Origin of the sequence: Bartonella sp. DB5-6, assembly GCF_000278115.1 — a bacterium.
Taxonomy (GTDB): Bacteria; Pseudomonadota; Alphaproteobacteria; order Rhizobiales; family Rhizobiaceae; genus Bartonella; species Bartonella refiksaydamii.
Genome location: NZ_JH725114.1, coordinates 14598 through 118532 on the forward strand (window position 1 = coordinate 14598; position 103935 = coordinate 118532).

The following is a 103935-nucleotide window of genomic DNA, read 5'->3' on the forward strand; positions in this document are numbered from 1 at the left end:
CGCTGGCGCCTCTGATCTCGCTGGAGATGTTTGCAATGCCCTTGATGACGATGCTCGTACTGGTGCTACTGGCTGCGCTGCTGCTGTCTGCACTGGCGCTTCTGATCTCGCTGAAGATATTTGCGCTGAACTTACTCCTTGTGCAGGTCTTCCCGATGAAGTGATTCTTCTTGTCTCGGATGACGATGCTGCTGCTGGCTTCGTTGCTGTTGCAGGTGCTGTTGGTGTTGTTGATGAGCCTCCTGATGGCGCTGATGGTGTTTCTACAGTTGAAGTCGTTGATGTTTGTGTACTTTTTGCTGCTGGAGTTGAATTCGTTGATACTGTTGTTGTTGGTGGTGTTGGTGTTGTTGGTGAAGCTGATCTGCGAGATCTTGCTATTAAATTGTCTACTGCCGCATTACCAGAGGCGCCGATAGTGATGGTCTTTGTCTGCTTTTGCCTAGACCAAATTAAATCCGTATCGATACCAAAAACAAAGCTATCACCAAGATCAATATTAGAACCTGCGTAAAAACCCCCTTCAAAACCTGAAAGCTTAAACGATAAATCTTTATGTAGCGGTATAATTTTATCCTTATCAATACCACTCATATCAGGTTTACTTAAAAAACCACCAACTTGTCCACCCAAGTAAAAACCTGACCATGTAAAAGTAGGGGCTACAAAAGCTGTTGAGGTAGCTGTTGTAGGTTGATGAGGAACAATTACATCAGCTGCCTTCGTTGCAGAAGCTGAAATCAAAGCAAAAATAGATGCCGTTATTAAACATTTCGTATTCATAAAATATCTCCAAATATCCAAAACGGGTTATATGTAGTGCATCTCTTTCAAAATATCTGTAGCAAAAATGATACATTCACAAAAAAAATAGAGGCCTCGCCAAAAACGAAGCCTCTTAGAAATTTAATTTTGTATTAACAATTTCGTTTTTACAAAATTAGAATTTGTAAGCTACACCAACACGGAAATCATTAGTCTTATAGTTGAATTCAGCGTCATCCTTTTCGAATTTCTTTTTACCATAATCGGAGTAACGATATTCTGCACGCAATAAAACATTATCAGTCATTGCAAAATCAACACCACCACCAATGGTGAAACCAACCATTGTCATGGTTTTATCAGATTCTTTATTAGAAACTTTTTTACCGGATGCATCTGTTCCTGAAACTGTAGCAATACCTTGCATCTGTGCATAAGCAACACCACCAGCAATATAAGGCATAATGCGGTCAGCAGCAGCAAAACCAATACGTACCCGCGTAGCACCGGACCATTTTTCTTTAAATGTAAAACTTTCCTTGGTTGTAGCACCTGCTAAAACTGCTGCATCGCGAATTCTGAGAGCCTTCTCAACTCCATTACCTTCTAAGTTATGTTCCTTATCTTTATCACCACCTCCGTTATGTTCCTCATCTTTATCACCACCTCCGTTAGGCTTTTCAACTTCATGATTGTGAAGAACAGAGATCGTTTTTGTTTCTCCTCGGTCAGCCCAAACTGCATCGGTTTCAAGACCTAGAATGAGACCACTTCCAAGGTCTATATTAGAACCTGCATAAATACCACCTATGAAACCGGAAGGCTTAGGTGTATCATCTTTGCTGAAAAGTTTATTTTTTGTAGCCGGATCAGTTATCTCAACCTTACTCGAAAAACCACCGATCTGCGCACCAAGATAAAAACCTGTCCAAGAAAAAGCAGGTGCTGTAATAACTGGTGCACTTTCACGAGGAATGATAACATCAGCAGCCTGTACCGCAGAAGCTGAAATCAAAGCGATAACAGAAGTTGTCATTAAAGATTTTATATTCATAATATTTTGCTCCTAAATTTATTTATGACGCAATGCTATACGACTGTTCAAAGAAAATCTGTAGTAAAAATGACACAATGATAAAAATAGAGGCTCCTTCAAAGATGGAGCCTCTGAGTAATTTCGTTATATATGAAATCTTGCAAATTATATATATAAATAAACCATTGATATTACAGTTAAATTACTGCTTTTTGTTTACACATTTCTTTTTACCAAAATCAATGCATAGCAACATTCCACATATGTAACAATCTGTATTGTGTAACAATATAGTCACAGAAAATACCAAAAATGTCGCTAGAAACACACTTTTTAGTAATTTAGCTTACCATACGTTAAAATTTGTAAGCTACACCAACGCGAAAATCATTGGTTTTGTAAGAAGTTTCATATTTATCGTTTGAATATTTCTTTTTACCAAAATCGGAGTAACGATATTCTGCACGGATAATAACATTATTGCTCATTGCTAAATCAACACCAGCACCAAGAGTGTAACCAACAAACGTCTTTGTTTCATCAGACAGATTACCAGAAGCTATTACTTTACCTGTATCTTTTCCTGTTATTGATACCGACGCGATATCTTGAAGTTGTGTATAGGCAATACCACCAGCAACATAGGGCATAATACGTTCAGCAGCAAAACCAATCCGTACTCGCGTAGCACCAGCCCACTTTTCTTTAAAAGTAAAACTGTGAGTTCGTTTATCACCAGCTTGGAGTACATTGTCACCAATCTTAATTCCAGCATCTTTCAGGATCTTATTAACATATGGCACATGATTTTGAGCAATCAAATATACTTTCCCCGTTTTTGTGTCATCTTTATCAGACCACATGATATCTGTATCAACACCTAAAATAAGTCCATTCCCCAGATCAATATTGGAACCAGCATAAAGCCCCCCCATAAAACCTGATAATTTAGGTAAAAGGTTATTATTCATCGGAATGGTTTTTCCATTACTGAGAATATCCATCTTTGTTTTACTTGAAAAACCACCAATCTGGCCACCAACATAAAAACCTGTCCAAGAAAAAGTAGGAGCAACAATAACCGGTGAAACTGGTGTAGGCTGCGGGGGAACAATAACATCTGCTGCCTGCGCTGCTGAAGCTGAAACAAACGCAAAAGCAGAGACTGTTATTAACCATTTCATATTCATAATTTTTCTCCATAGCTGATATTTAAACACATGATTTCATATAGAGCCCCCCTTACAGATATCTGTAGTAAAAATGATACACTTATAAAAAAACAAAAAGCCTACACCCTCCTTAGCCATTTGATTTGTAATAAATGGAGTTTGTAATATACCAACGTAGAAATTATGCTCTTATCAAACGAGATACTGTTCTCTATGAGTTTTTTACAAAATTTGAAAACAGTACTTTCTATCTAAAGCATGCACTGTAGGTCATTGCAAATGCAACACCACTGCTAAAATGCACATAAACACTCTCTTCAGCTTTTTGCCCATAGCGTTACGTGCAACGATTTATTAAATTTTACTCTCATACTGGAAAAAAATCTGCATCTGCAAACGCCTCTATACAACGATCTGTAAACTATCTCTTTTGTAGATTTTATTGGACAAACCGTATCACCACCTTCACCCCACTACTGAGATAAATACCGAAAGATTACTCTCCGAAAATCTTAAAACTTAATCTTGCTCAAAAAGCTATAAATCTATCTGAAAATAATAACTAATACCTGCTCTTAGAAAAACAGGAGCTACTCTTAAACTTCTAGAGCAAAATCTTCCGTGTTACACTCCTGCATATCTACAGATTTTGCAATTGCCCATTGCTCTTATATACTAACCCTTTATACTCCTCTCCCTCAATCAATACAAAACTTAGCCCCATAACTAAAAGCACACAAAAACCTTCTCCAAACTCAAATTCAAGCTAAAAAATGCACGCCTCTTCTGCGTACTCCACTACTTCCAAAAAGTGAAATATATCTCTTGATGTTGCTTCTTCGCTTACTAAAAACTCATTGGTCCTCGGAAAAATAGATTTGGCCGGCTCGGTCTATTCAGAAATCTTGGACCTCTTTTTTTAGGTGTCCATGACACAGCAGCGAACTCAGCAACCTCTTTCCTGTTGTTATCAACAATACCCAATTTTTTTTTACTAGAAGCTTTATCTGAAAAATTGCTAACTTGTTTATTCATAAAATCTCTAGAAGAAGCAGGCACACGATTAGCTCCTTGTGCCACAGAAACTGAAGAAAAGGCACATACTGAAGCAAAGGCAATAGAAGTAACAATAAAATATCTCATATTTATAGAATTTATCTCCATGGTAATATTCATAATGGATTTTATGTAGAGCCCCCGTTTCCAATTTCAAAAAAAATAATACGCCTATAGATAATAAAGTGAGAACTCCCAAAAAACGAAGTCTTGTAGCACTGTGATTTTAAAATAAATGGAAATTTTTAAACTATATCAATATAGAAATCGCCGGTTTTAAATTATAAAACATAATTCAGCCATCAGATGTGAAACAAACTGAACGAGTGTTAATGCATTTCTCCAGCAAAGATATTTTACCCTGTATTTCCCAATGCACTTTCTGCGCTAAGAATTATGTTATAATCACACTATCATCAAAATAGACAAGAAAAAACACTGCCTGTAATATACAGGCAGTGTTTTCTAGTTACATCAATATTACTGCAATATTAAAAGCAAACTTTTAAACTCAGTTATGCGCAAAAATATCAACCTCCGACCATCCTAAAAGATCGAGTCTTGCCCTCATAGGTAAAAATTGAAAACATGCCTTTGCAACATTTTCTCGCTCTTCACGTCTTAAGCGTTCTTCAAATATATCTTTTAAACGATGCAAATATAAAACATCTGATGCGGCATATTCAATTTGCGCACGTGATAAAGTTTCTGCGGCCCAATCTGAAGATTGCTGCTGTTTAGAAATATTTACATTTAGCAATTCACCACAAATTTCCTTTAATCCATGACGATCCGTGTAGGTACGCGTGAGTTTTGAAGCAATTTTTGTACAAAAAACTACATCTGGCATAACGCCAAATGTATGCGCTAAAATAGAAAGGTCAAAACGTCCAAAATGGAATATCTTAGTGATTGCCTTATCTTCAAGCAACTTGACTAAATTGGGAGCATTTTTTTGCCCTTTAGCAATCTGTATAATGTCAGCAGTACCATCTCCAGAAGAAAGCTGAACAACACATAAACGATCACGGTGTGGTTGTAATCCCAAAGTTTCTGTATCAATTGCAACAGCATTAACTTGATAATTATCCAAATTTGGTAAATCGCCTTGATAAACGCGGATTTCAGTCATTTATCCCTCTTATTTGCTAAAGCTGCAAGAATTCGTGCCCAAGACCGCTGCCCTTTATGAAACGATTTTAAATTATACTTTTCATTAGGTGAATGAATACGGTCATCAGCTAGTGCAAAACCAACCAAAACAGTTTCCATATCAAGAATTGACTGAAAATCTCCAACTATGGGAATCGAACCACCCATAACTGTTAATAAAGCTGGATTACTCCACTCTTGCGATAAAGCATCCTTCGCTGCCTCAATAAAAGGAGAATCATAGGGAAGCTGAATTGCTGGAGAAGCACCATGCCCCTTAAACGCAACCGTACAGTCAGCAGGAATAAGGCTACGCACATAATCACGAAAGGCCTGACGTATTTTTTCTGGATCTTGCTTATGTACTAAACGGAAAGATACTTTTGCACTCGCTTGAGAAGCAATAACTGTTTTAATCCCTTCTCCCTCATAGCCACCACTAATACCATTAATTTCTGCTGTAGGACGCGCCCATACGAGCTCTAAAACGCTTCGTCCTTTTTCACCAGCAGGGATGGAAAGCCCAATAGGACCAAGAAAATTTTCAGCAGTACAATTAAGTTCGTTCCATGATTGCAAAATATGTGGAGGTGTTTCTTCTACTCCATCATAAAAACCAGAAAGTGTTACCCTATTATTTTCGTCATGCATTCCTGCCAAAACTTTAGCTAAAATACGAATGGGATTGGCTGCAGCGCCTCCAAAATAACCAGAATGTAAATCACGATTAGCCGCTGTGATAATAATCTCTTCTGCCATGATACCCCGAAGAGCAACTGAAACAGATGGTGTATCTGCATCCCACATCGACGTATCACAAACCAATGCGCAATCAGCCCTAAGCTCATCCTTATTTGCTTTCAAAAAAGGAATAAGTGAAGGAGAAGCACATTCTTCTTCACCTTCACATAAAACAGTAACCTTAACAGGAAGCTGCCCTGTTTCTTTCTTAAATGCACGACACGCTTCAATAAAAGTCATGAGCTGACCTTTGTCATCTGAAGCTCCACGAGCACAAATAACTTTCTCTCCATCTCTCTCTTTTAAAGAAGGTGTAAACGGATCATCTTCCCATAAACTCAGCGGATCAACAGGTTGAACATCATAATGTCCATAAAACAACACATGTAGACAATCATCTGAAGGTCCCGGATGATGCCCGACAACCATCGGGTGACCAGGTGTATCGCGCCGTGAAGCTTCAAAGCCTATGCTTTTTAAATCCTCTACTAACCAATCAGCTGCTTTACGACATGCATCCTTATAAGCGGGGTCTGTAGAAATCGATTGGAAACGTAAAAGGGAAAAAAGGCGTTCAAGGCTCTTTTCTATATTCTCATCAAGATGTGTTAGTATTTTATTCAGCATAAAAAAAGACCTCCAAAGCCTTATGTAATTGTGGATACGACTTTAAGCCTCCTGTAGAATTTTGCAAGAGACCTTATTCATTTTTGACATTGTGGACAGTAAAAACTTGAACGCCCTGACTGTAGAATACGAACAATAGGCGTTCCACATTGCAAACATTCCTTGCCTTCTCGTCCATAAACTGAAAAAGCATGTTGAAAATAACCGAGAGAACCGTCTACATGCATATAATCACGTAAAGAAGATCCACCAGATAAAATTGCTTCAGCAATCACATTGCGTATATTCTGTGCTAAGGAATGAGCAAATTCACGTGAACGTAGAGTTTTCAATGCCAATGTAAATGCTCTGCGCTGTGGAGACAAACGACTACGCCAAAGCGCTTCGCAAACATAAATATTTCCGAGCCCCGCAACGATAGACTGATCAAGCAAAACTCCCTTAAGAGATATTTTTTTATTAACAAAAACCTCTTGTAAATAACTACCAGAAAACGCATTACCTATAGGCTCGAGCCCTAGATTCTTTAAAAGTGGATGTTCATAAAGCCTACGTGTATCTACTAAAAGCATAAACCCAAAACGACGAACATCATTATAAGTAAGATGATAAACTTTGCCATCCTGCACCTGAATATCCATGACAAAATGATCATGCCTCACAAACTTCTCGCTAGTAAGAGAGTTTTTTTTAAAAAAATCATCCTCTACGCGCCATGATCCTGTCATTCCTAAATGACTCAAAATCGTTTCATTCTGTGAAAGATGAAACAACAAATATTTCGCTCGCCGACCAATTTCTATAATCTTCCTGCCTACAAGCCTCTCAGAAAACGCCTCAGGGAAAGGAAATCGCAAATCCCTGCGATTAAGTGTGACAGAAATAACCTTTGCACCAGTTACAACAGACTCTAGTCCACGACGAACTGTTTCTACTTCAGGAAGTTCAGGCATCTACTATCTTCAATAATTATGAGCATTCCAACAACACCACTAAAAAAATAATAATATTAAGCCCACTCACCCTTACGAAACACAGGAACTCTCATACCATTTTGCGTAATGCCATCTATATCAATTTCACCTGAGCCAATCATCCAGTCAATATGAATCACACTTTTATTACCACCACGCGCTTCAATTTCTTCTACTGTCAACGATTCTCCATCTAAAAAGCATTTGGAATAACACTGCCCTAAAGCAATATGACATGCAGCATTTTCATCAAATAATGTGTTATAAAAAAGAAGACCACTCTTAGAAATCGGTGAAGAATGTGGAACAAGAGCAACTTCACCCAATCGACTTGCCCCCTCATCACTTTGCAAAACTCGTTGCAAAACTTCCTGCCCTGTTGATGCACGTGCATCAACAATACGCCCCGCTTCAAACCGCATTTCAATATTATCAATAAGTGCTCCTTGATAAGAAAGAGGCTTCGTCGAACGTACAAAACCCTCCACCTTATATGCATGAGGCGTAGTGAATACTTCTTCTGTTGGAATATTAGGATTGCATACCACACCGTTTTGAGCCGCTGATGCACCACCATGCCATTCATGATCATCTGCCAAACCAACTGTTAAATCAGTCCCTGTCCCTGTAAAGTGCAAAGCAGAAAAACGCTGCTCATTAAGCCAAGATGACCGTTGCTTCAAACTTGCATTATGGACAGCCCATGCGCGCACTGGGTCCTCATCTGTAACACGTGAAGCAGAAAAAATTGCAGTAGCTAACTTCTTAATCGCTTCATTAAGCGGTAAAGAAGGGAACATTGTCTCAGCCCACCCTGCTGTCGGATAAGCAACTATCGACCAATTCATGGCAAAATTTGATATTTTTTTGAGAGCTGGCTGGTAAGCAATTGAAGTAGCTTTATTTAAACGTGAAACCTTATCAAAATCTTGATTGGAAAGTAGCAAAGGATTATCACCAACAATAGCTAAACGCGCAGCCCCATTTTCAAAAGCCTTCGCCATTCCCTCATATAACCAAGAAGGTGCACAATCAAAACTAGCAGTATGTGCGTTTTCAAAACGTGTAAGTGATAACATATCATCACTAAAAAGTGGAGTAACCACACCAGCCCCAACCTTATAGGCGTGATATGCAATACGCCTAACAAAAGGTAATGCCGAAACTGGAGCCGTCAAAATAAGATCCTGCCCCTCTTGTAAATTCAGTCCGACTTTTACCGTAATTTCTGCAAGACGATTAAGCATTTCGGGTGAAACGGTTTCATGAGTATCAAAGTGCATTACCAATATCCCTCTTTTGTTATGAAAAAGTTACCGGCTTCTGTACCGTTTTTCTAATACTGCAACAATTGCATTTAACTGATCTGGTGAAGGCATAACATAGGCAGCCACAATTGATTTGCTTTCCCCTTCCTTATCTATACGATGAGGTGCAAATGTAGGAATGGGAACTTTATCAAGTTGTACTGCAACAAAAGACATGGCATGCACCTTATTCGCCTGCGTTATTTCTACCAGAAGAGGGGCGTTTTTCTTTTCCTCTGCTTTTATCTCTTTACTTGCTACGCTTGTGTCCATGAAACTCGGTGTATTGCCAGAACGTTCTTGGGCAAAAGCATAAGCAACATCATAAGGACGATCATTAGTAGGAACTTGAAGCGATCCATCACGTGAACGCTTTTCATAAAAGGCATTTCCCCCTGCAACACGAACATAATGCATGTTTTTATAAGGAAAAGATAAACCTGCGGTATGAAAAAACTTAGCATTTTTAAGTTTCTGATCCCGTTCGCCGCGCAAAACAGCATCAGCTGCCTCTCTAACACGAGCAACAGATGCAGGCTCCGTCATAGGACGCGTTAAAACGCCGGGAGCAAACTGTTTGTACTGACCGACAACACTACAAATTGTTTTTGGATAGGCGGTTGAATTAACACGATTCATAACAACGGTTCCAACAGCTATCATTCCTTCACGACTTGTACGATTTGACTCAAAATACATTGCACGCATAAGGCATTGGCGCTCAGTCAATGGATACATCACTGTTTTTGCCTTCTTATTATCATTTACTTTTCCAACACCAAAATGATCTGAAGCACATCCCACAATAACTAACGGCGCTAAAAAACAAGTAACAAAAACAGTCCAATAATTTTTTTTCATCTTTACAACACATTCTCACATCTTTGAAGTATTCAAAATTCGAATGAGTTTTAAATGTATCTTCAAAGAAAGTACACGATTAATTGTTACCGCTTAGTAAAATTTTAATACAAGTAGTAATTAAAAGGCATTTATGCGAAATAAAAAATAAAAAATTCTTAATTTACAGATCAATATTGTTATCCTTAATAGAAAAATGTAGCCACACAACATCAACCTCTAACCAACCCTTATGCTTCAGTCGCCCAAAAAATAATATGCCTACGACAACTCTCCAACCACCCTATATACAAATAAAGATTGGAGCACTAAAACTGTTTCCATCAATATTGAGGAAACTAACACGAATACCCTTCGACACAAATTTGAAAAAAATAAGGAGGGGGAAGCTTATCTCTCCGGATAAAGTGTACGCGATCGTATCATCTTATATCCAAATGTGTCAAATTGAGAAATAAAAATCTGCAATATTACTTTGAAAAGCCCCTTCATCACTTTTTTGACACTTGCTTGTAATACATTTATGATATTCTTCCTAAAACCATACCACAAGAAAATGCTCAATGATTTTTATCTTTAAAAACAAGCTCATTTTATACATCTGAGAAAAAATTAATCTGTTTTTTTCTCACCTACCCCAACTTTGTAGGTAAGATCATCGCGAGGACGGTCAGAAGACATATGATGGCCTGTTATGATATAATGCAGCATTTCCGCAATATTGGTGACATGATCACCAATTCGTTCAATATTTTTTAAACAAAACAGTAAGTGCGTACAAACCGTAATATTACGCATATCCTCCATCATGTACGTCAAAAGCTCACGAAAAAGAGAAGTATATAGAGCATCAATTTTACCATCGCGGTCACGTACTGCATCAACACGCTCCAATAAACGGCTCGTGTAAGCACCCAATACTTCCTTTAATTGACTGAGTGCTAAAGCTGTCATCGTTTCAAGCCCATGGTAAAAAGCAGTGGGTTGACGTGTTTCTGAAAGTGCTACCGTCCGCTTTGCAATGTTTTTAGCCATATCTCCAATCCGCTCAAGATCAGAAGAGATACGAATAGCACCAATAATTTCACGCAGATCAACAGCCATCGGTTGGCGCTTGCAAATAACGGTAATCGCTTTTTCATCAATGTCACGTTCTGCTTTATCTAAAAACAAATCATCAGCAATAACTGTCGTCGCAAGTTGAAGATCATTACATACAATCGATGCAACAGAACGTTCAATCATCCTTTCTGCATGACTCCCCATTTCTGTAATCCTTGCTTGCAAATATTTTAGTTCTACATCATAAGAACGGACAGTATGGTTCATAGACATAGCTTATACTCCTTAATTCACCTATCCAAAACGCCCTGTAATATAATCTTGTGTGCGTTGTTCTTTTGGTGAGGTGAAAATCGTTTCAGTCGCACCAACTTCTACTAAATGCCCCAAATGAAACATAGCCGTATATTGAGAAACACGTGCCGCCTGTTGCATGGAGTGTGTCACAATAACAATTGTATAATTTTGTCGTAATGCATCGATAAGCTCTTCAATACGTGCTGTCGCAATTGGATCAAGAGCCGAACAGGGTTCATCCATCAAAATAACTTCAGGACTAACTGCAATGGCACGCGCAATACACAAGCGCTGTTGCTGTCCTCCTGACAAACTTGTTCCTGCTTCATGAAGACGATCTTTCACTTCTTCAAATAAACCTGCCTGCCTCAAACTCTTTTCAACCACATTATGCAATTCGGCACGCGATTTGACTAAACCGTGAATGCGTGGTCCATAAGCAACATTCTCAAAAATAGATTTTGGAAAAGGACTTGGCTTTTGAAAAACCATCCCTACACGAGCGCGTAATTCTACAACATCAATCCTCTGGTCATAAATATTCTCCCCATCTAAGGTAATAAGACCCGTTATTTTAGCACCTTCAATCGTATCATTCATACGATTGAAACAACGCAAAAAAGTCGATTTCCCACAACCGGAAGGACCTATCAAAGCCGTAACCTGATGTTCAGGAATATCAAGCGTAATACCGTGCAACGCTTCTTTACTTCCATAAGAAACCTTTACATCTTGACCACGCATTTTAATTTTCATTACAAAAACTCACCTTATTTGAAAACACAAACCTTATCAAAATTACTGCTTTATCGAAATTATTGACGCCGCTCAAATCGACGACGTAAAAAAACCGCAGAAATATTCATGATTGCAAGAAAAATCATTAATACGATAATAGCACCTGACGTCTTTTCAACAAAAGCGCGCTCTGCCTCACCTGCCCACATGAAAATTTGAACAGGCAAAGCTGTTGCTGGATCCATCGGTGTAGCAGGAATATTCACAACAAAAGCAACCATACCAATCAAAAGCAAAGGCGCAGTTTCACCCAGAGCTTGAGCCACTCCAATAATCGTGCCTGTCAAAATACCAGGTGCTGCTAAAGGAACAACATGATGAAAAACCATTTGTGTTTTCGATGCTCCCAGTCCTAAAGCTGCTGCGCGAATAGAAAGAGGAACTGCACGCAAAGCAGAACGTGTTGCAATAATGATTGTAGGAAGCGTCATAAGAGCCAAGACAAACCCACCAACGAAAGAGGCAGAACGTGGTAACCCAAAAAAATTAACAAAAACAGAAAGTCCTAAAAGACCAAAAACAATCGAAGGTACAGCTGCAAGATTATTGATATTAACCTCAATAAAATCTGTAAATTTATTTTTGCGTGCATATTCTTCCAAATAAAGAGCCGTTGCTATCCCTATAGGGAGAGAAATCACTAGAACTATGACTATCATGTAAAGAGAACCGATTATCGCAACACCTAGCCCCGCAGTCTCAGCACGACTTGAAGCACCAAATGTAAAAAAACCAAAATTAAATGTTTTATAAAGTGTACCATCGTGCACCAAGCGTCTTATCCATTCCACTTGGCGATTGGAGACTTTGCGGTTTTTTTCTGCTACGTGCAAATTAATCTGCCCTTTATAAGCAGAGTCAATATCTGCCGCTGCCAAAACTTTGATTTTTTGCGTTGTTCCAATCAGCTTTTGATCTTTCGTGATCATTTCACGTAGTTGAACACGTACACTATTTGAAAACATACGATTAACATCCCGCAGAGATGCCTTATCATTTTGATCTACATCAAGCTTTTTCGCCAAAGCATTCCGTACAAGAAGCGGATAATTGGCAGTTATGAGTATTTGTGGATTTATTTCACGCTGCCCACTTGGATCAATGACCTTCTCATCTAAATAAATCGGTAACATCATTTCACTTTGAAAAAAAGCTGTATAACCTTGGCTAATGACGGTCCATAAAAGTGCACATAAAAAAAATAAACCAATAAAAATGGCAGTTAAACCATACGCACGGAAACGACGCTCAGCCCAATATCGGCGTTTGAGAACAATGTTGCGACGAGGAAAAAGAAAATCTTCATTCATTCATATTGTTCCCGATATTTACGCACGATGTAAAGAGCAAGAACATTCATCAAAAGAGTCATAATAAAGAGTGTCATCCCTAAAGCAAACGCAACAAGAGTTTGTGGAGAATTAAACTCAAAATCACCTGTCAATTGATTAACAATCTTAACCGTCATCGTAGTCATTGCTTCGAATGGATTAAGCGTTAAGTTCGCTGCAACACCTGCTGCCAAAACCACAATCATCGTCTCTCCAATTGCACGCGATGCTGTCAATAAAATGGCTCCCATAATTCCTGGAAGTGCTGCTGGTAGAACAACTTTTTTAATCGTTTCAGATTGCGTTGCTCCTAAACCATAAGAGCCTTCGCGTAAAAAACGCGGAACAGCCGTAATAACATCATCGGACAAAGAAGAAACAAAAGGAATCAACATAATTCCCATCACAACTCCAGCAGTCAAAACACTTTGAGCCATAATAAAACCAACACCGCCCGAGAGAGAAACAGAGAGATCACGTAAAAATGGTCCTACAACCTTCAAAGCAAAAAAACCATAAACAATAGTTGGAATACCAGCAAGTACTTCTAACAATGGTTTCACAATTGATCGCAATCGAGTAGAAGCATATTCGGCCATATAAAGAGCTGAAAATAATCCTATAGGAACAGCAAAAAGCATTGCTACAAATGCAATATAAAGTGTACCGGCAAGAAGTGGTAGGAGACCAAATTGTCCCACTCCATTGCCCGAACCGCTAGCTGAAAAACGTGGATCCCAAACCGTTCCAAAAAAGAAATTTGAAAAGGGCACAGATTGAAAAAAACTCATCGTTTGAAAAAACATTGAGAGTGCAATGGCTACTGTCGTCAAAACAGCGACTATAGATGCACAAATCAACCCAATAATAATCAAACACTCAACCTTATTGCGTGCACGCTGACGCGGAGCAATTTGCATAATTCCACAGATAAAACCTAAGAATGCAATGATAAAAATGATACCACGTCCAATAAATTGCAACTTTTCAGAAGAATTAACCCATGACTGTGCTAGTCTTAATATATCATCTGATGTATCATGGGGCAAAACAAAGCCTTTGGTGAATAGTTGTGCCCGCATTTCTTCATACGAAGCGGTAGCAAAATCCCCCTCAAAGTGATGAGCCATTTTTACCAAACTGCGGATAATCCCCAAAATAAGGTCATGATCCACACGCTCTGTCACATGCGCGCTATATGCCCAGACCTCTCGAGATGCGCTATATTCTAAATAAACGGCACTCCCACCATCCCAAAGAATTAAAAAAATGAGAGCTGGAATAACAGTCATCGAAAATGTCCACCAGCCATGATAAGAGGCACGAGAGTGCATTTTGTATTGTGCATATTCAAAATAGCGAGCACGCATATAAGAAACACAAAAGCCAATAAAACCAAGAAGCAATAACAGAAAAATAATGAAAGAAATGCGCATATTGTCTTTACAATTTTTATAAAAAAGCAGTATAGAAAATCCCCACAGTGCAAATCTAGAAAATTATTTCAAAGTCATCACTCTACCAGCAGAAAAAGCAGAACGCTGCGCTTGGCGCTCTTTTTCGGAAGCAACAATCAAACCATATTCAGCCAATGGGCCATCTGGACCAATCATTTGGTCAGAAAGAAAAAAGTCGACATATTCCTGCAAACTGGGAACGATACCTAAATGAGCTTTCTTAACATAGAAAAAAAGTGGACGAGAAACAGGATATTTACCATGAGAGATTGTTTCAACAGTTGGCGCAAAACCGTTAATATCTGCGACCTTCAACCTATCAGCATTATTTTGATAAAAAGACAAACCAAAAATACCAATCCCTGTTTTATTAGAAGTCAGACGCGCAAATGTTTCAGAATAATCTCCATCAATATCAATAACCTTCCCATCCCTACGCACTGCAACACAAGCAGCGTGTATCGCCTTATCATTCATTCCCAAAGCTTTCATCGTCTCCACTGCTCCACTGGATTTACACCCCGCAGCTAGTAATTTTTCTTCAAAAACTTCACGCGTTCCATGCTTTTCTCCAGGAATATAAGCTGCTATTGTCCAATCAGGAAGAGCACTATTGACTGCATTCCATTTTGAAATATTATTGGGTTGTAATTTCCCATCTACAATAATTTGAGCAGCAAGCGCCCTATAAACATCTACTGGCTGCAATTTCCAATCAGGACCATTTATATCTGTTGCAAAAACAATGCCATCATACCCGATGCGTATTTCCTCAACATCTTTCACACCAGCATCAAAACAAGACTGCAATTCACTTGGCTTCATCGCTCGTGAAGCATTAACGATATCAATTGTATTTTCTCCAACACCACGACAAAATTCCTTAATACCAACTCCTGTTCCTCCCGATTCAATAACTGGAACCTTAAAGTGAGGGTAAGTTTCTCCGAATATCTCAGCAACGATTTTTTGATAAGGTAAAACTGTAGATGAACCAGTAATCTGAATTTGATCACGCGCTTTTCCCATACTTGTCAACACAAGTGCAAAAAATAGTCCTACTCCGACTGATAACACTGTCTTCATCCCTGCGCTCCTTAAAATGTGAATCAAAGCCTCTTGCTTGCATTAATGATTTAAATGTAATTCACATTTGCAACATAACAAATATAAAAAAAGCAACATTTATAATTTTTCTGACAAAACCATATTATTTCCTTCTAAAACAAATTTAATTGGAACGTTTGAATTCAATAACATCCCAGAACAGATGAGCAATATCCGTACCTGAAAAATGTTTAATTTCACGAATCCCAGTAGGAGACGTAACATTAATTTCTGTTATATAATCTCCGATCACATCAATGCCTACAAGAAGAAGACCACGTTCCCGCAAAATTGAACCAATGCGTTTACAAATCTCATAATCACGTTTTGTTAAATCAATATTTTCCGCGCGACCTCCAACATGCATATTAGAGCGAACATCTGTTTCCGCAGCAATCCGATTAATCGCTCCAACAGGCATGCCATCAAGCAAAATAATCCGTTTATCCCCTTTTCGTACTGCACCTAAATAACGTTGAACAATAAAAGGTTCGCGGTAACTTTGGGCAAACATTTCTAACAACGATGCCAAATTGCGATCATCCTGCTTCAAATGAAAAACACCTGCCCCCCCGTTGCCATAGAGTGGCTTCACAATAATGTCTCCAAATGTAGCTCTAAAGGCTGTTATTTCTTCAATATCCTTCGTAATTAATGTTTCTGGCATCAAATCAGCAAATTCAGTAACAAAAATCTTTTCTGGACTATTGCGCACCCATGCTGGATCATTCACAACAAGCGTCTTGGGATGAATACGCTCTAATAAATGAGTCGTAGTGATATAATTGAGATCAAAGGGGGGATCTTGGCGTAAAAGAACCACATCCATATCCATTAATTTGGTGCGAACAGGACTCCCCAATTGGTAATAGTGTTCAGTATCATCATACACCGTCAATGCCTCTAATCGTGCAATCACACAACCATCACGCATAGATAAACGATCTGGTGTATAATGAAAAAGAGTGTGTCCGCGTTCTTGCGCTGCTAAAGCAAGAGCAAATGTTGTATCTCCTTGAATCCGGAGTGTTGAAATATGATCCATCTGAATGGCAATTTTCATGAATAAAACCTCCTTATAACTGAAAGCGGACTAGCCTATGTGCCATAAACTTTGTAAACAATAAAGGAACTATGACAAGAGGAAGCCTATGACACAAGAAGCTGATACAAAATTAAGTAATGAAGAAATCGAACGCTATGCACGCCACATCATTTTGCCTGAAATTGGTGGCGCGGGACAACAAAAATTGAAAGCTGCACGTGTTCTTGTTGTTGGCGCAGGTGGTCTTGGTGCTCCTGTCCTCACCTATTTGGCTGCCGCAGGCGTTGGTACCCTCGGAATTGTTGATGATGATATTGTTTCGCTTTCCAATTTACAACGTCAAGTTATTCACAAAACAACTGCGGTCAATCAAAAAAAAACCGACAGCGCCAAAACTACTATAGAAGCAATTAACCCCCATGTTACCGTTGAAAAACACAATTTACGCTTAAAAGAAAGTAATGTGGATGCACTTCTCAACGATTACCACATCATTGTTGATGGCAGTGACAATTTTGCCACGCGCTATCTACTTGCTGATCACGCAGCCCTCTGTACAAAACCTTTAATAAGCGGCGCTGTAAGACGTTTTGATGGCTCCCTAACAGTGCTCATGCCTTATAAAGACAACAATCCTCACTATCGCGATTTATTCCCCAAACCACCAGCTCTTGGAGCTACTTCGTCATGTGCTGAAACTGGAATCATCGGTGCTTTACCTGGAGTCATCGGCACACTACAAGCAATGGAAGTCATTAAACTTATCACAAACATTGGTGAACCTTTAGTGGGGAAAATCCTTCTTTATGATGGATTATCTGCGCAATTTAATATAGTTACTTATAAACGATCAGATTCCAGTGCTAATACAGCAACCATTAAGACTTGCATATAAGAATTTTGGGAATGAGAAAAATACAATCGGCAGAACCATGCTTAACTATTTCTCTTTGCGTATGATAATTACTTCACGTGCAAGTACTTTAACGACCTTCAAATTATGACTCATAAACACCCCTCCCCAAATGATATTTTTGTTGTAAATGACGTAAAAGAGCAATAATCTACGCTTGCGTACTTACATCAAGCACCGTTGTTGGCTCATAAGCATAAATTGGATGATGATAAACGTTACTGTTCAGATACCAAATAGTGTCGGTACGATTAGTAAAAAATGTCGAGGAGAAAAGTTACTATTTTTTATTTTATCTTCCAATACAATTTTATTGGGTCAATTTTAGATGATACGTCAATAACAATTCCCTTTGTCAATCTTTGAAACCAAAACTACAAACAAAAACCAACCGCACTCCTTCTCCAGTGAACCCTTTTGGCATAATTTAGTTCGGTTCGTCGTCTTTATTTTTATGATCATTATTCGTTAAAGAAACAGGATTATCGGATAGACTGCGTAAATAAAGCAAAAGATCAGCACGGTCTTGATCATTTTTGATTCCACGAAAAGACATAATTGTTCCTGGAAACGCTTTACGTGGTGATTGCAGATAACGATCCAAAGTTATAAAATCCCATTTTTGATCAGAATTCGTGCGTAAAGCCCGTGAGTAAGAAAAATTTGGTGCTGCCGCTAAAGGACGGTTCACTATGTCCCAAAGCTCCGGACCAACGCGCCCTGATTCATTACGACCAGAGGTATGGCATATAGCACATTGGCGAAAAACTTTACGCCCATTTTCAAGATTGCCTCGGTGAAGGCGGTCATTCAGTGACAAAACACTGTCAGACGCCTGTTGTTTCTCCTTAACCACATCGTGCTTTTTAACTGTATGAAACTGTTGAACTAACGTAGAATAATCATAAATTGTATTGTTGAATATGGAAATGCCCATCAAAACAATCAGCACAAATAGACAAGCAAAAATAAAATAGGCAATTGTCGAGCGATTCATAAAAACTCAAATGTTTATATTTTGATTACTATTTTTAGTTTAAGCTTTTTCCTTGTAATAGACAACGTTATAAACGCATTACACACGGAATTTTGGAATTTTGCAAATGACTCTTGAACCAATTATTCTTATTCCCGCTCGTATGGACTCAACGCGTCTCCCCCAAAAAGCTCTCGCTGAGATCGTTGGTAAGCCGATGATTGTTCACGTTGCTGAACAAGCAAAAAAAGCTGCACTTGGACGTACTATCGTTGCAACAGATCATAACGATATCGCTAAAGCGGTTACGGCTTACGGGTATGAATGTATCATGACATGTAGCCATCATAAATCTGGATCTGATCGCATTTATGAAGCTTTAACCCATATTGATCCTGAACGACGCTACAATGCTATTTTGAATGTCCAAGGTGACCTGCCAACAATAACCCCTAGTGAAATCATCAGTGCTTTACAACCTTTAGAAAATAGCTCCACTGATATTGCAACTTTAGGCGCTAAAATCGTCGAGGAAAATGAAAAAACAGATCCCAATGTTGTCAAAATTGTTGGTACACCATTTTCTCAAAATCGCCTTCGTGCTCTTTATTTTACCCGCGCAACAGCCCCTTATGGAGATGGTCCTCTTTACCATCATATTGGGATATATGCCTATCGACGTGAAGCGCTTGAACGATTTGTAACGTTCAAACCCTCTGCGCTCGAACAACGCGAAAAACTTGAACAATTACGTGCTTTAGAGCATAATATGTGTATCGATGTAGAAATAATCAACTCTATTCCTTTAAGCGTTGATACACAACGTGATCTTGAGAGAGTACGCGAAATTTTAGCATGAAAACATTTAAAAAAACCAATAAAATCTCTTTCCAAGGAGAATATGGAGCCAATTCTCATACAGCATGCATCAATATGTTTCCCAATATGGATGCTGTACCCTCTGCTACTTTTGAAGACGCACTCAACCTTGTGGAAAGCGGAGAGGCTGATCTTGCTATGATTCCTATTGAAAATACTCTTGCTGGCCGCGTTGCGGATATTCATCACCTTTTACCACAATCATCTCTTTATATCATTGGTGAATATTTTTTGCCTATCCATTTTCAACTAATGGTTTTACCCGGTGTCACGCATGACGAAATTAAAACCGTCCACAGCCATGCACATGCCCTTGCACAATGCCGTAAAATCATACGTAACAATGGCTGGATACCTGTTACTTCTGCTGATACAGCTGGAGCCGCAAAATTTATTAAAAAAAATGCAAAGCGTTCACAAGCGGCTTTAGCTCCTTTGATTGCAGCAGATCTCTATGATCTTGATATTCTTGAAAAAAACGTTGAAGATAGCCCTCATAATATTACCCGTTTTGTTATCCTTTCACCTTCTCAACAATATGTGCCTAAACCCCAAAATGGTGAAAAGATCATCACGAGCATTCTCTTTAGAGTCCGCAATGTCCCAGCTGCCCTTTATAAAACTATGGGAGGATTTGCCACAAATGGTATCAATATGACAAAATTAGAAAGCTACCAAATTGGCGGAAACTTTAATGCAACACAGTTTTTCGTTGATATTGAGGGACATCCTGAAGATCCCATGATGCAACTCGCCTTAGAAGAGCTAGCTTTTTTTTCTGCTGAATTCCGCATTATAGGTATTTATCCAGCTAAAAACGACCGAACACTAGACGTGTGATGAACAATAAATCGCAAGGGAGTTGCACATAATGAGTATTGAAAAAGCAAAGGAGCCCCAAGCAACACGATGAAATAACGCAAACACAAACAACACAAATTGTTTCTGGGTACTATAAGAGAAATTATCATTGATAATATGAATAATTCTTTATGGTAATTTATCTTAAAAGGATAACTGTAAATCTTCGCAATAAAGTCAGAGGATAACTTGAATTATCAATAGAGCACCTAAAACTGTGCATTCAGGAATTCAGGCTTTGAGTAATTCTGCAAATAGCTTTTATAAAGATAAAATAACAGCCTAGCCCTGCATTTCTAAATTAAATTTAATCTTTTATATTTATGAAAATTGTTTTACGATTAATCGTATCCTAGAATAAAACGGTATGATAAAATGGGAAAATTTTTTACTCGGATATTATTAGCTGCGAATATCCTTGCTTGCTGCAGCAATGCATTTGCTGGATTTGGTGAAAGAAAATGGGATTTTGCACCAAATGAAAGTGTTACCATTGGTTCATCTGATATAGTACATCAAGGTGTTGAGTACAGTTGTAATGAATTTATCCCCCAAAAAACATCTTTTACTTTGTCGTACTCTTCCCTTTCTGACTTAAACAAATTAAGAATTGTTGCTGACGATGAGGGTAAGATAATACACGATAAAGAAAATAAAGTATTTACACTTAAAGGTATGAAATCTCTTGCTGTCAGTTTTCCTTCGGAAGGAATCTATATTTTTAAAAACATTATTGAAAAAAGAATTATTGGGATAGATTGCGATACAGGGGATTATTAGTAACAATTCTAATTTCACTTCTATTTTCATAGCCCTGCCCAATCACTTAGGAAATTTTTTTCAAAATCAAAGCTGGATTTTACGTGAGTTTTTTCTCTATACGTAGTGGCAATATCATATGGCAAAATTAGATATTAGGGGACTGATATTGCGTGTTTTTTTTGCAGTAAACTCAATTATCCTGTGTTTGGTAATTAGAGCTAATTTTCTAAACAAAGATAGATTTTTTCCTTCGTAGCTAGATCATCTAAAAATTACGATTTGCTCTAAACTGTACCATATATAAACTATGCTCACAGAAGAAAAATAATGCGCAAGTTCCATCTAGTCCTGCAAGCAGATTCTATATTCTGCTAAGTACAGCAAAAATATAAAACCGGTGGAGGTATTACAGCGTATTAACAGTAAGATTGCTGCTACAGTGCTCACTGACAATCTTATACTCAATTTTATTCTAGCCGTGCTAGAGCTAGAAACTGGACTGTTTTTTAGGCTAGATTCATTCGGCCTTACTCAAAAAGAGATTAAACTCATCTTTTCTTTAATTATTAAAAGATTAATCAACCATTTAAAGCGATATAATACGGATTACGTTATACTATTTGGCAACAATATTTCCCCTAATTTTCCAATTTCAGCTTATTAAATTAACACGCATGCTTTATCTCCTCCTTTTTTGTTGCAAACTTCCTATAATTCGTTGAACCACTTCAGAAAAATAAGCATTTTGTTCATAGCAAATAAATATGGTAAGCCACTCTAAAAAAATTGATGAATTCCCGTCTTATTTGTCACCTGTAGTACAAGACGTTAAGTTTAAAGGAAAAATTCTTTATTGTTCTTGTCATATTTTTTGTTTCTTAGCTTGATTTTTCATTTTAAATCGACAATATGGGCTTGGGAGGTTGGTGGTGGACGAACTGCTCGCCAACCGGGTCAGGTCTGGAAAGAAGCAGCCCTAACGAGTTCTAGTACGGGTCATCGTACCAACCTCCTTTCTTGTTGAATAAATCGTATTTTGTTGTTTTTCAGTGGAATATCTTTAATTTTCAGAGCAGTATTGTGCATGTAGAAAATAAAGAGGTTGGACTGTCTTTAAGCAAATTGGCCAGTTCTTAAAAAAATAAGTTGATTGAAAAAAAATCCTTTTATATTAGAGTACAGTGTTAATCTGTGCTTTCGTGTTATTGAAATGTACGTATAAAGAGCTTCAAAGTTGGAATCGTTGATGGAAAATATGCCGGTAGAAACGACCTATCGTGTTCTTGCTCGCAAATATCGACCTCAAAATTTCTCTGACCTCATTGGTCAAGAAGCTATGGTGCGTACTCTTACGAATGCTTTTGAAACAGGTCGCATTGCACAAGCATGGATGTTAACAGGAATTCGCGGAGTAGGTAAAACCACAACAGCGCGTATTTTGGCACGTGCACTCAACTACAAAACAAAAGATATTGATCAACCAACAACCGTATTGAATACACTTGGTGAACATTGTACACAAATCATTGAAGGACGTCATATCGATGTTATAGAAATGGATGCGGCTTCGCATACCGGTATTGATGATATTCGTGAAATTATTGAACAAATACGTTACCGTCCTGTTTCTGCACGCTATAAAGTTTATATTATTGATGAAGTGCATATGCTTTCAACACAAGCATTTAATGGCTTATTGAAAACACTTGAAGAACCACCAGCGCATGTAAAATTTATTTTTGCAACGACAGAAATCCGCAAAGTTCCTATTACGATTCTTTCGCGTTGCCAGCGTTTTGACCTACGGCGTATTGAATCGACAGTTCTGAGTGCGCATTTGCGCCAAATTGCAAAACGTGAAAACGTAGAAGTGGAAGAGCAGGCACTCTCCATGATTGTCCGCGCTGCAGAAGGCTCTGTACGTGATGCACTATCTATTTTTGATCAGGCAATTGCGCATAGCTATGGCAACATCAGTGCTGTTGCAGTGCGTGCGATGTTAGGCTTAGCTGACCAAGCGCGTATTATTGATCTTTTTGAGTTTATCATGAAGGGTAATGTTGTAAATGCATTATATGAATTACGCAGCCAATATGATGCAGGCGCTGATCCTCTCACTATATTGACAGAATTGGCTGATTTCAATCATCTGGTTACACGTTTACGTTTTACTCCAGAGATAGCTGAAGATCTCTCACTCACTGAAGATGAACGTTTAAGAAGCTTAGATTTTTCACAAAAACTTTCCATCCCTGTTTTATCCCGAAATTGGCAAATGTTACTCAAAGGTTTACAGGAAGTTAGCCAAACTGCACGTCCGCTTCAAGCAGCAGAAATGTTACTTATTCGTCTTGCCCACACTGCTGATTTACCAACTCTTGATGAAGCTTTAAAAAAGCTTAGTCAAGAAAAAATACCACTCACAACCGTTCAAAATTCTTCTCCTCAAGAGTCTACAAATGCTAACAATGCGGCAAGAGTAACAGCTGTATATGCCCATTCTTCCCCGAATGTTTCAAATACGTCACCAAATCAATCAAATTTAAAAGCATTCTTGGAAAACCAAGTAGACCGTTCCTTACAATCAAAAGATTCAGTCAAAATTCAAACTCTGGAAAGCACTAAAACCTCTAAAATAACAGAAACTCTTGAAACTTCTCAATCTGTTGATCTTTCTGAAAATATTGCAAATTTACCGCATCCCCCCACGCAAACAGTAAAAAAAATTATTGAACCTCAAACCGTGGTTATTAATTCTTTGCGTGATATTGTTGAATTAGCTGAAAAATATAATGATATTCCTTTCAAGCTTCTTATTAAAGAATTTGTTCATCCTGTTTCTTTTGAACCGGGACATATTACTTTGAGACTTGCTGAAGGTGCTCCACTTTTATTTGCGCGCGATATAGAAAAAATGCTTTCCCAATGGACTGGGCAACGTTGGACTATAACTCTCGTCAATGAAGGAGGAGGGCCAACTTTACAAGAAGAAAATGTAGCTATCCAAAAGAAGCTTTTTTCCAATGCAGAGGCAGATCCTGATATCGCAAAAATCCTCAATCATTTTCCAGAAGCAAAAATTGTCGATATCCGCCTAAATAAACAAGAAACAGATCTTGATTTATCTCCTGATACTTTTAAAAATATCGAGATTTTTGAAAATGAAAATAATATCAACGATGAATAAGGATACTCCTTTCTATGCGTGACATGATGAGCATGATGAAAAAAGCCAAAGAAATGCAAGAGAAAATGCAGAAAATTCAAGAAGAAGTAGCAAATCTACAAGTGACGGGTACTTCTGGTGGTGGTCTGGTCAACATCACCTTAAACGGCAAAAATATCATAACAGAAATTAAAATTGATTCTTCATTACTCAGTCCTGAGGAAGTTGAAATTCTTGAAGATCTGATTATGGCAGCCTACAATGAAGCTAAAACAAAAATTGAAATAGCTATAGAAGAAAAAACTAAAAACATAACAGCAGGGTTACCACTGCCATCAGGTTTCAAACTCCCGTTTTAATGAACCGGATTTTATTTAATCCCTTGGAACAATAATATGTCTAAACACATTGCAGGACCTGAAATTGAGCGTCTTATTCAGCTTTTAGCGCGGATACCAGGTCTTGGACCGCGTTCGGCACGCCGTGCTGCTCTTCACCTTATCAAAAAAAAAGAAACATTGTTGGAACCTTTAGGGGCAGCAATACAAACAGCAGTAGACAAAGTCTGCATCTGTTCTGTTTGCGGAAATGTAGATACAATTGACCCTTGTTCAATTTGTACAGATCCACGCCGCGATGATACAACAATTATTGTTGTTGAAGATATTGCTGATTTGTGGGCTCTTGAACGCGCAAAAATTTTAGCAGCACGTTATCATGTATTGGGTGGACGTCTCTCTCCCTTAGATGGAATAGGTCCTGACGAACTCAAAATCGCTCCCTTAATCCAGCGCGTTGTAGAAAACTCGATTACGGAGATTATTTTAGCGGTTAATGCTACTGTTGAAGGACAAACAACTGCTCACTACATCACTGACCAGCTCTCTAACTTCTCCGTTAAAATTACTCGGCTTGCCCATGGGGTGCCAGTGGGAGGCGAACTCGATTATCTTGATGATGGAACTTTAGCAGCAGCTTTACAAGCGAGAACAAATCTCTAAAACTTTTTTTACCTGTTCTCTCTCTTTATTTACTATCATTTTTTAGGGGGCAATATTAAAATGATACAGAGAAATCTCTCACTTTTAAATAACTTTGGTCCTGGTATTCTAGTATGTTTACTCATATCAGCCTTAGCATATGGCTTAGAAGTTATAGAAAAACAGCTTTTCGCAGAAGCGTGGTTTGAAAGCCTTGTTTTGGCAATTCTCTTAGGATCTATTGCCCGTAGTTGTTTTACTTTGCCAATATATTTTCAAAAAGGCATCACCTTTTGTGCAAAAACACTTCTCGAAATTGCTATTGTTCTTTTAGGAGCAAGCATTAGCATTAACGCAGTTCTTTCCACTGGTTGGAATTTGCTTGCTAGCATCATATTCGTTATATCTGTAACAATTATCATCAGTTTCACCATTGGCCGACTTTTTGGGCTTTCTACACATTTAGCAATGCTGGTTGCTTGTGGAAATGCTATTTGTGGCAATTCAGCCATTGTCGCCGTTGCACCTGTCATTAAAGCAAAACATGACGACGTAGCTGCATCAATTGCTTTCACTGCTCTTTTAGGAATTCTAATTATTCTATTTCTACCCTTTTTACATCCACTTCTGAATTTGTCCTTTAGCCAATACGGTGTACTTGCCGGCATGGTTGTTTATGCTGTACCACAAGTTTTGGCAGCAACAGCATCTATCTCTTTTGTAAGTGTACAAATTGCAACCGTTGTTAAACTAGTGCGAGTTTTAATGTTAGGTCCTCTTATTTTTACTCTGTCAATCATCTATAATCGATCAGCACAAACACGCTTACGTCTACACACCCTCGTCCCATGGTTTATTATTGGTTTTATTATCATGATGCTTATTCGCTCAAGTGGTCTTATCCCTGAAAAAGCTATCAATCCCATCAAACTGATTGCTCAGTTGTTGACTGTCATTTCAATGGCTGCATTAGGATTAGGTGTTGATATCCTCTCATTAAAAAAAGCAGGATGGCGTGTCATTTTGTCTTCGACTTGTTCCCTACTTATCCTCGGCGCTTGCAGCCTTATCATGATACAATTAAGTGGTATGAATCACATAAGTTTTTGAAATAGAACTTTAAAATACTTTTTCTTTTTTAACAGAGCTTGCAAACACCTCTAAAAGTGTTTATGGACACTGAAGCAATCTTTTTATAAAATTAGGTTAAGATTGCAAAAGGATTCCTTTGTCATTTTATATAAAAGAACGAATGCGCTTTGATATTAATAGTAATAGCAACCGTTCAATTTCTTATTCAACGAGCTTTTCAGCGTGCAATTGCTTGCAAGCAAGCAGTGTGATATAAAAATGCTGGTTTTTTTATTTTCTTCTGCTTTCACAAAAATTAAACTTTTACAAAAGGTTTATGAATATGCTCTTATTGAGAAAAACAAATGCGGTTTTATAATCTTTTCCTTTGAAATTGTTTTTGTTTACTATGTGTTGTAACAGGATACAATAAGGATTAGATCAACACCCATTGTATCCAATAAAAAAGACTAGAAAACACAGCAGACCTTTTGCTTATCATATTATTCGACTAAAATATTATGCTTATACTTGCCATAGATACTGCTTCAATTTATTGTGCTGTTGCACTCATTCGTCATAAATTTGTCATTGCGCAGATCAGCGAACGCATGAATAAAGGGCATGCCGAAAAACTCATTGGACACATTGCACAAATAACTGACCAAGCTAATATTACTCTTGATCAAGTTGATCGTATTGCTGTTAATATTGGACCTGGATCGTTTACTGGTGTGCGTGTCGGTGTTTCAACAGCGAGAGCTTTGGCTTTAGCACTAGAAATACCAGCTGTTGGAGTAAGCGCACTTGAAGCATTGGCAGCACAGACAATAACCAATAAAAATACTATATCAGCAATAGCAATCACTGTTGTTATTGAAGCCGGAAGAGACATGTTCTACCATCAAAACTTCAATGAAGATCTCACACCTTTAGGGCTACCTGGATTAAAAACAATTGAAAATATTATCGAAGATTTACCCCAACCAACGAGATTAACTGGTCCAGCAGCTGATATTATTGAACTGTACATTAAAAACAATAAGGTAAATAGAAAAATCGTGCGAGGCTCAATTCTCTGCAAGGCAGCTGATATTGTAAGCTATGCTTATCTTGCTGCAAACAAACAGCCACAAAATCCGCCCTGCCCACTCTATTTACGCAATGCTGATGTAAAACAACAAACCGGTTTTGCTTTACCACGAAAAAAATAATGTCCGAATTTTCATTGACAAAAAAACATTTTTGGATTGCTCCGCTACAAGCGAATGATAGTGCTTCCTTTCATAAAATTCACCAGTCCTGTTTTTTCCCTTCTTGGGAAAAACAAGCCTTTGATAATTTCTTAACAGATCACTCTATCTTTGGATACAAAGCCTCCCTTATTGGTCAACCAGATCAAATCGTAGGATTTTGCCTCTGCCGCCTCATTCTTGATGAAGCAGAAATCATCACAATTGCTGTTCACCCTCATTTTCGTCGACAAGGAATTGGCACTTTGCTTATAGACAGCACATTACGCTATCTTCACCATGAATGTGCTATAAAACTTTTCTTAGAAGTAGAAGAGACGAATCTTTCTGCCTTGAATCTTTATCAGCGTTTCCAATTTCAAAAAATTGCTAAACGCCCTGCCTACTACCCATCAAAAAACAGTCGCACAAATGCAATCGTTATGCAAAAAACTTTTAAGCAAACAACAGATTGAGATTTGCGTAAAAAACATTTAGACATGCGTTATGAATAAAGTAAATTCTAAAGATAAGCTCCCTGTTGCTCCTAAAAAGGTTTTTATCAAAACCTATGGGTGTCAAATGAATGTTTATGACAGCCAACGAATGACTGATAGTCTCAGTTCACAGGGCTATATTACGACACAAACACCTGATGACGCTGACCTTATTCTTGTTAATACCTGTCATATTCGTGAAAAAGCAGCAGAAAAACTCTATTCTGATCTTGGTCGTTTGCGCGTGATACGTCAAGAACGAGCACCTGATAAGCCCCTAATGGTCGGTGTAACTGGTTGTGTTGCACAAGCTGAGGGAAGCGAAATTTTGCGTCGTGCTCCAACCGTGGATCTCATCATTGGTCCGCAAATGTATCACCGCTTACCAGACTTGTTAGAAAAAGCCAAACAAGGCAAAAAAGTTATCGAAACAGACTATGCTGTAGAAGATAAATTTGCTCATTTACCACCTCACAATAAACGTGCTGTAAGAAAACGGGGTGTTAGTGCATTTTTAACAGTGCAGGAAGGCTGTGACAAATTTTGCACTTTTTGTGTTGTTCCCTACACACGTGGTGCCGAAATATCACGACCTGTTGAGCAAATTACTGAGGAAGCACGCCAACTCATTGAAGCTGGTGTCAAAGAGATTACACTTTTAGGACAAAATGTAAACGGTTGGCATGGACAAAGTGCTCATGGAAAAACTTGGCGTCTTGGTGATCTTCTCTATCATCTTGCCAAACTGGATGGTTTAAAGCGCCTACGTTATACAACCAGCCACCCACGAGATATGGATGAGAGCCTTATTGCGGCACATCGAGATCTTGACATATTAATGCCTTACCTGCATCTTCCTGTCCAGTCAGGTTCAGATCGCATCTTAAAAGCAATGAACCGTCAACATAAAAGTATTCATTATCTTCAGCTTATCGAGAAAATTCGAACTGCACGACCTGATATTGCTTTTTCAGGCGATTTTATTGTAGGATTTCCAGGGGAAACAGATGAAGACTTTGAAGAAACCATTAAACTTATTAAACAAGTGCAATACAGTTCAGCCTATTCTTTCAAGTATTCACCTCGTCCTGGAACAGTTGGAGCAACAATGAAAAATCATGTTGATGAAACTGTAAAGGATGCTCGTCTTCAACACTTACAAGTTCTTCTTCTTGAGCAGCAAAACGCATTTTTGCGTTCTAAAGTTGGTGAAGTAACTGATGTTCTCATTGAAAAAGCTGGGCGTTACTCGGGGCAAATGGTAGGTCGTTCACCTTGGCTTTTACCTGTTGTCGTAGATACACAAGCTTCTATGGGCACCATCATGACAATTCACATTAAAAATGTGAGTTCAAACAGTTTTGTTGGTGAAATGGCAAATATATAAACATATCTTTCATGCGTCGTTCAAGACATTAAATTTTAAGTAGCTCTTTTATTTTTGAAGAAAATGATTACATCTAAAGCTTGCGCTCTACAAAAGATATATTATCTTTTGTAAAGTTTACTTAAGAAGTGTGCGACACTTATATGAATATGGGAGAATAGGTTGAAAGCTTCAACCGAAAGAGTAAAACATATTAAAGAAAAGGCAAATGTTTACCCTGAAAATACTGGTGTCTTGGAAAAAACAAGCGCATCAGACGTTAGTCATGTTGTTTTGATTTTTGAAAATAATCAATATGTAAAAACAGTTTTTGGTAAACTCGACGAAAATCTTGCTTATATCGAACAAAAACTTGAACTTAGCATTCATCCACGTGGTAATGAAGTTTTAATTTGTGGAAATTTTGCTGCTATAAAACGCGCACAATACGTGTTACAGCAGCTTTATGAACGCGCCAAAACACATCAAGAGCTCACTTTATCAGATACACAAGGAGCTATTGCCATGGCAGATTTTCTACAGGAACAGCAAGGAGCCCCAACAATAACTAAACCTGCAAAAAAACGTATTCTCGCGCAATTAAGTACCCATAAAAAAACAATCCATGCCCGAACCCCAACACAAGATGCCTATATGTGTGCGATGGAGCGCAATGAACTTGTTTTTGGTGTAGGGCCAGCAGGAACGGGCAAAACATATCTTGCTGTTGCACATGCTGCAATGCTTTTAGAGCGTGGTATCATTGAACGAATTGTTCTGTCACGTCCCGCCGTTGAAGCTGGAGAGCATCTTGGCTTTCTTCCCGGTGATCTCAAAGAAAAAGTCGATCCGTATTTACGTCCACTTTATGACGCCCTTTACGACATGATCCCCGTTGAAAAAGTCGAGCGCATTTTAGCTTCTGGCGTTATAGAAATTGCCCCTCTTGCTTTCATGCGTGGGCGAACACTTGCCCATGCAGCTGTCATTCTTGATGAGGCACAAAATACTACACCCATGCAAATGAAAATGTTCCTCACACGACTTGGGGAAGGAACACGTATGATCGTAACCGGTGACGTAAGTCAAATTGATTTGCCTACAGGACAAAAATCAGGTTTAATCGAAGCGATACGTATTCTTTCCCATGTAGAAAATATTGCAATCATTCGTTTTGATGAAAAAGATGTTGTGCGCCATCCCCTTGTTGCCGCTATCGTCCGTGCTTATGATCATGATTCTGCTCTACAAATGAAAAAAATGCCATCCTCCAATCTTTCATCAAAAAAATAAATTCTATTTGTCATGATTACCATTGATATAACTATTGAAAACTCTGGGTGGTATGATGAGAAAGTACTTTATGATATCACCGAAAAAGCACTCACAACGACGATGCATCACGTTTCATTAGAAAATGTTGTAAGCGAAGTCAGTCTGCTTTTTACGGATGATAAACATATGGCGCAGATCAATGCGCAATGGCGCAATAAAAACGAACCCACCAATGTATTATCCTTTCCTGCTTTTCCACTTAAAGTTGGACAAACTCCCAGAGTTATGCTCGGTGATATCATTATTGCGCGAGAAACTGTTGCACTTGAAGCATCGGCAGAAGGAAAATTATTTCAGGATCATTTGACGCATATGATTGTTCATGGCGTCCTTCATCTTCTTGGCTATAATCATGAAACAGACGAGGAAGCTTATCAAATGGAAAAGCTTGAAAGGGAAATTCTTCAAAAGCTTTTCATAAAAGATCCCTATACTGAATTGGCTTAAAATGATAAAAATTAAATTTTTAAATCAATATCACTATTATAAAAAATTATAGCCTCTTATGCCTCTATTATATAAAGTAAAGTTTAGAAGATTTTAAAATCATGGCAAACAAAATAAATGCACAAAATAACGGTCAAGCATCTTCTAATATTGAAGAAAACCCTTCTCGGCAGGCGAATCATACGGAAAAATACTCCCTGATAAATCATTTGTTTTCGTTTTTACGTGGACGCAATTATACGTCGTTGCGTGATGACCTTACCGTTGCACTCACCGCTAACAATGAAAAAGACACAACCCTCTTCTCCCCTGAAGAACGTACTATGCTACATAATATCTTACGTCTGCGTGAAGCACGGGTTGATGATGTTATGATTCCACGCTCTGAAATAGAAGCATTGGAAATAAACACCCCTCTTGGGGAAGCACTGAAATGTTTTGCAAAAATTGGTCATTCTCGCGTACCTGTTTATGCTGAAACTTTAGATGATCCGCGAGGAATGATCCATATTCGCGATATCCTTAATTATATAACTCGTTTTATTATCAACTCACCCCACACAGAGCAAAAATCCTATTCACCCCAGTTAAACCATATGGATTTGCGTACCCCAATCGGTGAATTGGACCTGATTCGAACAGTTCTTTTTGTCCCTAGTTCCATGCTAGCAAGCAAATTACTTACACGTATGCAAACAACACGAACCCAGATGGCTTTGGTTATTGATGAACATGGTGGCACAGACGGTTTAGTTTCTATGGAAGATATCGTCGAATTAGTTGTTGGCGATATCGAAGATGAACATGATAATGTTGACAATGCTATTGTGCGCGAACCCAATAATAAATGGCTTGTTGACGCAAAAACTGAACTAGAAGATGTGGAAAAAGCTCTTGGTCCTGATTTTTCCGTAGGCGAATATGGTGATGAAGTCGATACCATTGGTGGTTTGATTGTCTCCATACTTGATCGTATTCCTGCAAAAGGTGAAATCGTTGAAGCAGTGCCTGGTTATCGATTTCGTATTTTAGAAGCAGATAAACGTCGAATTAAGCGGTTGCGCATTTTTCGCATTCCAGAAAATGAGAAGTTTGAGAACAATGCCATCCCTAAAGAATAGTCAAACATTTTTAAGCAATTTTACACTTTTTTTGTTTTCTATTACCGGCTGGAAGCGACAAATATGGATGTTTCTTTGTGGTTCTTTTACTTCTTTTGCACTTCCACCCTTTTATTTAACACCTCTCTGCTTTTTGACTTTCCCCATCTTTATTATTTTACTTGACTCAATATGTGCCATCCAAAACAATAAAAAGCGCTTTCTGACCTATGCTCTCAGTTGTGGAACCTTTGGCTTCGGTTATTTTATTTGCAGCCTTTGGTGGTTGTGCAATGCTTTGTTGACAGATCCAGCTACTTTTGGCTGGGCAGTGCCATTTGCCATTTTGGGTCCTCCTCTCTATCTTTCCCTTTATTGGTTTTTTGCTGGTTTTATTGTCGGTTTGTTATGGACAAAAGGAATAGCACGTTTTTTTGTTTTGGCTTTTGCGCTAGGACTGGCAGAATGGTTGCGCGCTATCCTATTCACAGGATTTCCATGGAATGCCCTTGGTTATACAGCTATGCCAACCCCTATGCTCATGCAATTAGATGCAATTGTAGGGCTTTACGGAATGAATATTCTTGCTGTTTTAGTCTATAGTTTACCCACTGTTTTATTAACGAACGAAAAAAAGAAAAACGCGCTTTTTCTTTGCCTATCACTTATAGTAATTCACAGTGGTTTTGGATTTTATCGCCTCAATACCGCACCTAACACCACTGATTACCAGAAAAGTAATCATTGGGTACGCATTGTTCAACCTTCTATTAAGCAAGACGTCAAATTGAACGATACGATACCGGAAACTATCTTAGCAGCTCATATGAATCTTAGTACAACACCAACTGCTGATCAAAATCCAGAACCTGACTTTATCGTATGGCCTGAAGCATCAATTCCCTATATTCTCAATGATTCACCTGCTATCGCAATGCGCATTGCCTCTCTTCTTAAACCCAAACAGTGGGCTATTATTGGTGCTATACGTGTCAATTACGATTTTCTCAATGCGAAAACACAATATTTTAATACAATTGCAGTCATTAACAATAAAGGTGATATTTTAAGCGCTTCAGATAAACTTCACCTAGTTCCTTTTGGCGAATATCTTCCCTATAAAAATTTATTGGAAAAAATTGGATTGCGTGCCCTTGCTGATACTATTGGTGGATATAGTGCTGCAGATGTACGCAAAACTGTCATGATGCCAAATGGGTTTTCTTATCTTCCATTAATTTGTTATGAAGTAATATTTCCCAATGAAATGACTTTTAAAGGCTCCCAGCCTCAAGCAATTATTAATGTTACAAATGATGCGTGGTTTGGTGTAACACCCGGCCCACATCAACATCTTCAGCAAGCACAGCTTCGTGCCGTTGAATTAGGAATCCCTCTCATACGGGCAGCTAATAATGGAATATCGGCTGTTATTGATTCTTATGGACGAATCGTTGTAGCTCTCCAGCAAAATGCTGTTGGCGTTATTGATTCACCAATCCCATCACCGATTACACCCATAGGAAGCAATGAATACAGAATATTCTCTACTTTCATCTTATTCATTATTATGCTATTGCGCGGCATTGGTTTTGGTTTTACAAAACAGCTTAAATGATCAGATACCCATATACGGTATTACATTGCGTGTACCAGTAATATTGGGAAAAAGTGTTACATATTATTTTAATTATATGATAAACCAACCTCGAATAAATCTGATGTTGGTTTAGAAGCAGAGTGCTGGAAATTAAAGAGTTGCATTATGACCGAGACTAGAAAAAAACCTGATCCTATAGATATCTATGTTGGAACCCGTATTCGTTTACGTCGTAACATTTTAGGGATGACCCAAGAAAAACTAGGTGAAAAACTAGGCGTAACTTTTCAGCAAATCCAAAAATATGAAAAAGGTACAAACCGTATTGGTGCAAGTCGTCTTCAAGCAATTGCAGAAATTATGGATGTTCCTGTTTCTTATTTTTTTGATAAAGGCATTAATACGCAACCTTTAGAAGGTTTTGCTGAAAGCGATAATGATTTTATGGACTTTTGCTCCAGCAATGAAGGAATCCAGCTTATGCGTGCTTTTACTAACATATCCGATGCTAAGGTGCGTCGAAAAATCATTGACTTGGCAAAAGCACTTTCTGAAGAAGATATGACAAATAAACTATAAAATAAATTACATCTTTCTCTCAATCATCTCATAAATCAGCATTGACGATTTGCCATGGGATTGGCAAATAGAAGCAATTTTAATAGACAATTAATATAATCAACTGTTGGTTTTCTTTTTTGAAGGGGTTCCTATGCCGCATCAAGATTATCTTTTTACAAGTGAATCGGTATCGGAAGGACATCCTGATAAAATTTGCGATCGTATTTCCGATGAAATCGTTGATATGATTTATAAAGAAGCTCAAAAAACCGGTACTGATCCATGGTTAGTACGAGTCGCTTGTGAAACACTCGTCAGTGTAAACCGTGTCGTTATCGCTGGTGAAGTGCGTGTTCCCGACACACTCTTAAAAAGAAATAAAAATAGAGAATTTATTTACGATGAAACTGGCTTTCCGCGCATTAATCCTACTCGTTTTCGCGCAGTAGCGCGTCGTGCTATTCGTGCAATTGGTTATGAACAAGTAGGTTTTCATTGGAAAACTGTTAAAATTGATGTCCTTTTACGCCCTCAATCAACTGACATTGCACGCGGAGTTGATAACGCTACGGATCGCAATGGCGAAGAAGGCGCAGGTGATCAGGGCATCATGTTCGGATATGCTTGCCGTGAAACACCTGATCTCATGCCTGCACCGATTTATTATGCCCATAAGATTTTAAAACTTCTCGCCGCAGCCCGCCATAAAAAAGAAGGGGAAATTGCTAAATTAGGGCCAGATGCCAAAAGCCAAATAACAATACGGTATAAAAATGGAAAGCCTATAGAAGTAACGTCCATTGTTCTTTCAACACAACATTTAGATGAAAGTTGGGATTCTCATAAAGTCCGTACAGTGGTTGAGCCTTATATTCGTCAAGCTTTACATGATATTACTATTTCTGATCAATGCCGTTGGTACATAAACCCAACTGGAAAATTTGTTATTGGTGGTCCTCAAAGTGATGCAGGACTAACAGGACGTAAAATTATCGTTGACACTTATGGAGGTGCAGCCCCCCATGGTGGTGGCGCTTTTTCAGGCAAAGATACGACAAAAGTTGATCGTTCCGCAGCTTATGCCGCACGCTATTTAGCTAAAAATATTGTTGCCGCTGGTTTAGCAGAAAGGTGCACCATTCAACTCTCTTATGCAATTGGCATTGCGCAACCCTTATCTATTTATCTTAACCTCCATGGAACAGGAAAAGTCGATGAAAAAATTCTTGAAGCAGCCATTCGCAAAATAATGGACCTTTCACCAACTGGCATTCGCAAACATCTTGACCTCAATAAACCGATTTATACGAAAACAGCTGCCTATGGTCATTTTGGACGCAAACCAAAATGTGATGGTTCGTTTTCATGGGAAAAAACTGATCTGATTAAAACACTTCAAACATTGATAAAACCATGATGAACCACAATACACGTACGTGTGAAGCCTTTTTTGGTCGTCGACAAGGAAAACGGCTACGAAACAATCAACTTGCGCGTATAAAAATGCTTCTCCCAACTCTTAACATTGATTTAAATACCCTACCACCCTTAGACTTAACATGCTTATTTCCCAATAAAGTAAGAGAAGTTCGGCTTGAAATTGGTTTTGGTGGAGGTGAACATTTGCTCCATGAAATGGAATATTTTCCACAAACTGGTTTTATTGGCATCGAGCCCTTTATTAATGGCATGGCAAAAATGTTAATGTCTCTTGAACAGCACAAAAAATATCAAAGCCATATTCGGCTTTATGATAATGACGCCTCTCAACTCCTTGATTGGCTTCCAGATGCATCACTTGACGGAATAGATATCTTTTATCCTGATCCGTGGCCTAAAAAGAAACATTGGAAACGACGTTTTATCAACATAAAAAATCTTAACCGTTTTGCTCGCGTTCTTAAAGCCGGTAAAAAATTCCGCTTTGCTAGCGATATAGAGAGTTATGTAAACTGGACCCTCTACTATTGTGCACTGCATAGCAGCTTTGAGTGGGAAGCAGAAAACCCTAAGGACTGGAAAACCCCTTATCCGCTATGGATAAGTACACGTTATGAAGCAAAAGCTCTACGTGAAGGACGGACACCAGCATATCTTACTTTTATCAAGAAATAGTCGATAAAATGCTTTTCTTTAAAATAACTTGAAAAATTTTGAATTTAAGAGTATCAGTAACTAAATTCTTGGTCTTATGATGAAGAGTGGGTCTTTAGCCCGCTCTTTTTTAATATCATAAAATTGATGAAAATGACTTGGATAAAACATATGAACGAAGCTGAAAAAATAAGCAATCTTGACGAACCACGCCTATTTGAAGAAGATGGCATCGAAGCGCGCGTTGCCGTTCTTATCATACCATTGCTTAAGCCTTTGGGTTTTCGTTTAGTTCGCATAAAGCTTCTTGGTTTAAATGGTTTAACACTTCAGATTATGGTTGAACGTGCTGATGGCTCTATGACTGTAGAAGATTGTGAAACTGTTAGTCGAACTGTTTCGCCCCTTCTTGATGTACAAAATGTTATTGAACGCAAATATCATTTAGAAATTTCATCTCCTGGCATTGATCGCCCATTGGTAAGAAAGTCTGACTTTTTTCAGTGGCAAGGGCATATTGCAAAAATTGAAACCAAAATAACAATTGATGGGCGCCAAAAATTTCGGGGAACGCTTACAAATATCACGCAAGATGGATTTACTTTAAACACCGATAAAGCCGCTTATGGAGAAACTATGTACACCTTTATTCCCTTTTGTGATATCACAAATGCGCATTTGGTGCTTACTGATGAACTTATTCGCGACGCGTTGAAAAAAAATAAAGATTTAAATAAACAACTCATTCCCGAAGATAATCTTAACATCTCAAAACAAACGTCAAATTATAAGAATTGATATCACTGGGAGATGCCCGTAATGTGGCACAAAGAAGGAGAAAATTGATGGCTACAAGCGCTAACAGGCTTGAAATTCTGCAAATTGCAGACGCTGTTGCACGTGAAAAATCAATTGATCGTGACATTGTCATTTCTGCAATGGCCGATGCTATTCAGAAAGCAGCACGTTCTCGGTATGGTCAAGAAACTAATATTCGCGCCGAAATCAATTCCAAAACAGGTGAAATTAAATTACAACGCCTGCTTAAAATTGTTGATGTCGTTGAAGATTATACAACTGAAATTACTCTATCGGATGCCCTTAAACGCCAAGCAGACGCAAAAATTGGTGATTTTTTTGCTGATCTTTTACCTCCTATGGACTTTGGACGTATCGCAGCGCAATCTGCTAAACAGGTTATTGTACAAAGAGTACGCGATGCAGAACGTGACCAACAATACGAAGAATTTAAAAATAAAATTGGTGAGATTATTTCTGGTGCAGTAAAACGTGTGGAATATGGCAATGTTATCGTTGATCTAGGACGTGGTGAAGCTATCGTACGCCGTGATGAATTAATTCCACGTGAATCCTTTCGCTATGGCGACCGTATTCGTGCCTATGTCAGTGACGTGCACCGTGAATCACGTGGTCCGCAAATTTTCCTTTCACGCACACATCCTCAATTTATGGTAAAACTTTTTACCATGGAAGTACCAGAAATCTACGATGGTATTATAGAAATTAAATCCGTTGCACGTGATCCTGGTTCACGTGCTAAAATTGCTGTTGTTTCGCGCGATGGTTCCATTGATCCTGTTGGTGCATGTGTTGGAATGCGAGGAAGTCGCGTACAGGCTGTTGTTGCAGAATTACAGGGGGAAAAAATTGATATTATTCCTTGGTCTCCTGATGCCGCAACATTTATCGTCAATGCGTTACAACCCGCTGAAGTTTCTAAAGTTGTTCTCGATGAAGATGCAGAACGTATCGAAGTCATTGTCCCTGATGACCAACTCAGCCTTGCTATTGGACGGCGTGGACAAAATGTTCGTTTAGCTTCACAATTAACAGGATGGAATATTGATATTTTAACGGAACAGGAAGAATCTGAAAATCGTCAAAAAGAATTTATCGAACGCAGCAAACTATTTATGGAATCTTTAGATGTTGACGAAATGATAGGCCAAGTTATGGCATCAGAAGGTTTTTCTTCCATTGAGGAAATTGCCTATATCGATCTCGAAGAAATTGCTTCCATTGATGGTTTTGATCATGAAACTGCTGCTGAAATCCAAAACCGCGCGCGTGAATATCTCGAACATAAAGAAAAAGAGCTTGATGAAAAGCGCAAAAAACTCGGTGTTTCTGATGAATTACGAGCATTGCCTGGAATAACAAGTGCTATGTTAGTTGCTGTTGGTGAAGATGGTGTAAAAACAATAGAAGACTTTGCTGGCTATGCAGTTGATGATTTGGCGGGCTGGAAAGAACGTAAGGAAGGTCAAACACAAAATTTTTCTGGTATACTGACCCCATTTGATATTACACGTGCTGATGCAGAAGCCATGGTTTTAGCTGCACGTGTACAAGCAGGTTGGATAGACAAAATCGATCTTGTTACAGAGACTCCCGCAGAAAATGAAGACTCTGCAAAAAATGAAAAAATAGATAATTTGAATGTGGATACACTTTAAATGAATAAACGGACCTGCATTGTGACAAGAAAAAATGCTTCAGCAGAAACGCTGATCCGTTTTGTTATCGGTCCCAATAATCAAATTGTTCCTGATCTTAAAGCCACATTGCCTGGGCGTGGTGTTTGGGTCTCTGCTCACCATTCTGTCATTGAAGCAGCGATCAAACAAAAAGCTTTTAACAAAAGTTTTAAAACCGATGTTGAGGTTGTGCCAGATCTTGCACATCTTGTTGATACACTTTTGTTAAAATCTGCCCTTTCAAGCCTTTCCATGGCGAGAAAAGCAGGTGCCATTGTTATGGGAGCAACAAAAGTTGATGCAGCTATCCGCTCTGGTCAAGCTATTCTCGTACTTCATGCTAAGGAAACTACAGAAGAGGGAAAACGGAAAATTGCACAAGCCATCTATACAATGCAACAACACACAAATCGGAATATAAAAATCATATCTTTATTTACAAGTGATGAAATGCGGGTGGCTTTTGGCGCTAATCCTGTCATGCATGCGGCTTTATTAGATACAAAAGCTGCCGAAGGATTTCTCAAAACGATACACAAACTGCTCGCCTATCGTGATGGCAAGCACATCAAGCTTGGTGAGATGACGGTACAAGCCGTGAAGGAAGTACAATGAGTGAAAATAATAATGACAAAACAACAGTCAAGAGGACACTAACCCTAAAGCGGACGGTCCTAGAGACGAGCACGGTCAAACAAAATTTTAGCCATGGCCGTACAAAGGCTGTGGTTGTCGAGACCAAACGGCGCAAAATTACGCGACCTGATGAAAAGGCTGAAATACAACAACCAATTACGAAGCCGCATGTAGCTCCTCAACGCTCTAAACCACGATTCGAAGAAGTAATTCCTCATGAAACCGTTGCTAAAAGTAATCTTTCATCTGCTGAAATGGAAGCAAGACTTCGCGCGTTAGAAGAAGCACATATTCAAGAAAAAATAATGCGTGAACAAGCTGAAAAAGAAGCAAAACGTGCAAAAGAACATGAAGAAAGTTTGAGACAATCAATTCAAGAAACCGAAATACATCAAGAAAAAGAAAGCTCACCAGTACAGACTCCATCTCTTACCTCGGCTCACTCTCTTAGCGAATCGATAAATATCCCTATCACGCCTAAAAATACAACTGTGATTGAAAAACGTAGAGCAGATGACAATAAAGAAGACGAGCGCCATAACCGACGCGCCAACCCTGTTAAATCAGAAGTGCGTGCACCAAAAGTTGTAAAAGGTGCTGATGAACGACGCCGTGGAAAATTAACCCTCAATAGCGCTTTAGACGAAGACGGTAGTGCACGTGGACGTTCAATGGCTGCAATGCGTCGTAGGCAAGAGAAATTTAAACGTGCACAAAACCAAGAGCCAAGGGAAAAAATTTCTCGCGAAGTTGTTCTTCCTGAAACCATTACTATTCAAGAGCTTGCGCAGCGTATGACTGAGCGCTCCGTGGATGTGATTAAATTTCTGATGAAACAAGGACAAATGATGAAACCTGGCGATGTTATTGATGCAGATGTTGCTGAACTCATTGCCGTTGAATTCGGTCATACTGTTAAACGTGTTTTGGAATCTGACGTAGAAGAAGGCATTTTTAATATAGCTGATAATCCTCAAAAAGTGCGGCAACGCCCACCGGTCGTAACAATTATGGGCCATGTCGACCACGGAAAAACTTCTCTGCTTGATGCTATTCGAAAAGCAAATGTTGTTTCTGGTGAAGCAGGTGGTATTACACAGCATATTGGCGCTTATCAAGTGGAGCAAAATGGTCAAAAGATTACCTTTATTGATACACCTGGACATGCTGCTTTCACGGCTATGCGCGCTCGTGGAGCTCGTGTTACGGATATTGCCGTTCTGGTTGTAGCTGCTGATGATAGTGTCATGCCACAAACAATTGAATCAATTAATCATGCCAAAGCAGCTGGTGTACCGATTATTGTTGCTATCAACAAAATTGATAAACCAGCTGCTGACGCGCAAAAAGTGCGTACAGAACTTCTGCAACACGAAGTGTTTGTTGAAACCATGGGTGGGGAAACTTTAGAAGTCGAAGTTTCTGCTAAAACTGGTCAAAATCTTGATAAACTTCTCGAAGCTATTCTCCTCCAAGCTGAAATTCTTGATCTGAAAGCCGATCCTCAACGAACCGCAGAGGGCGTTGTGATTGAAGCAAAACTGGATAGAGGACGTGGATCTGTTGCAACAGTTCTTGTTCAAAAAGGAACATTGCATCCTTCTGATATTATTGTCGCCGGCAATGAATGGGGTCGTGTGCGTGCTTTGATCGACGACCATGGTCGTCACGTGAAAGAAGCAATTCCTTCTACGCCTATTGAAATTTTAGGTATGCAAGGAACACCGCAAGCTGGAGACCGTTTTGCCGTTGTCACTCATGAAGCAAAAGCACGCGAAATTGCTGAATACCGTCAGCGATTAGCACGTGATAAAGCTGTAGCACGACAAACGAGTTCTCGCGGTTCTCTTGAACAGATGATGACCAAATTACAAACCACAGGCATTAAAGAATTTCCCCTTATTATTAAAGGAGATGTGCAGGGATCAATTGAAGCAATCGCTTCAGCATTAGAAAAGCTAGGAAATGAAGAAGTACGTGCACGTATTGTACATTCTGGTGCTGGGGGTATCACTGAAAGTGATATTTCTCTCGCTGAAGCTTCTAACTCTGCTGTGATTGGCTTTAATGTTCGAGCCAATAAACAAGCGCGTGATTGTGCTAAAACACAAGGAATTGAAATTCGCTATTATAACATCATCTACGATCTTGTTGACGATATAAAAGCTGCCATGTCAGGATTACTCTCACCAGAACAGCGTGAGACTTTCCTTGGAAATGCTGAAATTCTGGAAGTCTTTAACATCACAAAAATTGGAAAAGTTGCTGGTTGTCGCGTTACAGACGGTAAAATAGAACGGGGAGCTGGTGTTCGCCTTATCCGCGATAATATTGTCATTCATGAGGGAAAACTTAAAACACTCAAACGCTTCAAGGATGAAGTCAATGAAGTACAAAGTGGTCAAGAATGTGGAATAGCATTCGAAAACTATGACGACATACGTACAGGAGATACTATTGAAACTTTCCGCATCGAACATATTAATCGCACATTGTAAAATAATCCAGCGACTTTACTCCCTGTAAAATGAGAAAAGTTATTGAATTTTATGCACAATGCCTCCGTTCTTTATTATCCTTTAAGGCAATCAAAGAAAGAGGGATTGTAACAAAGGTAAGACTTCGATGAAAAATGCAGGACCATCACAACGGCAGCTAAGAGTAGGAGAACAAGTGCGCCATGCAGTATCTCATATACTACAGCGTGGTATTTTACTCGATGATGTCTTAAAAGATATGGTAATTTCTGTCTCTGAGGTGCGCATGTCACCAGATTTAAAAATTGCCGTTTGCTTTGTTTCTCCTCTCAGCATTCTTAAAAACACATCTCATGTTGATGTCGTTGATATCCTCAATAAACACAGCCGTTTTATCCGTGGAGAAATTAGCCACGCATTGAGACAGATGAAATATATGCCTGAGCTGCGTTTTCGGCTTGATAGTAGTTTCGATAATTTTTCAAAAATTGATGCTTTGCTTCGCTCACCTGAGGTGGCACGCGATCTTCACCATAGCGATAAACTTGAGGATTAGAAATATGGCACGGCAACGCAAAAAAAAAGGCCGTTCCGTTTCTGGCTGGATCATATTTGATAAACCAAAAGGAATGAGATCAACAGAAGCCGTCTCACAAATCAAATGGCTTTTTCATGCGCAAAAAGCAGGACATGCAGGTACGCTTGATCCTCTTGCTTCTGGTCTCCTACCAATTGCATTAGGTGAAGCAACAAAAACCGTTCCCTACGTTATGCAAGGTACAAAAACCTACCGTTTTCATATTGTTTGGGGAGAAGAGCGTTCAACAGACGATCTAGAAGGTGAAGTAACGAAGACATCTCTCAAACGTCCAACACGCGAAGAAATACTCGCCCTTCTTCCTCAATATACAGGTGTTATTTTGCAAACACCTCCACAATTTTCGGCAATTAAAATTGCCGGTAACCGTGCCTATGATTTAGCACGTGATGGTGAAGTTGTTGAAATTCCACCACGCCAAGTAGAAATAAAAACTTTTAAACTAATAGAAACTTCTACCAATGAGCGTTCTATCTTTGAAATAACCTGCGGAAAAGGAACCTATGTGCGCTCCTTAGCACGCGATATGGGACGTGATCTCGGTTGTTATGGATATATTGCCGATTTAAGACGCATCGCAGTAGCACCTTTTTGTGAAAATGATCTCATCACATGGGACGAACTAAAAGCAGCAACACTGGATAAAAATGTAACAAATGGACATGGTGCTCATCCCAAAAGAGATTTTTCAACACTTGATACACTTTTAATTAAAACAGGTGCTGCGCTGGATTGTCTTTCCCATTGTATACTTAATGAAATCCAAGCACAACGAGTTATGATGGGCAATCCTGTTTCCCTCTGTGATAACAATGCATCTATTAATGAAGAAGAGATTTGCGTTATCTACAAAGGCCAACTTCTTGCTATAGGCACTCTTGATAAAAGCTTATTCAAGCCAAAGCGGATTTTCACAATTTAATCCGTTCTTTCTCATAATCATCTCTCTGAAAAAATACTTTCTCATATTAATAAGGAGAAGGAGGCTTTTTTCATTACTTTAAACTCACCCTTTTACAATAATTCAGATAAGGGTCTAAGGCAGTGGTGTGTCCGTAAAACTAACCTTCACTCGCACAATAAAGCACAAGAATGTGTCTTTATCATTTAAATCGTTTCTTTAATCATTGCTAGATACACGTGCATATATTGTAGTGTCAAGAGGATTTGGTAGGATAGAAAACTTAAACTTTAGTTGAAACAAATTGCAATACTAATAATCTTAGGCTGTTCATTCAGTAAAAATCTGCCCTTAATTTACTAACTGCATAAAGCGCGCATTGAACATCTTAAAATTTCTGCTGTTTCGTTCATCCTAACAAATTTATCCATAAAATAGTATTGCACATATTTAATAGTTGATAAGAAAACTGTTTTAGCCCTCTTCCCATCAAGGCAATTGATCAGCAGAGGGTTTTAAATGCATCTCACTGACATGTGGTATTGTTTGCCGCTCAATCATACGGTGTACTCTTATACCACTTGGCATACGATTTAATTGACGCAAGAGCTTATTTACCTCTGCATCTGCTTTTGTACGACGATGATTATGGCGTAAATAATCTACCCATGTTGGCATATGATAAGCTTCTGTCCAATATTCAGGCCTTTCGAGATCACGCAAAAGAACCCATTGACGAGCGCCATCACGTAAACGAATATTGCGACGACGTGTCATCACTTTGAGAAATTCTTCGAGATCATTTTCATGAATTTGGTAATCAATCATAATCATGATAGGACCGCTTCGTGCTTTTAGGTCGAGTAAAAGCTCTGGTTCTCTGAAATGATCAAGCGGATCAAGATCTATCTCAGGAATTTCCTGAACCCTAAATTTGACTCCCGCAAGAGCTCCCAAAATCAAGAATAGAGAACAAACACTCAAAGCAACTGTTGGAGAATAACCATCAGCAAGAGCTCCCCAGATAGCGCTTCCGATAGCCATACCTCCATAAGATGCTGTTTGATAAAGCGCTAAAGCACGTGCAACGACCCAGCGTGGTGTAGATAATTGTACAGATGTATTAAACAACGACAACGCCAAAACCCAACACAAACCTGCAGGAAATAAAGCAATATGGCTTATAACCAGCGAACGGCTCATTGCCAAAAAAAGACAGGAAAAAGCAAAACCAATAAATGCGCTTGTAATAATCGTCTCTGAACGAAAATAATGCCGTACAGATGAATTAATAACACCGGCGGTCATCGCTCCCAAACCAAAACAACCAAGAAGTGTGCCATAAAGAAGTGCATTTCCCCCGAGAATGTTATGCACAACGATTGGCAAAAGTGCTAAAATCGAAATTGCTCCAATACCAAAAAGGAACGCTCTGATCATAATACTAAGGAGATTAGGCGACATCGCAACATAACGCAAACCATCTGAGACGGCCCCGAAAAGTCTCTCTCGTGGCAACGAATTGTTTTTATAACTCTGTTTCCACAAAAACAAAGCAGCAATTAAAGGAATGTAACTTATCGCATTGAAAAGAAAAGCTGCTGATGCACCCAGAGTAGCAATAACAGCACCACCAATAGCAGGACCTACACTACGCATTAAATTAAAGCCTACACTGTTCAGACTAACGGCAGCAGGAATATTTTCCCTGCTCACAATGTCTCCTATTGTTGCCTGCCAAGAAGGATTATAAAAGGCGGTTCCACACCCAATCAAAAATGTAAAGCATAACAAAAACCAAGGTGTTAAAAAGCCCATATAGGATAAAACAGCCAAATTAATTGAAACAACCATCATCATAATCTGCGCACACAACATAATTTTACGCCGATTAAAATTATCAGCTAATGCTCCCGCCATCAGAGAAAACATAACAAGTGGTAATGTCGTAGCACTTTGAACAAACCCAACCATAGAATGTGAAGAACTAATCAATGCCATCAACCACCCTGCCCCTACAGCCTGTATAAGCCCTCCCAAATTAGAAACAAGAGTAGTCAGCCATAAATTACGAAATATTGAATTACGAAAAAGCTCTAACGTCGAAATGCTCTGCATTTTTTGCCTCCAAATCGGCAATCTATTGCCTTCTTTAATATAAACACGTTATGCAAAGCAGCAATCTTTGTATTAAAAGAATGCATAATTCTTTAAGGACTCTCATAAAACCTTGTTAAAATCAATATTTCAAAACAAAATCCTTTATTGAAAGACGGTTTTCAAGATGCTTTTAAGGACTAGTATTTTAACCTTCGTTCCTGTATAAATGCCAAAGTAAGTAAGAGTCTTCAACTCTTCTTGTTTCTTCGCAGACCCTTGCTGAACGACATCTCGGCTGTGGGTGACTTTTGTTTCTTTGTTTTTTGAAAGGATAATATGATGTCGATTACAGCTGAACGTAAACAAGCTCTTGTCGCAGAATACGCAAATAAAGTCGGTGACACAGGATCACCAGAAGTACAGGTTGCTGTGCTTTCTGAACGTATTTCTAATTTAACTAACCATTTTAAATCTCATAAAAAGGATAATCATTCTCGTCGTGGTCTTTTAAAAATGGTATCTCAACGCCGTCGCCTTCTTGATTACCTTAAAGGGATTGACCAAAATCGTTATCAAACACTTATCAGAAAGTTAGGTTTGCGTCGCTAAAAGAAAAATGAGATGTGGTGTTCTAAAAAAACACCTATTTTTTTAGTTAGAACTCTAAAAACTGACGAGTAATCATCATGAGGCGGGATTGCTAGTTTCTTTGTGTTTGAATTGCGATTTATTGCTCTCTTCTCACAAAAAACAGAAGTATTTTGTTGTCCTGCCTATAGCTTTAAAATATGCCACGCAAACCCAGAATGTGAACACTCAAAGGTGTGACACTGGTCATTAAGGATAAGAAATGTTCAAAACGCACAAGATAGAAATTGAATGGGCAGGTCGACCACTGACCATAGAAACAGGTAAAATAGCGCGTCAAGCTGATGGTGCAGTAATTGCTACTTACGGAGAAACCATTGTCTTAGCGACTGTTGTTTCAGCAAAAAATCCAAAACCAGATCAAGATTTTTTTCCTCTCACCGTTAATTATCAAGAAAAATTATATGCTGTTGGTAAAATACCCGGTGGTTATTTAAAGCGTGAAAATCGGCCAACCGAAAGTGAGACATTGATCTCACGTTTGATTGATCGTCCAATTCGCCCTCTCTTTGCCAATGGTTATAAAAATGATACGCAAGTCATTGTTTCCGTTATACAACATGATCTCGAAAATAATCCTGATATCCTTGCAATGATTGCATCTTCTGCCGCGTTGACTTTGTCAGGTGTTCCTTTTATGGGCCCTATTGCAGGTGCCCGTGTTGGCTACTGTAATGGACAATACGTTCTCAATCCTCATATCGATGAAATGCCCGAATCAAAACTTGATCTTGTTGTAGCCGGAACTGAAAGTGCTGTGTTGATGGTTGAATCAGAAGCCCAAGAATTACCGGAAGATATCATGTTGGGTGCTGTTATGTTTGGGCATAAAGGCTTTCAACCTGTCCTTGATGCCATCATCAAGCTTGCTGAAGTTGCCGCAAAAGATCCACGCGATTTTGTTCCCGAAGATCTCTCTGATCTCGAAAAAACCATGCTAGAAATGGCCGAACAGAATATACGAAAGGCTTACACGATTACAGATAAACAAGAACGTTATGCCGCGATTGATGCACTAAAAGCAGAAGTCATCAATAAATTTATACCAGAAACAGAAGAAAATTGTAAATTCAGTACCGACCAAATTGCAACCGTTTTCAAACAGTTGCAAGCAAAAATTGTTCGTGGAAACATTCTTGATACACAAAAGCGTATTGATGGGCGTGACCTTTCAACAGTACGCCCTATCCAATCAGAAGTTAGTATTTTGCCCCGTACACATGGCTCGGCACTCTTTACCCGTGGAGAAACACAAGCAATTGTTGTTGCAACACTAGGAACTGGTGAAGATGAACAATATGTTGATTCTTTAACAGGTATGTATAAGGAAACATTCCTCCTTCATTACAATTTCCCACCATTTTCAGTAGGTGAAACAGGACGTCTTGGTTCTCCTGGGCGCCGTGAAATTGGACATGGCAAATTGGCGTGGCGTGCACTTCATCCCATGTTACCAAGTAAGGAATCCTTTCCTTATACCATTCGTGCTGTCTCAGAGATTACTGAATCCAATGGATCATCTTCCATGGCAACTGTTTGTGGTACTTCACTTGCTCTCATGGATGCCGGTGTTCCTCTGGCACGCCCCGTTGCAGGGATTGCTATGGGTTTGATTAAAGAAGGTGAACGCTTTGCTGTTCTATCTGATATTTTAGGAGATGAAGATCATCTTGGAGATATGGATTTTAAAGTAGCTGGGACAGAAAATGGCATTACTGCCTTACAAATGGACATTAAAATTGATGGTATTACTGAAGAAATTATGAAAATCGCACTTGAACAAGCCAGAGGTGGTCGAATCCACATCCTTAACGAAATGTCCAAGGCTTTAACCAGTGCACGCGCTGAATTAAGTGAATTTTCTCCACGTATTGAAGTTATGAACATTGCTGTTGATAAAATTCGCGATGTTATTGGCTCTGGTGGTAAAGTTATTCGAGAAATCGTTGAACAAACTGGAGCGAAAATCAATATTGAAGATGATGGTACAATTAAAATTGCCTCTGCTGATGCTAAAACCATTGAGGCAGCGAAACGCTGGATCCATTCCATTGTTGATGAACCCGAAGTTGGTGCTATATACCAAGGAACAGTTGTAAAAACTGCAGAATTCGGTGCATTTGTGAATTTCTTTGGCTCACGTGATGGACTTGTCCATATCTCTCAACTTGCATCAGAACGCGTCACAAAAACAACAGATGTTGTTAAAGAAGGTGATAAGGTTTGGGTTAAACTAATGGGCTTTGATGAGCGCGGTAAAGTTCGGTTATCGATGAAAATTGTCGACCAACAAACAGGTGCAGAAATTACAGGTGATCGGTCAATAAAAGAAGAAAAAGAAAATAGCATGGATGAAAAAAATAAATCCGCAAATAAGCGCCGTCATAAGAAAAAAGAAGAGTGATCTTCCCTCCTGTTATCAAATAAAATGCCATCCTAATATCAGAATGGCATTTTTCTTTAAAAGAGCTACATGTGTTACTGTTTTTACCTTTTAAAAACCATGCTCTTCCTCTTCCCAATCTAGACCAATCTTGGGTGAGTTTTGGTTTGACGGAAGTTCCTACTCTAGAATGGGCGCAAAACTTAAAAGTTATAACGCCTTGGCGACCAGACTTTTTGAAATTTACTAATGCTCGATTTCACTGCTCCCCTCAAATAGATAAAACTTTTACTTATGATGGTGCACTCTTACATTTAAGCAAATATCGTGGTTTTAACCAAAATTGCTTTCTTGATTTATTAGAGTGTGTTAAACCTAATGGGTGGATTGTTATCGGTGGAAGTAAAACTGCTGGTGCAGCTTCCATGATGAAATGGGTCGAAACGCTTGTTCCCATCACCAGTAAATTGTCTAAAAACCATGGACTGGTATTTTGGCTTCAAGTTCCACCAGAAATAAAAGAGCAGAATATTGCACAGCGGCGTTCACCGCCTCTCACTTTTGAAAATAAATTTCAAACAACTTCTGGCATGTTCTCGCACGGTCGTATTGATTTGGGATCTGCTGCGCTTGCTTCCCATATGTGCAAAGTTATTTCTGGAAAAACTGCCGATTTTGGAGCTGGCTGGGGTTTTCTTTCTTACGCTGCTCTTGAAAGTGGAAAACTAACGACTCTCGACCTCTATGAAGCAGATTACAATGCTTTGAGAGCAGCCAAACAACACCTTGAACACATGATAGCTTCCTGTCCGATTCATTTTTATTGGCATGATCTTGTAAATGAACCAATTACAGACCTGTATGATACAATCATTTCAAACCCACCGTTTCACACACAACATACTACAGATATCTCATTAGGGCAGCATTTTATTATAAATGCTGCAAAATGCCTTAAGCTAGGTGGCAATCTGCTTCTTGTTGCTAACCGCCACCTGCCTTATGAAACATTGTTAAAAAATATTTTCCGCTCGGTATTGATACATGAACAAGCACATGGATTCAAAATTATCGAAGCACGCCGTTAAATGAAAACAAGCGATAACTCTAAAGAATAAAACGTGAAAGATCAATATCAGCAGCAAGCTCACCTATTGATTGTCTGACATAAGCGGCATCAACTTTAAATGATGTACCCGCTTTATCTGGCGCCGTAAAAGAAATCTCATCTAAGACGCGCTCCATCACCGTTTGCAAACGACGTGCTCCTATATTTTCAATCCTTGCGTTCAGATCCACAGCAATATCCGCTAAAGCATCAATCGCATCATCGGTAATTTCTAAATGGACCTCCTCTGTTGCCATTAAAGCAATATATTGCTTAATCAAGCTAGCTTCAGGTTCAGTTAGAATCCGTCGTAAATCTTCCCTTGTTAAAGCATTTAGCTCCACGCGAATAGGCAAACGCCCTTGAAGTTCTGGCAACAAATCAGATGGCTTGGAAACATGAAATGCGCCTGATGCAATAAAAAGAATATGATCTGTTTTGACTTGACCATATTTTGTAGCAATTGTTGTTCCTTCAACCAAAGGCAAAAGATCGCGTTGAACGCCCTCACGCGAAACGGCAGCACCTGCTCCACCATCTCGGGTTGCAATTTTATCAATCTCATCAATAAAAACAATTCCATCATTCTCAGTAACACGGAGCGCTTCTTGAATAATTTTATCTTGATCAAGGAGCTTTTCAGATTCATCATCAATGAGAGGCTTAAAAGCATCCTTTACTGTCGTTTTGCGGACCTTTGTACGACTCCCCATTTTACCAAAAATATCTGATAAATTCATAATTCCCATTTGGGCGCCTGGTATACCAGGAATATCAAAGGTTGAAGCGCTATTGCTGTTATTATCGGCTACTTCAATTTCAATCTCTTTCTCATCCAATTCACCTTCGCGCAGCTTTTTGCGGAAACTATCGCGGGTAGCAGGGCTTGCTGTCTTACCAACAAGGGCATCTAAAACACGCTCTTCAGCATTAACATGAGCCTTTACTTTAACTTCATCCCGTTTTTTTTCACGCACAAGAGAAATAGCTATCTCAACAAGGTCACGAATAATTTGCTCAACATCACGTCCTACATAACCAACTTCAGTAAATTTAGTCGCTTCTACTTTAACAAAAGGTGCTCCAGCAAGTTTTGCTAATCGACGTGCTATACCTGTTTTACCAACACCTGTTGGTCCTATCATCAAAATATTTTTTGGCATAACCTCTTCACGCATTGGACCATCGAGTTGTTGTCTACGCCACCGATTGCGCAGTGCAATAGCAACAGAACGCTTGGCATCATTTTGTCCAATAATAAAACGATCAAGTTCAGAAACAGTCTCACGAGGGGAAAATACAACACACATTCAAATAGCTTTCTCTAAAGAGGATAATTCTGCATCCAATGTTTCAATTGTAAAATGATCATTGGTATAAACACAAATTTTAGCGGCAATATTCATAGCTTTACGGGCAATAGTTTCTGCATCCAAATCTATATCCATGAGTGCTCGAGCAGCCGAAAGAGCAAAATTTCCTCCAGAGCCAATTGCCATTACTCCATCTTCCGGTTCTAAAACATCACCAAGCCCTGTTAAAGCTAAAGTTATTTTCTTATCAGCCACAAGCATCATAGCCTCGAGACGCCGCAAATAGCGGTCTGTTCGCCAATCTTTTGCAAGTTCTACACAGGCACGCATGAGCTGATCAGGATATTGTTCAAGCTTCGTTTCTAACCTTTCTAGCAAAGTGAAAGCATCTGCTGTAGCACCTGCAAAACCAGCGATAACCGCTCCGCCCTTCCCAAGACGACGAACTTTACGTGCATTACCTTTCATAATAGTCTGCCCAAGTGAAACCTGTCCATCACCGGCCATCACGACTTTGCCACCTTTTCGTACGGTAATAATAGTTGTACCATACATTATATCTGGCTTATGTTCTGCCATAAGGAAACTCCTTAATATTAATCTCTGTTCTTAAATATTGATTTATTTCCATCAAATGTAAAATCTAATCACTATTATCTCTATTTAAGAACATATACTGCAAAACACAATGATTCAGTGCAATTCAATTTGTTGAAATAAAAAAATGATATCATTGTTATCAATACAAATTGTTGCTAAATAGTTTTTGAAAACTATTTGCGTTTTTTAAAGGATACATTATGAAAAAAATAGCAATAGGGACATTGGGAGGAACAATTGCAATGGCCGCTGACAATTTTGGCCAAATGAAACCGATATTAACCTCAGATATCCTCATAAAAAGTGTTCCTGATTTAAATAAAATTGCTAATGTACATGCGCAAACGCTCACGCAATTACCAAGTGGATCTTTATCTTTCAATATTCTTTTTGAAATAATAGAGTGGGCAACACAGCAAATAAAGGCTGGTGCCGAAGGTGTTGTTTTAACCCAAGGTACTGATACACTGGAAGAAACAGCTTTTTTTCTTTCTCTTTATTGGGATAAAGTGGAACCGCTGGTTATAACTGGTGCTATGCGTGTACCCTGTGAAGCAGGTGCTGATGGACCAGCTAATGTTTTAGCAGCAGCGCGCGTCGCTGCTCATCCACAAAGTAGAAACAGAGGTGTTTTGGTTGTAATCAATGATAGTATTCACTCACCTTATTGGGTCCAGAAAAGCCATACCGTCAAAATTGAGACATTTCAGTCAGGCTTAGCAGGTATTTTAGGAGCTATTTTGGAAGGAAAATTGATTTATTTTAATGATCGGAACTTTTTCCCAACAACATTTGATATTCCCCAAAACTATGATCATCAAGTTGCACTACTATACTCCTCTTTGTCCTCTGATACGCAACTAATGAAATTCTGCCTTGAGAGTGGGCATTATGCTGGGCTTGTTATTGCCGGTTTTGGATCAGGTCACTGTAGTTTTGAAGAAGCAGACATCGTGCGACAATATACACAAAAAATGCCAATCATTATCGCTAGCCGGATCTGCACTGGCTCAACAACTCGCTCAACTTATGGCTATAAAGGATCAGAAGTCGATATGATTGCTGCTGGTGCCCTCATGTCTGGTTATTTATCAGCAGTAAAAGCACGGTTACTTTTATGGACGTTTTTGGCACAAGGATACTCCTTAGCGCAAATCAATGCATACTGGAATGACTGGATTATAAGTTAACGAAAGCTTATCTATTATTTTAAAGAAAAAAACATGCAAAATAAAATTTACTTGAAAACAAAACAACTCGCCTATCTATCCTTAATCAATTACTGTAGCAAAAAGATTCTCGACCAATAAAATGATTGATACGCTCTCCTCAAAAATTGATCAGAAAGATAGCTTAGTTAAACCCATTTCTGATAGGTATTCACCCTATAGTATCTTCACTTCACAAGAATGGTCTCAATTTCGTGCGGATACACCACTTACCTTGACTTTTGATGAAATCAAACGCCTACGCTCAATTGGTGATCCAATTGATCTTAAAGAAGTACAACGTATTTATCTTTCCTTATCGCGTCTGTTATTATGTCATGTTGAAGCAGTAAAGGAACTTTTTCATAAGCGTCAAAAATTTTTACATCAAGAAGGAACTAGAAAAACTCCTTTTATCATTGGGATTGCTGGTTCTGTTGCTGTAGGAAAATCAACTACTGCTCGTATTCTTCAAGAACTTTTAAAACGTTGGGAATTTAATCTTAAAGTTGATTTGATTACAACTGATGGTTTTCTCTATTCCAACGCTGTCTTACAGCAAAAAAATCGCATGAATCGTAAAGGATTTCCTGATTCCTATGACATTAAAAAATTATTGTGCTTTCTTTCTGCTATAAAAGCCGGTATTGGTAATGTTCGTGCCCCACTTTATTCGCATATGGCCTATGATGTTCTGGAAAATCAAACAATTATCATTGATCGTCCTGATATCTTAATTGTTGAAGGGATCAATGTGTTACAGGTCAATGACCTTCCTAAAGATGGAAAAATCATCCCTTTCGTGTCAGATTTTTTTGATTTTTCCATCTATGTAGATGCTGACACAGAAGTCATTCGTCACTGGTACTTGGAACGCTTCCAACGTTTACGTAAAACAGCTTTTCAAAATCCTGAATCCTACTTTCATCGTTATGCACACCTCAATGAAAAAGAAGTCTTAAAAATAGCTGAGGACCTTTGGCAAACGATTAATTTTAAAAATTTACAAGAAAATATATTGCCAACACGGCCACGGTCTAATCTCATCCTACGAAAGGGAAAAAACCACTTGGTTGAATACGTCGCACTTCGACGACTATAAGGATTTCATAAATATGCATTTACATCATATACATTTTTCTTCAACACGTGTCGACAAGAGTTGTCCCATCTTATTAGTCAATCCTAAAAGTCTTGCTGATTTAGCTCTTGATGAAGCAACAACAGCATGGATGAAAGTTAATGGTTTCACTGGAAAAGCAGGACAAATACTTTTTATTCCTCATGAAACCGGACATTTGAAAAAAGTTTTTTTTGGACTTGGCAATGGAGACCAACCTTTTATCACGGGGCTTCTCGCTAAAAACCTTCCTACTGGACATTGGCATTTAGAAGGGACAGCCTCTAATGAAATAAATAGCTATCTTGGATTGGCGTTTGGAAGTTATCAATTCAACCGCTATCGTCAAAACTTTTCTTCCAAATCGTTATCAATCTATGTCAACGATACGGTTGATCTCGATGAACTTCAACGAATTTATAAAACTGTCTTTTTTGTCCGTGATCTCATTAATATTCCTGCCAATGATATGAATCCTGATACCCTCGAGAAAGAAACATGCCAGCTTGGAAAAACCTACGGAGCTCATGTTCAAAGCATTTGTGGAGATGATCTCTTAATACATAACTTTCCTATGATTCATGCCGTAGGACGCGCTAGTAGCACTGCGCCACGATTGATTGAATTACATTGGGGGCAAGAAAATCATCCCAAAATAACGTTGGTTGGCAAGGGTGTAACCTTCGATACTGGAGGTCTTGATATTAAATCAGCTAATAACATGTTACTCATGAAAAAAGACATGGGAGGAGGAGCTCATGTTTTGGGGTTGGCTAAATTTATCATGGATGCAAAATTACCCTTTCGTCTACGGGTTTTGATTCCAGCTGTTGAAAATGCAATTTCTGCCAATGCTTATAGACCAGGTGATATTCTCCCAAGCCGTAAAGGTTTAAATGTTGAAATTGGTAATACAGATGCTGAAGGTCGGCTTGTCCTTGCCGATGCACTTGCCTATGGTGACGAAGAAAGTCCACAATTCATGCTTTGTATGGCAACTTTAACAGGGGCAGCACGTATCGCATTAGGACCAGATCTTCCCGCATTTTATTGTAATGATTCAATATGGGCGCAACAGGTTTTGCAATCTTCTCATTCTGTATCCGATCCTCTTTGGCAAATGCCACTTTGGAAACCGTATCAAGAAATGTTATCATCACCAATTGCTGATCTTAACAATATAACTGGAAATAACTATGCTGGCTCTATAGTTGCTGCTTTATTCCTTAACTCTTTTGTTGAAAAAGCCAAACATTTTGCGCATTTTGATCTTTATGGATGGATTCCAAAAGAAAAACCAGGCTATCCTATCGGTGGTTCCGCACAAGCTATTCGTGCCCTTTATAACTTCTTTAAAAATCAAATGTGACATAAAATATTCACAAAGATGAATAGTGTTAGGTTTTTGCGCCTTAAATTGTACTCGGTGTTTTATTTGTGGATGAAAAGTCTTACTGATATAGCTGTCATAAATCTGTTTAAAGATAAAAATGGAAGGTAAATAGATACTCTTTAAAGATCCAAGACTATGTGCATTCAGAGATGATCTAGCAGATCAACGTCTCGAAAAAGAAATTACAGCTCAGCGCTTTGTTCAAGGTGAAAAAAAGCGTGTTAATGCAGCTGTCGCTGGGCTTTTTAAAGAAAACAATAAAAAAAGCGAAAGGCAAACAGAATGCTTATTAGGAGAAGAGCTTCTCATTTTTGAACAAGGGGAATACATGTCGTGGGGACAGTCACTCAAAGATGGTTATGTTGGTTATATTGATACAACTGTTCTTTGTACGTCGGCTGTCAAACAAACACATGTCGTTTCAGCACCACGCACTTTCCAATATTTGCAAGCTGACTTACGTGGACCAGTGGAGTGCCCCTTATCCATGGGGAGTAAAGTAAGTGTTGTTGATGAAATTGAAGTCTGTGATACACGGTATTCTATACTTGAAAATGGAAAAGCAATCATTTCCCATCATCTTAATCCCATCGGGCACGTGTACAAAGATTATGTTACTGTCGCCGAAACTTTGCTACTCACACCTTACCTTTGGGGTGGTGTCAGTGGTTTCGGAATTGATTGCTCAGGGCTGGTTCAACTTTCCATGATAATGACTGGACAAATGGTTTTACGCGATACTGACATGCAACAGAAAACTATAGGAAAACAACTTACAGACAGTGATAAACTTCAACGAGGTGATTTGATTTTTTGGAAAGGCCATGTTGCCATTATGATTGATCATGAAAATATCATTCATGCAAGTGGCTTTTCTATGGACGTTATGGTTGAGCCATTGGAAGAAGCAATTACGCGTATTGCTAAAAAACATCAATATCCCGTAGAAAAACGTCGTCCAATACCAGAAACGTAATACACACCCTACTATGAACACAACTAATAAATACTTCTATGTTATGTTTTTCTACGGATTTAAGTTTCTAGCTTTAAAAGTAGTAATACGGATCGTGCCTTATTGTATGTCTTATATGAACGAAAGGCGCTTTCACACACTTATTTATACCAAAGGGAATTTATCGCTAGCCTTTTGTTAAAGTTCATATTCAACATTCATGTGTTTTTTGGATATTATGTTAGTTTATCAACGGACTAGCTGAGTGCTATTCGTAAAATTACCCCATGTTACATGTAATGTATTGATATTAAATAATAAATTTTAATTGTGCAACTTGAATAAGACAAAACTATGCAATGATAAGGGATGCGTGCATTCATTTTGAAAGAAGATGGAGTCATAAAGGTAAAAAAAACTATTGTTAGAATTCTTCATTTCTTTTTTATTAGACTTCACAGCTTGCAAAAACATTTAGAGTTATATCTTTAAAGAATGAAAATTGCACAGCATCTTTACGTTTTTGTTGCTCGTGTTCTTGAATGAGATCACACCCTCACAAAGAACAGAATGCCGTTGTACAACTAATTCATGCATTTGTTTTAAAGAAACATCTCTTGTTGCTTCTAAGCTTATTTCATGGCATCATCAGCGAAGAGTGTGATGTGGAATCTATTAATTTTACTATCTCTATGCTTAACAAGGTAGAAGCGAGTGTCGTCATTTTATTTGGCAGCTTCTAATGTTTCCGGCTGCTCTTGCGTTAGACAATTCATAAAAGGTGTTTTTATCTTTTTTTAAACGATCTTTATCCACACGCTCATCCTAGTTGTGACGCGCAGGCGGGCGGTTTTTATTGATTCAATATAAATAAGGGAGCTTGAAACAGGAGAATCTTATTCAATGTATAAAACAATGAAGCAGTTGGGCACACAAAAAAGGAAATTTCCCACAAAACTTTTTCTTTAAAAATCCTCTCTATCATCAATGTCTTATGAAACAGATATTCTTTACTCGTGAAGGGTGTCTTGTTTTTATGAACCTATTAAAGAAGAAAATTTTTTAATAGTTGAATCAATGGTTTATCAGCATCAGGCATAGGATATTTATTAAGATCATCAATAAAAACCCATTTTAAATTTTGCCCCTCTCGCCCTTGCGCAATACCCTCATAATGGTAACAAAGATACAACGGCATTAAAAGATGAAATGTTTTGTAGCTATGACTTGCAAATGTTAATGGTAACAAATTACTTGCCTGAACATGAACACCAAGCTCTTCTTCTAACTCACGAACCAATGATGCTTCTGGAGTTTCACCTTTCTCAATCTTTCCACCAGGAAATTCCCATAAACCAGCCAGTGACTTCCCTTGAGGACGTTCTGTAAGCAAGACACGCTTATCTTGATCTAACAATGCACATGCAACGACAAGAAGAAGTGAACTTTTCATACGCATACCACTTTCCAACAGGAGTAAAGACAACCATCTCTTCTTATAATACCCTCCTATTCTAAGACGAAAGGATTAAAATATTTCATCCTCTTGAAAAATATACAGATATGCGATGTCAAATTTATGGTATATTGGTCAGCTTCTGTAATCGCCATTGATCATAACGTACTCCTTCGTCAAATCGCAAGACCAAACTGTCGCCTTACCACTGCCTAAACCAATATCAACGCGAATTACTATATTTTTTCCTTGCATATAAGCGCCTATTATTCCTTCATTATATTTAGGATCACGTTCACCATTGAAAGCCAAACGATGTTCACCAAACCAAATCGTCAATAGATCACGATCGACTTCAACACCTGCCTTACCAATTGCCATAACCACTCGCCCCCAGTTAGCGTCCCCACCAGCAATTGCTGTTTTTACAAGTGGTGAGTTTGCAATTGATAGAGCAATAATCTTCGCAGCATTATCTGTTGTTGCACCAATCACATTAACTTCAATTAAATGACGAGCACCTTCACCATCACAAACAATCTGTAATGCAAGCTCATGCAAAAGCGCGCTCAAGTGCTTTAAAAATACCTCATAACGCGGATCGGATTTATGGGTAATGCAGGGAAAACTTTCTTTTCCTGTCGCAAACATCATGAGTGTATCTGATGTTGAGGTATCGCTATCGACAGTAATCGAATTGAAAGAACCCTGAACCGCTTCAGATAACATGGATTGAAGTATATCCGAAGAAATTTTTGCATCACTCACGACAAAAGAAAGCATTGTTGCCATATCTGGTGCAATCATACCCGCACCTTTTGCAATCCCATTAATGGTAACAGTCTTGCCCCCACAATCAAATCTGCGCATAGCAAGTTTTGGAAACGTATCGGTCGTCATAATGGCTTTTGCAGCCTCCAACCAATTCCCTTCTTCTGCTGTCTCCGCCATACTTGGCAAAAGATTCACAATACCCGATGCATCCATTGGCTCACCAATAACACCCGTAGAGGCTATAAAAATTTCATTTTCTTTAACCTTTAAAGCGCTCGCTGCTGCACACATAATTTCATTTGTTGTGCGCCTTCCTTTGCTCCCCGTAAAAGCATTTGCATTCCCAGAATTAACAACAACACCCCTCGCAACCCCGTGAGGAAGCGAAGCACGGCAATGTTCCACAGGAGCAGACGGGCATTTTGAACGCGTAAAAACACCCGCCACACTTGCTGGCTCATCGAATATGATGAAAAGAAGGTCTGTACGATCTTTATACTTAATCCCAGCTTCAGCTGTTGCTATCCGCACACCAGATAATGGCGGAAGCTCTTGAATGTTTTGAGGAGACAAAGGAGATATTTTAGAAGCCACTGTATACTTTCCATAAAAACAAATAAAATGAATAATTGTGGATAAATGATCTCTCCTAAACAACTGCTAGACTTTTTGAATAAAACTAATCTAATCATCCAGCAAAGATACTGTCCGATTCTCCTTCCTCACTATTCCGTGTCTTCTTCATCAGATGTCTCATCCGAAAGTAGCGTCCCATTTTGATTAAGTGATTGCATGAGTTTTGTAACATTAGGGTCAGGGTATTTCACATCTATCTTGCTGCGCAAATCAACAATCAGTTTTTGGTAGCGCTCTTTTATCAGCTGTGTACGCAATACCTCTTTAACATCATCAAATACAGGAGGTTGTTTCAAACGGCGATCTTCCACCTTAATAACATGCCAACCAAAAGGGCTTTCAATGGGCTTTGTAGTGTATTCTCCAACTTTCAAGCCAAACGCAGCATCTTCGAAAGGCTTAACCATTTGACCATGACTAAAATAACCAAGATCTCCCCCAACAGCGGCGGAACCATCTGTTGAACTCTTTTTTGCAATCTCTTCAAAACTTTCTCCCTTATTTAAACGCTTAATGACAGCTTCTGCTTCTTTTTTTGTTTTAACCAAAATATGACGTGCTTTAACTTCATCTTCTTTGGGTAAAGCAGCAACTTCTTTATTGTAAAGAGCTTCTAAATCGGTATCAGAAATCTGGTCAACAATCGTCTGTTTAAAATAAAGTTGCTGCAAAACATTGTCACGCATAACTGCCATACGTTTATCATAAGCTTCAGTTTTATCGATACCCTTGTTTTTTGCTGCTTTAGCAAGCGCCTGCATATCTAAGTAAGCTTTTAACACCATTATACGGCGTTGTTCATCAGTAAAGCGCCCTAAATTAGGATTTATTTCAAGCGCTAATTCATCTAATTGTCCTGCGGTAATATCCTTCCCATCAATAACTGCCATAACATGAGAGGGAGCAACTGTCTTTTCAGAGGCTTTCTCCAAAATCTTTAAATCATTCGACGGTGAATTCAAACTTTCTTGAGCTATCACCCCTGAACTTATGCTCGTCACTAAGGTTGATGCCAAAAACAGCGTGATAAAGTTGAATTTCATAAATATACTCCTTAAAAATGAAGGCAGGTTTAAGATCCTTATTTTCTTTGATCGTGACATTTTAATCTCTAAACATAAATAAATCAGTAATTTTATTTTAAAAAGGATAAACTCGTCCTTTTATCTCAGTTTATTCTATCCTATCTAATGCTCATAGAAAACATGATAATATAGAAAAATGACGTATTATATCCCAAATTACTTTGTGTTGTTTTAACCAAATAGCATTACCAAAGTTGACACAGTGCGCTTAGCCTCTTATCTCTACTTTACAATTAAAATAAAAAATTGCACACCAACAAATATAACGGTACCCTTTGCATCCAGTTATATTAAATGCCTTGGGAGTTGCAGAAATATGGGGATAGCATATGGGTTACCCAACAGAGGTAACAACAATTAAGAGAAAGGGCTAGGGATGGTCGGTTTAGGTGTCTTTGCGCGTAAATTTTTTGGTTCAGCTCATGAGCGACGTCTCAAAATGCTTAGCCAAAAAGTTGTACAAATTAATGCTTTAGAAGAACAATTCGTGAAATTAAGCGATGCACAACTCTGCCAAAAAACTGATGCATTTCGTAATCGTCTCATAGAAGGTGAAACCGTTGATTTGCTTCTACCAGAAGCTTTTGCAACTGTTCGTGAAGCAGCAAAACGTGTTTATGATATGCGCCCTTTTGATGTACAGCTTATTGGTGGAATGGTTCTTCATGACTGCGGTATTGCTGAAATGCGCACCGGTGAAGGTAAAACATTAATGGCAACTCTGCCAATTTATCTCAATGCATTAGAAGGAAAAGGCGTTCACGTCGTTACGGTAAACGATTATCTTGCTAGTCGTGATGCTGAAACAATGGGAAAAATCTTCAGTTTTTTGGGGTTAACAACCGGTGTGATTCTGCATGATCTTGATAATGATGCACGCCGAGCAGCTTATGCATGTGACATCACCTATGCAACAAATAATGAATTGGGCTTTGATTATCTGCGTGATAATATGGCTTTTGATCGTAGTCAAATGGTCCAGCGTGGGCATCATTACGCAATTGTTGATGAAGTTGATTCGATCCTCATTGATGAAGCACGAACTCCCCTTATTATTTCTGGTCCTCTAGAAGATCGTACCGACTTCTATAACCTTATTGATACATTTATTCCTGCCTTAATACCAGAAGATTATGAGATAGACGAAAAACAAAAAACAACAACTTTTACCGAAGTTGGTACTGAAAAAATCGAACAAATGCTCGAACAAGCCGGACATCTTAAAGGTGAAAGTCTTTACGACATAGAAAATGTTGCTATCGTCCATCATATCAATAACGCCCTAAAAGCCCATAAGTTGTTTGTCCGTGATAAGGATTACATTGTTCGCAATGGTGAAATTGTTATCATTGACGAATTTACAGGTCGTATGATGCCAGGACGGCGTTATTCTGAAGGGCTCCATCAAGCCCTAGAAGCTAAAGAGCATGTTGCTATTCAACCAGAAAATCAGACCCTTGCTTCCATCACTTTCCAAAATTACTTTCGTATGTATAGAAAATTGTCTGGGATGACTGGAACAGCCGCAACAGAAGCCGAAGAGTTCCGTAATATTTATGGTCTTGAAGTTGTAGAAGTTCCCACAAACTTACCAGTACAGCGTTGTGATGAAGATGATGAAATCTATCGAACAGCAGAAGAGAAATATCGTGCTATTGTACATGATATTCGTCAAGCACATGAAAAAGGACAGCCTATTCTTGTTGGAACAACTTCTATTGAAAAATCAGAACAATTAGCAGAACGTTTGCGCAAAGAAGGCATTAGTGATTTTAGAGTCTTAAATGCCCGCTATCATGAGCAAGAAGCCTACATTATTGCACAAGCAGGGGTTCCTAGAGCTTTAACCATCGCAACCAATATGGCTGGTCGCGGTACTGATATACAGCTTGGTGGTAATGTTGAAATGCGTATCCGGCAAGAATTACAAGATATACCTGATGGAGCAGAGCGGACAGCTAAAATTGAAGAAATTAAAAAAGATGTTCAACAACTCAAAGAAAAGGCATTAGCTGCTGGTGGTCTTTACGTCATCGCTACTGAACGTCATGAGAGCCGTCGTATTGATAACCAGCTGCGTGGACGTTCTGGACGTCAAGGTGATCCTGGCCGTTCCAAATTTTTTCTTTCTCTTCAAGATGATCTCATGCGTATCTTCGGCTCCAATCGTATGGATGGCATGTTGCAAAAGCTTGGATTGAAGGAAGATGAAGCTATTATACATCCATGGATTAATAAAGCCCTCGAGAAAGCGCAAAAAAAAGTTGAAGCACGAAATTTTGAAATTCGTAAAAATTTGTTAAAATATGACGATGTCATGAATGACCAACGCAAAGTTATTTTTGAACAGCGTATGGAAGTTATGAATGCAGACGATTTAACAGACATGATCCTTGAAATGCGCAATGAAGTAGTCGAAGATCTCGTAGATGCCTATATCCCATCTGGAACATATTCTGAGAAATGGAATGTGAAAGCACTACAAGAGGAAATTCATCAACTCTTCAATCTTGAGCTTCCAATAGAAGAATGGGCAAAAGAAGATGGAATTGCTGAAGAACAAATTTTAGAACGCATATCAGATGCTGTTACTAAACTTGAAAATGAACGTACTGAACGCTACTCTCCAGAAGTTATGGCTTATTTTCATAAAGCTATATTACTTGAAACCATTGACATGTTATGGCGTGAACATCTGGTAAGTTTAGACCATTTGCGTTCTGTCGTTGGTTTTCGTGGTTATGCACAACGGGATCCTCTCAACGAATATAAAACGGAGTCATTTGAACTTTTTCAGAACATGCTTAGAAATTTACGCAGAATCGTTACTTCTAAACTTATGCGTTTCGAAATCGTTCAGCAATCCACAGAACCTCTCAACCTCGAGCAAACAGATGCTGGTAACTCCGCTCCAAATGATCAAGGTGAAGAAAATGCCCCAATCTTGTGGGCACAAACACAAGAAAATAGAATTGTTAACCCAAAAGACCGTGACCCAAAAGATGTGACCACTTGGGGAAAGGTTGGACGTAATGAGCGTTGTCCTTGTGGTTCAGAGAAAAAATACAAACATTGTCATGGCGCCTTTGTTTGAAAAACAAATAATTAAGAAGATGAATAAAAAGCGAAACTATGAGCAGGAATTACGCACTGCAGGTTTAAGGGTAACACGTCAAAGACGCATTATTCTTGATATTTTGGCCGACACAAATGACCATCCAAATGCGTTTGAGATTTTTCAGCGCGCTCACAAAATAGATTCTAGCGTTTCGCTTTCAACCGTTTATAGAACTATGAAAATATTAGAAGAAAACGGGACAATTCATCGCCATACTTTTAGTGGTGGGCCATCTCGTTTTGAGCAGGCAGATGGGCAACATCATGATCATCTCATTGATATGGAAACAGGGCAAGTTATTGAATTTCATTCCGATATCATTGAAAAACTGCAAGAGGAAATTGCTAAATCTCTTGGCTATGATATTATTCACCATCGCCTTGAACTTTATGGGAAAAAACGCAATTTTTAAAGTGACGGTTTCGCACATATAATCAAAAAACCTTCTATGCAAACCAAATTTTGCACAGGTTCTCCTTAAGAACCTACAGTTTTCATTGGCAAGAAAGCTTTTCTGCTTTATTACTCCTTTTTATATGATGCTATAAAGTACTCAATCATCAATATTACAATAAAATTATTATAACAAATTAGGCCAATATTATCATGGTTTCTTTGCCACAAGATCGTATGAGACAGCTTGAAAAGCGCTTTGAAATAATTGAAAGCCAAATGGCTAAAAACCCAAATGCTGAAACTTATGTAAAATTAGCTTCTGAATATGCAGAATTACAGCCAATCGTTACCTCGATACGAACGTTAAATGCTCTCCACACGGAAATAACAGAACTCGAAACTATTATCAGTGATAAACTAACAGATACAGAGATGCGCAACCTTGCCCAAGAAGAGCTACCATTATTATATCAGAAAATGGAACAACTTGAGCAAGAACTTCAAATTCTTCTTTTGCCTAAAGATGTTGCTGATGAAAAAAGTGCCATTGTTGAAATTCGAGCAGGAACAGGGGGATCAGAAGCAGCACTTTTTGCCGGTGATCTTTTTCGCATGTATGAACGTTATGCCGCTTCTCATAACTGGAAAGTTGAAGTCGTTTCGCTTAATGAGGGAGAAGTTGGTGGATATAAAGAAATTATTGCAACCATTTCAGGCAAAGGTGTCTTTTCTAAACTGAAATTTGAATCAGGCGTTCATCGTGTACAACGCATCCCTGAAACAGAAACAGGTGGACGTATCCATACATCTGCAGCTACCGTTGCAGTGCTTCCTGAAGCTGAAGAAATTGATATTGAAATTCGTCCAGAAGATATTCGTATTGATACGATGCGTGCCTCTGGAGCAGGAGGACAGCATGTCAATACAACTGATTCTGCTGTTCGTATTACGCATATTCCAACGGGAATTATGGTTGTACAAGCAGAAAAATCCCAGCACCAAAACCGAGCACGGGCACTTCAAATTCTACGAGCGCGCCTATTCGATATCAAACGACAGAAAGCGGAAAGTGAACGTTCAGCTTCTCGTAAAAACCAAGTCGGTTCTGGTGATCGCTCAGAACGTATTCGTACCTATAATTTTCCGCAAGGACGTATTACGGATCATCGTATTAATCTCACTCTATATAAACTTGACCGCGTATTAGAAGGAGATCTTGATGAAATTATTCATGCACTCATATCCGACCATCAGACAGCTCTCCTTATGGAAATGGACAATCATGGATGAACAAGCATTCTCTCAACAATACCATCCAAAAAACTCAAGAAAAATTACGCAGCCAAGGAGTTTCTGAAGCCAATCTTGATGCAAAAATACTCGTCGAATGGATAACAGGTACAAACACATTTGATAGAATTCTCCAACCAGATCTGTGCTTGTCTTTTGAGCAAAGGACACAATTAAAAAACGCTATACGACGACGTATTGCTGGAGAACCAGTTTACCGTATTATCGGAAAACGAGAATTTTATAGCATATCCTTCGCATTATCTCACGATACATTTGAACCACGTCCCGACACAGAAACACTGGTAGATCTTGTTTTACCTCTCCTCAAAAAACAGGGTGAAAAATCAGGAAAAACAACATTGCTTGATATGGGAACAGGAAGTGGCGCTATTGCCATTGCGATTCTCAAGCAAATTCCCCAATCTTATGCCATGGCTGTCGATATTTCTGAAGATGCTCTTAAAACCGCCACAAAAAATGCAAAAAATGCGGATGTTATACACCGTTTTACACCTCTTCTTAGCGATTGGTTTGATTCTGTTATAGGTCAATTTGATCTTATTATTTCCAATCCACCCTATATTCCGGAGACAGATATCAAAAACCTTGCAAAAGAAGTACGTCTGCATGATCCACTGCGCGCACTGATCGGTGGAAAAGATGGCCTTGATTTTTATCGAAAGCTCGCTCGTAAAGCAAAAAAACACTTAAAAAACAACGGTTATATTGCTGTTGAAATCGGCCACTCTCAAGAAAAAGAAGTCTGCGACTTATTTGAAAAGAATGACTTCCAATGTCTAGAAATGCGCAAAGACTTAAGCGGTATACCTCGTGCACTTCTTTTTATATGCAATCATTAAAATTCCCAATCATCATCTGTGGTAGCAACCGCCTTACCAATAACATAAGAAGAACCAGACCCTGAAAAGAAGTCATGATTTTCATCTGCGCTTGGTGACAAAGCTGCTAAAATAGCAGGATTAACACGACAAACCTCAGGAGGAAAAAGAGCTTCAAAACCCAGATTCATTAAGGCCTTGTTTGCATTATAATGAAGAAAAACTTTAACATCTTCTGTCAATCCAAGTGCATCATAAAGATCTTCAGTGTATTTGCACTCAATATTATAAAGGTCGAAGAGTAAGTTAAAAGCAAAATCTTTAATTTCCTGCTTTTGAACGTCATCAAGTTTTGCAAACCCCAATTGAAATTTATAGCCTATATAATAACCATGTACAGCCTCATCACGGATAATAAGCCTAATAAGATCAGCTGTATTAGTCAATTTAGCGCGGCTGGCCCAGTACATAGGCAAATAAAAACCAGAATAAAATAAAAAGCTTTCCAACAGAGTTGAAGCAATTTTTTTCTTTAGCGGATTATTCGCTTCATAACGCTCAAGCACTAATCTAGCCTTTTTTTGCAAATGATTATTTTCTTCTGACCACCTAAACGCATCATCAACTTCTACTGTCGAACATAAAGTTGAAAAAATAGAGGAATAAGATCGTGCATGAACCGCTTCCATGAACGCAATATTCGTCAATACTGCCTCCTCGTGCTCTGTTATTGCATCAGCCATCAGTGAAATGGCTCCTACGGTATTTTGAATCGTATCTAAGAGAGTTAATCCAGTAAAAACACGAATCGTCAACTTGCGTTCTTCCTCTGTCAAACTTGACCACGAAGGAATATCATTAGAAAGAGGAACTTTTTCAGGTAACCAAAAATTCCCAGTTAAACGATTCCATACTTCAAGATCTTTCTCATCATGCAATCTATTCCAATTAACAGCACACACAACAGGATTTTTGGTTGTAATCTTTGTCATATGATTATCTCCTATAGACTGCACGAAACACAGCCATCCACCTCTGTTCCACTCAACGCTACTTGCCGCAACCGTATATAATAAATACTCTTTATACCTTTTTTCCAAGCATAAATTTGTGCGCGATTAATATCACGCGTGGTAGCAGTATCAGGAAAAAACAACGTTAATGAAAGACCTTGATCAACATGCTGCGTGGCAGCAGCATAGGTATCAATAATTTTTTCAGGACCAATTTCATAAGCATCCTGGTAGAAATTTAAATTTGTATTATCCATGTAAGGAGCAGGATAATAAACACGCCCAATCTTTCCCTCTTTGCGAATCTCAATTTTTGAAGCAATCGGATGAATAGAAGATGTTGCATGATTAATGTAGGAAATAGACCCTGTAGGAGGAACAGCCTGCAGATTACGATTATAAAGTCCGTATTCAATGACTAAATTCTTGAGTTCCTGCCAATCTTTTTGGTCTGGTATAACGATATTATTTCGTGCAAAAAGCTCCCGTACAAGCGCAAATTGCGGCTTCCATTCTTTCTCAATATATTTTGCAAAAAAACGACCATCTGCATAAGCTGATTTCTCAAACCCTGCAAACATTTCCTGACGTTCGCGTGCAATTAAATTGGAAGCACGTATGGTATGGTATACAACAATATAAAAATAAATATTGGTGAAATCTATCGCTTCTGGAGATCCATAATAGATCCGCTCCCGCGCTAAGAATCCATGCAAATTCATTTGTCCCAAACCAATTGCATGACTTTCGGCATTACCCTTCGCAATGGAAGGAACACAAGCAATATCACTCATATCAGAAACTGCAGTAAGAGCACGAACAGCAGCTTCCACCGTCTGCCCAAAATTACTGCTTTCCATCGCTTTTGCAATATTCATTGAACCAAGATTACAGGATATATCGCTACCAACAGTGCGATAAGTTAAATCCGTTTCCAGTTCACTTGCCTCATTCACCTGCAATATTTCTGAACATAAATTGCTCATACTTATACGCCCTGCTATCGGGTTAGCTCGGTTGGCAGTGTCCTCAAACAAAATATAGGGATAACCTGATTCAAATTGGATTTCTGCTAATGTCTGGAAAAAAACGCGTGCACTTATTTTCTTCTTACGAATCTTTGCATTATCAACAAAAGAGCGATAATGATCCGTCACAGAAATATCGCTAAAAGGTTTACCTGTAACGCGCTCAATATCATAAGGTGAAAATAGATACATATCCTCATTATTACGTGCAAGCTCAAAAGTAATGTCAGGAATAACCACACCAAGCGAAAGCGTTTTAATCCTGACTTTTTCATCAGCATTCTCGCGCTTTGTATCCAAAAACTTCATAATATCTAAATGATGTGCATGTAAATAAACAGCACCAGCCCCTTGCCGTGCACCAAGTTGATTGGCATAAGAAAAGGAATCTTCCAAAAGTTTCATGACGGGCAATACACCTGAAGATTGATTTTCTATTTGCTTAATTGGTGCCCCTGCTTCCCGCAAATTTGTCAAACAAAGCGCCACGCCCCCACCGCGTTTCGAAAGTTGTAAAGCTGAATTAACCGAACGACCTATTGATTCCATATTGTCTTCAACACGTAACAAAAAACATGATACTAATTCGCCACGTTGCTTTTTCCCCGCATTCAAGAATGTCGGCGTTGCGGGTTGAAACCGACCTGTAATAATTTCATCCACAAAAATTTCAGCAAGTGTTTTATCTCCTTGTGCTAAATATAAAGCAACAAGACAAACACGATCCTCATAACGCTCAAGATAGCGCTTTCCATCAAAAGTTTTCAATGTATAGCTCGTATAGTACTTAAATGCGCCCAAAAAAGTGGGAAAGCGAAACTTAAATGCGTAAGCGCGTTTAAAAAGTTTTTTGATAAAAGAAAAATCATAAAGCTCAAATAAAGCCTTTTCATAATAACCTTCTTCTATCAAATAATCTATTTTTTCCTTAAGATTATGAAAAAAAACCGTGTTTTGATTAACATGTTGGAGAAAATACTGTCGTGCCGCAAGCCGATCCATATCAAATTGGATATGTCCATTTTCATCATAAAGATTGAGCATTGCATTCAGCGCATGATAATCCATGATCTGACCAGACTTCTGTGATTGTTCTATACCGATTGTTTCCAAAATCTTTCCAATCCCTTCTTCACACAAATAATATCTTCGTCAGTTCCACGTAACTCAAAACGATACAGACAAGGCACAAAACATTTTTCAGCAATAATTTTACTCGCTAAATTATAATAGCGACCAAAATTACGATTCCCACCGCCAATGACACCACGAATAAATTTGCGGTTCTCTATCTCATTGAGGAAACGAACAACCGCTTTCGGCACAGCACCTCGCCCTTCACCATCTGCATATGTAGGAACAGCTAATACATAAGGCTCATCAATTAACACAGATAGAGGGGTTTTATCAATCTTGAGGATTCGTTGATCAAGTTGAGAGACAAAATGTTCAGTATTACCCGTTGCACTCGAATAATAAACAATAAGACCCATTAAACACAAAGACCACTAATCATATCCGGTCTAAAACCAGACCAATGATTTTCACCACAAACGACGACAGGAACCTGACGATAGCCCAGAGATTGAACAAAACTGTATGCTTGTTCATCACGGGAAATGTCCACAACACGATAATTAATGCCCTTAGCATCAAAGGCGCGACGCGTAGCGTCACATTGAACACAAGATGGTTTGCTATAAATAGTGATTGGCATTTTCTCCAACTTTCATAATTTAAAAAAACATCCCTCAAAGAGTTAATTATAACAACTCTAAGATACTCAAAAATAACAAAAAACAGTAATCGTACGCAAATACGTGTAGCTAAACGTTCGTTCAAATAACACGAAGCTTCCTAGACGTAACGGCCTCATCAAATAACTGAAAAGTTAAGACAGAAATAAAAGATTATCCCATAACTTAAATGACAAAGCCCCTCAGCTATCAAACAATCCTTTGCTCGCATTACAATGCCCTCCTACTGTCTAAAAAACTATCCCCTCTAACGCTTTCAATAGTCGTTCCCCAATACTTTAGTTTTGCTTTCATACAAAAATCAACTCACAAAAACGAAAGGGAATCCCCCCGATAGAGGCATCCCAGTAGAAGAAATACTACTCTACCCTTGGTCAATAAACTCTTCGCGATTACATTATGGAAATAATTCAGACACCAAAAGAAACACACTATACCCTCACTTGTGCTTATTTAGAATCACCAATCATTCTGATACTATATATAGTATACACCCCCTCTCTTTCGTCAAGGAAAATTCAAACATTATTTTGAATTTTCCACGATCTTCCCACCGAAATGCTTAGCTCCCAAAACATATGTAATAATATAACATTTTGTTGACAAATGTTATATTATTACATATGTTACTGCGGTAAATAAGCAAAGGTAGTATAGATTATGGGGCTGCATTTTGATAATGCAACATTAGGCTATGTAAATAGAATAGCTATAAAGAATTTTTCAGCAAAATTAAAAGCCGGTTCGTTAGTTGCAATAACAGGTGATAATGGTGCTGGAAAATCTACACTGCTGAAAACTATCGCCGGTTTGATTAAACCTATCAGGGGTAAAATTATAAAACCAAAGAAAAGTCGAATTGCTTATCTCGCTCAGCAATGTGATATAGATCAAACATTTCCAATTGATGTAGAAGCACTTATAAAAACGGGACTATGGTCTTTTTGTGGATTGTGGAAAAACCAGCGCCCTTATTATTCTAAAATTCAGAATGCACTTGAAATGGTTGGGCTCACGACACTCGCCACCCGTTCACTTGACACATTATCAAGTGGCCAATTACAACGTGCACTTTTTGCACGTATTATTGTACAAGATGCCGATATTATTTTGCTTGATGAACCTTTCAATGGTGTAGATTGCAATACTCAAAAAGATCTTCTTGCGTTGATAGTCCACTGGCAACAACAAGGACGAACAGTTCTTACTGCACTCCATAATCCACTCATTGTACAAGAATATTTTCCTCATATGATTCATATTAATAAACAAAACGCCTTTTATGGAGAAACAACACAGTTTTTCCATGACAATATTCATCACTTTATATCACCCATCACATCTAACTCTTTTCATATCAGCGTACTAAAACGGCATCTTCCTCTCAATGATTCTCACTCTATTAGGCTATAATACGTGTACGCATTTTTTCTTGCCCCCTTCGTTGATTTCCATTTTATGCAAAGCGCCCTTATCGGTTCGATTCTCCTGTCCATCAGTGCTTGTCCTATTGGTGTATTTTTGATGCTACGCGGGATGAGTTTAACAGGAGATGCTATATCTCACGCCATTCTTCCTGGTGTTGCTGCTGCTTTTCTGTTTTGTGGTTTTTCTCTCATATCTATGACATTTGGTGGCATCTTAGCTGGCATCGTTGTTGCTTTAGCAACCGCCTTGATTTCACGAAATAGCTTTCAGAAAGAAGATGCATCAATGACAGTCTTTTATCTCATTGCACTTGCAACAGGTGTCATCATTGTTTCACTTAAAAATTCAACGATTGATCTGCTTCATCTCTTATTTGGCTCGGTACTTGCACTTGATACACAGTCCCTTTTACTGATCACGACTATAATGTTAATAACAGTGTGCAGTCTCTGCACTTTTTGGCGTGCACTCGTAGTAGAAAGCTTTGATCCCCTTTTTTTTAAATCTCTCTCTCCATTGAGTAAATATGTTCATGTATCATTGCTTGGACTTGTTGTGCTGAATCTGGTTGGCGGTTTTCAATCACTAGGAACGTTACTTTCTGTCGGCATTATGATGATTCCAGCTATTACAGCCCGTTTTTGGCTTTCACGTCTGGGACCTATCTGCATACTTTCTACCCTTTTGGGAATCATTTCTAGCATATGTGGCCTACTGCTTTCTTTTCACCTGTCACTTCCCTCTGGCCCCGCTATAATCATTGCCGCAGGATTTATTTATCTTTTTTCATGCTTCATAAGTCCACGCGGCTTTATTGTGGCATGGTTTCCCCATCTTTTTTATACGTCCCTCCCCACCTTAAGGAAATAATTGTGCTTAAACTCATTCAACAATTTGTTCTGCTTGGAGCTCTCTCATTACTTGCTTTTTTTTCATTTCCTGCTGCTGCCCATAACCATAATAAACTTAGAGTTGTTGCGAGCTTTTCTATTCTTGCAGATTTAGTAAAAAATGTAGGAGGCGACTATATTTCTATGACTATTTTGGTTGGGTCTAATGCTAATACCCATACTTATGAACCTACCCCTCGTGATGCCCAAGCTCTTAGAAATGCACATATTATTTTCATCAATGGGCTTCATTTAGAAGGCTTTATCGATCGCCTCATCACAGCAAGCGGGACAAAAGCACTTCTTGTTGAAGTTAGTGCAAACATTCCTCCCCTCGAAATTAAAAATAAAGAACATAGCGCTCAACATAAGCACCATAGCGCTATTGATCCACATGCTTGGCAAACTATCCCTAATGTCGAAATTTATATAAAAAATATCGCCACTGCCTTTTGTAAAATCGATCAACAATCCTGTGCAAGCTACAGAAAAAATTCCGAAGCCTATATCCAAAAGCTTAAAGAAGCACAAAAAAAACTTAAATTAAAGATTGCGACCATCCCGAAAGATAAACGTGTTATTATCACATCTCATGACGCCTTTGGTTATTTTGCCCAAGAATATGGTTTTACCATACTTGCACCTCAAAGTGCTTCAACAGAAGCTGAAGCGACTGCAGCAGATGTCGCAAAACTTATCAAACAAATTAAAACGCATAAAGCAGCGGCACTATTTGTTGAAAAAATCTCTAATTCTCATCTCATAAAACAGATCTCAAAAGAAACAGGTTTAAAAATCGGTGGAACACTGTATTCCGACGCATTATCGGACAAAAACGGACCCGCAGCAACTTATCTCGATATGATGGAATACAATGTTAAAACTATCATCGATGCGACAACTAAACACTAAGACAAATCAACAAAACCTATAATAAAGCTACAAAACACTTTTTTATTACTTTTTAATATCATCCTCAATGATTACCAATAAATCTTTTACATACAAAAACTATATTTACGCTTGAACTTATTTTCTCATTTTTCGAATTTTCTAAATGCACATGCACCCTTGAAAAGGTCTTACAATGCTCAAATAGATCAAGGATACTGTTAAGAACGCCAAAATATCTCATTCACTGAAAAACAAAGCTTGTTAGGCAGCACCTAAACATAAACCAAAACATGATTTGTAAGTGCACTCAAAAATTTGAAAGAGAAATAGCCTCTAAATAAATTAAAAAAACACTTTAGTAAGCATTATCATAATTAGAATGCAAACAATTGCTTCAAAATTATCATCTCCCAATTATTACAAAAACCAAAAGCTCTTTTAAAAAAATAAATTTGAATAATGCAATTGCCATAATTGAATGACATTTACTGTTTGTATCCTTGATCTTCCCTTCTGCTTCACTCATTTGAACCATTTCAGTTTTTATCAGCTGCTTACAAAGTAACCCCGTTAACATACGATAACCCTCAAAAAGGAAAAACAGATAAGTCTAAACAAATTTGTTTGACCTTTTCGTGGTTCCTGTTTAAATGGACCAGCATTTTCTAAAATAAAACTGTCATGGCATGTGCATGTATAATACCGTAAATCTAGAGGGAAGCTGTATTCCATCACTTCACAAAGGGAGAGTCATGATTCGTTTTTATCTTTTTATGATAGCATTTACAATTGCTACCAGCGTGTCAGCAGTAAGTTTTGCGCAAACAAAAATTAGCTTTTGGCATTCTATGAGCGGCGAACTAGGAAAACAGACTGAACACCTTATTAATGACTTTAATGCCAGTCAGTCTGATTATAAAGTTATTCCTTCATTTCGTGGTGAATATGAAGAAGGAATGGTTTCTCTCATTTCGGCATTTCGCGGAAAAAAACAACCGGTGCTTGCCCAAATCTATGAAATTGGTACTGGAACTATGATGGCTGCAAAAGGTGCTGTTTATCCCATTTATCAACTTATGGCTGATACAAAACAAGAACTCGATTTTGCTGATTATTTGCCTGCTATCAGTGGTTATTACTCTGATGTTCAGGGACAAATGCTTTCTATGCCATTCAACGCTTCAACACCGATCCTTTATTATAATAAAGATATCTTCAAAAAAGCAGGACTGGATCCAGAACAGCCACCTAAAACATGGAGAGATGTTGAAAAATTCTCCAAAAAAATTCTTGAAACTAAAGCGGCAAGTTGTGGTTTTACAATGGCTTATGCAGCTCAATGGATTGGCATAGAAAATTTTTCAGCATTGCACAATGTTCCTTTTGGGACAAAAGAAAATGGTTTTGGTGGACTTGATACAGAACTCACGTTTAATGGTCCTATGCAAGTACGTATGTGGACTGATCTTAAAAAATGGTATGATCAAGGTATTTTTCGCTATGGCGGTCCTTCTGGTGCATTAGATGCAACACCTATGTTTATGTCACAAAATTGCGCAATCTTTATGCAGTCTTCAGGATCACGAGCAGGTATCATTTCCAAAGCACAATTTAAAGTTGGATTTGGTATGCTACCCTATTATGATGATGTAAACGCAGCACCACAAAATTCAATGATTGGTGGAGCTTCTATTTGGGCTTTAAGAGGTCATACGCCTGAAGAATATGCAGGTGCAGCAGCTTTTCTTAAATTTCTCTCAAAAGCGGAGAATCAAGCTAAGTGGCATCAGATGACAGGTTACCTACCAACTACAAAAGCTGCTTACGAGATGAGCCAGAAACAACATTATTACGAGAAGAATGTCGGCGCAGATATTGCAATTAAACAAATTACTCTTAACCCGCCAACTGTTAACTCAAAGGGTATAAGATTTGGTAATTTACCGCAAATTCGTTCTATTCTTGATCAGGAATTAGAAGCTGTTCTTAGCGGCTCTAAAACACCCAAAAATGGTTTAGATGCAACAGTGGAACGCGGCAATAAACTCTTACGTGAATTTGAAAAAGCTAATCATTAAGGTTTCATGATTATCATGAAAGGCCAAAATCTTAACCAAATAGTTGCGTTTCTTCAATTCTTTTTGTTCATCTTTCTAAAGTCTCTATATTTAAAAAGCCTTACGAATGCAAGAAAAACAGGCATATTTCAAAAACAGTCTACTCTCTTATTGGTTACTTTTGCCTCAACTTATTGTGACTTTTTTATTTTTCCTTTGGCCCGCTGCCCAAGCGATAAAATCATCTTTCGAGCGTGAAGACGCTTTTGGTTTTACGACAACCTTTGTTGGCTTTGAAAATTATGTGACAATTCTTACTGATCCTTTTTATCTGAAATCACTTCTTACAACTACAGTATTTTCTATCTCCGTTACTCTTTCTTCAATGGCGATATCGCTTCTTTTAGCTGCCTGTGTTGATCGAGTCATCCGTGCAAAAAAAGCCTACACAATGCTCTTGCTCTGGCCTTATGCTGTTGCTCCAGTATTGGCGGGTATATTATGGTTATTCATTTTTCATCCAACCATTGGGATTATCCCTTTTCTTTTAGAAAAAATAGGTATTATATGGAATTATCGTATTAATGGCACTCAAGCAATGATCCTCATTGTAATTGCAGCCAGCTGGAAACAAATCTCTTATAATTTTCTCTTTTTTCTTGCAGGACTTCAGTCTGTTCCACGTTCCCAAATAGAGGCAGCAGCAATTGATGGTGCTGGTCCTTTTAAACGGTTTTGGACTGTAGTATTCCCACAGATTTCACCGACGACCTTTTTTCTTTTTATCATGAACATCCATTATGTCATGTTTGATACATTTGGCATTATTGATAACATGACCTCTGGAGGTCCTGCACGTGCAACAAGCACTCTTGTCTACAAAGTGTATGATGATGGCTTTAAAAACCAAATGATTGGTGCATCATCAGCACAATCAACGGTATTAATGTTAATGGTTATTGTCTTAACGTTTATCCAGTTCCGCTGGCTTGAACGTCGCGTACAATATTAGGAAGCGAATTATGGTTGAAAATCGCCCTATTTTGAAATTTTTAACTCATCTCACCCTTATTGTTGGCATTATCATTATTTGCTTTCCAGTTTATGTTGCTATCATTGCATCAACCCATAGTTCAGCGGCATTTAGCTCAGGAACACTGCCTCTTTTACCGGGGAAGCATGCCCTAGAAAACTATAAAACAATCTTTGGTGATGGACTCGTACAGCTTGGTCTACCCAATCTCTGTCCACTCTTAATGAATTCGCTCATTATGGCCCTTGGTATTAGTATTGGAAAAATTATTATTTCACTCTTTTCTGCTTATGCAATTGTCTATATGCGCTTCCCCTTCCGTAAAACTGCTTTTGCCCTCATCTTTGTCACATTGATGCTCCCTGTTGAAGTTCGTATTATTCCAACATATACCGTAGTTGCAAAGTTAGGAATGATAAATACCTATGGTGGAATGATTATTCCACTCATTGCATCCGCAACGGCTACATTTTTATTTCGTCAATTTTTTTTGACTATTCCTGATGAACTTTTAGAAGCTGCGCGTGTTGATGGTGCAGGACCTTTTAAATTCTTTAAAGATATTCTTCTTCCTCTTAGCAAAAGCAATATTGCCGCTTTATTTATCATTATGTTTATTTATGGATGGATACAATATCTCTGGCCTCTTATAGTTACAACCGATCAAAATCATCAAACTATTCTTATTATTTTAAAACAGCTTATCGTAGAATCAATTCAACATGATCCTCAATGGAATATACTCATGGCAGTATCGGTCGTTGCCATGGCCCCACCTGTTCTTGTCGTCATCTTCATGCAACGGCTTTTTATAAAAGGCCTTATTGAAACGGAGAAATAACTGTGGCCATAATCCAGTTATCAAATATAAAAAAACAGTATGACAACAATATTGTTGTCATTGAGGACTTAAACTTGACTGTTGCCGATAAGGAACTTCTTGTCCTTGTTGGTCCTTCAGGATGTGGCAAATCAACACTGTTACGCATCATTGCAGGACTTGAACGAATCACCTCGGGCGAACTCTATATTGATAATGAGCGTATCAATGATTGTGAACCTGCTGATCGTGATATTGCTATGGTTTTTCAAAATTACGCACTTTATCCCCATATGACAGTTCGTGGAAATTTAGAATATGGGCTTAAAAATCGTAAAACACCTAAAGACGAAATAAATAAGCGTATCACACATGCTGCAAAGCTTTTGCAAATAGAGGCATTTCTTGATCGTAAGCCACGACAATTATCGGGAGGACAACGACAGCGTGTTGCAATGGGGCGTGTGATTGTGCGTCAACCACGTGTTTTTCTCTTTGATGAACCACTTTCAAATCTTGATGCGAAACTGCGTGCGCAAATGTGTATTGAGATTAAAACACTCCAGCGTTCATTGGGAACAACAAGCCTCTATGTTACCCATGATCAACTAGAAGCAATGACCCTAGCCGATAGAATAGTTGTCATGAATAAAGGGGCTATCGAGCAAATTGGAACACCAATGGAAATTTACGATATTCCAGCAACAACATTTGTTGCTGATTTTATTGGTTCTCCTCCTATGAACTTTCTTGAGCGCCAAATTCTAGAACAGCACTTAAATCATTCATTGTCTTATAGTAAAGAAACAGAGCTTTTGGCATTCAGACCAGAAGTAATCTTGTTGGGAGAATATCCAGATCAAGGACCTATCTTTCACACACAAATTGAGCTTATCAAACCTGTCGGGACAGGATGCCATATTTTAACGCGCTGGAACGATACCATTTTTACTGTTGAAATAAGAGAGCGCCTTACAAGCGACTATGGTAAAAAACTAAGCTTCACTGTCCCTTATCAGAATTTTCATACTTTTAATAAAACCACAGGAAAACGCACAAGTAACAAGTAACAAGTAACAAGTAAATAAAATAGAGGCTTTAGCCTTATAAACACTATCAGAAACGATTTCTCATTTTCGCCTATCGGTTTCAATTTTTGTAGACTGCATTGTTTCTTATGTATGGTAATAAACTTTTTATCTTTGTGCGCGTAACTGCAAAGCCAAATCGGGTTGATCTGTCGTGATATAATGTACAGGCATATCAAGCCAATGCGATAACCGAGCTCTCCCGTTGATTGTCCATACCCCCACAAAAAAGCCTGCTTCAACCGCAGATTCAATAAAAACCTGTGAAACAATGGAGCCGTTTAAACTTAGATCAGAATACCCTAACCGTTTCCATTCAGAAAAATGATGGGACATATCATCTTCAAAGCTATCAATACATGGCCCAGATGTTATTCCTGCTTCAATAAAGGGATGAAGGCTCGCAGGATCAAAACTGATGGCAGAAACCCGTTTGTCTAAATTTCGGCTTTTTATCAACTCAAGCGCTTTTTGAGATAAAATTGTTTCCCGCTCAACTTCACCACATGTTTTGACTTCAAGATGCAACGCAACATTTGTTGGCTCCAAAAGATCAAGTACTTCTTCTAATAAAGGGGGCGCTTCAGTACTTCCTTTCACACAGAGTTTTTTGCGCGTTTCATTATCAATATCATGAATATATCCTTTTTTCCCAACCAGTTGTTCCAGATGAAAATCGTGGAATACAACTACTTCACCACTTTTCAGAAGATGAACATCACATTCAATTTCATCGACTCCTAATGCAATTGCGTGACGAAATGCCGAAAGTGTATTTTCAGGATAAAGATTTGCTCCACCACGGTGTGCAACAATTTTTTTCTCAGCCATGCAAAATTCCACACTTTTCAATTTTAAACAATATCAGTTCATATAAATCAGATAGTGATTTTTCAAAAAACATACTAAAGTGCAAAACAATTTTTTCAAAATTGTTTTCTCTATCCACTCTCCAGAATATTAATTTTAAGAAATACTCTTTTGTTAAAAGGTTTTATACTTTATTTGAATCATTCCCACTCAATGGTACTAGGAGGCTTTGAAGTTACATCATACACAACACGATTAATACCTCTCACTTCATTAATAATACGTGCTGCCGTTTTGCTTAAAAACTCCATATCATATGGATAAAAATCAGCAGTCATTCCATCTACAGATGTTACCGCACGAAGAGCACAAGCAAATTCGTAAGTGCGCCCGTCGCCCATAACACCAACAGTCTGAACAGGAAGAAGAATAGCAAAAGCCTGCCAAATTTTGTCATAAAGGCCGGCTTTACGAATTTCATCAAGGTAGATAGCATCTGCTTCACGTAAAATTTCTAATTTTTCACGTGTAACTGCGCCTGGACACCGAATTGCAAGACCGGGACCCGGAAAAGGATGACGGCCAATACACTCTTCCGACAATCCTAACTCTCGCCCTAGAGAGCGAACCTCATCCTTAAACAGCTCGCGTAACGGCTCTACAAGCTTCATCTTCATTCGTTCCGGTAACCCCCCTACATTATGATGGCTTTTAATTGTTACCGATTCACCAATAGCCGATACACTCTCAATAACATCCGAATAAAGCGTTCCCTGTGCTAAAAATTCCACACCTCCTATTTTTTTTGTTTCTTCTTCAAAAACTTCTATAAAAAGGCGGCCAATCGTTTTACGTTTTTTCTCTGGATCTATTTCACCTTCTAGAGCGTTGAGAAACATGTTAGCGGCATTAACATGAATAAGCTCTATGTTATAATGATCTCGAAAGAGTGTAAGAATCTCTTCAGCCTCATTCTTACGCATTAACCCATGATCTACAAAAATACATATCAGTTGCTCTCCTATTGCTTCATGGAGAAGTACAGCAACAACTGTTGAATCAACACCACCTGAAAGACCACAGATCACACGGCTTTTCCCAACCTTTTTGCGTATATCAGCAATTACCTGTTCCCGATACGAAGTCATTGACCAATTGCTTTTAAGACCAGAAATTTTATGAACAAAATTTTGTAAAAGCTTTGTACCATCGGGTGTATGAACAACTTCAGGATGAAATTGCACAGCGTAAAAATGCCTTTTTTCATCAGCAATCGCAGCATATGGAGCACCTTTTGATGTTCCTATTACACGAAAACCTTCCGGTAAAGCCGTCACACGATCACCGTGACTCATCCATACTTGATAACAAGATCCTTTTTCCCACACTCCATCAAAAAGTGCATTTTCTTCTTGTATCTCCAAAAAAGCGCGCCCAAATTCACGTTCATGTCCAGCTTCAACCTTTCCACCAAGCTGCACACACATGACTTGTTCACCATAACAAATACCAAGAACTGGAACACCAATTTCAAAAACTTCCATCGGAGCACGTGGCGAATCGCCATCAATAACTGAATAAGGACTACCCGATAAAATAATAGCTTTAGGTCGTATTTGCTTGATACCTTCTAAAGATAATAGACAAGGAACAATTTCACAATAGACACCCATCGTTCGTACCCGCCGTGCGATTAGTTGTGTGACTTGTGAACCAAAATCAATAATAAGAACAGTGTCTGGATGTGATACGCTCATAAAAAAACCAATCAATAATTACAAAAGGAACCAATAAGATTTATGATTTAATCTTTCTCTTTTCACAAGCCTATTCGCTTAAGAAAAAGATTTTTCTCGTAAAATTTAAGATAAAAATGTGAAAATATGTATCAATGTTTTTTTTGCAACACAGACAAAAAGAAGCCATCTGTTTTTGTTGCTGCTGGCGATAAAGTAAGTCCATAATTTGAAAAAATTGGTTGCACAGGCGAACAACTAAAATGTTGCTGCCAGAGTGCACGCATACTTATTGGATAAAAATTGGAATGCTGTTGAAGAAAACGGAAAATTTGTTCCTCATTCTCATCCACAAAAAGAGAGCATGTAATATAGACTAAACGCCCATTTGGCTTAAGATAATCTATAGCCTCATTCAAAATAACCTTCTGTTCTGTTTGGCGTTGTCTTACCTGTTCTAACGTCAAGCGCCACTTCGTGTCTGGCCTCCGCCTCCATGTTCCTGTACCACTACATGGCGCATCTAGCAGCACAATATCCATCTGACCGACTAACGGCTTTAATTCTTCTACATTCCCACGTGCCTGCACATTACGAACACCAGCACGTCGAAGACGATCAAAAATAGGAGCTAAGCGGGCTTTGTTTGAATCATAAGCATAAATTTGCCCCTGATTCTCCATACTGGAAGCTAAGGCTAATGTTTTTCCACCAGCTCCAGCACAATAATCCAGCACCTGCATACCTGCCTTTGCTTCTACAAGATAAGCAACAATCTGAGAGCCCAAGTCCTGTATTTCAAAGTGCCCCCTTTGAAAAGCTGGTTCTATCTGAACATTGGGATGACGTCCAAACTTTTCAATAGGTGCAATCCTTAAGGCTTGCCGAAACCATAACAACGGTTGAGCTTTGGTGTTTGCTAATTCCTTGAATAACTTTTCTGATGTTGTCTTCAAGCTATTCACGCGTAAATCTAAAGAAGGACGTGTTGCTAATGCAGCAGCTTCAATGACCCAATTATCGGAAAATAAAGGAAGAAGATGCGCTTGACACCATTGAGGAATATCACCACGAATATAGTCTGGTGCATCAATTAATTGTTGTTTTTGCCACGATTGGCGCTGTTTAGAACCTAATAGCTGTGGTGCAAATCGATCTCCTTCTAATTCACTATCAACTTGTTCAATCGTCATTTTTCCAGCGTCTAATAAGGTGCCGAAAACGATATTCCTCATGTCATCACTCTCCATACGCCATTGTAAAGAATAGCGTCGTCTTAAAACATCATAAACAATTGTACCAATTGCAGCTCGGTCGCCTGCTCCAGCAAAGCGATGAGAAAGTCCCCAATCTTTTAAAGCTTCACCTACTGGGCGATGCCGAGTTTCTATATCTTTTAGAATATCTATTGCCGCATACAAACGCCCACCTAAGCGCATTTATTTCTCCCATTTTATTTTTTACAAAACTCTATATAATTTAAGAAAAAACCAATTCATCTTTCTTAAGACCAACAGGATTTTCTCCAGCCCATGCAAGATTTACATTGGAAGCAGATTCTGATCACGTTTTTTATAGCATCCAAACTTTTCTTCTCATGTGCTCCTCATGCACATTTTTTAACTTTCTAAAATAAATGGAATCCTTTTTGTATCTACAAAACAAGTGGTTAGCCCTAAGGTACCTCTTCCAGTTATACATATTTAAAAACCACCAAACTTTTAATTACTACATAAAATAAAAATTTGATAACCTTATATAACAGCACATAACATCAAGTATCTATTATCTTGAAAATGCTCTCTTTCTGAAAAGATAGAAAAAACAGCTCTACTAAGACCATGCAAATGCATCTTATTACCGATAAAACATTAACTTTAAAAAAAACGCTTGGAACCACTATTTGGCATGACCGTTTTTACTGTACTGGCTTGAGGCCAGATAATTTAAAAGGAGAAAATAATGAATACTTACAATAATGGAAAAACAACTTCATCTAAAAGCCGTCACAATACAATACCCTCAAACAATGGAAAGAAATCCGTCCAAAGTGATCAGGTTAACACTCGCCAACGCGCGTCAAAGTCGGTACGGAAAACTACAAAAAGTTAATTCCCTTAATTTTATATAAACTACAGAAAGAATTGGGACACCAACCCCCAATTCTTTCCTTTTTGGGATCATCATACCACATCACAAAGAGAAAAAATGGTAAACTCTTTCTCTCAAAAGATCTTTATACCATGTAATATGGCTCTAAGACCTTAATAAATCAAACTGGACCTCTGTAATTTGGACTTTCCCGTGTGATAGCAACATCATGTGTATGACTTTCATGGAGTCCGGCATTGGTAATACGAACAAACGTTGCTTTTTCACGAAACTCCGCTAGGTTCTTTGCCCCAACATACCCCATCGAAGCACGCAACCCACCAGCAAGCTGATGTAGAACCGATGCTATAGAGCCTTTATAAGCAACTTGACCCTCCACACCTTCGGGAACCAATTTAAGTTCATCACGCACTTCATCCTGAAAATAACGATCTGCCGATCCTCTCGCCATAGCACCAACTGATCCCATACCGCGATAGGCTTTAAAAGACCGTCCTTGATAAAGATAAACTTCACCAGGACTTTCTTCTGTACCGGCTAAGAGAGATCCGATCATAGCAGCGCAAGCCCCACCTGCTAAAGCTTTAGCAAAATCACCCGAAGCTTTAATCCCACCATCCGCAATGATAGGAATACCCGCTTTTTCAGCAACTTCTGCAGCATTCATAATGGCAGCAAGCTGAGGCACACCAACACCTGCAACAATTCGTGTTGTGCAAATAGAACCAGGACCAATACCAACCTTTACCGCATCTGCACCACGATCAATTAACGCCTGTGTTGCTTGAGAAGTCGCTACATTACCAGCAATAACAGCTGTAGAGGGCGCCATTTTTTTAATACGCTCAACGGTTTCTAGTACACGTTGAGAATGCCCATGTGCTGTATCAATCACTAGTACATCAACACCAGCATCAATAAGTCGTTCAGCCCGCTCAATTCCATCATTCCCCACACTACTAGCAGCTGCAACACGCAAACGACCTTGGGAATCTTTGGCAGCATTTGGATTTAATTGTGCTTTTTCAATATCCTTAACTGTTATCAAGCCGACACAGCGATTTTGTTCATCTACAACCAATAATTTTTCAATACGGTGATGATGTAAAAGATACTTTGCTTCACTGAGTTGAACATTTTCACGCACTGTGATCAAATTTTCATGCGTCATTAATTCATAAATTTTTTGTTTTGGATCCGATGCAAAACGCACATCCCTATTCGTCAAAATACCAACAAGACGCCCAGCAGTCCTATCTTTAGTGCCAATTTCAACAACAGGAATACCCGAAATGCCATGAGAACGCATCAAGGCTTTTGCTTCTTCAAGTGTTGCATCTGGCCCAATTGTTACTGGATTAACAACCATACCAGATTCAAATTTTTTTACCTGATGCACTTCTTCAGCCTGCTCTGCAGGAGACATATTACGATGGATAACACCAAGACCACCCGCTTGAGCCATAGCAATTGCCAAACGCGATTCTGTCACAGTATCCATTGCCGCAGAAAGCAATGGTAAATTCAGCTCAATATCAGCTGCAATACGCGTCTTAAGATCTACTTGGCTGGGCATGACAAGAGAATGACTAGGCTGTAAAAGCACGTCATCAAAAGTCAGTGCCAATGCACCTGTCCCTGTTTCAACAATCTTTGCCATAGCCAACTTCCTTTTATAACAAAACACCGCAAGGTGTTTTTAAAATACAACTGCGGTTCTCATACGTCGCGGATTGGCAGAAAACTATGCCATGCTACGAGAAAAATGAAAAGAAAAATAATTTTCCGATTATAGTTTATAAAATCTACAATTGTGATTCAATGGGTAACCAACTTATTATTTTGGCAAACGCACGACGCCCCAAATTGCTTTCTGGTTCATAATTAACACTTTGCTGTTTTTCGTTTTCAATAAAATCCCAATAAATGTGGTTATTATCACCAAGACGGAGGTGATAACTCATCTCACCCGTTGTTTCTTCCGAAAAAAGCAAATCCAATCTCGCTGTAATCGGTGCACATTCAAAAAGAATACCCATTTCTGTATTCAACGCAGCTGATCTAGGATCAAAATTTAAAGAGCCAATAAAAGCGGTTTTACGATCAACTAAAAAAGCTTTAGTATGTAAGCTTGCTCTACTTGACCGAAACAATCGCAATCCATGAGTATTTCCATTCGGTTTTAACTCATAAAGCTTAACACCACTTTTTAATAATGCTTTACGATACGGCATATAACCACCATGCACCAGTGCTACATCAGTCGCTGCTAAAGAATTTGTAAGAATTTTGACATCAACACCTTTTGAAACCAAATTACCAAAACTCTGCGTACCGACCTTACCAGGAACAAAATATGGTGATGTAATCTGAACCGTTTTTTTAGCACCCCCAATAACCTCTGAGAGTACCTTCATAAGCCAATTTCCTGCTTTTTTGCGCAATGCTTTTTCCGGAGGATCAGAAAGAACTATAACTTTATCTGCTAAAAATAATTTCTTCCCTGTCTGAATAAAACAGTCAAAATTAATACGTTCCTTGACATAATCTAAATAAACTTTTGCAACCTTGGAATCACGGAACTTTCGTAATTTGTCTTTCCAATAACCAAGATCATTTGCACTTTTAGGAACAACCAAAGTGTGAATTGGTAAAACTACAGCGCTATTCCAAAAGTCATCAAAAATTGTTTCTACTTTTTTAACCGAGGGACCGATTAACATCAGATCTAAATCTCGAAAATGCGATTCTTCACCAGCGTCAAAATAAGAATCTGCAAGATTACGCCCTCCTACAAAAGCCATTCGGCCATCCACAATAAAAGCTTTATTGTGCATTCTGCGTGTTATAGTAACTGCCCGCAATATAATCTCTAAACCACGACGTAAACCACCCTTACGCGATCGCCCTGGGTTGAATATTCTCACCTCAATATGAGGATGTTTATCCAGCGCAATGTAAGCTGGGTCACGTGCTTGAGCGTTAATATCATCTAAAAGAAGGCGCACCCGCACACCACGCTCAGCTGCCTCCACTATTTCACTTAATAATAGACGACCTGTTAAATCATCATCCCAAATATAATACATCAAATCAAGACTACGCCCCGCCTGTGCTGCTCCTATCACACGAACACAAAATGCATCTAAATTGTTGATGATAAGTGAAAGAGCGTCTTTATCAATCCCTAACCCATCTGTTTTCTCTGCCAATTGGCTTACTATACGATCAAACTTGGTTTCATCTTTCTTAACATTTAACGCGTAAGAACACGCCCCCCTAGCACTTTTCATAAAACGCCCATAAGTGTAAATCGCCAACATAGACGCAACAAAAAAGAATATAATAAAACCGATCACAATCTGTAACAAAGTCAAAGAGAATAAACTTTCTATTTTCAAGCCACTGCACTACCATCGATACAAAGCACATAAAATCAATGATCCTATCTGAATCATCCAATAGTAGAATGTCACCTCTTGCTTAAGAGAATATAAATCTGATATCAATGATGCTAGAATTTTAGTTCCAACACCAAAGCATAAAACTTATCTTTCATCTTAAATGAAAGTAAAATTAGCTAAAGCTGTAAAGACTGAACAAAGAAAAGAAATTTGAAAATGATTCCGTCAAACAAAATCAATACTTAATTGCGTTTTCAAAATTATTCTCAATACCTGAGCTCCACAATAAATAACATTTTTTTAAAAGCCAGACACCCTCCTCTGTCTTTACCAAAAATACGACATTTTTTCTGAAAATCACTTTTTACGAATGGAGATTTATCGTGATTTTACTTCTATTTTTAGCTTTTCATTACTCTCAATTCCTCTATTTTTCGATAAAGTGTAGAGCGCCCGATATGAAGACGGCGAGCAGTCTCACTCATATGTCCCTTATAATGTTTAAGCGCTTGCTCAATAATATCATGTTCCATTTCTGCAAAAGTGCGAACATGCCCATCAGCATTTAAAAATTGTATCGTTTCTTGTTCATGATCTTCTTGAACATCACTCTCAATGATATTTGGAACACTCATTAATGAGCTTCCCATTAATTGGGGAAAGTCCCGCACAGTTAACAAGGGCCCCTCGCTGAGTAAAATTGCGCGAAATAGAAAATTCTCAAGTTCACCCCGATTACCAGGCCAATCATACTGCATAAGCAATGAAAGAGCCGACCCTGCTAAACCATGTACATGCGAGCGCCCTGTTTCCGCAATAATGCGGTCAATTAAACGTTGCGTAAGCTCTGGAAAATCATCCCTCAATTCCCGCAAAGCAGGAACACTAATTGATAATTGGGAAAGCTGTTCAAACAAACTGCGCGAAAAATAACCTTCTCTAACCAGATCTGAAAGTCGCGACGCTGAAATAGCCATGATACGAAAGAGGGGAGGATTGTTTTTTGTTACCTTTGCCCTCTCCTGAAGATAACCTGCAAAACGCTTTTGTTGTATGGGTTCGAGCCGATCAACATCACAAAGGCAAAGTGTCCCCTTTTTAAGAGTAGAAACCAGCGGGAGAAATTTCTTAAACCAGTGGCGATTTTCTTCCTCTGGATCAATGATAGCTGAACATTGGAAGCGAATAAAAGCCCCATCCGATAACAAACCCTCATGATGAATAATGCGAGCTAATGTTTCGCGACCAGTTCCAACTTCACCTTCTATCAAAAGATTCTGTAAAGAAGCCGCTGCTTTTCTCGATTGTTCCAAAACTATCTGCATTGCTCTACTTTTTATGCAGAGATCAGAAAATTGCAAATGATTCTCATTTTTTCGCCGAATATAACGAACCTCACGCTCCAATGCAGAAATAAGAGAAAGAGTATCCAAAGTGACTCTCAACCGTAGTGGTGTAACTGGATGAATCCAATAATCAATAGCTCCAGCTGTTAAAGCTTTCTGGAGTAAATCTTGATTCTCTTGTGGTGCTATCACAACAAGAGGAACAGAAACACCAGTAACTCTAATCATTTTAATCAGATCGCCCACACTCAAATCACTCATGACTACATCAAGGAGTGCAAGCACAATATTTTTACGTCTGTGTAAAAGATCAATCGTACGGAGACCATTTTCTGCTTCAATGACACGGTAACCAAAACCTCGGAGCATAGCAGAAAGCTCTATACGTCTTCCATAATCTTCACTCGCAACAAGAATGGGACCAACCATAATTTCAACAATCTCCTTTGAGACGACTAAGCGGTTTAATGTAAAAATTGTTGTAAGCCATCAAAATATTTCGTCTCTTGTATTTCATCTAAAAATTTTATCAAGCTGCTAATTAAATACAACATTAAGGCATTTTTTTCCATTTTTTTGCTTTTTCATTGATTTTCATCAAATTTTTCATATTGACTCATGGGGTAATTTAACAATGTTATAAAAGCTAGAGAGTAATAATATAAATAGAGTGAAACAAATGAAACATACTTACCGTATTTTATGCCTTACAATCATCGCTTTAGTATTAAGTGCCTGTGGATTTTCTCAATATTATAGCCAAAATATACCGGCTGGAATTGATGGTAAGTGGGTTGATGAAAATGGTATCATTTCTTCTTTCCATGAAGGTATTTTTGAAACACGCGCAGCAGATACAGAAGAAAAACTATCAGAAGGTACATATAATTATGTCAATGCCCAACATATAGAAATTGAAATACGCTCCATTCTCCGTGGGACAATATCTCGGGTAAGTTGTATAATGTCACGTGAGGCAACACAGCTTTTCTGCACATCACATACAGGATCACAATTTTCTCTTAATAGAAAATTTTAAATGAAAGCTACAGATTCTATTAGAAATATGGTGAGCATGTATATAACAGGAGGCAATAATTTTTCCTCCTGAGAGGAATCTTCTCCAAAATACGCAAAACATTGATATAGTCCTCTGCAAGCAGAATTTTCTACCACCATGGAATGTGTAAAATAACCATCCTTTCTAGGAAACACCAATAAAACTTCTGCGCAACAAAATTTTGTCTTTGTTATTGTTTAACCTATTTTACTCTAAAATAAAGCTTTATCTGATATGGGCCATTTAATTTACGCAGCACCAATGCGCAAAAGATCATGAAAGTGAACAATTCCTACCGGTTTTTTATTCTCAACCACGAAAAAAGCACCGATATGGTGCTCATTAATAAAAGCCGTTGCAGCTCCAACGAGTGTATTTGGTTCCACAGTTTTAGGATTTTTCGTCATTACCTCATCAACATTAAATTTTGATAAGTTAAAGTGAATGTTGCGTGCAAGGTCACCATCGGTCACAATCCCAATTAATTCACCTTTTTGATTGACAACGCCAACACAGCCAAAATGTTTTTCAACCAAAATATTCATCGCTTCAGTCATAGTTGCCCCCTGCACAACCAAAGGAAGACGATTACCCTCATGCATAATATCACGCACATATTTCAAGCTTGCACCAAGAGAACCGCCAGGATGATAAATTTTGAAATCCGTTGCTGTAAAGCCACGCATTTCTAAAAGAGCAACAGCTAATGCATCTCCTATCGCCAATTGCATAACAGTTGAAGTTGTAGGAGCAAGCCCGTGGGGACAAGCTTCTTCTATCTTTGGCAACAAAAGTACGATATCAGCCTGTCGCCCTAATACAGAGCTCTCACCCGAGGTTATGGCAATAAGCGGTGTGCGAAAACGCGCAGCATGATTGATAATGCCACTTAATTCCAAAGTTTCACCTGACCATGACAAGGCAAGAATAACATCATCAGAGCCAATCATACCAAGATCACCATGATTGGCTTCCGCAGCGTGAACAAAAAAGGCAGGTGTCCCTGTCGAAGCCAAGGTTGCCGCAATTTTTGTACCTATATGACCACTCTTACCGAGTCCCGTGATCACCACGTGACCATTAGCATTTCTAATGGTTTGAACAGCGGCTTCAAAAGAGGAAGAAAGACTTCCAAGAAGAGCTGTTTCAAGGGCTTCAAGACCTTGTTTTTCACTCGCAAGCGTTTTAAGCGCCGATGTAATGGCGCCCTGCAAAACTATATGAGAAGACTGTATTATCATAATCAAGTTTGATAGATGAAATGAAACGAGAGATCTATATCATTTTTCAATTTTAATAGTTTCTAATAAATTTTTTAATGAAGCAGAAACTTGGCTATGCATATCGGCACGCGCTAAAGAAAATGCAACGTTGGCTTCAATAAAACCAGCTTTAGAACCACAATCAAAAGTGAGACCCTCTAACTTGAAACCGAAAAAATCCTGTTCCTTTGAAAGCCGTACCATCGCATCTGTCAATTGAATTTCATTTCCTGCTCCTCGTTCTTGATTTGAGAGAATATTAAAAATTTCTGGTTGCAAAATATAACGTCCATTAATGTACAGATTTGATGGTGCTGTTCCTTTTGTTGGTTTTTCTACCATCTTTGTGATTTTAAAACCGTGCGCAATCTGCTTTCCTTGTCCAACAATACCATATTTATGGACTTCTTCAGGATCGCACTCCTGAACTGCGATAATATTTCCTCCACCAGTTTCCTCATAAAGATTGATCATCTCAGAAAGGCACCTCTTTTTAGATTGTATAAGCATATCCGGTAGTAACAAAGCAAAAGGCTCATCACCAACTAATTCACGCGCACACCAAAGGGCATGCCCTAGCCCCAAAGGCTGTTGTTGCCTCGTAAAAGAAGTTGACCCTAGTGGAGGCTGTAAACTATGTAAATGTTCAAGTTCTTCTATTTTACCGCGTTCAGCAAGAGTTGTATATAACTCAACTTGCGCATCAAAATAATCCTCAATGACTGCTTTATTGCGTCCAGTAACAAAAATAAAATGTTCAATACCAGCTTCACGCGCCTCATCAACAACATATTGAATAATGGGCTTATCAACAACAGTCAACATTTCTTTAGGAATTGTTTTTGTTGCAGGAAGAAAACGTGTACCAAGACCAGCAACAGGAAATACTGCTTTCCGGATTTTACGCACTCTTACCCTCCTGCTTCTTCTCATGAATCGTATAAATTTCTAATTTCATTTAACATATGTTTTTACTAAATGGTAAAAAAGATATATTATTGTTTTAATTGCCATTATAACGGACAAAAAAAGATGTAAGAGCATGATGCGTTATTGAGAATATTCCTTCAAAACAAATAATCTGTTTCAACCTTTACTTATGCGCTTGATAACATCATCAATAAAACCAAATACAAAAATGAAGTCCTTGCGCACCAAAAGACTTGAATATTGAAGGAGGGTAAAAAATGCAAAAAACAAAATCAAAAACTTTCTCTTCTTTAGAGAAATCAATAAGTCGGAAAACTTTTATCATAGGCTTCGCCGTTCTTTCCTTTGCTTTTTTAATGTTTTTTGCATCATTTTTACATGCTGATAGTGGTTTTAAATACTGGATTAAAGAGTTTAAAAAAACAGCTCTTGCCAACAACATTTCACCCTCTACGTTTGATATGGCTTTTAAAACTGTTAACGCAATTGATCCAAAAGTTTTAGAAAGAGCTGCATACCAGCCAGAATTTGTCGATCCTTCATGGAACTATTTCGACAATCGTGTTCATGATATTGCAATTATAGAAGGACAGCGCCAAGCCAAAAAATGGAAAAAGTGGCTTCTTCAAATTGAAAAACGTTTTGGTGTTGATCATAATATTCTCTTGGCTATTTGGTCAATGGAAAGCAATTATGGAACAATTTTAGAAAATAAAAGCGTGATGCGTGATATCATTCGCTCACTTGCAACCCTAGCCTACACTGATAAAAAACGTGCAAAATACGCGCATGCGCAACTAATTGCAGCTATGAAAATTCTCCAAAGTGGTGAAATTACACGTGCGCAACTTACTGGCTCTTGGGCTGGGGCAATGGGACATACGCAATTTATTCCAAGCAGTTATCTCACCTATGCCATTGACATAGATGGAGATGGACGGCGTGATATTTGGACCTCTGTTCCAGATGCTCTCGCTACTGCTGCTAATCTTCTCCATATGAATGGTTGGCAATCTAACCTTCTTTGGGGAGTAGAAGTTAAATTGCCACAAGGAAAAAATCTTCCCGAGAATTGGTGTTCCTTTGAGAAGTGGGCAAAACTAGGTGTAAAGCACGCGAATGGGCATCCTCTTCCTGCATCATCTGAACAAGCAATATTGAAATACCCAGATGGACCAAAAGGTCCTATATTCTTAGTAACAAAAAATTTCTTTGTTCTTAAACGTTATAATAATGCAGATCGCTATGCTTTCGCTGTCGCTCTTCTTGCTAACCGCATTGCCGGACAGCCTAGCTTGGTTCAAGATTGGCAACGACCATTCCAGCCTCTTACTTTCCATGAGCGTAAAGAGCTGCAATCTCGTTTAACTGCACTTGGCTATTATAAAGGAAAAGTTGATGGCAAAATCGGTACAGCCTCTCGAAAAGCACTCAAAGCTTTTCAGCTGCGTCATGGCTTAAAGCCAAATGGATATCCAACCCCTGCTGTTCTTTCTATCCTGCGTAAACAATAATCCGGAGTAAAGTGTTTGTCCCATCTCCGCCCGATATACTGGATTTTTCTGCTTTTCTTTCTCTTTACCGTGAATGTCATACAACCATCTCCAAGTAAAGCAACAAACTTCTTTAAATGGTTGTTGCAACATAACAAACAAGAGCAACAACCACCACAAACTATAGAACAAAAAATATATAAACCACTAAAAAAAATTGTATTACAAAAACCCGCACAAAAGCGAAAAGAAGAAAATGCAAAACGTGTTCTCGTCATAGGGGACTTTGTCGCTTCTGCTGTTGCCGATGCACTCAAAAAGCTTTTTACTGATAATCGCTATATTATCATTATAAATAATACAATGCCAGCTTCTGGCTTAATCCAAACAAATCAGATTTCTTGGAAAAACAATATTTCTAAACTCATTAATAAAAACAAACCCGACGCTATTATTATGGTGATAGGTGCAAATGATAATCAACCAATCAAAACGCCTCACGGCATATTCAGTACGATTCAGCCCGAATGGCTAAACATATACAAACAAAGAATTACCGAAATTGCTGAAATCCTTCATACTTCGGGAAAACCATGGATATGGATGGGGCAACCTGCTTTTGGAAATGATAATTTAACACAAAAAATGAAATTTTTTAATGAGCTCTACAAACAAGCAACAGAAATAGCAGGAGGATATTTTGTCGATGTCTGGAGGGAATTTATTAATGAACAAGGTCAATTTTCTTTTTTAGGCTACGATACAAATGGAAAAATCATTAAATTACGTACTCGTGATGGTATCAATTTTACCTCTGAAGGAAAGAGGATACTCGCTTCTTATTTAGAAAAAAAATTAGAGAACATTTTAAATTTTCAAACATTCTCCCGTGAAAATTCACTTTTGATCAATAGCAACACTCCAAAGTTTACCCAAGAATCACAGAATATTGAACGCCAATCCCCTATGACTCTCGATGGCATGACGCAACAAAATACCGGCTTACTAGACAAAATAGATCAAAGTTTCATAAAGAAATCATGGTTTTTGCCAAATGGTCATCAAAAAGACCGAGCTGATAATTTTTCTTTCCCATGATGCCTGTTAAAAACAGAAAAACTTAATTTTCTTCACAAATAAAAAAACCTCTGTCCACATGATGATGGGGTAAAAATTTTCATAAATATCAACCGTAGAAAAGTATATAACAACGGTATAGTCTAAACTATACCGCTATAATTTACAGTCCACGTTTTTTAATCATTGCCTCCGATGAAGGTAGCCGTCCCCGAAAAGCTTTATAAAGCTCCTCTGGATCACAACTGCCTCCAGCAGAGTAAATAAAACGTTTCAACCTATTAGCAAGCTCTAAATTAAAAACGTCACCCGTTTCTTCAAAAGCTTGAAAAGCATCAGCATCAAGCACTTCCGACCACATATAAGAATAGTAACCAGCGGCATAACCATCTCCTGAAAATATATGCGTAAAATGCGGAGGACGGTGACGCATAATAATTGTGTTAGGCATTTGTAACTTTTCTAATTCTTGACGCTCAAACATTGTTGGATCGGTTATCTTTTCACCTTGATGAAAAGCCATATCTACTAGAGCTGATGAGGTGAATTCAACTGCAGAAAAGCCAGCATTAAATGTTTGTGCGGATAGAACTTTATCCATCAATGTTTGCGGCATAGGAAGTCCTGTTTTTATATGCGTAGCATAAGATTTTAAGACCTCTGGTACAGTTAACCAATGTTCGTAAAGTTGAGAAGGAAGTTCAACAAAATCTCGAGAAACCGATGTTCCCGCTACAGATGGCCATGTTACATCAGAAAGTAAACCATGCAACGCATGTCCAAATTCATGGAAAAGTGTGTGCGCATCATCAAGTGATAAAAGAGCAATCTCTCCTGCGGGTGGCTTAGCAAAATTACAAACATTATAGATAATAGGCTTTTGTCCGCCATCCAGTTTATGTTGCGACTGCAAACTACTCATCCACGCCCCAGACCGTTTTGACGAACGCGCAAAATAATCACCAATAAAATGTCCAAGCAGGCTTCCATCAGATTTTCTTACTTCCCACAAACGTGCATCAGGATGCCAAAGTGTAACAGCATTTTTTTCTTCAAATGTAATGTCAAAGAGTTTTTCTGCTACTCCAAAAGCCGCTTCAATCATGCGATCAAGCTGAAAATAATATTTAATTTCAGAGCTATCGAAAGAAAATTTTTCAGCGCGGAGTTTTTCAGCGTAATAACGCCAATCCCAAGCTTCTAAAGTTTCATTGCTTCCATGATTGTTCGCAAAGTTTTGCAATTCAATCTGTTCGCTAGAAGCCTTAACTCTTGCCCGTTCCCATACAGGTGTAAGCAAATTCATAACCGCATTAACACTTTTGGCCATGGTATTATCAAGTTTCAAATCTGCAAAAGATTTATACCCCAATAGTTTAGCCTTCTCATCTCGAAGTGCAACAATCTCTAAAATAATCGCTCGATTATCATTCTCGTTATTATTTTCACCACGCTTAGACCAAGCTTGGAATGCTATTTCACGCAAATCACGACGATGAGAGAATTTCAAAAAAGGATCAATAACTGAGCGTGCTAATGTTAAGGCATAAGCTCCTTCATTTCCTTTTTCGCGTGCCATTTCTTTCATTGAAGCAATGAGATCATCAGGCAAACCAGATAAATCTGTTTGTTCTAAAAATAAAACCCATTCTGCTTCATCTTTTAAGACGTGCTGACCAAAAGTAGCATTTAAAAAAGCAAGTTTTTCATTAATTTCAACAAGTCGTTTCTTACCTTTTTCATCAAGTTTTGCACCGTTACAAACAAACTTTTTCCACCATAATTCAAGTACACGCGTCGTTTCACTATCATACATACCTTGCTGCGACTGTTTATAAAGCACATCTATTTTTGCAAATATCCGTGTATCCATCATAATTTTTGAAGAATAATGAGAAAGTTTTACAACAAAGTCTTGCTCTAACTGCTGAATCAATGCGTTACTATGAGTACTTGAGCGCAAGAAGAATATTGAACATACACAATCAAGCGCTTTGCCACAAAGCTCAAAATGTTGCAAAAAATTCTCAAGTGTTGGTGCTTCTCGCACCGTTGCAATCATTTCTATTTCTTTTTCTGCTTCTTGAAGCGCCTGTTCAAAAGCGGGAGCAAAATCTTCATCATTTATTGACGAAAAATCAGGAAGCCCTGAAAATCCCCCCCAGTCCAACACTGCTACTTTTGTCATAATACTCTCTGTCTCCAATTATACATTTAAGTGTCACAATTACCTGTACCATACAAAATAACACACTAAAATCATTTAGTGCTCTTCAAAAGTCCCTTTCAGACCTCTATTTTGGCAGAAAAATAAGAATCCTTACATGTTTGATTCAGGAAATTGTTTATAACCTGTAATCTGTCATTAACTTTATTTCAAATATTAACAATTAGAAGTATAGTTGGAGGGTGTTTTTTTAAATCTTTCATAACTTTTGTTTTACCCTATCGTTTTATCCCTATCCATGATCTGAATTTATAATTCTCCAATCCTTCAGAAGGTACTTTATTATGACTGAAATTAAAACGACCTTCGATTTCAAAAATTTTTCTCCAGAAGCTCTTGCCGAAGAATTAAAGAATTATCATTTTGCTGACTCGATTGATATCATCAATGATCTCGATATCATGGAACGTGTAGCTATTCTTAGCCTTTTGCCTCTTGATTATGTCATTGAACTCTTTGACAAACCAGAACTTGAACAACCAGCAGCTATTCTCGAACTTCTCCCTGTGAATCGTTCCGTTGAAATTCTTGATGGTATGTCTGCTGATGCTGCTGCTGATGTCTTTCAAGAAATGGATAAAAAAACCCGCACGCAACTTTATACATTGCTTAAACCCTTAACGCGTGCTGAACTAAAAAAACTTACCAGTTACCCTGATCATACAGCAGGTGCACTGATGACAACAGAGTTTATAGCTGTTCCAGCAAACTGGACCGTAAAAAAAACTCTGGATCATATTCGTGATGTTGAACGAACACGTGAAACAGTTTATACAAGCTATGTTATCGATCCTAAAACGGGCACTCTTCTCAAAGCCGTTTCACTGCGTAACCTTATCCTTGCCTCTCCTGATGATCAAATTCTAAACGTCTCTACACATGATACCCCCATTACAATATCTCCCTTTACACACCATGAAGACATTGCTCGTCTTTTTCAACGCCATGATCTTCTCTCTGTGCCAGTTATCGATGACTGTAACCATGTTATTGGTATTGTGACCGTTGACGACGTACTTGATACAATGGTTGATGAAATGAGTGAAGATGCCTACAAATTTGGAGGTATGGAAGCTCTTGATAAACCCTATATGCAGATCAACTTTCTAGGGATGATGAAAAAACGTGGTGGTTGGCTTGCTTTACTTTTCCTTGGCGAAATGCTGACAGCAAGCGCTATGCAACATTTCGAAACAGAACTTGAAAAAGTCATCACTCTTACCCTATTTATTCCTCTTATCATGAGCTCGGGAGGAAACTCTGGCTCGCAAGCAACATCCCTCATTATTCGTGCACTAGCATTACGTGAACTCACACTCAGAGACTGGTGGAAAATTATCCTTCGTGAAATTCCAGCAGGGATATTCCTTGGTCTTTTACTAGGAGTTATCGGAATGATGCGTATTACCATTTGGCAAAAACTTGGTATTTACAACTATGGTGAACATTGGATTTTCATTGCCATGACAGTAGGCACGGCTTTAGTCGGAATTGTCACATTTGGCTCTTTGTCTGGTTCCATGCTTCCTTTTATTCTTAAACGCTTGGGATTTGATCCTGCAAGTGCTTCAGCTCCTCTTGTCGCAACTTTAGTGGACGTCATGGGAATTGTTATCTACTTTTCTGTAGCTTCCCTTATCTTATCTGGCACTCTGCTCTAAAATGAGAAGCAAAAACTGTTCAATGACAAGTCAAAAAAAAGAGATTAGCATATCTATAACAGCAGTTTTAAAAAAAAAATCTAATATACACTAATGTACTGTTTAAATATGAGAACAAATACAATCTGAGAGAAGATCAATATAAACCAACCCCATCATACTATTTTCCAGCTTTCAATGTCATAACTGCTCTTACCGTTAAAACAGTTCACGAGAGGCATATTGCGTGTTTTTTTCCAATGAGTTTTTAGCCACACATCAATCTCTCTTGTAACGTACAAATAAGTAATTTTTTGGTTTATAATGAAAGAGTATAAGAAAGAACGTCCTGTATTTAGCATTCTTACTCAATATAGAAAATAATAACTATATCATAATAAACCAATGCTTTACCAACACAAAGTTACATCGAATTTGGATATTGATATAAGTAAGATATACACTTTGATTATAAGGAACAAATTTTATTATTGGTTTTCTTCATGCATACCTTATGTAAAGTGCTCACATACTTGAAAGTTTTTAGGTAAACTTTTCTAAGCCAATGGAATATTAAAAATCTTTGCAAACACTTTTCCATAAAAATATTTCCTCCTCTTACAAGAGTAATACTCTTTTTTATTTAAACAACTTATTGATATTATATATCTTTTTTAAGGTTCGGGATGCGTAGATAAAAATTGGGGAATAGGATTTTTAACATTTCTCTACAACAGTAGCATTTTCTTTTCTTTGCGCTTCGCTAATCATTTCTAATAATGTTTTGAATGCTTCTAAATCCTCTAAAATTCTAACAAACATGCCAACAGTTTCACAACTCAACGGATTAGAAGGCTTTATTTTTTATGGCTTGAACCGCATCCTTCGCTTCGCTCGCTTCTGTTCGTGCGCTTCCTGCTGTTTTTTTCGACTCATCTGCTGTACGTTGCGCAGATTCTGCTATAAGCTTCGCATTATTGGCTACTTCTTTCGCTTTGCCGACTTCATCCTTCGCTTCATACGCTCGTGACTCCGCTTTGCTTGCTGTTTTCTTGGCTTCTTCTCCCGCCATTTCCGCTAAACTTGCTTTAACCTTTGCGCCATCTGCTACTTGCTTGGCATCACCAGCTTTATTCGAAGCTTGATAGGCTATATTCTCCACACTTTGTGCTTTTGTCCGAGCTTGCTCTGCATCATGTCTTGCAAAACTTGCTGCATCTTTAGCTTCTTTCGCTGTTTTCTTGGCTTCATCCGCTACTGTCTCTACCCTTTCTGCCTTTTGCCGTGTCCCTTCAGCAGACTTCTTTGCCTCTTGTGCTATAGATTGTGCACTACTGGCTGCTTGTTTCGCTTCTTCTGATATATTCTTTGCCGTTGAGGCTGTTTGGCTCGCCTGATCTCCTGTCTTTTTTGCCTCATGGGCTACACTCTCTACGGAAACTGCCTTACTCTTGGCTTCTTGTGCTAATCTCTTTGCTGCTTCCGCTTTACCCTTTGCCTCGTCGGCTATATTCTTGGCCGTCTCACCAACAGCATGCACCGCTTGCCTATCAACACCCAATGCCTATTCAACCGCAGCTTTTGCTTCAGAAGCTACTTTCTCCCTTATCATCATCCGAACACTCTCAGGAAGCACTAAAAGTAATTGAACAAGCTCGCTGTATCTCTAAAAGTGATTTCATCTTTTCTTTTTCTAGTCGGGCTCCTATTTCACCTATGGTTATGGCAAAATATATGAGAAAAATTGGACTTGAAGCACATCCACATGGTTTTCGCTCTAGTTTACGCAATTGGCTCGCTGAAACAACCGATACCCCCTATGAGGTCGCTGAAACCATTCTAAGTTATACGGGTCGGAGGACAAGTAGAGCGTGCCTATCGTCGCACTGATTATCTAGAACAGCGTCGTATCTATATGGATAAATGGGCGGTTTATGTCACGGGGCAATCTTAACAGATGGGGTGCATAACCCCATCATCTGTGGATAACTTTCTCTCTCTTTTCTCTCATATCATCTCAATAAGATTCATAAATTATCACATCAGAAAAACTATAATAAAACACTGTTTTTTATAGATTAAATACCTTTCAAATGATGCGAAAATATGGTTAATAAATAGTTATGATTTGTTTCTATTTTTTGAGACTGAAAGGATTTTAGTATGACAGAAAATGATGTTCTTTTGACAGACCGTGAAAGTGCAAAATTGCTTCATATGAGTGTCTCAACATTCCGCCGTCATGTAACCAATGGCTCTTTGCCAAAACCTTTAAAATTTGGTTTTTTATCGCGTTGGTTACAATCGGATCTTATCAATGTCATCGAGCAAGCGAAACAGCAACGTTATAACGACGCGGCATAAAAAGAAAACCTTGTCACGTAAAGACGAACAAGGCTTTCTCAAGCTCATCAACCTAGAGATAACAAAATCCGTCCTGTATCGCAACCTGGTTATAGGATTACTAAGTACATTCTACGCCATATTGCTTACATACAATATTGAGATGTTGGATTGAAGAAACAATCCCGCTATTCCAAGAAAAAGCAAGAATGAGGGATTGTTGATCATCACAAACAGAAAAACTTAAGGGCTTTAACAGCTTACTTGTAATCTATTTATATCTGTGTAATAATATATATTATGGATAGATTTGTTGGGATAGGTAAAGCAGCTCAAGTTTTAGGTGTTTCGATTAGCACTTTGCGCCGTTGGGAAGGTGAAGGCAAGATTATTTCTGAGCATACGGCAGGAGGACACCGCCGTTATGACCTATCCAAGCTTAGACCTGAGCTTTTTCATTCGAGAGAACTGTCTCAAAGAAAAACCATTGCTTATGCGCGTGTATCAAGCCATGATCAAAAAGACGATTTAGAGCGACAAAAACAGGTTCTTGAGCTTTATTGTGCAAGCCAAGGTTGGACTTATGAACTCATCTCTGATTTAGGGTCAGGGATGAATTATCGTAAAAAGGGTCTTAAACGTTTATTGGATGCTCTCATTGAAAATGAAATAGGTCGTTTGGTGATTACGCATAAAGATCGTTTATTGCGCTTTGGCGCAGAATTGGTCTTCGCCATTTGTGAAGCCAAACAAGTTGAGGTTGTCATTCTCAATCAAGGAGAAGAAAGCAGTTTTGAAGAGGATTTAGCCAAAGATGTTTTAGAAATTATTACTGTCTTTAGTGCTCGTCTTTATGGAAGTCGTTCGAGAAAAAATCAAAGGTTATTAGAGAATGTTCGTCAAGCTGTAGAGGCATCGCAATGATTGTTGCTCACAAAATAGCTCTAGACTTAAATAATAAACAACGAAGCTACATGGCTCGAGCCAGTGGTTGCGCGCGCTTTGCTTATAATTGGGCACTGAAGGAATGGCAGCAGCAATATGAAGCGTGGAAGAAAGATAATAATTTACCAAAGCCTAATGACTATGCGCTACGTAGACAATTCAATTCTCTAAAACGAGAACAATTTCCATGGATGATGGAAGTTACTAAAAATGCTCCACAAATGGCAATTATTCAATTGGGTGTGGCTTTTAAGAATTTTTTTTCAGGGAGAAGCCGATATCCCACTTTTAGAAAGAAAGGAGTGCACGATCGTTTTACTTTGACCAATGATCAAATACAGTTGCAAGGTTCCAAGATAAGAATTCCCAAACTTGGTTGGGTTCGTCTGCGAGAACAATTGCGATTTCAAGGAAAGATCTTGTCAGCAACCATCAGCCGTAAAGCGGATCGGTGGTTTGTAAGTCTTAGCGTTGAAACAGATAATCAAGAGTCACTAAGCGAGAACCAAGCTATTGTTGGTCTTGATTTGGGCATCAATGCACTTGCAACGCTTTCGACAGGAGAAACCATAGGAAGCGTTAAACCTTATAAGGCTTTGCTAAATCGTTTACGGCGCTTATCACGGCGTTTAAGTCGTAAGCAAAAAGGCTCGAACAATCGCCATAAGGAGAAACAAAAACTCGCTAAGCTTCATGCTCGGATAAGCAATATAAGAACGGATAATTTGCATAAGGTTACAACAGATTTAATTCAGCGTTTTGGTACATTTTGTCTGGAAGATCTTCATGTAAAAGGCTTGCTGAAAAATCAGCATTTATCGCGTGCCCTTGCAGATCAAAGTTTTTTCGAGTTTCGCCGTCAATTGGAATATAAGGCGGCACGCTATGGTCGACAGATTGTTATTGCAGATCGTTGGTATGCGAGCAGTAAGATCTGCCATCATTGCGGATGTAAGATTGAACAATTGCCTCTTAACATACGTGAGTGGAGATGTTCTCATTGTGGTACACACCATGATCGAGATATTAATGCCGCGATTAATTTAAAAAACTTGGCGGTGAGTTCCACCGTGTCAGCCTGTGGAGAGGAAGGCTCTGGCCAATGTCTTGTGACTTTGGTGAAACCAGCCTCAAAGAAGCAGGAAATCAACAGTATATTTAATCAGAAATGATCATATTTACATAAGTTTGGTAGAACGGCGCCTAAAGGCGTCCTTGACAAAGAATCATAACGGCTTGTTTTGTCCCTCTCACGCGGCTCCGAAATCATGATTAAAGGAGGAGATGTCTGCTTTTAGAGAGCAAAAAGCCGTGTCGTATGAAGATGCGGCTTTAAAAATTAAAAAAAATCCTAAAATTAAAATGATTTATTTGAAATTATACCCATATAGGTATACAAATGATTATGAATAAAGTAAAACGTATCATATGGCTTGGGTCTTCACTCAAAGATATAAAAAGCCTTCCTGAGATTATTCAACAGAGGATTGGTTATTCTCTTTATCTTGCTCAGATAGGAGATAAAGGAGAAAATGTTAAGGTTCTTAAAGGCTTTGGATCTGCCAATGTTCTAGAAATTATTGAACGTGATATACAAGGAACTTATCGCGCTATTTATACGATACAATATGAAAAGGCTCTTTATGTGTTGCACTGTTTTCAAAAAAAATCGACCCGTGGTATTGCAACCCCCAAACCAGATATAAATCTTATTAAGGAGCGTCTCAAATTAGCGGAGCAATTAGAAAGGAATTAGAATGATAAATGTTTTTCACGGTACTTCTAATGTTTACGCAGATCTTGATTTTGCAGATTCCAGAGAAATGCTTATTAAAGCACAGCTCGCTTGGAAAATTAGTCAAATTCTTAAAGAGAAGAACTTAACTCAAAAACAAGCTGTCCAACTTTTTAAAATGACTCAACCTAAATTGTCTAAGCTCTTAAATGGAGAATTCCGAGGGATAAGTGAGATGAAAATGCTTGAGTGTTTGGCTAAACTTGGAAATGATATCAAAATTGTTGTTAGCACTGAAAAAGTTAAAACATCAGAAGGGCAGCTTGAGGTTGTTTTTGCTTCTTAAATCTCTTTTTTAGTTTGTGCAATTTACATAAGTTTGGTAGAACGGCGCCTGCTTTTTAAAAATAAAGAAACCGTATGTTACATTGAGCACTAAAAAATTATGAAATTGAAATAATTATCTATATAGGTATATAAATAATCGTGAATAAAATAAAACGTGTCATGTAGCCATAAAGCGTTTTATAGATAAAAATATTGGAGGGGGTCATGGACGCTCTATCTACTAATAAATTAAATACAACAGAGAAAAATCCAAATTCCAAACAATCAATTTTAATAACTATAATGCGTAGAGTGTTTTCTGTCGTTTATAAAACATTACATAAGATATTGAAAACATGCCTTTTTTTCCTTTTTCTTTTTCTTTTGCTTATTCGTAAACCGGTTATTATTTTAACAGAATTTATAGCAGGTGGCAGTTTATTAGTGTTATTTATTTTTTTTACTGGATATGTAGCTGGTTCTGCACCTTTTGAACATCAAACAGCAATGGTCATTGGTTATATAGTTTTGATATTTCTAAGTTTAGCTATCAATTGGGGATATGATACGCTCCTATTACGGTTAGCTCCTCCCGGTTCTGATCTTATGCTTTTCAGATAAAAGTTTATTAGAGAATGTTCGTCAAGCTCTCCAATACGATAGAATGGTACTAACAAGAGCTAGTACAAAGAGGATGTATTTTAGGTTGTTTCTGTTTTAAAGCTTGCGCTAAATCATAATTTGTTTGCATAGCTAGCCAAGCACGTGCAGTACTCACACCAGCCATTTCCAACCTAATAGCGAGATTGGGACTAACAGCAGCTTTCCCATTTAAAACCCTAGAAAAAGCTACACGAGACATACCAAGCCGTTCAGCTGCTTCGGTAACAGATAAACCAAGCTCTGCGATTACATCTTCACGCAAGAGTTCTCCAGGATGTGGAGGGTTTTTCATCATTTTTTAGCTCTCCTTATTCAATGATAATCTAGATAATCAACTAATTCGACATCTATACCAACAAAACGGAATATTACACGCCAATTTCCATTTACAGTAATTGACCAATATCCCTTACAGGGCTTTAACAGCTTACTTGTAATCTATTTATATCTGTGTAATAATATATATTATGGATAGATTTGTTGGGATAGGTAAAGCAGCTCAAGCTTTGGGGTGTTTCGATTAGCACTTTGCGTCGTTGGGAAGGTGAAGGCAAAATTGTTTCTGAGCATACGGCAGGAGGACACCGCCGTTATGACCTATCCAAGCTTAGACCTGAGCTTTTTCATTCGAGAGAACTGTCTCAAAGAAAAACC

General features: G+C 38.4%; 90 protein-coding genes, 1 other RNA gene and 3 pseudogenes. 56 read left to right on the plus strand and 38 right to left on the minus strand.

The genetic code is table 11. The features are described 5' to 3' along the window. The coding region (locus MCO_RS10460) for a hypothetical protein (protein WP_007551809.1) at positions 1 to 514 on the plus strand (514 nt) is incomplete at its 5' end. A gap of 426 nt (positions 515 to 940) precedes the next feature. Here MCO_RS10460 and MCO_RS00050 read toward each other — a convergent pair. The 14 genes from MCO_RS00050 to gshB form a co-directional block, all read right to left on the minus strand. Further along, complete coding sequence (locus MCO_RS00050; RefSeq protein WP_007551810.1) at positions 941 to 1819, minus strand: porin; 879 nt, start codon at positions 1817 to 1819, stop codon at positions 941 to 943. A 338-nt stretch (positions 1820 to 2157) separates the two neighbouring features. Beyond that, positions 2158 to 2991 (minus strand): outer membrane protein, encoded by an 834-nt coding sequence (locus MCO_RS00055; RefSeq protein ID WP_007551811.1) that lies wholly within the window; start codon positions 2989 to 2991, stop codon positions 2158 to 2160. Between the two features lie 828 nt (positions 2992 to 3819). Further along, a complete protein-coding gene (locus MCO_RS00060) occupies positions 3820 to 4149 on the minus strand; it encodes a hypothetical protein (protein WP_245256826.1) in 330 nt (109 codons plus the stop codon). Positions 4150 to 4540: 391 nt separating this feature from the next. Continuing rightward, positions 4541 to 5161, minus strand: a complete 621-nt coding sequence (locus MCO_RS00065; protein ID WP_007551814.1) for a ribonuclease D — start codon at positions 5159 to 5161, stop codon at positions 4541 to 4543. Further along, positions 5158 to 6549 carry a M20/M25/M40 family metallo-hydrolase gene (locus tag MCO_RS00070; RefSeq protein ID WP_007551815.1) on the minus strand — a complete coding sequence of 464 codons (1392 nt, stop codon included), beginning with the start codon at positions 6547 to 6549 and terminating at the stop codon, positions 5158 to 5160. The genes MCO_RS00065 and MCO_RS00070 overlap by 4 nt, the downstream gene beginning before the upstream one ends. Positions 6550 to 6626: 77 nt before the next feature. Next, on the minus strand, positions 6627 to 7502 hold the full coding sequence (mutM, locus tag MCO_RS00075) for a bifunctional DNA-formamidopyrimidine glycosylase/DNA-(apurinic or apyrimidinic site) lyase (RefSeq protein ID WP_007551816.1): 876 nt from the start codon (positions 7500 to 7502) through the stop codon (positions 6627 to 6629). Positions 7503 to 7558: 56 nt separating this feature from the next. Beyond that, complete coding sequence (locus MCO_RS00080; protein WP_007551817.1) at positions 7559 to 8806, minus strand: aminopeptidase; 1248 nt, start codon at positions 8804 to 8806, stop codon at positions 7559 to 7561. Positions 8807 to 8836: 30 nt separating this feature from the next. Beyond that, positions 8837 to 9691 carry a cell wall hydrolase gene (locus MCO_RS00085; RefSeq protein ID WP_007551818.1) on the minus strand — a complete coding sequence of 285 codons (855 nt, stop codon included), beginning with the start codon at positions 9689 to 9691 and terminating at the stop codon, positions 8837 to 8839. A 612-nt stretch (positions 9692 to 10303) separates the two neighbouring features. Next, the gene (gene phoU, locus MCO_RS00090; protein ID WP_007551819.1) at positions 10304 to 11026 is read right to left on the minus strand and encodes a phosphate signaling complex protein PhoU; all 723 of its coding nucleotides are present in this window, start codon (positions 11024 to 11026) and stop codon (positions 10304 to 10306) included. Positions 11027 to 11047: 21 nt separating this feature from the next. Then, positions 11048 to 11806, minus strand: a complete 759-nt coding sequence (pstB, locus tag MCO_RS00095) for a phosphate ABC transporter ATP-binding protein PstB (RefSeq protein WP_007551820.1) — start codon at positions 11804 to 11806, stop codon at positions 11048 to 11050. A gap of 59 nt (positions 11807 to 11865) precedes the next feature. Further along, complete coding sequence (gene pstA / locus MCO_RS00100) at positions 11866 to 13158, minus strand: phosphate ABC transporter permease PstA (RefSeq protein ID WP_007551821.1); 1293 nt, start codon at positions 13156 to 13158, stop codon at positions 11866 to 11868. Beyond that, a complete protein-coding gene (pstC, locus tag MCO_RS00105) occupies positions 13155 to 14615 on the minus strand; it encodes a phosphate ABC transporter permease subunit PstC (protein WP_007551822.1) in 1461 nt (486 codons plus the stop codon). The genes pstA and pstC overlap by 4 nt, the downstream gene beginning before the upstream one ends. Before the next feature lie 63 nt (positions 14616 to 14678). Continuing rightward, the gene (locus MCO_RS00110; RefSeq protein ID WP_007551823.1) at positions 14679 to 15722 is read right to left on the minus strand and encodes a substrate-binding domain-containing protein; all 1044 of its coding nucleotides are present in this window, start codon (positions 15720 to 15722) and stop codon (positions 14679 to 14681) included. 145 nt (positions 15723 to 15867) lie between these two features. Continuing rightward, a complete protein-coding gene (gene gshB / locus MCO_RS00115) occupies positions 15868 to 16806 on the minus strand; it encodes a glutathione synthase (RefSeq protein WP_007551824.1) in 939 nt (312 codons plus the stop codon). Between the two features lie 88 nt (positions 16807 to 16894). Here gshB and MCO_RS00120 point away from each other — a divergent pair, with 88 nt between their 5' ends. Then, positions 16895 to 17683, plus strand: a complete 789-nt coding sequence (locus tag MCO_RS00120; RefSeq protein ID WP_007551825.1) for a molybdopterin-synthase adenylyltransferase MoeB — start codon at positions 16895 to 16897, stop codon at positions 17681 to 17683. Positions 17684 to 18128: 445 nt separating this feature from the next. Here the strand turns inward: MCO_RS00120 and MCO_RS00125 are convergent, their stop codons facing one another. Then, positions 18129 to 18698, minus strand: a complete 570-nt coding sequence (locus MCO_RS00125; RefSeq protein ID WP_007551826.1) for a cytochrome c family protein — start codon at positions 18696 to 18698, stop codon at positions 18129 to 18131. 106 nt (positions 18699 to 18804) lie between these two features. Here MCO_RS00125 and MCO_RS00130 point away from each other — a divergent pair, with 106 nt between their 5' ends. The 24 genes from MCO_RS00130 (at position 18805) to truB (ending at position 43759) form a co-directional block, all read left to right on the plus strand. Next, positions 18805 to 19536, plus strand: coding sequence for a 3-deoxy-manno-octulosonate cytidylyltransferase (locus tag MCO_RS00130; RefSeq protein ID WP_007551828.1), 732 nt, complete (start codon positions 18805 to 18807; stop codon positions 19534 to 19536). Then, complete coding sequence (locus MCO_RS00135) at positions 19533 to 20396, plus strand: prephenate dehydratase (protein WP_007551829.1); 864 nt, start codon at positions 19533 to 19535, stop codon at positions 20394 to 20396. The genes MCO_RS00130 and MCO_RS00135 overlap by 4 nt, the downstream gene beginning before the upstream one ends. Before the next feature lie 396 nt (positions 20397 to 20792). After that, a complete protein-coding gene (locus MCO_RS00140; RefSeq protein WP_007551831.1) occupies positions 20793 to 21197 on the plus strand; it encodes a hypothetical protein in 405 nt (134 codons plus the stop codon). 900 nt (positions 21198 to 22097) lie between these two features. Continuing rightward, positions 22098 to 22195: signal recognition particle sRNA small type (ffs, locus tag MCO_RS09915), an RNA gene on the plus strand. Positions 22196 to 22425: 230 nt separating this feature from the next. Continuing rightward, positions 22426 to 24366, plus strand: coding sequence for a DNA polymerase III subunit gamma/tau (locus MCO_RS00150; protein WP_007551832.1), 1941 nt, complete (start codon positions 22426 to 22428; stop codon positions 24364 to 24366). Positions 24367 to 24380: 14 nt separating this feature from the next. Then, positions 24381 to 24704, plus strand: coding sequence for a YbaB/EbfC family nucleoid-associated protein (locus MCO_RS00155; protein ID WP_007551834.1), 324 nt, complete (start codon positions 24381 to 24383; stop codon positions 24702 to 24704). 36 nt (positions 24705 to 24740) lie between these two features. After that, the gene (gene recR / locus MCO_RS00160; protein WP_007551836.1) at positions 24741 to 25346 is read left to right on the plus strand and encodes a recombination mediator RecR; all 606 of its coding nucleotides are present in this window, start codon (positions 24741 to 24743) and stop codon (positions 25344 to 25346) included. Between the two features lie 60 nt (positions 25347 to 25406). Continuing rightward, positions 25407 to 26435, plus strand: coding sequence for a YeiH family protein (locus MCO_RS00165; RefSeq protein WP_007551837.1), 1029 nt, complete (start codon positions 25407 to 25409; stop codon positions 26433 to 26435). Between the two features lie 482 nt (positions 26436 to 26917). Next, a complete protein-coding gene (gene tsaB / locus MCO_RS00170) occupies positions 26918 to 27610 on the plus strand; it encodes a tRNA (adenosine(37)-N6)-threonylcarbamoyltransferase complex dimerization subunit type 1 TsaB (RefSeq protein WP_007551838.1) in 693 nt (230 codons plus the stop codon). Further along, positions 27610 to 28104 (plus strand): ribosomal protein S18-alanine N-acetyltransferase, encoded by a 495-nt coding sequence (gene rimI, locus MCO_RS00175; protein WP_007551839.1) that lies wholly within the window; start codon positions 27610 to 27612, stop codon positions 28102 to 28104. Before tsaB ends, rimI begins: the two co-directional genes overlap by 1 nt. Before the next feature lie 31 nt (positions 28105 to 28135). Continuing rightward, positions 28136 to 29512: a tRNA (N6-isopentenyl adenosine(37)-C2)-methylthiotransferase MiaB gene (miaB, locus tag MCO_RS00180; RefSeq protein WP_007551840.1), complete on the plus strand. Its 1377-nt coding sequence runs from the start codon at positions 28136 to 28138 to the stop codon at positions 29510 to 29512. Between the two features lie 162 nt (positions 29513 to 29674). After that, complete coding sequence (locus MCO_RS00185; protein WP_007551841.1) at positions 29675 to 30784, plus strand: PhoH family protein; 1110 nt, start codon at positions 29675 to 29677, stop codon at positions 30782 to 30784. Positions 30785 to 30796: 12 nt separating this feature from the next. After that, on the plus strand, positions 30797 to 31273 hold the full coding sequence (ybeY, locus tag MCO_RS00190; protein ID WP_007551842.1) for an rRNA maturation RNase YbeY: 477 nt from the start codon (positions 30797 to 30799) through the stop codon (positions 31271 to 31273). 101 nt (positions 31274 to 31374) lie between these two features. Beyond that, on the plus strand, positions 31375 to 32394 hold the full coding sequence (locus MCO_RS00195) for a hemolysin family protein (protein ID WP_007551843.1): 1020 nt from the start codon (positions 31375 to 31377) through the stop codon (positions 32392 to 32394). Then, a complete protein-coding gene (lnt, locus tag MCO_RS00200; protein WP_040298506.1) occupies positions 32357 to 33991 on the plus strand; it encodes an apolipoprotein N-acyltransferase in 1635 nt (544 codons plus the stop codon). The genes MCO_RS00195 and lnt overlap by 38 nt, the downstream gene beginning before the upstream one ends. Positions 33992 to 34138: 147 nt before the next feature. Further along, positions 34139 to 34552: a helix-turn-helix domain-containing protein gene (locus MCO_RS00205; protein WP_007551845.1), complete on the plus strand. Its 414-nt coding sequence runs from the start codon at positions 34139 to 34141 to the stop codon at positions 34550 to 34552. A gap of 133 nt (positions 34553 to 34685) precedes the next feature. After that, positions 34686 to 35951 carry a methionine adenosyltransferase gene (gene metK, locus MCO_RS00210; protein ID WP_007551846.1) on the plus strand — a complete coding sequence of 422 codons (1266 nt, stop codon included), beginning with the start codon at positions 34686 to 34688 and terminating at the stop codon, positions 35949 to 35951. Then, positions 35948 to 36649: a tRNA (guanine(46)-N(7))-methyltransferase TrmB gene (locus tag MCO_RS00215; RefSeq protein ID WP_007551847.1), complete on the plus strand. Its 702-nt coding sequence runs from the start codon at positions 35948 to 35950 to the stop codon at positions 36647 to 36649. Before metK ends, MCO_RS00215 begins: the two co-directional genes overlap by 4 nt. A 126-nt stretch (positions 36650 to 36775) precedes the next feature. Continuing rightward, positions 36776 to 37426: a ribosome maturation factor RimP gene (gene rimP / locus MCO_RS00220; RefSeq protein ID WP_040298507.1), complete on the plus strand. Its 651-nt coding sequence runs from the start codon at positions 36776 to 36778 to the stop codon at positions 37424 to 37426. A gap of 47 nt (positions 37427 to 37473) precedes the next feature. Continuing rightward, the gene (nusA, locus tag MCO_RS00225) at positions 37474 to 39105 is read left to right on the plus strand and encodes a transcription termination factor NusA (protein WP_007551849.1); all 1632 of its coding nucleotides are present in this window, start codon (positions 37474 to 37476) and stop codon (positions 39103 to 39105) included. Then, positions 39106 to 39741, plus strand: coding sequence for an RNA-binding protein (locus MCO_RS00230; RefSeq protein WP_007551852.1), 636 nt, complete (start codon positions 39106 to 39108; stop codon positions 39739 to 39741). After that, complete coding sequence (infB, locus tag MCO_RS00235) at positions 39738 to 42260, plus strand: translation initiation factor IF-2 (protein WP_007551853.1); 2523 nt, start codon at positions 39738 to 39740, stop codon at positions 42258 to 42260. Before MCO_RS00230 ends, infB begins: the two co-directional genes overlap by 4 nt. A 127-nt stretch (positions 42261 to 42387) precedes the next feature. Further along, positions 42388 to 42795, plus strand: coding sequence for a 30S ribosome-binding factor RbfA (rbfA, locus tag MCO_RS00240; RefSeq protein WP_007551854.1), 408 nt, complete (start codon positions 42388 to 42390; stop codon positions 42793 to 42795). A 4-nt stretch (positions 42796 to 42799) separates the two neighbouring features. Then, positions 42800 to 43759 carry a tRNA pseudouridine(55) synthase TruB gene (gene truB / locus MCO_RS00245; protein WP_007551855.1) on the plus strand — a complete coding sequence of 320 codons (960 nt, stop codon included), beginning with the start codon at positions 42800 to 42802 and terminating at the stop codon, positions 43757 to 43759. A gap of 468 nt (positions 43760 to 44227) precedes the next feature. Here truB and MCO_RS00250 read toward each other — a convergent pair whose 3' ends face one another. Further along, entirely contained in the window at positions 44228 to 45856 is a 1629-nt protein-coding gene (locus MCO_RS00250) for an MFS transporter (RefSeq protein WP_007551856.1), read from the minus strand. A gap of 321 nt (positions 45857 to 46177) precedes the next feature. On the opposite strand from MCO_RS00250, the gene rpsO reads away from it, so the two are divergent. The 3 genes from rpsO to MCO_RS00265 all read left to right on the plus strand — a co-directional run bounded on the left by rpsO (position 46178) and on the right by MCO_RS00265 (position 49957). Next, positions 46178 to 46447 (plus strand): 30S ribosomal protein S15, encoded by a 270-nt coding sequence (gene rpsO / locus MCO_RS00255; RefSeq protein WP_004864305.1) that lies wholly within the window; start codon positions 46178 to 46180, stop codon positions 46445 to 46447. A 241-nt stretch (positions 46448 to 46688) separates the two neighbouring features. Further along, the gene (gene pnp / locus MCO_RS00260; RefSeq protein ID WP_007551857.1) at positions 46689 to 48890 is read left to right on the plus strand and encodes a polyribonucleotide nucleotidyltransferase; all 2202 of its coding nucleotides are present in this window, start codon (positions 46689 to 46691) and stop codon (positions 48888 to 48890) included. Positions 48891 to 48961: 71 nt separating this feature from the next. Further along, complete coding sequence (locus MCO_RS00265; RefSeq protein ID WP_007551858.1) at positions 48962 to 49957, plus strand: class I SAM-dependent methyltransferase; 996 nt, start codon at positions 48962 to 48964, stop codon at positions 49955 to 49957. Positions 49958 to 49976: 19 nt separating this feature from the next. Here the strand turns inward: MCO_RS00265 and hslU are convergent, their stop codons facing one another. Further along, a complete protein-coding gene (gene hslU, locus MCO_RS00270; RefSeq protein WP_007551859.1) occupies positions 49977 to 51287 on the minus strand; it encodes an ATP-dependent protease ATPase subunit HslU in 1311 nt (436 codons plus the stop codon). Further along, positions 51288 to 51869: an ATP-dependent protease subunit HslV gene (gene hslV, locus MCO_RS00275; RefSeq protein ID WP_007551861.1), complete on the minus strand. Its 582-nt coding sequence runs from the start codon at positions 51867 to 51869 to the stop codon at positions 51288 to 51290. It lies immediately after the preceding gene. Positions 51870 to 52090: 221 nt separating this feature from the next. Here hslV and MCO_RS00280 point away from each other — a divergent pair, with 221 nt between their 5' ends. From MCO_RS00280 to MCO_RS00295, 4 genes are all read left to right on the plus strand, one after another. Then, on the plus strand, positions 52091 to 53080 hold the full coding sequence (locus MCO_RS00280) for an asparaginase (RefSeq protein ID WP_007551863.1): 990 nt from the start codon (positions 52091 to 52093) through the stop codon (positions 53078 to 53080). A 175-nt stretch (positions 53081 to 53255) separates the two neighbouring features. Beyond that, positions 53256 to 54200, plus strand: a complete 945-nt coding sequence (gene coaA / locus MCO_RS00285; RefSeq protein ID WP_245256827.1) for a type I pantothenate kinase — start codon at positions 53256 to 53258, stop codon at positions 54198 to 54200. 13 nt (positions 54201 to 54213) lie between these two features. Beyond that, entirely contained in the window at positions 54214 to 55587 is a 1374-nt protein-coding gene (locus tag MCO_RS00290) for a M17 family metallopeptidase (RefSeq protein ID WP_007551865.1), read from the plus strand. 136 nt (positions 55588 to 55723) lie between these two features. Continuing rightward, positions 55724 to 56587 carry an NlpC/P60 family protein gene (locus tag MCO_RS00295; RefSeq protein WP_040298509.1) on the plus strand — a complete coding sequence of 288 codons (864 nt, stop codon included), beginning with the start codon at positions 55724 to 55726 and terminating at the stop codon, positions 56585 to 56587. A 1024-nt stretch (positions 56588 to 57611) separates the two neighbouring features. On the opposite strand, the gene mutT is transcribed toward MCO_RS00295, so the two are convergent. The 3 genes from mutT to MCO_RS00310 all read right to left on the minus strand — a co-directional run bounded on the left by mutT (position 57612) and on the right by MCO_RS00310 (position 60475). Beyond that, complete coding sequence (gene mutT / locus MCO_RS00300) at positions 57612 to 58025, minus strand: 8-oxo-dGTP diphosphatase MutT (RefSeq protein WP_007551867.1); 414 nt, start codon at positions 58023 to 58025, stop codon at positions 57612 to 57614. A gap of 132 nt (positions 58026 to 58157) precedes the next feature. Continuing rightward, positions 58158 to 59390 carry a bifunctional glutamate N-acetyltransferase/amino-acid acetyltransferase ArgJ gene (argJ, locus tag MCO_RS00305; RefSeq protein ID WP_007551868.1) on the minus strand — a complete coding sequence of 411 codons (1233 nt, stop codon included), beginning with the start codon at positions 59388 to 59390 and terminating at the stop codon, positions 58158 to 58160. Positions 59391 to 59521: 131 nt separating this feature from the next. After that, positions 59522 to 60475 carry a peptidylprolyl isomerase gene (locus MCO_RS00310; RefSeq protein ID WP_007551869.1) on the minus strand — a complete coding sequence of 318 codons (954 nt, stop codon included), beginning with the start codon at positions 60473 to 60475 and terminating at the stop codon, positions 59522 to 59524. Between the two features lie 418 nt (positions 60476 to 60893). On the opposite strand from MCO_RS00310, the gene secA reads away from it, so the two are divergent. The 4 genes from secA (at position 60894) to prmC (ending at position 66184) form a co-directional block, all read left to right on the plus strand. After that, positions 60894 to 63611, plus strand: coding sequence for a preprotein translocase subunit SecA (gene secA, locus MCO_RS00315; RefSeq protein ID WP_007551870.1), 2718 nt, complete (start codon positions 60894 to 60896; stop codon positions 63609 to 63611). Further along, positions 63550 to 64047 (plus strand): Fur family transcriptional regulator, encoded by a 498-nt coding sequence (locus MCO_RS00320; RefSeq protein WP_007551871.1) that lies wholly within the window; start codon positions 63550 to 63552, stop codon positions 64045 to 64047. Before secA ends, MCO_RS00320 begins: the two co-directional genes overlap by 62 nt. A gap of 194 nt (positions 64048 to 64241) precedes the next feature. Further along, positions 64242 to 65321, plus strand: coding sequence for a peptide chain release factor 1 (gene prfA, locus MCO_RS00325; protein WP_007551872.1), 1080 nt, complete (start codon positions 64242 to 64244; stop codon positions 65319 to 65321). Next, positions 65318 to 66184 (plus strand): peptide chain release factor N(5)-glutamine methyltransferase, encoded by an 867-nt coding sequence (gene prmC, locus MCO_RS00330; protein ID WP_007551873.1) that lies wholly within the window; start codon positions 65318 to 65320, stop codon positions 66182 to 66184. Before prfA ends, prmC begins: the two co-directional genes overlap by 4 nt. Here prmC and nrdF read toward each other — a convergent pair. Genes nrdF through nrdH form a run of 4 tightly spaced genes read right to left on the minus strand, consistent with a single transcriptional unit; the run spans position 66181 to position 69921 of the window. Continuing rightward, the gene (gene nrdF, locus MCO_RS00335; RefSeq protein ID WP_007551875.1) at positions 66181 to 67155 is read right to left on the minus strand and encodes a class 1b ribonucleoside-diphosphate reductase subunit beta; all 975 of its coding nucleotides are present in this window, start codon (positions 67153 to 67155) and stop codon (positions 66181 to 66183) included. The genes prmC and nrdF overlap by 4 nt on opposite strands. Positions 67156 to 67166: 11 nt before the next feature. Beyond that, positions 67167 to 69317 carry a class 1b ribonucleoside-diphosphate reductase subunit alpha gene (gene nrdE, locus MCO_RS00340; protein WP_007551876.1) on the minus strand — a complete coding sequence of 717 codons (2151 nt, stop codon included), beginning with the start codon at positions 69315 to 69317 and terminating at the stop codon, positions 67167 to 67169. Next, positions 69299 to 69697: a class Ib ribonucleoside-diphosphate reductase assembly flavoprotein NrdI gene (nrdI, locus tag MCO_RS00345; protein ID WP_007551877.1), complete on the minus strand. Its 399-nt coding sequence runs from the start codon at positions 69695 to 69697 to the stop codon at positions 69299 to 69301. Before nrdI ends, nrdE begins: the two co-directional genes overlap by 19 nt. Next, positions 69697 to 69921, minus strand: coding sequence for a glutaredoxin-like protein NrdH (nrdH, locus tag MCO_RS00350; RefSeq protein WP_007551878.1), 225 nt, complete (start codon positions 69919 to 69921; stop codon positions 69697 to 69699). Before nrdH ends, nrdI begins: the two co-directional genes overlap by 1 nt. Before the next feature lie 700 nt (positions 69922 to 70621). Here nrdH and MCO_RS00355 point away from each other — a divergent pair. The 3 genes from MCO_RS00355 to MCO_RS00365 are packed head-to-tail and all read left to right on the plus strand — an operon-like array spanning position 70622 to position 73191. Next, positions 70622 to 71374, plus strand: coding sequence for an ABC transporter ATP-binding protein (locus tag MCO_RS00355; RefSeq protein WP_007551880.1), 753 nt, complete (start codon positions 70622 to 70624; stop codon positions 71372 to 71374). Positions 71375 to 71377: 3 nt separating this feature from the next. Beyond that, entirely contained in the window at positions 71378 to 72259 is an 882-nt protein-coding gene (locus MCO_RS00360; RefSeq protein WP_007551881.1) for a metal ABC transporter permease, read from the plus strand. Positions 72260 to 72261: 2 nt separating this feature from the next. Further along, positions 72262 to 73191, plus strand: coding sequence for a metal ABC transporter solute-binding protein, Zn/Mn family (locus MCO_RS00365; protein ID WP_007551882.1), 930 nt, complete (start codon positions 72262 to 72264; stop codon positions 73189 to 73191). A 385-nt stretch (positions 73192 to 73576) separates the two neighbouring features. Here the strand turns inward: MCO_RS00365 and MCO_RS10740 are convergent, their stop codons facing one another. Beyond that, positions 73577 to 73750 carry a hypothetical protein gene (locus MCO_RS10740; RefSeq protein WP_007551883.1) on the minus strand — a complete coding sequence of 58 codons (174 nt, stop codon included), beginning with the start codon at positions 73748 to 73750 and terminating at the stop codon, positions 73577 to 73579. Positions 73751 to 73925: 175 nt separating this feature from the next. Between MCO_RS10740 and ugpB the strand changes: the two genes are divergently transcribed. The 4 genes from ugpB (at position 73926) to MCO_RS00385 (ending at position 78153) form a co-directional block, all read left to right on the plus strand. Beyond that, positions 73926 to 75251 carry a sn-glycerol-3-phosphate ABC transporter substrate-binding protein UgpB gene (ugpB, locus tag MCO_RS00370; protein WP_007551884.1) on the plus strand — a complete coding sequence of 442 codons (1326 nt, stop codon included), beginning with the start codon at positions 73926 to 73928 and terminating at the stop codon, positions 75249 to 75251. 106 nt (positions 75252 to 75357) lie between these two features. Continuing rightward, positions 75358 to 76242, plus strand: a complete 885-nt coding sequence (ugpA, locus tag MCO_RS00375) for a sn-glycerol-3-phosphate ABC transporter permease UgpA (protein ID WP_007551886.1) — start codon at positions 75358 to 75360, stop codon at positions 76240 to 76242. Between the two features lie 10 nt (positions 76243 to 76252). After that, positions 76253 to 77104 carry a sn-glycerol-3-phosphate ABC transporter permease UgpE gene (gene ugpE / locus MCO_RS00380; RefSeq protein WP_007551888.1) on the plus strand — a complete coding sequence of 284 codons (852 nt, stop codon included), beginning with the start codon at positions 76253 to 76255 and terminating at the stop codon, positions 77102 to 77104. A gap of 2 nt (positions 77105 to 77106) precedes the next feature. Continuing rightward, positions 77107 to 78153 (plus strand): sn-glycerol-3-phosphate import ATP-binding protein UgpC, encoded by a 1047-nt coding sequence (locus MCO_RS00385; RefSeq protein WP_007551890.1) that lies wholly within the window; start codon positions 77107 to 77109, stop codon positions 78151 to 78153. Between the two features lie 126 nt (positions 78154 to 78279). On the opposite strand, the gene MCO_RS00390 is transcribed toward MCO_RS00385, so the two are convergent. The 6 genes from MCO_RS00390 to MCO_RS00415 all read right to left on the minus strand — a co-directional run bounded on the left by MCO_RS00390 (position 78280) and on the right by MCO_RS00415 (position 88008). After that, the gene (locus MCO_RS00390; RefSeq protein ID WP_007551891.1) at positions 78280 to 79002 is read right to left on the minus strand and encodes a glycerophosphodiester phosphodiesterase; all 723 of its coding nucleotides are present in this window, start codon (positions 79000 to 79002) and stop codon (positions 78280 to 78282) included. Between the two features lie 179 nt (positions 79003 to 79181). Further along, positions 79182 to 80738, minus strand: a complete 1557-nt coding sequence (gene guaA / locus MCO_RS00395; RefSeq protein WP_007551892.1) for a glutamine-hydrolyzing GMP synthase — start codon at positions 80736 to 80738, stop codon at positions 79182 to 79184. 131 nt (positions 80739 to 80869) lie between these two features. Beyond that, positions 80870 to 82156 (minus strand): RsmB/NOP family class I SAM-dependent RNA methyltransferase, encoded by a 1287-nt coding sequence (locus MCO_RS00400; RefSeq protein ID WP_007551893.1) that lies wholly within the window; start codon positions 82154 to 82156, stop codon positions 80870 to 80872. Between the two features lie 833 nt (positions 82157 to 82989). Continuing rightward, the gene (guaB, locus tag MCO_RS00405) at positions 82990 to 84489 is read right to left on the minus strand and encodes an IMP dehydrogenase (protein WP_007551894.1); all 1500 of its coding nucleotides are present in this window, start codon (positions 84487 to 84489) and stop codon (positions 82990 to 82992) included. Positions 84490 to 84634: 145 nt separating this feature from the next. Then, positions 84635 to 86206 carry a phospholipase D family protein gene (locus MCO_RS00410; protein ID WP_040298511.1) on the minus strand — a complete coding sequence of 524 codons (1572 nt, stop codon included), beginning with the start codon at positions 86204 to 86206 and terminating at the stop codon, positions 84635 to 84637. Positions 86207 to 86634: 428 nt separating this feature from the next. Next, positions 86635 to 88008 (minus strand): sigma-54 dependent transcriptional regulator, encoded by a 1374-nt coding sequence (locus tag MCO_RS00415; protein ID WP_007551900.1) that lies wholly within the window; start codon positions 88006 to 88008, stop codon positions 86635 to 86637. 250 nt (positions 88009 to 88258) lie between these two features. Here MCO_RS00415 and MCO_RS00420 point away from each other — a divergent pair, with 250 nt between their 5' ends. Further along, positions 88259 to 88618, plus strand: a complete 360-nt coding sequence (locus tag MCO_RS00420; RefSeq protein ID WP_007551902.1) for a hypothetical protein — start codon at positions 88259 to 88261, stop codon at positions 88616 to 88618. 269 nt (positions 88619 to 88887) lie between these two features. On the opposite strand, the gene MCO_RS00425 is transcribed toward MCO_RS00420, so the two are convergent. Both MCO_RS00425 and galU read right to left on the minus strand, forming a co-directional pair. After that, positions 88888 to 89880 carry an SIS domain-containing protein gene (locus tag MCO_RS00425; RefSeq protein WP_007551904.1) on the minus strand — a complete coding sequence of 331 codons (993 nt, stop codon included), beginning with the start codon at positions 89878 to 89880 and terminating at the stop codon, positions 88888 to 88890. A gap of 39 nt (positions 89881 to 89919) precedes the next feature. After that, on the minus strand, positions 89920 to 90810 hold the full coding sequence (gene galU / locus MCO_RS00430) for a UTP--glucose-1-phosphate uridylyltransferase GalU (protein WP_007551905.1): 891 nt from the start codon (positions 90808 to 90810) through the stop codon (positions 89920 to 89922). Positions 90811 to 91088: 278 nt separating this feature from the next. Here galU and MCO_RS00435 point away from each other — a divergent pair, with 278 nt between their 5' ends. Next, positions 91089 to 92345, plus strand: a complete 1257-nt coding sequence (locus MCO_RS00435) for a lytic murein transglycosylase (RefSeq protein WP_007551906.1) — start codon at positions 91089 to 91091, stop codon at positions 92343 to 92345. A gap of 15 nt (positions 92346 to 92360) precedes the next feature. Beyond that, a complete protein-coding gene (locus tag MCO_RS00440) occupies positions 92361 to 93422 on the plus strand; it encodes an SGNH family hydrolase (protein WP_007551907.1) in 1062 nt (353 codons plus the stop codon). Positions 93423 to 93564: 142 nt separating this feature from the next. Here MCO_RS00440 and MCO_RS00445 read toward each other — a convergent pair whose 3' ends face one another. Continuing rightward, positions 93565 to 95589, minus strand: a complete 2025-nt coding sequence (locus tag MCO_RS00445) for a M3 family metallopeptidase (protein WP_007551908.1) — start codon at positions 95587 to 95589, stop codon at positions 93565 to 93567. A 323-nt stretch (positions 95590 to 95912) separates the two neighbouring features. Here MCO_RS00445 and mgtE point away from each other — a divergent pair, with 323 nt between their 5' ends. Further along, on the plus strand, positions 95913 to 97289 hold the full coding sequence (gene mgtE / locus MCO_RS00450) for a magnesium transporter (protein ID WP_007551909.1): 1377 nt from the start codon (positions 95913 to 95915) through the stop codon (positions 97287 to 97289). Between the two features lie 826 nt (positions 97290 to 98115). On the opposite strand, the gene MCO_RS00460 is transcribed toward mgtE, so the two are convergent. Further along, the gene (locus MCO_RS00460; protein WP_040298514.1) at positions 98116 to 98829 is read right to left on the minus strand and encodes a hypothetical protein; all 714 of its coding nucleotides are present in this window, start codon (positions 98827 to 98829) and stop codon (positions 98116 to 98118) included. 62 nt (positions 98830 to 98891) lie between these two features. On the opposite strand from MCO_RS00460, the pseudogene MCO_RS00465 reads away from it, so the two are divergent. The 7 genes and pseudogenes from MCO_RS00465 to MCO_RS00495 all read left to right on the plus strand — a co-directional run. Beyond that, positions 98892 to 99222: pseudogene (locus MCO_RS00465) on the plus strand (tyrosine-type recombinase/integrase); the annotation flags it as partial. Between the two features lie 209 nt (positions 99223 to 99431). Continuing rightward, on the plus strand, positions 99432 to 99632 hold the full coding sequence (locus MCO_RS00470) for an AlpA family transcriptional regulator (RefSeq protein ID WP_004860377.1): 201 nt from the start codon (positions 99432 to 99434) through the stop codon (positions 99630 to 99632). A gap of 279 nt (positions 99633 to 99911) precedes the next feature. Next, positions 99912 to 100535: an IS607 family transposase gene (locus tag MCO_RS00475; RefSeq protein ID WP_004854276.1), complete on the plus strand. Its 624-nt coding sequence runs from the start codon at positions 99912 to 99914 to the stop codon at positions 100533 to 100535. Then, positions 100532 to 101728 carry an RNA-guided endonuclease TnpB family protein gene (locus MCO_RS00480; protein WP_007551915.1) on the plus strand — a complete coding sequence of 399 codons (1197 nt, stop codon included), beginning with the start codon at positions 100532 to 100534 and terminating at the stop codon, positions 101726 to 101728. The genes MCO_RS00475 and MCO_RS00480 overlap by 4 nt, the downstream gene beginning before the upstream one ends. 233 nt (positions 101729 to 101961) lie before the next feature. Beyond that, positions 101962 to 102312: a type II toxin-antitoxin system RelE/ParE family toxin gene (locus MCO_RS00485; protein ID WP_040298571.1), complete on the plus strand. Its 351-nt coding sequence runs from the start codon at positions 101962 to 101964 to the stop codon at positions 102310 to 102312. A gap of 1 nt (position 102313) precedes the next feature. Further along, positions 102314 to 102637 carry a helix-turn-helix domain-containing protein gene (locus MCO_RS00490; RefSeq protein ID WP_007551917.1) on the plus strand — a complete coding sequence of 108 codons (324 nt, stop codon included), beginning with the start codon at positions 102314 to 102316 and terminating at the stop codon, positions 102635 to 102637. A 206-nt stretch (positions 102638 to 102843) separates the two neighbouring features. Beyond that, positions 102844 to 103239 (plus strand): hypothetical protein, encoded by a 396-nt coding sequence (locus tag MCO_RS00495; protein WP_007551918.1) that lies wholly within the window; start codon positions 102844 to 102846, stop codon positions 103237 to 103239. 49 nt (positions 103240 to 103288) lie between these two features. On the opposite strand, the gene MCO_RS00500 is transcribed toward MCO_RS00495, so the two are convergent. Then, on the minus strand, positions 103289 to 103576 hold the full coding sequence (locus MCO_RS00500; protein WP_007551919.1) for a HigA family addiction module antitoxin: 288 nt from the start codon (positions 103574 to 103576) through the stop codon (positions 103289 to 103291). Between the two features lie 17 nt (positions 103577 to 103593). Continuing rightward, positions 103594 to 103692 (minus strand): annotated as a pseudogene (locus tag MCO_RS09920) (type II toxin-antitoxin system RelE/ParE family toxin); the annotation flags it as partial. Positions 103693 to 103809: 117 nt separating this feature from the next. On the opposite strand from MCO_RS09920, the pseudogene MCO_RS10465 reads away from it, so the two are divergent. Further along, positions 103810 to 103935: pseudogene (locus tag MCO_RS10465) on the plus strand (IS607 family transposase); the annotation flags it as partial.

Coding starts and splice junctions, on each gene's coding strand:
- MCO_RS00355 (WP_007551880.1), top strand. CDS start 70,622: ATGGGGCTGCATTTTGATAATGCAACATTAGGCTATGTAAATAGAATA.
- nrdF (WP_007551875.1), bottom strand. CDS start 67,155: ATGACAAAGATTACAACCAAAAATCCTGTTGTGTGTGCTGTTAATTGG.
- MCO_RS00400 (WP_007551893.1), bottom strand. CDS start 82,156: ATGCGCTTAGGTGGGCGTTTGTATGCGGCAATAGATATTCTAAAAGAT.
- pnp (WP_007551857.1), top strand. CDS start 46,689: ATGTTCAAAACGCACAAGATAGAAATTGAATGGGCAGGTCGACCACTG.
- MCO_RS00390 (WP_007551891.1), bottom strand. CDS start 79,002: ATGGCTGAGAAAAAAATTGTTGCACACCGTGGTGGAGCAAATCTTTAT.
- MCO_RS00120 (WP_007551825.1), top strand. CDS start 16,895: ATGACACAAGAAGCTGATACAAAATTAAGTAATGAAGAAATCGAACGC.
- tsaB (WP_007551838.1), top strand. CDS start 26,918: ATGCTTATACTTGCCATAGATACTGCTTCAATTTATTGTGCTGTTGCA.
- MCO_RS00050 (WP_007551810.1), bottom strand. CDS start 1,819: ATGAATATAAAATCTTTAATGACAACTTCTGTTATCGCTTTGATTTCA.
- MCO_RS00320 (WP_007551871.1), top strand. CDS start 63,550: ATGAGCGTTGTCCTTGTGGTTCAGAGAAAAAATACAAACATTGTCATG.
- pstC (WP_007551822.1), bottom strand. CDS start 14,615: ATGCGCATTTCTTTCATTATTTTTCTGTTATTGCTTCTTGGTTTTATT.
- MCO_RS00475 (WP_004854276.1), top strand. CDS start 99,912: ATGGATAGATTTGTTGGGATAGGTAAAGCAGCTCAAGTTTTAGGTGTT.
- guaA (WP_007551892.1), bottom strand. CDS start 80,738: ATGAGCGTATCACATCCAGACACTGTTCTTATTATTGATTTTGGTTCA.
- MCO_RS00110 (WP_007551823.1), bottom strand. CDS start 15,722: ATGAAGACAGTGTTATCAGTCGGAGTAGGACTATTTTTTGCACTTGTG.
- MCO_RS00140 (WP_007551831.1), top strand. CDS start 20,793: ATGGGAAAATTTTTTACTCGGATATTATTAGCTGCGAATATCCTTGCT.
- prmC (WP_007551873.1), top strand. CDS start 65,318: ATGAACAAGCATTCTCTCAACAATACCATCCAAAAAACTCAAGAAAAA.
- MCO_RS00080 (WP_007551817.1), bottom strand. CDS start 8,806: ATGCACTTTGATACTCATGAAACCGTTTCACCCGAAATGCTTAATCGT.
- mutM (WP_007551816.1), bottom strand. CDS start 7,502: ATGCCTGAACTTCCTGAAGTAGAAACAGTTCGTCGTGGACTAGAGTCT.
- recR (WP_007551836.1), top strand. CDS start 24,741: ATGTCTAAACACATTGCAGGACCTGAAATTGAGCGTCTTATTCAGCTT.
- MCO_RS00445 (WP_007551908.1), bottom strand. CDS start 95,589: ATGACAAAAGTAGCAGTGTTGGACTGGGGGGGATTTTCAGGGCTTCCT.
- MCO_RS00155 (WP_007551834.1), top strand. CDS start 24,381: ATGCGTGACATGATGAGCATGATGAAAAAAGCCAAAGAAATGCAAGAG.
- miaB (WP_007551840.1), top strand. CDS start 28,136: ATGAATAAAGTAAATTCTAAAGATAAGCTCCCTGTTGCTCCTAAAAAG.
- MCO_RS00470 (WP_004860377.1), top strand. CDS start 99,432: ATGACAGAAAATGATGTTCTTTTGACAGACCGTGAAAGTGCAAAATTG.
- MCO_RS00490 (WP_007551917.1), top strand. CDS start 102,314: ATGATAAATGTTTTTCACGGTACTTCTAATGTTTACGCAGATCTTGAT.
- MCO_RS00500 (WP_007551919.1), bottom strand. CDS start 103,576: ATGATGAAAAACCCTCCACATCCTGGAGAACTCTTGCGTGAAGATGTA.
- MCO_RS00485 (WP_040298571.1), top strand. CDS start 101,962: ATGAATAAAGTAAAACGTATCATATGGCTTGGGTCTTCACTCAAAGAT.
- MCO_RS00280 (WP_007551863.1), top strand. CDS start 52,091: ATGAAAAAAATAGCAATAGGGACATTGGGAGGAACAATTGCAATGGCC.
- MCO_RS00420 (WP_007551902.1), top strand. CDS start 88,259: ATGAAACATACTTACCGTATTTTATGCCTTACAATCATCGCTTTAGTA.
- MCO_RS00125 (WP_007551826.1), bottom strand. CDS start 18,698: ATGAATCGCTCGACAATTGCCTATTTTATTTTTGCTTGTCTATTTGTG.
- ugpA (WP_007551886.1), top strand. CDS start 75,358: ATGCAAGAAAAACAGGCATATTTCAAAAACAGTCTACTCTCTTATTGG.
- MCO_RS00060 (WP_245256826.1), bottom strand. CDS start 4,149: ATGAATATTACCATGGAGATAAATTCTATAAATATGAGATATTTTATT.
- truB (WP_007551855.1), top strand. CDS start 42,800: ATGGCACGGCAACGCAAAAAAAAAGGCCGTTCCGTTTCTGGCTGGATC.
- MCO_RS00290 (WP_007551865.1), top strand. CDS start 54,214: ATGCATTTACATCATATACATTTTTCTTCAACACGTGTCGACAAGAGT.
- pstA (WP_007551821.1), bottom strand. CDS start 13,158: ATGAATGAAGATTTTCTTTTTCCTCGTCGCAACATTGTTCTCAAACGC.
- guaB (WP_007551894.1), bottom strand. CDS start 84,489: ATGGCAAAGATTGTTGAAACAGGGACAGGTGCATTGGCACTGACTTTT.
- hslV (WP_007551861.1), bottom strand. CDS start 51,869: ATGGCAGAACATAAGCCAGATATAATGTATGGTACAACTATTATTACC.
- MCO_RS00480 (WP_007551915.1), top strand. CDS start 100,532: ATGATTGTTGCTCACAAAATAGCTCTAGACTTAAATAATAAACAACGA.
- MCO_RS00055 (WP_007551811.1), bottom strand. CDS start 2,991: ATGAATATGAAATGGTTAATAACAGTCTCTGCTTTTGCGTTTGTTTCA.
- MCO_RS00250 (WP_007551856.1), bottom strand. CDS start 45,856: ATGCAGAGCATTTCGACGTTAGAGCTTTTTCGTAATTCAATATTTCGT.
- MCO_RS00150 (WP_007551832.1), top strand. CDS start 22,426: ATGGAAAATATGCCGGTAGAAACGACCTATCGTGTTCTTGCTCGCAAA.
- ugpB (WP_007551884.1), top strand. CDS start 73,926: ATGATTCGTTTTTATCTTTTTATGATAGCATTTACAATTGCTACCAGC.
- prfA (WP_007551872.1), top strand. CDS start 64,242: ATGGTTTCTTTGCCACAAGATCGTATGAGACAGCTTGAAAAGCGCTTT.
- MCO_RS00215 (WP_007551847.1), top strand. CDS start 35,948: ATGATGAACCACAATACACGTACGTGTGAAGCCTTTTTTGGTCGTCGA.
- lnt (WP_040298506.1), top strand. CDS start 32,357: ATGAGAAGTTTGAGAACAATGCCATCCCTAAAGAATAGTCAAACATTT.
- nusA (WP_007551849.1), top strand. CDS start 37,474: ATGGCTACAAGCGCTAACAGGCTTGAAATTCTGCAAATTGCAGACGCT.
- MCO_RS00070 (WP_007551815.1), bottom strand. CDS start 6,549: ATGCTGAATAAAATACTAACACATCTTGATGAGAATATAGAAAAGAGC.
- rpsO (WP_004864305.1), top strand. CDS start 46,178: ATGTCGATTACAGCTGAACGTAAACAAGCTCTTGTCGCAGAATACGCA.
- pstB (WP_007551820.1), bottom strand. CDS start 11,806: ATGAAAATTAAAATGCGTGGTCAAGATGTAAAGGTTTCTTATGGAAGT.
- rbfA (WP_007551854.1), top strand. CDS start 42,388: ATGAAAAATGCAGGACCATCACAACGGCAGCTAAGAGTAGGAGAACAA.
- nrdI (WP_007551877.1), bottom strand. CDS start 69,697: ATGGGTCTTATTGTTTATTATTCGAGTGCAACGGGTAATACTGAACAT.
- mutT (WP_007551867.1), bottom strand. CDS start 58,025: ATGCGTATGAAAAGTTCACTTCTTCTTGTCGTTGCATGTGCATTGTTA.
- MCO_RS10740 (WP_007551883.1), bottom strand. CDS start 73,750: ATGTTAACGGGGTTACTTTGTAAGCAGCTGATAAAAACTGAAATGGTT.
- phoU (WP_007551819.1), bottom strand. CDS start 11,026: ATGTCTATGAACCATACTGTCCGTTCTTATGATGTAGAACTAAAATAT.
- mgtE (WP_007551909.1), top strand. CDS start 95,913: ATGACTGAAATTAAAACGACCTTCGATTTCAAAAATTTTTCTCCAGAA.
- MCO_RS00165 (WP_007551837.1), top strand. CDS start 25,407: ATGATACAGAGAAATCTCTCACTTTTAAATAACTTTGGTCCTGGTATT.
- MCO_RS00310 (WP_007551869.1), bottom strand. CDS start 60,475: ATGAAATTCAACTTTATCACGCTGTTTTTGGCATCAACCTTAGTGACG.
- MCO_RS00495 (WP_007551918.1), top strand. CDS start 102,844: ATGGACGCTCTATCTACTAATAAATTAAATACAACAGAGAAAAATCCA.
- nrdH (WP_007551878.1), bottom strand. CDS start 69,921: ATGCCAATCACTATTTATAGCAAACCATCTTGTGTTCAATGTGACGCT.
- secA (WP_007551870.1), top strand. CDS start 60,894: ATGGTCGGTTTAGGTGTCTTTGCGCGTAAATTTTTTGGTTCAGCTCAT.
- MCO_RS00230 (WP_007551852.1), top strand. CDS start 39,106: ATGAATAAACGGACCTGCATTGTGACAAGAAAAAATGCTTCAGCAGAA.
- rimP (WP_040298507.1), top strand. CDS start 36,776: ATGAAAATGACTTGGATAAAACATATGAACGAAGCTGAAAAAATAAGC.
- MCO_RS00425 (WP_007551904.1), bottom strand. CDS start 89,880: ATGATAATACAGTCTTCTCATATAGTTTTGCAGGGCGCCATTACATCG.
- MCO_RS00415 (WP_007551900.1), bottom strand. CDS start 88,008: ATGGTTGGTCCCATTCTTGTTGCGAGTGAAGATTATGGAAGACGTATA.
- MCO_RS00130 (WP_007551828.1), top strand. CDS start 18,805: ATGACTCTTGAACCAATTATTCTTATTCCCGCTCGTATGGACTCAACG.
- rimI (WP_007551839.1), top strand. CDS start 27,610: ATGTCCGAATTTTCATTGACAAAAAAACATTTTTGGATTGCTCCGCTA.
- hslU (WP_007551859.1), bottom strand. CDS start 51,287: ATGTGTGTTGTATTTTCCCCTCGTGAGACTGTTTCTGAACTTGATCGT.
- ybeY (WP_007551842.1), top strand. CDS start 30,797: ATGATTACCATTGATATAACTATTGAAAACTCTGGGTGGTATGATGAG.
- infB (WP_007551853.1), top strand. CDS start 39,738: ATGAGTGAAAATAATAATGACAAAACAACAGTCAAGAGGACACTAACC.
- gshB (WP_007551824.1), bottom strand. CDS start 16,806: ATGAAAATTGCCATTCAGATGGATCATATTTCAACACTCCGGATTCAA.
- MCO_RS00085 (WP_007551818.1), bottom strand. CDS start 9,691: ATGAAAAAAAATTATTGGACTGTTTTTGTTACTTGTTTTTTAGCGCCG.
- MCO_RS00135 (WP_007551829.1), top strand. CDS start 19,533: ATGAAAACATTTAAAAAAACCAATAAAATCTCTTTCCAAGGAGAATAT.
- metK (WP_007551846.1), top strand. CDS start 34,686: ATGCCGCATCAAGATTATCTTTTTACAAGTGAATCGGTATCGGAAGGA.
- MCO_RS00205 (WP_007551845.1), top strand. CDS start 34,139: ATGACCGAGACTAGAAAAAAACCTGATCCTATAGATATCTATGTTGGA.
- ugpE (WP_007551888.1), top strand. CDS start 76,253: ATGGTTGAAAATCGCCCTATTTTGAAATTTTTAACTCATCTCACCCTT.
- MCO_RS00435 (WP_007551906.1), top strand. CDS start 91,089: ATGCAAAAAACAAAATCAAAAACTTTCTCTTCTTTAGAGAAATCAATA.
- MCO_RS00065 (WP_007551814.1), bottom strand. CDS start 5,161: ATGACTGAAATCCGCGTTTATCAAGGCGATTTACCAAATTTGGATAAT.
- MCO_RS00195 (WP_007551843.1), top strand. CDS start 31,375: ATGGCAAACAAAATAAATGCACAAAATAACGGTCAAGCATCTTCTAAT.